Raw genomic sequence first — 115343 nt, 5'->3', positions numbered from 1 at the left:
TACGCCGCGTTCCTGGCGGAGTTCTTCCCCCGCTTCGATCTCTCGTATTACGGCGAATTGCTGAGCGCCTACGAGCTGCCGGCGAACCGGAAGATCAGAACGTTCTCCAAGGGGCAGAAGATGAAGCTGGAGCTTTGCGCCGGCCTTGCCAAGAAAGCGGACTATCTCATCATGGATGAGCCGTTCGTCGGCAAAGACATCTTCACCAGGCACGACTCCATCAAGCGGATCATCGAAGGATTGACGGGAGACGAAACGGTGCTCATCACGACGCACTTGATCGACGAAATCGAGAACGTGATCGACCGCGCGATCATCATTCATAAAGGGCTCGTCCGGGCCGATGTCTATATGGATGAGATCCGGGAGCAAGGTCTAGGCTTAGCCGACGTTATGCTCGAAGCGAGGACAACATCGACGGCCGGTCCCGCTCGCCGGATCCAATGGCCGAACTGAGGTGCCCGAGCGCCGAGTTCTCTAAATCCGCCATCTCGAAGTCCCGGCGGAGATCAGAGATTGGAAGTACCCGATGAACTGCTCCGAAGGCATCGGACGACCCGTATAGTAACCTTGAATCCGATCGCAGCCGAGCTGCTGCAGACGGATGAGCTGGGCCTCGGTCTCGACCCCCTCCGCGGTAACCGCCAGGCCGAGGCCGTGCGACATCTCGATGATTCCCCTGACGATCGCTTCGTCGGAACCGTTATCGGTCATATGGAAGATGAACGAAGGATCGATCTTCAGAACATGGAGCGGCAGCCTCTTCAGCAGCACGAGCGACGATTGACCGATGCCGAAATCGTCGATCGCGATGCGTACGCCGATATCGACAAGCTCATTCAATACTTGGATGGTATGTTCCATGTTCAAGACCGCCATATGCTCGGTGATTTCCAAGCATAAGTTTCGCGGCTGAATGCCGGTATTCCGCAGCACCTGCCTGACCAATTCCGGAAAATCGCCTTGCTGAAACTGCTGCGAGGAAATGTTGACCGAGACGACGGGAGAATCCATGCCTTCCGCGATCCATTGCTTGCAGGCCTTGCAGGCTTTGTCGAGCACCCACTCCCCGATCGGAATAATAAGCCCGGTCTCTTCCGCGAGCGGAATGAATTCGCCCGGCTGCACGAATTTGCCGCTTGGCAACTGCCAGCGAATGAGCGCTTCCGCGCCGTAGATCTCGCCCGTTGCCAACGAGATTTGCGGTTGATAATGCAGCACGAACTCGCCGCGCTCGAGGGCAAGGCGCAATCCGCTTTCCATGTTCACCCGCTCTACCTGTTGTACGCCGAGGTTTTCCGTGTAATAGCCGAGACGGTTGCCGCCGCTACGCTTGGACTGATACATCGCGAGGTCGGCGAACTTAATCAACGTCTCGGAGTCCGCCCCGTGGGAAGGATACAAGCTCGCGCCGATACTCGCCGACAAGTAGAACTTCGTGCCTTCGAGCACGACCGGCTCGGACAGCTTGAGCAACACGCGATCCGCGACCTCCGAGAGTTCGTCTTCGCTCTCGATCGACGGGAACATGACGATGAACTCGTCGCCGCCAAGCCTCGCGATCGTATTCTCGTCCCCGACGCATGCCTTGAGCATCTCCGCGACCCGAACGAGCAGCATATCTCCCACTTGATGGCCGAGCGTATCGTTTACGATTTTGAATCGGTCCAGATCGATCAGGAATATCGCCATCTTCCCGCCGTCTTGCTCGCGATCGGCCATCGCCTTGCGCAGCCGCTCTTGGAACAAGAGGCGATTCGGAAGACCCGTAAGCGCGTCGTAATACGCCATATGGATGATGCGCGCCTCATTCGACTTTTTCTCCGTAATATCCGTGAGCGAGCCGATAATGCGGACGGCGCCGGTCGACGTATCGCGAATGCAATCCCCGGCCAGATACACCCAGATCTGATGTCCGTTCGATCCGACGACCCGGAATTCGCACTGGATCGGCGCATGGTTCGTAATCGTCTTGCGGAACGCCTCCCGCACCGCCGACTGATCCTCGGGATGAATATGCGCCAGGAACGATCTCGGCGCTTCCGTCACCGACACGGACGCGGAACGCAGCATCGTACGCGCCCTGACGTTCCATTCGATCTTGTTCGTCGACAGATTCCAGTCCCATATCCCGTCATTCGTCGTCCGGGCCACGAGCTCCAGCTTCTCCGCGAAAGACCGGATCTGCTGGACGAGCATATCCCGTTCCATTGCGACCGCCAAGATCGAGAAGCTGTGCCTGGCGATATCGTTCGCGACGAAGTTGTTCAGCGGATCGGCGGGGGGTGCACAGCGCGATATAACCCCAATCCTGCAATTCGGACATGACCGGATGAACGACGATCATATCTTCGCCGCCGGGCTGCGCGCTCGGGGGCAAATATCGAAGCGGCGGAAATTCCTCCAGCCGGTACGTCTCGCCGACCGGCGGCACGACGTCTCCGCGCCTGCTGAACGTCTGTTTGACGACAAGCCGCCTTACGCCGCGCTTGTCCGTCTCCCATAACGTCAGACAACCCCAATGGGACAAGTTCCAGAATAAGCTTTCGATGTGGATTTTCTCTTCCTGGGTCGCCTTGATCAGAGCGTGCGTCATCTTGTAATTGTTCGTCGTAATCCGATGAAGCGACGTGCGGAGCTGGGAAAGGCTTTGCGCGATATTCGCGATCTCTTCGGGACCCGTCGCGAAAGCAGGATTCACGCATCCGCAAGATGCGCGGGGAATGAACCGGGCGGGCACGTAAGTTAAATTGTTCTCGAACGATCGGCCCTCGAGCAGATCGAACACCCGCTCGACCGCCTGCTTCGCAACCTCGTTGAACGACTGGTACACCGTCGTCAGCGACGGATAATTCGTAGACGATTGCGGAATGTCGTCGAACCCGATAACCGCGACGTCGCCCGGAACGTCATAACCCCGCTCGCGCAGCGCGTTGATCGCGCCGATCGCATTCAAATCGGTGCCTCCTACGATCGCCGAGAAGCCTAGCGCGCCGTTGCCGGAGAGCAGCGCCTCCGTCCCTTGCGCTCCGCTTTCGAGAAGATTGTCGGCAGCGTTGAATACGAGACTTTCGTCGAACGTCAGCCCGCGTTCCGACAACGCCGCGCGATAGCCCATATATCTCTCGTAGAGATCGTACTGACCCAGGTTGCCGATGAAAGCGATGCGCTCGTGTCCATGCGCGTCGATGAGATGCAGCACCGCTTGCCGCATGCTGTCGCGATTGCTCACGACGATGGAGTGCATTTGTTTCGTTGGAGGCGGGAACCCCACCCCGACCACCGGCTTGCCGCTCTTGTCGAGCATCTCCTGGAAGTAGGCGCTGGCCGTCGGCAGCACGAGTATCCATGCATCTATGAGATTAAAAGCGACCGGGTCTTCGAGCCGGGCTATGCCCAACGTCTCGTCGGCAGACTGTATAGCGAACAGTCGCGAATGTTTCGAACGCACGTATTGGTGGATATCCGGAATGATTCTGCCGTAATATTCCCCATCCAGATGAGGCGCGATCAGACCGATACGATATTCGTTAGCCATATAAATCCCCGCCTTCTGCGATAGTCATATGTCCATGGTTGCCGCGCAAAGGAATTCAATCTTCTTCAGTGCGTTCGCATAACCTCTTTACTGACAATTTTCAACACGATTCGCTATAATTCCTCTATTTTCCCATCGAGACAACAAAAAATCGAGCCCTTCCCGGAAGCGGCCCGATCTGTTGTACCGTTATGCGGTTAACGATTTTTCATGCCCGGATGGAACATCTTCTCCTGGACCGGCGCGTTCTCCTTGGCGACAATCGCGATCGGGTCGATCTTCATGATCGCCGTCTTGCTTCCCAGGGAAGACCGATACTTCTCGACGTGACTGCTGGCGAGCGGCTGGTCGTAGAAACCGGGCACGTACTTGTCCAGCATGCTTTGCATCGCCTCGGTCGCTTCGGCGATATCGGTTACGAACGACGCGCGGCCGTCGATTACGACGCTCATATATGCCGTATCCGTGTGGGCGGGAATCGGCGAAGTTATCGTGCCGTAATATTCGCCGATCGTGAAGCAGACGTTGGCATTCGCGCGCAAGCATTGCGCCCGCCTCCCTTCCTCGGCCCCGTGCACATATATCGCGCCGTTCCACCAGGTGTAATTCATCGGCACGACATACGGCCGATTCCCTAAAGACATTCCCAGGAATCCGGTTTGCGCGCGCTTCAGAAAATACTCGATCTTGCTCATGTCCGTACATTCGCGCTTGGCCAGCCTAACGGTGAACATGGACAACTCTCCCCTCAATTCCAAGCTCTATTTGTGTTAGAATCAGTATACGAGAGCGTTGACCCCTTCAAAAGAGACAGAATTAATGTATTCATTGGGGTCAGAAGGAGCGCGGCATGATCACGTTAACCCCGACGCTGGACAAGACAAGCGGGCAACCGCTTTACCTTCAGCTGTATGCCTACATTCGCGACGAGATCGAAGCCGGCGCGATCCCGGCGGGCGACAAACTGCCCGCCATCCTTGCCCTGTCCGCGCACCTGAAGGTAAGCAAAAACACGGTCGAGACGGCCTATCAGCAACTCGTCGCCGAAGGCTACGCGGAAAGCCGCAGCCGGAGCGGACTATACGCGCTGCCGGTCGAAGAGCCTCCCCACGCTCCGCCGTCAGGCAAGCGGAAGCATCCGCAGGGAAGACGCGGAACGGCCGCTCCGCCATTTTCTCCATCGCCCGACGCCTCCGGTATCGCGTTCGATTTCCGATACGGAGACGTCGAGATGGAGCGGTTCCCCATGGGCGCTTGGAGACGATGCTTGCTCGAAGCGCTGAACGACTCGAATCAGCGCCGAGTGCTCGACTACGGGCATCCGCAAGGAGAAGAGGAGCTTCGCTCGGAAATCGCGGGCTACCTCTACCAATCGCGCGGAATCCCGTGCACGGCGAGCCAAATCGTCCTATGCGCGGGAACGCAGCACTCCGTTAGCATGATGTGCCAGTTGATCCCGCTTCGAGGAATGCGGGTAGCCTTGGAGGATCCGGGCTACAACGGGGTTAGAACATCCCTGTACGGCCACGGATGCGAGCTCGTTCACGTTCCGCTGGACGCGGACGGCATTCAAGTCGACCGCTTGTACGATACGGACGCGTCCGCCGTATACATCACGCCCTCTCACCAGTTCCCGCTCGGCATGGTCCTGCCGATTCAGAGACGGAACAAGCTGCTTCAGTGGGCGAACGAGCGGAACGGTCTGATCATCGAAGACGATTACGACAGCGAGTTCCGGTACGTCGGCCAGCCTATACCGGCTTTGAAGGCGATGGATCATAACGACCGCGTGATCTATATGGGCACGTTGTCGAAGTCGTTCCTCCCGGCCGCCAGACTCAGCTATATCGTATTACCGGAACCGATCGCCCGATCCGTGCGCGAGAAGCTGGTTTTGTACAGCCAGCCCGTCTCTCCGCTGATCCAGCAAGCGATGCTGCGCTTCATGAGGGAAGGGTTCTTCGGGCGGCACGTTCGGAAGATGAGGCGGCTGTATCAGTTGAAGCATCGCGCGTTGCTTGCCGCCCTGCAGCGCCATATGGGCGCACGAATCGAGATCATCGGGCAGAAAGCGGGACTGCACTTGCTGATCGACGTCAAAGCGGGTATTCCGAGCGCCGGACTGATCGATCTGGCTTCGAAGGTCGGCATCCGCGTCTATTCGCCGGCGGTTCAGTGGTCTACGCCCTCGCAATGCCCTCCGTCGTACATCATGCTCGGCTTCGGCGGGTTGAACGAGTATACGATCGACGAAGCGGTTGGCAGATTGGCAGGAGCATGGTTCAAGGATTATGATGAAGTTAACTAAAAAACGATCTGTGAGGGAGTGGCGTAAGGATGAGAATTTTGGTCGTAGGCGCAGGGGCCGTCGGAGGATATATCGCGGCGAGAATGATCGAGGATGGATTGGACGTCACGCTGCTCGTACGCGAAGCCAGGAAAGCGCAGCTTCTCTCCGGCGGTCTAGTCGTCCGTAGCCCGAAGGGCGATTACGCGGGGCAACCGCAGCTAATCGTCGCCGGCGATGAGAGCAACCCGTTCGATCTTGTCGTTATCGCGTGCAAAGCTTACGGGCTTCAGGGCGTGTTGGCGCAAATAAAACCGTACATCCATGCGCGCACGGCGTTGCTTCCATTCCTCAACGGTTATAAGCACATGCTCGACATCGCAGCGGCTTACCCGGGACAACCGTTGCTGGGCGGGGTCGCGAAAATCGAATCGACGCTGGACGCTAACGGAGCGATCGTCCATATGAGTCCTTATTACTCTTTCGTATACGGCCCGTTCGCCGATCTCCAGGGCGAGCTGTATGGACAGATCCACCAAACGTTGTCCGCCGCCCGCGTCCTGACCGAAAGCCCGGACATCCGCCGCTCGCTATGGGAGAAATATTCGTTCATCAGCGGCTTGTCCGGTCTGACGACGTTGTTCCAAGCGCCGGTAGGCGACATACGCGACGCCGGCGAAGGCATCGAATGGTTCAGGCGCATTTTCGACGAAATCGCCAGAATTATCAGAGCGGCAGGAGGAACGATTCCCGAGAATATGGCCGAGCTTAACTTGAAAGCCGTGGAAGGCATGTCGGCCGGCAGCACGTCGTCCATGCTCCGGGATCTGCTGAGCGGGCAACCCACCGAGGGCTCGCACATTCACGGCTACTTGCTCGAGCTCGCCCGCGAGCATCGAATCTCGGCGCCTCTGCTCGAGGTTGTCTATCAACGCTTAGCCGTCTACGAGAATAAGCGGGGTTGAAGCGCGGACTTCTTATTTGGCGATCGGCAGCTTGATGAGCGCTTCCGTGCCGACGTTGAGTTTGCTCTCATAGTGGATCGTTCCGTTCATGTTGCGGATAATTTGCCAGGCTACCGTCGTACCCAGACCCGTACCCTTGTCTTTCGTGGAATAGAACAGCGTTCCGAGCCGGTCGAGATGCTCCTTGCTCATCCCTCGGCCGGTATCGGATATTTTCATGTACGCCCATTCCTCGTCGTTCGTAAGCTGAACCGTCACTTTGCCTCCCGAAGGCGTTGCTTCGATCGCGTTCTTCGTTACGTTCATGAGCGCCTGTTGGAGCTGATTGCGGTCTCCGGAGACGTACGGGTTCACGGATAACCGGCTTTCGAGCTGTACTCCCTGGATGATGGACAACGGCTCGAGCAGCATGACGATGTTCTCGATCACCGCCGCTACCTGAATGCGTTCGCTCGTAATGAGATGAGGCTTCGCATAGCTCAAATATTCGTTCAATATCGTCTCCGCCCGCGCAAGCTCGCTCAAGATAAGCGGGATATAAGCCGCCGACGGTCCGGACTCCCTCTGCTTGATCAACTGCAAGAAGCCTTTGACGACCGTTAGCGGGTTTCGGATTTCATGGGCGATCGACGCCGCGATTTCCCCTAAGGCGTTCAACTTCTCCGAGCGGGCGATTTCCAGCTTCATTCTCCTTCGTTGAATCATCCCCTCGTTCAGCATGTAAATGACGAAGAACACCATCGCATAGATCAGCGGCGTGACGATCATATTCCGAAATTCTCCGGTAACGTACGGCCCCGTATAAACCTCCATATACCGATAAGCGGCGAGCGTTAACAACTTCACGGTTCCGACCCAGAACGCGATCGCTACGATGACTTGAATGCGCCGCATATTATCCGGCCCGCGACGGTTCAGGAAACTTAAGAGCAGAGGCAGGGCGATCGCGATCGTGGTGCTCGCCATGTCGAAGGGCAAAGCGTCTCCCCCTTGATACGCCCGCGTAGCCGCAATCGCCGCCCATACGAAGCTCCCCGCGTAAGGCCCCCCGTATACGCACGCCACGATAAAAGGCATAAATCGCAAATCCCAATGCAATCCGTACACCGTATAAGGATTAAGGACGCACATCGCAGCCGCGATGCCGTTCAGACCGCCAATGAAATACGGCGATGCTCCTAATGCATGCTTATCAAAGATGAGACTGGCGATAATAGTCGGCGCGAGAACGATGAAAACGTGGAACAGGAGCGTTTCTATCGACATGTTCATCCCCCGGACATAGAGTCATGCGATTATAGAACATATACGACATCAACTCTTATTCCCCTCTATTATTCGGGAATTATTTACAAATTATCGCCTATTTGTGTTCGGTTTCATAACATAATAGATTAATTTCAAGATAAATGTTCTCCATTTGAGATATTTGTGTTATATTATATAACATCAATAAACGGGATGGAGGCGTTCGTTATGATTACGATTAGACGGTATTCCACGGTTGACCACGATCATGTCTGGCGGGTTCATCTGCTTGTCATTTCCGAAGCCGGCGTCGAGCCGACCCACCAGCATTACCACGATATTTTCCACATAGAGGAGCAATATTTGCAGAGCGGCGGCGATTTTCTCGTCGGGACCGGAGCGCGGGGGCAAGTGATCGCAATGGGCGGCGTAAAAAGATTGGATGACGAAAGAGCGGAAATTAAGCGGTTGCGCATCCATCCGGAGCATCAGCGGAAAGGCTATGGCCGACTGATGCTGGACAGGCTCGAAGAACGGGCCAAGGAGCTGGGCTTCAGCCGTATCACCCTCGATGCGTTGCACAATCAGCACGGGGCGCACGCTTTGTTCAAGAGCAACGGATACGAAGAGATCGGTCCGGCCGTCGTCGACGGCTTTAACGTCATCCTGTTCGAGAAATCGTTGATGTAACGAATAAAGTCCGCCATGCCGTTGTTCGCATGGCGGACTTGTTTGTTGGCTTGGCAATCAACTGCATCAGGTACAGTTAATTAGCCCAGAGGCCTCGTTTTCAGCACAATAACTGCACCGAATACTTCTCAAGATCGCTGAATTAGCCGAATCCCACACTTTCGATCGATTAACTGCATTTCGTGCAGGCTATGAGCTAGAACCTCGCATACCTGCAGGAATAACTGTACTTCGTGCAGGCTAGGATGCATGGATCGTCACTCAGGGATCTAGGCCTAAGTCATCGATTAGCACGCTGCCCGGGCCGCCGGCGAAGCCGAATGCCAGCTCCTCCCACTCGGACGGCGTAAAGTCGGGGTCTTCGTCCTCGAATGCGCCGAGCGGCAGCTCGACCGTCTGATAGACCGCTTCCCATTCGCCCGCGAACTTACCGTCCGATATGGCGGATTCTCCCCCAGGGAGCCAAGTAAAATCCGTCTTCGGCGCGGGAAGCACGTCCGCGAAGCGGGACAACGGCAAGGTTACGGCAACGCCGGAGCGATCCTTCACCTGTACCGTAATCGTGCCATTCGATGCTGAATCTTCTACTCTTGCGATGGAGAACACTAGCTTCGACTCGGCATCCAGCGTTTGACCGAAGGAAGCAGCTCGCACGGAATAGACCCCTTGTTCATCCCATTTCAGCAACAAGCCGCGATCGCCCGTGTTCTGAAGCTGACGGTTCTGCGCCTCGATATGACGCCAATCGGTCAAGCCGATCGCCTCGGCCGTCGCTCGCGGCCCTGGATTGGCGCGATCATCTCCTTCGTACTCCGCCAGCGGTTGGAACCGACCGTCCTGATACTGGTTGTAGTACGCCGTACTCGGGAGAATCCGCAGCCCCGTCCGATAATCGCGGAACAACGAACGATATTGCTCCTCCTGATGGAAAACAGTCTCCATGAACGCCGATACATACGTCTTGGCGATCTGACGCTGCGCGCCGGGCTCAAGCTTGCCGGCGGGACGAATGAACAGCCTTCCCGGGAACGAGTTATCGAACTCGCCCCATGCCGTATTGAATTGACTATGGTTCGCCCCAGCGACATAGAGAGATGCTTTGAACGCGTCGGCGCCATCGGCGATATCGACTCGCGCATATTGGCGATCGCCGTTGAAATTAACGAGATCCGCGTCCCTCGCACCCTGAAGCGTCAAATAGGAGACGTCGCGCAAATTCGCTTGGCGGCCGTCGACGAACGTATCCGTCGGGGCTATGGCGACGACGCCTTCGATGCGGTAAGACGACGGACTAGGAAGCTCCGTATCGTCGGAAGAAAACCATTGCTCCCGGTCGGCCGCCATCGCGACGGCTTGGCCTCCTCTGGAGTGTCCGACCAGCGCGATTTGCCGAAAATCGATTTTGCCGTGCAGCCGGGAAGACGGATCAGCCGCGAACTGCTGCAGCTGGCCGATGTGCTTGAGCAGCATCCAGGCCCGCAGCTTCATGTCTTGGTCCGGAATGCCGCTCCAAGCCGAGAAGTTCAAGAAATTCTCGTCTACGGAAATCGCGATAATTCCCCGGCTAGCCAGTAGTTCGCCTAGATAACCGTATCCTGCGTCCGAGAACTGTTCCATTAAGTGATTGCCGTGTACCATCAGGACGATCGGAAACGGACCTTCTCCTTGCGGCATCCACACGCGCCCGTTGAGCGGCAGGCTGGATTCATCGAAGCCCCAGAACTTCGTGCGCAGCCATGTCCAGTCTCCGCCCTCGATATACGCGCTTGCATCGGCGTTCCGCGACAACTCGTCCGCGTCTTGGCCGAATTCGGAGCGGCGCTTATCCGCTCCGCTGCCGTACGTGAACGCGTCGACGAGATATTCGCCGAGCCCGGAAGGATCCTCCATGACCGTCGCCAGCGCTTGGACTTCTCCTCTGTCCGCATCGTCGCCCGCCGCTGTCCGGTCGAGCGCCCCGGCCGCCCACATCCCTATCCATAAGATAATGGCCGAGCCGCCGACGATCGCCGCGTTCCTGCGCGATCGAATCGCCGTATCCGCAAGCAATCCGGCGGCCGCCGCGATCAGCGTGAACGCCAACGCGTAAATAACCGAGCCGAGCCACGCAAAATCAGCGAAAAGCAAAATGAAGAAAAGAAGCGCGCCCGAATACAGCGCGCTGCCAGCCGCAAACCTAGGAACCCGCAGGCCCACTAGCGCGAGCAGCGCCGCGATGATCCACGCTGCGAGAGGCATCGCGATCGTATTCAAGGCGACTCCCGTCGCGACATCGAACGTCGTTCCGAAGCCGGTCGGCAAGCCGAGCGCGCACACGCCCGCCGCCAGGCTGGTGAACAGCCATAGCCCTGCGATCGCGGCTCTCGGACGACGAGTATCCAGCGTAAGCATGCCGGCAAGCCGCTGCCTGAACCATTGCCCGATCCGTCGCCTCCGAGGTTGAACGACAACCGAATTCTCGGCAGCCTGCATCGCCGACACCCCCTTGTAATCTATGAAACTCTCATCTTCCGATTATAGCTCCGCCGACGCGAGAAAACCCGCTCCAATGTCTTGAAGCGTTGGACAACCCTAACGTTCATTCCATCTCTTCCGGTTCGTACCTAGCTTTATCTTCCAGCCGGCGAAGCACGTCCGCGAGCTCCTGCGGCTGCAATAGCTCGATCGGCGACACGCCCTTATCGAATTGGAACATATCCCCTTCGATCAGCACGACATACCGGCCGTTCAGGCGCGCCACATGAATGCGATCGCCGTAATCGGCCATTTGCGCTTTGACCGTAATGTCGTCCAGCTTGAACTTAAGCTCCAGCTCGGGCTGAAGCTCCACGATCCGCGACGTCGCTTCCATGACGTGCTCATGCGTCCATTTTTCCTGCAGGTTGCGTTTCTCCGAAGCCGCCCACACGTCGAATTGCTGCTTCTCCTGAAGCAAGCCTTCCGGATGATTGTGCGCGTGCGGATACGGTTCGTCCGCCGGCACTTCCGCGAAAACCGTCTCCTCGATCGGAACCTGCCACTTCTCGGCCATATACTCTTGAACCATGCCCAGCACCTGGTCGTTCACGATTTGCGGCTTGGACTTTTCATAGGACACGTACTTCAAGAAATCCTCGAAATATCTGGCGTGGGATGCCTGGTGAATTTTGAGCTCCCACTCCTCGAGCATACCTTCCTCGGGCATGTGCGGATATTGGATGGACTTGATGTTACGCGCGTTGATCGCCATCTCCACGCGGGCAATCAAGCTTTTCTCGTCGGCGATCCGCGCGATCTTCGATTCGAAATCGCACTTCAGCAGGAACAAGAACGGCTCGTCGAACAGCTCGTTCAGCTTGGCGAGCGCCAGCACGAACGCGCCTCCGCGCACCGAATTCGTATCCATGTAGATCCGGAGCAGGTCGTCGCCGCCGCCCAGGAACGACTGCTTATCCGTCGCCGTCCGAAGCCGTTGGAACAGGTTGTAGTTCGGATTGCTCGTCAATTCGTGGCCCGGCTCCACGATAAACCGGCCGATCTTCGTCGGAACCTGCTCTGCGATCGGGTTAATTTCCGCCTTGCGCTTGGCGATCCGCTTGAACTCGCTGTCCAGGAAGTCCTTAAGCGCGCTGTCTTGGTATTCCTCGTGGGATAACGTCTGGTAATGCTTATATCGTTTGGGTGCGTCTTGGCTCTCGCCTTCCGTCTGGATCACGAAGAAAGATAAATATTGAATGGCGAATTTCATATGCGTCTCCCTATCGGCAAGTTGATCTCTCTATGCGAATATTAAGGATTTTGGACGAACGTTTCAAGATGGCCGGGCAAATATTATAGGACGAGCATGGACACAGTAACGATAATCGCTTGTGGGGAGGAGGGTGAGCTTCAGGTGAGCGATACCCATGAGTTCGTGGAAAAGCTTCAAGGCGATAGGCGGAAGATCGCGCGCAGCAAACGGGGCAACGGCGGAGAGAAAGCCGGCTCGAAGCTGCCGGGAAAGCAGCATAGCACCAATAAATAATGGACAAAACCGTCGGAGAGCATCTGCTCCCGACGGTTCTTATGCGGAAAACTTATTCGTTATTGAAGAAACGCGACATAGATCAGCACGACCGCCAAGATCGCCGCCACGTACAGCAACGTAAGACGGAGCCATTTGGAACCCGTCCTCTGCATGTAGCGCGGGTCCTCGACTTGGTTGCTTTTCGACTTGCCGACCATGAATGTTCCGACGAAGCCCGCGAGCATGACAACAACAACGACAATAAGCAAAACCGTTACGTCCATTAGCCGATACCACCCGTGTCTGTTAGTCGTTAAGCGAGAGCTTCATTACGTCGATCAGTTGGATTCTCTGGTTCGTCTTTTCTTGATAAAGCCAAGGCTCCTGGACGAGATCGATGAATAGCTTGCCATGAAGATGATCGACTTCGTGCTGAATGCAACGCGCCAGGAATCCCTCGCCTTCAAGCTCGATCGTCTCGCCCTGGCGGTTCAGGCTGCGTACCTTCACGCGCTGGGCGCGTTTCACGAAGCCGTAATAGCCCGGGAACGACAAGCATCCCTCCGCGCCCTCTTGTTCGCCGCTTGCCTCGATGATTTCCGGATTGATCAGCTCGATCAGTCCTTCTCCGCAATCCATGACGATCAATTGCCGGAGCATGCCCACTTGAGGTGCCGCCAATCCGGCGCGACCGTCCGTTGCGTATAACGTCTCCGCCATATCGTCGAGCAGCTTCGTTATTTTCGGCGTGATCTCATCGACCGGACGCGCCTTCTTGCGCAGGATGGATTCGCCGAACGGAAGAATGCCAAGCACTGACATGTTACGCTTACCCCTTTTTGCAATAGGTTTGACCTAATATAGCATGCGCGGGGAGCGAAAACAATCCGCTATTTGTGTCGATTCTAAGACCGGTGGAAGGCTGGCAAGTAGGGCTTGTTCTTCTCCAGCATCTCGCCCAGCAGCTTCTTGGCCACCGTGACCGAAGGCACGAGCGGATGGCTGACCATCGCTTGCAGCGCGATATCGCGGTCTCCGGTGACGGCCGCTTCGATCGTCAGCCGCTCGTACGTCTTCACCGCCGCGATCAATCCCTTCGCCTGCTCCGGCACGCGGGATACCGGAAGCGCGATCGGACCTTGACCGGTAATGACGCAATTCACTTCGATTCCCGCGTCCTCGGGAAGGAAATCCAGCGTCTTGCCGTTGCGCACGTTAATCGTCTGAATGTCTCTAAGATCGTTATGAAGCGACTCCATTAAATTAACCGCGGCCTCCGAATAATACGCACCGCCGCGTTGCTCCAGCTGCTTCGGCTTCTCTTGAAGCCCCGGATCGGCATACAGCTCGAACAGCTCGTCTTCCACCCTCTTTACGACCTCTGCCCGCGTACCGTTCGACTTCAGCGATTCAAGCTGTTCGGCCAGCATCGCGTCCCTCATATAGAAGTATTTCAAATAATACGACGGCAATCCGCCGAGCGACCTGAGGAAGTCCGGGTCCCACTCCGTGGCGGGAACGTTCTTGCCCGAATACTCCTCCCGTTTATCGAGCAGCTCCGGCAGACGGTCCACGCCATCCACTTCGACGCGCGTGACCCAGTGCAGATGGTTCAACCCGACGAATTCGGTGAAAATGCGGCTCGCTGGCGTATCGTATTTCTTGCTCAGCCATTTCTGCAATCCGATCGGCGCGTTGCAAAGGCCGATGCTGCGGACGCCCGAGTAACGGTTCAGCGCCTCCGTCACCATGCCCGCAGGATTCGTGAAGTTAAGCAACCATGCATGGGGGCTCAGTTCCTCGATGTCCTTGGCGATATCAAGCAGCACCGGAATCGTCCGCATCGCCTTCATCATGCCGCCCGGCCCCGTCGTCTCTTGACCGATGACGCCGTGCAGGTTCGGAAGACGCTCATCCCATTTTCTCGCTTCCAATAAACCTACGCGCAACTGCGTCGAGACGAAGTCCGCGCCTTCGATCGCTTGGCGCCGGTCGAGCGTCAGATGAACTTCGATCGGAAGCCCCGACTTCGCGACCATCCGCTTCGCGAGCTCCCCGACGATCTCCAGCTTACGTCGGCCCGCCTCGATATCGACGAGCCATAGTTCCCGGACCGGCAGCCGATCATATCTAAGAATGAAGCCTTCCACGATTTCAGGCGTATAGGAGGAACCTCCTCCGATAATGGCGATCTTCAACCCGCTCTTTTTCCCCCGTGCCATCCGTCCCAGCTCCTTTATTCGTATTTTATATCGCGTCGTAATCCGACAAGTCCTTCAGCCTTTCGTACACCGTCTGCGGCAGCGCGCCTCGCCCGGCTTCATGGGCCAGCCACACGGCGCCGACGACCGGTTCGACCGCAAGCTTAACCACGGAGGCTAGCGGAGCGGCTTCCCGGATCGCTTGCTCAATATAGGCGGTCACGTGCTCACCTTTCCCCCGTGTGACAATGCTTCCCGCGAGGACGACGTCGAATCGCTCCTCCGCCAACCCTAGCCGCTTGATGACCGCCCGCGCGGACTTGCCGAGCTCCTCGCCCTGCTTGCGCAATATTTCCTGCGCCGCGGCATCGCCTTGGTCCGCCGCTTCGAACAACAGCTTCGCCAGATTCGTCGGCGGCGTGCGGTCGTGATCCAGGTAATCGTCGAACATCGCCTGCACGCTCTCATATCCGAGCGAATCGAGCAGCAGTCGCGTAAGAAGCGTCGGCCTCTCCCTTCCGTCCCATGCCCGAATCACCGAGCGGAACGCCTCTACGTTAAGCCCGCCGCCCCCTCCGAAATCGCCGTACTGATAGGAGAAGCCGCCGCATTGGAAGCTCTCGCCCTGCCGGTTCACGCCCGCGCTGTTCGTGCCGGTACCGCAAATGAGCACGACGCCGTACGGCTTGTCGGTACCCGCCCGCAGCGCGATCATCGTATCGCAGACGATCTCGTGCCGCGGGAATCCGAGCTCCGCGATCATCGGCCTCAGAACGCGGAAGTCCGCTTCCCGGTCCGCACCGGCCATGCCGAAGTAGGCGAAGGCGATCTGTTCCGGCGTCAGTCTCGCCTGCGTCAAAGCCATGCCTACCGACTCGCGTACGTTATGGCGCGCCTCTTGCGCGCCGAGCTGATGATTGCCGTTGCCGCTCCGGCCTTTGCCGACGATGTTGCCGTCTTCGTCGGTAATGATCGCGTAAGTTTTGCTGCCGCCGGCGTCTACGCCAAGGTAATAGTTCATCCGTCGATTCCTCCTGTGTCGTTCTTTCAGGGTCAGATTCCCCTTGGCGGCGCCGTCGATGCCCTGACAACAAGCTCGGGCTGCAGCACGACAGTCTCGCCGCCTTGAGCGGAGCCTTCAATGAGGCCGAGCACCATTGCCGCACCGATTCTTCCGAGCTCGCGAGCCGGCTGGCGTATCGTCGTCAGCAACGGGCGAAGCTGGGAGGCGAGCAGTTGATCGTCGAAGCCGACGACCGATAGATCTCCCGGCACCTTCACTCCCGCGTTCTTGCACGCGTCCATTACGCCGACCGCCATATAATCGTCAGCCGCGAACACGGCCGTAGGAAGCGTTCCCGTCTCGATCCATCGGCTTGCGATCTCGTATCCCGACTCGATGTCGAACGAGCCTTGCTCGACCCGAAACGGCGTCAGCCCCGCGTCTCTCATCGCCGTCTCGAAGCCGCGTTCTCTCTCGCTGCTGCTAAGGAACTCCCCGGCGCCTCGTATGTGCGCGATGTCCCGGTGGCCAAGCTCGATCAGATGCTTCGTCGCCGCATAGCCGCCTTGGAAGTTGTCTACGAGAACGGACGCGACCTCCGGATTACGGTGTTGGTTATCGATCATGACGAACGGAATCCCCTCCTGCTTCAGCCCCCTCACGTACGCGTCTTCCTCTACGGGAGACAGCAGAATAACGCCGTCTACTCGGTCATGCTGGAACAGCGAGCGATGCGACGCCTCATAGCTGGGCGTTACCGACAGCGCCAGGAAGTACCCTTGCTCCGCCAAACGGTCGGCGGCTTCCTTCACGACCGCATCGAGGAACGCATCGTGCAGCGTCGTCAGCGTTAAGCCGATGACGCCCGTCCGTCCCTTCGCGAGGCTTCGCGCCGACGCGTTCGGCCGGTATCCGAGCTCCTCCATCGCCCGAAGCACCCTGTCTCTATTGCCCTCCCGCACGGAAGGAGCGTTGTTCAGCACGCGCGACACCGTCACGACGGACAATCCCGACTTCCTCGCGACATCGTATATATTCACTTTCATCCGGCGACGAACCCCCATCGAGCCACTAAAGTTTAAGCGCTTTAACTTTTGGTTTAAGTATACCTCGCGAATTGGAGTAATACAACCGACGGTTGTATCGACTCTGTCGGTTGTATCGACTCTTGCGGTTGTATCGACTCTTGCGGTTGTATCGACTCTTGCGGTTGTATCGACTCTTGCGCGGGGAATACCTGCAAATATGCACTTAATGAACCACGAACGCCTCTCAATAGCGTAATTTCTGCAAAAATACAGTTACTGCCGAGAATAATGGCCATTTTGCCGATGAACACCGATATTACCTGCACCTTTGCCGGTATGCACGAACTGACGCATTCACCAAGATAATACCTGCACTCTTGCCGGTATGCACGATCAGAACATGTTTACCTGCACTTTTGCCGGTGTGCACGATCAGAACATGTTCACCTACACTCTTGCCGGTATGCACGATCAGAACATGTTTACCTGCACTTTTTGCCGGTGTGCACGATCAGAACATGTTCACCTACACTCTTGCTGGTATGGACGAACAGAACGCGCACACCTGCACTTTTGCCGGTATGCACGATCAGAACATGTTTACCTGCACTTTTGCCGGTATGCACCAACTGACGCATTCACCAAGATAACACCTGCACTTCTGCAGGTATTCGCGGGCTTGCAGCCCCCAGCCTCAACCAGCATAAAAAACCGCCAAGGGAGCTTCTAAGCTCGCCCTGACGGTTATGCGTCAATAGCCGCGATTATAGCTGCGCCTCTTGCAGCGCGCGAATGCGGTCGCCGAGATCCGGGTGCGTCGAGAACCACGACACTCTGCCGGGCTTGCCGCCGATCTTGAGCGTCGCGACGGAAGTCTGCTGCTCTCCCACGACCATGCGTTCCTTGTATCTTTGCAGCGATTGCAGCGCATGGATCATCTTGTCCTTGCCCGCGAGAATCGCGCCGCCGCGGTCCGCGTGGAACTCGCGATGACGGGAGTAAGCGAAGACGACCAAGCTGCCGAGAATCGAGAATACGATCTGGAACACGATGACCGCGATGAAATGCACGAGCGGCGCGACGTCTTCTTTCACGAAACGGGATGCCGCCCAAGCCGCGATACGCGACAGGAAGACGACGAACGTGTTCACGACGCCTTGCAGAAGCGTCATCGTGACCATGTCTCCGTTCACGATATGCGCGACCTCGTGGCCGATGATGCCTTCGACCGCGTCGCGGTCCATCATTTCCAGCAATCCGGTCGACACCGCGACGAGCGAGCGTCTCTTGGAAGGACCGGTCGCGAACGCGTTCACTTCCTTGGATTCGTAGATACCGACTTCGGGCATAACCGTCATGCCTGCGTCGCGCGCAATTTGGTGAACCATATCGACGAGCTCCCGCTCGCCGGACGATAGGCTGCCGCGAGGGTCGAGCACTTGCACGCCCATCATCATTTTCGCCATCCAACGGGACATCGCCAGCGAGATGAACGCGCCGGTGAAGCCTACGATTGCGCTGAAGATAAGCAATTGCTGGAAGTTAATGCCGCCGCTTTCGTTAATGTACGAATTGACTCCGACAACGGATAAAATAATGCCGATCGTAACCATGACGAGCAAGTTCGTAAGAATAAACAGGAAAATCCGTTTCATTGCATTCTCTCCCCATAGCTCATAATAGTTGAATGCTAGCGATAACAGGGCCAACCTCAACCCCATTCTAGCATATGCCCATAGAAACGAAAAAGAGACAACCTTATGCGTTGCCTCCAGGTCATATAGCTATATACGGATTCGCGCGATCAACGTTTCACGAACCCTTCCTCGATGAGATACTCCTTCGTTTCCTCGTACGTCTCGAATGCGCCGTCCAAGTTCAGCCCCGCGAACACGTACCACATGTCGTCTTCGAACTTTACCGTCAGCATCGTACCGTCCGGTCCGTCCCAAGCTTCCTCTTCTCCTTCCTCCGGTTCGCCCCCCGTCCCTGCATCGCCGGAGAGCGACAGGATCGATCGAGCCACCAGCTCGCGAAGCTCCTGCTCTCCGTAATCCCTTACATTGACGTAACCCCGTTCATCCGTATCGACGTCCTCCAGCCTGCCCGCGAACACGTATCCGTTGCCGTTCTTGTGAAAATGGTACCCTACCGACTTTTTATCGAATACGCTGCCCTCGAAATGGAAGTTGACGCGCCCCATTGACACGTCCTTACGCTCCAGCTCCGGAAACGAACTCAATATGGCCACTTTTTGCTCGAAACTTAGCATGTGCAACGTCCCCCTACTTGTTTATATTTGCGCTCGCCGGTGCGGAATTGTCTTCGGCCCCTGCGAAGCGCGCTTCGATTTTTTTGCTGATCCACAGAGAAGCGGCGACGAAAGCGACGACGTAGAGCAGCTCCGCCGGACGCCGGATGAATCTCGTTACATCATGGCCGACGATCGATACCGACATCACCATGATCGCCTTGCCGAACACGATCGCGATCAAGAACGACCTCAGCCGCATCCGCGCGACGGCCGCCGCCATGTTAATGACGACGAACGGTCCTACGGGGAACAGACTAAGCAGAAAAACATAGCTGAACGCATTGTTGCGCACCCACTGCAAGCTCGTTTGCACTCTCGGTTTGCGCGACCAACGCTCGAGGTAAGGATGTCCCGCGATTCGGCGCACGATAAGGTAAGTCGCCATGCACCCGCTAACGATCCCGATCCACGAGTACAGGAACCCGAGCCAAAGCCCGTATACGGTCGCGTTGACGCCGATAATGACGATCGTCGGCAGCGGAGGTATGAACGACTTCAGGAACGTTAAGGCTATGCCGGGTAACGGTCCTAATGCACGGTATTGCTCCAGCAGTTGCTCGAGTTTGTCTTCATTCAGGTTGGAGATCATATCCGTAAGCGCCATTCGCGTTCCCTCGCCGTTCCTCGTCGTCGTGAGCCGTTCCTGCCAGTAGCGTCGGCTTCCGGTATCGTGATCATAACATATCGTTAAAAAATAGTATTTGAAATCTGTGCGAACATCCGCTAGAATGAACAGCATGATATTGATAATCGTTCTCAAGTGGGAATCGGCTATCAAGGAGAGAGATACATAAAGGAGAGACCTACATTGAAGACTTCGAAACTTACCCTGCTCGTTCTGGTTGCCGTCATGCTCGCGGTATTCGCAGCCGCATGCGGGAACAACAATAACGGCAACGCGTCCAGCCCGGCTGCCAGCGAACCTGCCGCGTCGGCTAGCGCCAGCAGCTCCCCGTCGGAATCCGCATCCGCGGAGACCGCCGCGACGACGAAGAAGATTACGGACGGCTTGGACCGCGAAGTCGAAATTCCTACGAATCCTCAGCGCGTTATCGTGCTCGGCAACTACGGCGAAGTTACGTCCCTCGGCATTAAGCCGGTAGGTACGCTCGGATACTACATCGACAAATACGGCGCGGAAAGAACGGCCGGCGCCGAGAACATAGGCCAAGACACCGCGGACCTCGAGAAAGTGCTCGCCCTGAAGCCGGACCTCATCATCATCCCTAGCTACTTCAAGCCGGAAGAGCTTGAAGGCTTGTCGAAGATCGCTCCGACGATCGCCACCAAATTCGGCCTGCTGCCGCTCGAACACCTGCATATCCTAGCGGGATGGCTCGGCAAGGAAGCGGAAGAGCAAGCTTGGCTGGCCCAATACAGCGAGAAAGCGGCGCAAGCGAAAGAGCAATTGAAGCCGTTCAACCTCGAAGGCCAGAAAGCCGTCGTCATCCAGTTCTGGAGTAAGAAAATTTATCAGCACGCAACCGGCGTATTCTCTCCGCTGTTCAAGGACATCGGCTTCGTACCGACGGAAGCGGAGAGCAAACTTACATCCACGACCGAAATTTCGGAAGAAGCGGTCGTCGATTATGTGGCCGACGCGGACAAATTGTTCATCCTCGTCGACGGCCAAGCGGACATCGACACGTACAACACGCTGAAAGCATCGGCTTGGAAGAACATCCCGGCCGTAAAGAACGATCAAGTATACCTCGTGGACAGCCCTCGCTGGAACGACTACAGCACGGCAGCGATGGAATGGATGCTTGAGGATCTCGTGAAAATCATCAAATAAGACGCGCCTAAGCGGACAAATATCCTAAAAGGGTCTTTATCTCCCTTTTTAGGATAGCTCGTTTATAAGAAAATCGATTATCTCCATTGAACTGGCGGCTACAGTGTATGAACTGCACCCCGTCAAGTAGACAGTAAAAAAAATAAAGATCTATTATGCGGCCTTAGCCCTGTATTCCATGGGGCTGAGGCCGTGTAGTTTTTTCTGCAATCGTTCGTAGTTGTAGAAGTAAATGTAATCTACAATGTCGTCCTTTAATTGCTCAAAGGTTTGGTATTTATGTAAATAATACTTCTCACACTTCAACGTACCCCAGAACGACTCCATTGGTCCGTTATCGATGCATCGGCCAACTCGGGACATGCTCTGCTTCATGTTGGCGGCTTCCAACTTTTCTTTAAAGTCCGTTGAAGTGTATTGGTAGCCTCGGTCGCTGTGAATCATAGGCTTACTCCCGGACGCAGTTTCCAGTGCTAATTCCAACGTCTTAAACACCAGCGGATTGTTGTTGGAGTGCCCCAGCACGTAGGACACAATCGAATGATCATGGAGGTCTAGAATCGCGCTTAGATAAGCCTTCTGGCCATGACCGTATTTGAATTCCGTTACGTCCGTTACCCATTTCTCATTAGGCGCATCCGCTTGAAACTTGCGATTTAGCAGATTTTCGGCCACATGCTGAGGGGTGGAGCGAGGATATTTCTTTTTCTTTCGGCGGATCACCGACTGGATTCCCTTAATCTTCATTAAACGCTGCACGCGTTTGTGGTTAATAGGCTTCTGAAGCTTACTGCACATATGCAGCGTGAGTTGGCGGTAGCCGAAAGTTCCCTCGACCTTCCTGTAGATGGACATCATGACTTCCGCCAGCTCCTGGTTCTCCAGTTCCCGCTGACTTGGCTTATGGCTAAGCCACTTGTAGTAACTGGATCTTGGAATCCCTGCAACTTCGCACAGAAGCTGTATGCTGAGCGACTCTGCCTGTTGCACGGCCTGTATCGCGAGATAGACGTTCTCCTGACGATGTTGGCTTAGCGACGCCTCCTTTGGAACTCTTGTAACTTTTTTAAGAAGGCATTCTCCGCTCTAAGACGCTCCATTTCATACTCCAGCTTCTTTATCGCGAGCTTTTGCTGATCCGCCTCGGTTAACTCTTCAGGAGCCTTCTTGCGTCCTCTGCCGTCTCGTAAAGCATCCTCGCCACCAGTCTCATACTTCTTTACCCATCCATAAACTTGTTGGTACGAGACCTTGAATTGGCTCGCTGCCTGCTTATAGTCCTGTTTATTTGCAAGGCAGTACAAGACAATGTCGAGCCTTTCCTGCCATGTTGTAGAACGTCCTTTGGTCATCGCCTTTGTTCCCCCAGTATAGGTGCTCAAGCGCATATGACCATTATACTTCCTTATCCAGTTATAGAGCTGCTTCGTGCTGGCAATCTCATATTTATCAATAATTTGGTATTGGCACAGCCCACCCTCAAGATAATCCTTCACCGCCTGAAGCTTGAGCTCAGCATTGTAACTCCGGTAACGTGCACGATGCCCCAACCCTTCATATCCCCAAAGCTTGTAACCACGCTGCCATCTCGCCAGGGTTGTTCTTTGAATCCCGTATTTATTCGCTGCAGACCGAAACACTAATTTCCCCGTTTGATATTGCTATTAGAATAGCCATCTTCTCCGAGGCATTAAGTTTTCCTCTAGTCATGAAAACTCCCCTTACAGTAGCAGGTTTTATTATTTCACCTGTCTACTGTAAGGGGAGCATATCAGTACAATATCCCTGTGCCGCCAGTTCGCGTTTTTGATCAATTGGCGCTTGATCTACTCCTTCATCGATGATCTGCTTCAAGCCTCGTATCGCAAAGATGTGTGAGCGGATGACGAAGTCCCTTGTTATCAAGTCTCTAGATCAGGCTTATCGGCTTCAGTACCCGAAACATAGGGAGTTACTCGGATCGAGGCAGCCAGTACGCTTATCATGAGTATCAGGAGCGGCTAAAGCGATATGGCATGATCGACGGAATAAAGTCTCGAATCTTTAAATACATCACCTGCTTCTTCAATGGAGAACGGAATCATTCGTCTATTGAGTATTCTAAGCCTAGTCAATACGAACGTATCTACCGAAATGAATTGTAGTTCTCTCGATTCCTTTTGTTCATTCTAATGACAGCGGTCCAATTGCAAATAGATTTTTCGACTAGACTTGTATCCAATGTAGCTCACTCTTTAATCACATTAATTCTATGCAAGAAAGGATCTCTTAATTTATTTCTGTAGATGCTGACCGCGTAGTTTTCGCCGATTTCTACTAGTGGATAAACGATAGAAAGGGTCTTTACATTAAGTTCATGGCCGTCATGAAATTTAACGGTAATCGTTTTGTCATTTTTTCCTATGATCGATACTACTGCAACTGTTCTTGAAAAAACAAAATTGTAGTAAAAAAGTGTGTATACAATCGCAAATACCAATACGCCAATGAATATGCGTCTCATCATCCATTTCATCCATTCTCCACCTCGATTCACAATCTAACTATAAAAGTATGACAAAATCGTATATAAAATTCTATATGTTTACAATTTATTGGAAACGGATTGGATTCATGGTTTTGCAGCTTTACTCGCTCTGGCCCCATTGGTTCAGGCAGCAGGCACCACTCAGGAACCACAAATCGGGAAGAAAGTGACTATCGAAGCTTCACTCGCAATCACTAAGTATGACGACGGCCGAATTGCACCAGTTGCTAACGCAGACAAGCTAACAGCTAAACAACTCGATGCTGTTCTTCGCCAAATGAATTTATCTGAAGAAGATCTCAAAACTTACCCGGAAGGTTTCAAAAAAAGCTCGCAAGCAGAGGTGGTGTGAAGGTTGATGTAGAGACAGAAGGCTCAGCATACTACTCAGACTTGGATGAAACTCGTCACCGCTAAATTTGATCTTTATGGTAGTGCATATCATGAGTATGGCGTTTTACACGATGAGGTCAGAATCCCGGTTATTCATAAAAATACTACTGGATCGTTTATCTCGAGTTACGCTCATCCATGGCTTGCAGGCATAGTGGGCGCTACACTCTCATACCTGGGAGTAGATTGGGAATCCTTTACTGGTGATGAATGGTCCTGGACCAACACTTATACCATCTCCAATACGTAATCTTTCTAAGGAGCTATCCCAAAAGGGTATTTATCACCCTCTTAAGATAGCTCGCTTATTGCAGCCTTCTTCAACAGATAGTGGACAAGCGGCTCGATCATTCGCTTGACTAATAGCGAGTAGGACGCTGACTTCTCGGTTCCCTACGGGCTTCGTACATGCAGCCTTGAACGGAAAACCATCGCAACTCAAACTCCGGTAATGCCATTTACGAATCTCGAATCCGCTGTCCGTCATTTCCTTGATTTCGTAACGAAAGACCCGCTTCCTTCCAGCCATGCAAGTCAGCTATCTTCGTCTTTATCGCATTTCCACATTTTCGAATTAATTCGATCTTAGAAAACAGGAGCTCTCTCTAGGTCATCTTTGATGACTTCTGAGACAGCCCCATTGTCTTTAACCCATTCGTTATTCCGCCGCCTCTTCATCTTCCACGAATCGCTTCAGCGCGCCGAGCTTATTCTCCCAATAACGTTCGTAGTAGGCGAGCCACCGCTTGAGCTCGAGCAGCGGTTCGGCGTCCAGCCGATATCTCGTCTCGCGGCCGACTTTGCGTTCATGAACGAGTCCCGCGTCTTGCAGAATGCGCAGATGTTTCGAGACGGCCGTCCGGCTGATCGGGAAATGCCCGCTGAGCGCGGTCACGGGCTGCTCCCCTCCGTCCAACAAGCGAAGCAGGCGCCTGCGGGTCGGATCGGCGATCGCTTGGAACACGTCTTGCTTCGGTTCTGCCGCCCCGGCCATGTTAGGCCTCAAGCGTTGCGGCCAGCTTCTTGACGATGCCGACCCAACCGCCGTTCATCGTCTCGCGCACGACTTCGTGCGGTTGGCCGAATTCCGTAGCGCCGTCTGCGGTCCAGCCGGAATGGACGAGCGTAAATTCCGTCTCGTCCCCTTTGTCTACCAGCTCGAAAGTTAACGTCCAGTCTTTGCCCCAGCGGAAAGAGAGCTTGTACGGCGGCTCAACGACCGTTACTTTACAGTTCGACTTGCCCCAGGGGCCGCCGTCGATCTGAAACTCGAAGCCTACCTTCGGCTCCAGGTTGTTCGGCATGAACCAAGCGGACACTCCTTCCGCCGTCGAGACCGCGTCCCATACTTTCCGAATCGGCTTTCTAATCGTGACCGTTTGGCGAATGTCAGGCAAGGTGCCAGCCGCGTTGCTCATATGGTTATTCCCCCTAAGTACTCTTCTGCAACATGAAACCCTAAGGTTTCGCAATCTCATTATATGAAACCTTAAGGTTTCGCGTCAACCCCCTGACGCGGCCGCAAACCGACAGCGCGCCGTTCGCAGGCCGAAGCCTATCGTCGCGGCGCGCCGTCGCTATATGATTAAATAAACAGAATGGGTCGGGTTAACCTTCTGCGTCTTCTCGCCGTCGTCTTCCCAACGTTCTTCCGGACTCTTGCGCCCGACAACGTATTCGAGCGCCTTCCCGTTACGGGCCTCTTCGTGACGCGAGTCCGGCTTCTCCGGCGCAGACGCGGCTTTCGGGCCGCCTTCCGGCGGCGAACGCGACGTATAGGCGCGACTGCGGGCGCTGGCGGATGAGCCGGCGGGGTTGCTGCCGGCGCCGCGACCGTCTCGGCAACGACCGTCGTAGGCTGAGGATCGGGCGCAACAGGCGTACGCGTCTCTTCATGAGCAGCGCCGGACGCCGGTCCGTCCGTGATTTGCGCCTCTGCGACCGACTCGTCCGCGCTCTGCGCCTCTGCGACCGGTTCATCCGCGCTACGCGCCTCTGCGACCGGCTCATCCGCGCTCCGCGCCTCGGCCGCGGTTTCCGTTAAAGCGACGTCGACCGTTTCATCGGCTGGGGCCGGTTCGGATTCCGGTTGTTGTTGGACGTCTAGCTTAGCCTCTAGATCGATCTCATCTTTATAACCATCGACGTACTCGATCTCGACTTCTTCTACCTTTTCCCATCTCACCTTATCGAGCAGCCGATCGATCTGATCTTGACGGCTAGCGGAGTTACCCGGCAACAAATTGAAAGTATCTTTATTTCCTTTGCGGTATTCGACTTCTACTTCGACGATATTGGGGTTGCCCTCCAGCGTCTGCCTTACCACGTCCTGTCCGCTCAAAGTCATTCACCCTTCCGTTAATAATGGACGTATTTCCTACTTCATATACTATTGTCCAGCCCTGAATACGTATGGGCCGATCATAGTGGAGATTCGCCCCAAATACACGGCCGCGAGCTTGCAATTGATTAGTCAATCCGTTCCGTGCTACAATCAGGATACTTATAGGAATGGAGGGTTTCGTATCATAGATTCTATCCGAGTTAGGTCTTTGCGCGGCTAATCGTTAAGCCCAGAAAGCTCTGCCTGTGCGCAGAGGACTCAGGATAGGTCTGCCCATCGAAACCTATAAGTTCGCGAATAGGCTGCTCCTGCTCGGAACAGGAGGGATTCCCGGCGTTCCATGGAATCCGCATGCTCATTCGCTATAGGCTAGGCGCGATCGCGCAAGCCGCCGAACGTTACCGAATCGGCGCTTGTTCCCCGTCCTCTATCGAACGTCCGCACAGGCAGAGATGCCTGTGTTTTTTGTTGCGTTCGAAACGAACCCTAAGGGAGGAACAAAGCATATGGAACAACCGAACAACAAAGCCGTGCTCGTCGGCGTACAGCTGCCGGGCAGTCCCCATTTCGCCAGCGCGATGGAGGAGCTTGGCGAGCTTGCCGACGCTTGCGGCATCGAGGTCGTCGGCCGGATCGAACAGAAGGCTGAACGCGTCAATTCCGCGCTCTACATGGGCAGCGGTAAAATCAAGGAGTTGGCGGCCCTTTTGCAGTCCGCGAACGCCGAGATCGCGATTTTCAACGACGAGCTGTCGCCGTCTCAAATTCGCAATCTGGAAGCGGAGCTTGATACGCGAGTCATCGATCGCACCATTCTCATCCTGGACATCTTCGCCGAACGCGCTCAGACACGGGAAGCCAAGCTTCAGGTAGAGGTCGCCCGCCTGCAGTACATGCTGCCGCGCCTGGTCGGCTTGCGCGAATCGCTCGGCCGCCAAGGCGGAAACGGCGGAGCCGGCCTCAAGAACAGGGGATCAGGCGAAACGAAGCTAGAGCTCGACCGCCGCAGAGTCGAGGATCGGATTGCGGCTTTGCAGTCGGATCTGGAGAAGCTCGTATCCCGCCGCCACGTCCAGCGCGGGCAACGGCGGAAGAACGAAGTGCCTGTCGTCTGTCTCGTCGGCTATACGAACGCCGGCAAGTCGAGCCTTATGAATGCGATGCTGAGACGTTACGGCTCCGGCGCGGGCAAAGAAGTGTTCGAGAAAAACATGCTGTTCGCGACTCTCGAGACCTCCGTCCGCGGCATCGAGCTGCCGGATCGCCGTTCATTCCTGCTCGCCGATACCGTCGGCTTCGTCAGCCGGCTGCCGCATCATCTCGTCAAGGCGTTCCGCTCCACGCTCGAGGAAGTCGCCGATGCCGATCTGCTGCTGCATGTCGTCGATCTTGCCAACCCCGAGCACGAGCGGCAAATCGAGGTGACCCGCGAGACGCTCCTCGAGCTGGGAGCCGGCGATGTGCCGACGCTGCTCGTGTACAACAAAGCCGACTTGGCAGGAGTCGCCTATCCTCGAATCGAGGGTGACAACATCACCCTCTCCGCGCGTGATGGCGCAGGATTGGAGGAGCTATCCTCGCTGATCGGCGATCGGATTTTCCGCGACTATATGTCTTGCGAGATCCTGATCCCCTACGAACAAGGGAAGCTCGTCGCCTATTTCAACGAGCATGCGCACGTAGAGGAGCAGACTCACGAGGAACAAGGCACGCGACTGAGGTTGACTTGCCGCATCGCGGATTACGATAAGTACGCCGCCGAGTTCGTAACCTTGTAGCATATCCGAAACCGAACCCCCCCGATCCATCTCGTCCGTCAGGCCGAGTTCGATCGGGGGTTTTCCTTTGCGGATAGGGAGACCGCCGCTATACCGGTTGGTTAGTGATTATTCCGCGGGAAAAAAGGAAAAACTTTCTGCGATACGCTCATACACGGAAAGGCGGAAAGGATGCACGATGGCGAACAGCAACGACAAGAACAGCGCACATTCGGCCGATGGATTGACGCTAACGACGCGGCAAGGCCACCCCGTCACCGACAATCAGAACTTGCGAACCGTCGGCGACCGTGGACCGAGCACGCTGGAAAACTACCACTTTTTCGAGAAAATCACGCACTTCGACCGGGAACGAATACCCGAACGAGTCGTGCATGCCCGCGGCGCGGGAGCACACGGGATGTTCGAGGCGTTCGGCAAAGTCGGCGACGAGCCGATCGCGAAATACACCCGCGCGAAGCTGCTCCAGGAAGCCGGCAAGCAGACGCCGGTGTTCGTCCGCTTCTCGACCGTCATCCACGGCGGCCACTCGCCGGAAACGCTGCGCGATCCGCGCGGCTTCGCGGTGAAGTTCTACACCGAGGACGGCAATTGGGACCTCGTCGGCAACAACCTGAAAATTTTCTTCATCCGCGACGCGATGAAATTCCCGGACATGGTGCACGCGTTCAAACCGGATCCGCTTACGAACGTGCAGGATATGCAGCGTTTCTTCGACTTCGTATCGATGTCGCCCGAAGCGACCCACATGATTACGTTCGTGTTCTCGCCCTGGGGCATTCCGGCGAACTACCGGCAGATGCAAGGCTCCGGCGTAAACACGTACAAGTGGGTCAACCAAGCAGGCGAAGCGGTGCTCGTGAAGTATCACTGGGAGCCGTTGGGACAAGGCATTCGCAACCTTACGCAAGCGGAAGCGAACGAGATCCAGGCGAAAGCGTTCAACCACGCCACGCTCGACTTATACACGGCGATCGACAACGGAGACTATCCGGAATGGGAGCTCTCGGTGCAAATCATGAGCGACGACGCCCACGAAGAGCTGGACTTCGATCCGCTCGATCCGACGAAGCTGTGGCCGCAAGATCAGTTCCCTTTCCTCAAAGTCGGCAAAATGACGCTGAACCGCAACCCCTCCGACTATTTCGTCGAGGTGGAGCAAGCGGCGTTCGGCACGGGCGTGCTGGTGGACGGACTCGATTTCTCCGACGACAAGCTGCTGCAGGGCCGCACGTTCTCCTACTCGGACACGCAGCGCTACCGGGTCGGCACGAACTACTTGCAGTTGCCGATCAACGCCGCTAAGAATCACGTCGCGACGAACCAGACCGGCGGCCAGATGCAAGCCCGGCCGGAGCGCGGACGCGGCCAGAATCCGCACGTCAATTACGAGCCGTCATCGCTCGGCGGTCTCCGCGAAGCGCCGAAGACGGGCGAACCTCACGAGCCGCATTACGACGCGAACCTCGTGCGGAAGAAGATCGCTCGCGCGAACGACTTCCAGCAAGCCGGCCGCACGTATCGGGAGTTCGAAGACTGGGAGCGCGACGAACTGGTTGCCAACTTGTCCGACGCGCTGGCGCAATGCACGGAAGACATCCGCAACCGGATGATCGGCTACTTCACGGAAGCCGATCCGGAATACGGCAAGCGGGTGGCCGAAGGCATTCAAGCGGCCCTCCAGACGAAGGCCGAGAGCGGCCAGATCGACCCTTACCAAGGCGTCGACATCTCCCGCAAGGCAGGTCGCGAAGCCGATCCTTACTGATCGGCGGATATGCTGAATAACCCCATCTCTACTTGGAGATGGGGCTGTTTGCGATTTTGCGGCCTGTGGTGCCTCTATTCCGCCGGACTCGCGGAGTTCTGCGATTTAGCAGCCTGTGGTGCCTCTATTCCGCCGGACTCGCGGAGTTCTGTGATTTAACGGCCTGTGGTACCGCTATTCCGGCAGTCTTGCGGAGTTCTGCGATTTTGCGGCCTGTGGTGCCGCTATTCCGGCAGACTCGCGGAGTTCTGTGATTTAACGGCCTGTGGTACCGCTATTCCGGCAGACTCGCGGAATTATGCGATTTAGCGGCCTGTGGTGCCTCTATTCCGGCAGTCTTGCGGAGTTCTGCGATTTTGCGGCCTGTGGTGCCTCTATTCCGGCGGACTCGCGGAATTATGCGATTTTGCGGCCTGTGGTGCCTCTATTCCGGCGGACTCGCGGAATTATGCGATTTTGCGGCCTGTGATGCCTCTATTCCGGCGAACTCGCGGAGTTCTGCGATTTTGCGGCCTGTGATGCCGCTATTCCGGCGAACTCGCGGAGTTCTGCGATTTTGCGGCCTGTGATGCCTCTATTCCGGCGAACTCGCGGAGTTCTGCGATTTAGTAGCCTGTGATACCTCTATTCCGGCAGTCCTGCGGAGTTCTGTGATTTAACGGCCTGTGGTACCGTTATTCCGGCGGACTCGCGGAATTATGCGATTTAGCGGCCTGTGGTGCCGCTATTCCGACGGACTCGCGGAATTATGCGTTTTAGCAGCCTGTGATGCCTCTATTCCGGCAGTCCTGCGGAGTTCTGTGATTTAACGGCCTATGGTACCGTTATTCCGGCGGACTCGCGGAATTATGCGATTTAGCGGCCTGTGGTGCCGCTATTCCGTCGGACTCGCGGAATTATGCGTTTTAGCAGCCTGTGATGCCTCTATTCCGGCAGACTCTCGGAATTCTGCGATTTAGCGGCCTGTGATGCCTCTATTCCGGCGGACTCGCGGAATTATGCGATTTAGCGGCATGCGGTGCCGCTATCCAGGCGGACTCGCGGAATTATGCGATTTAGCGGCATGCGGTGCCGCTATCCAGGCGGACTCGCGGAGTTATGCGATTTAGCAGCCTGTGATGCCTCTATTCCGGCAGACTCGCGGAGTTCTGTGATTTAACGGCCTGTGGTACCGCTATTCCGCCGGACTCGCGGAATTATGCGATTTAGCGGCCTGTGGTGCCGCTATTCCGGCAGACTCGCGGCCATCCTGCGATTTAGCGGCCTGTGGTGCCGCTATTCCGGCGGACTCGCGGAGTCCCCGCCCCGCGATCCCTATTTATAGTTATTATAATTAAATATTGACTCTAATATAGGACGTGTTATACATTATGTTCAAGCACGAACACGACTTTGCACGAGCCTCTCTACCTTCTTGCCGCCAATTCGAAAGGAGCGCATCGCATGACGGATTTTACGACTAACCAAGACAACCAGACGTTGCAGAAGCTCGCTGTCGGCCTAACCGCCGAACAATGGAACGGCTACTCCGACGAGGAAAAGACGGCGCTCATTCCGAGTTTGGCGACAACTGCCAGCTCGGTCGAAGAGATGACGAAGCTTCGCGCGGTGTGCAATTTATACAGAGTGGATGCCGAATACGGCAGACGTCTCGCGGCCGTCCTGAATGTCGACTTGACGCCTTATCTCGCCCATCTCTCTCAACACTAATTCATCTTTACCTACATCAAGCCGCGAACCCTTGTCCGGGATCGCGGCTTTCGATCACTCGACAGCCTTAACCGTTTGCACGTAAGTTACCTCGAAATTCGCGCCTAGCGGCACCATCTCGTACAAGTAACGTCCGATCAGCTGCTTCTCGATCTCCGTCACCGCGCACGTCGTTCGCACGTCGAAATAGATCGTGCCTTTGATCGGATCGTAGCGGCTGTACGTCAGCACGCCCGACAAGAACAAGCCGTTGATGACGTTCACGATCCCGTTAATATCGAGCGTCCGACTCATCGCCGCCTGCAGGATCCGCTCCGGCAGCTCGAACACTTCCGGCACGTTGTCGGTCTTCAGACTCGGATAATCCTTGATCTGAAAGCATACGTAGGAGGTCAAATAACCGGAAGCGAACCGCTTCAGCTCGGCTTTATCCGGCTCGGTCAATCGTAAATCCTCGTTCCAGGCATAGATCGTCGCCGCGTTCCTCCCGTGCGTATGAATGCGCACATAACGGAAGTGCGGGTATCTCGACCTAATCAATTGCTCGGACAATAACCGGGTACCCACATCAATCACTCCAATCGCCTAATGGTTGCGCTTTCAGATATGTGGTATCCTTATCATACTATGCGGGCTAACGCCCAGAATGAGCAGTCAAGCCTATATGTACGCCACTTCTTTTGTAACAAAATGTAGGATCGTGGCGTTCATGCATCGCTCGGCTCGGGAGGATAATTCGGTGAATAAATACGGACTGCCGTTGTCGATCCTAGCGATGGGTTCACTATACATATTCGCGATTCCGTCGGAACCGCAAGCGGTCAAGCTATTGTTCAAGCTCGTCCCGATGTGGCTCATGCTGCTCTATGCGTATCAGGGAATAAAGTCGGCGCAGCAGAAAGAACGATCTCATGGAATCGTTCTCGCCGGCCTGTTCTTCTGCATGCTCGGAGACGGCCTGCTGCATTGGTTCGTCGTCGGGCTTACCGCTTTCTTGATCGGACACCTCTGCTACCTGAACGCCTTTGTCCGTCATTGGCGATACTCTCTTCTTCGCGCGGCGACGATCGTGCCGATCGCGCTCTACTCGGGATACTTCGCTTGGCAGCTAGTCGATGCGCTCCGGCAGGACGACAAGACGGGGCTGATCGCGCCCGTGCTGCTCTATATCGCGGTGATCGCCGCGATGGCATGGTCGGCGATCATGTCCGGCAACCGCTACGCCATCGCCGGAAGCCTGCTGTTCCTTGCCTCGGACACGATTCTGTCGTGGAACATGTTCGTGGAGGACATCTCTCATTCGGGCATATGGATCATGACGACGTATTATGCGGCGCAGTTCCTGATCGCAACAGCTATTAGATCGCTCCGAACAAGACCAAACCTATCGATCCATAAAGGCAGCAGAGAGCCGAATCTAAAGACGATCAAAGGTTTGTAGGCGGCTTAGCCCGGACGCTCAACCTCGAACAACTCTCCGAGCTTCGCGTACGTGTTTCCCGCCAGACGGCTCACCGGCTTCAGCGCTTCGGCGTCGATGTAGCCGTTGTTGTAGACGACGGAGTCGAAATGGTATTGTACGACGCGCCCGATCAGCAGATCGCAGGCGGGCACGCCGTCTTTATCCCCGAGCGGGATCGCCTGCTCCAGCACGCATTCCATCCGAATGCGTGCTTCTTTGATTCCGGGCACGGCCACTTTGCTGCTCGCGACCGGCGTCAATCCCGCCAGAACGACTTCGCTTTCGTCCGGGGGCAGCGAAGCCGCCGTCTCGTTGATCTGCGCGATATAAGTCTCGTCGGAGATATGGACGACGAACTGTCCGGTCGCCATCGCGTTGCGGGCCGTATCCTTCGGTTCTCCGTTCTTGCGTTGCGCGGAGACGGACAGCATCGGCGGGCTAGACGACACGATATTGAAGTAGCTGTAGGGAGCCGCGTTAACGACTCCTCCTGACGACAGCGTCGTAACGAAGGCAATGGGACGCGGGACAATGCTGCCGATCAGCAGCTTATAGTTATCCCGCTCGCTCAGTTGAGCCGGATCGATCGTTTGCATAGCCGATTCATCCTCCTTGCGCTCTGAACATGTGCGCGAACCAGACGGCCGCGGCATCCGCCTCGGACGACGTTAAGCGATGCCCGTGACGCTCCCAATGCACGTCGACCTCGGCTCCCGCTTCCCGAAGCAACGCCGACAGTTCCTCCGTCTCTGCCGCCGAGCAGATCGGATCGTTCTCGCCTGCCGCGATGAACACGGGTATGCCGGATAGATCCGGAAGCTTGAGACCGCGAAGCGGCACCATCGGATGGTGCAGTATCGCGCCTTTGAAAGCATCCGCGTAATGAAACAACAGACTCCCCGCGATATTGGCGCCGTTAGAGTAACCGACGGCTACGAGGTTATCGCGGTCGAAGCCGTACTGGACGGCTGCCGTACCCAGAAACTCGTACAGCTCCTTCGTGCGGAAGATCAAATCCGCCTCGTCGAATACGCCTTCGGCCAACCGCCGGAAAAACCGCGGCATTCCGTTCTCGAGAACGTTGCCCCTCACGCCGAGCACCGACGATTCCGCGGAAATATGGTTCGCCAGCGGCAGCAAGTCGTTCTCCGTGCCTCCTGTCCCGTGAAGGATGACGAGCGTAGGCGCGCTTGGGTTGGTCCCCTGCTTAAAAGCATGCTTCATGATCGAGCCCCCTCCAGTACGCGAACTTCGATCGGAGGCAGCCCAGCCGTGATCGCTTCGCGGTGCGGCTCGAACCAAGACGGAAGCATGAGCTTCTCGCCCATCGTCTCGAACGATTCATCGTGCGCGAAGCCCGGAGGATCGGTCGCGATCTCGAACAGGATGCCTCCCGGCTCGCGGAAGTAAATCGCGTTGAAATAGTTGCGGTCGATGACCGGCGTCGGCTGCATGCCGTTGCCCAGGGCGCGGCTCCGGTATGCGACATGATCGACGTCGTCCTTCGCCCGCCAAGCGATATGGTGCACGGTGCCGGAGCCGCCGACGCCGTCTCCCGCCGCTGCGGGATCGAGCAGAATATCGATTTTGTTGCCCAGATCTCCCGTTCCTCTGTAGCGTCTATACGCTCCGTCTTCCCGCTCCACCTCGAACCCGAGCACTTGCTCGAGCACGTTGCCGGTTTTGTTCGGCGCGCCGCTGAACAGCACCGCTCCGCCGAAGCCTTTGATCGCTTTGTCCGCCGGCACGCCGCCGAACGTCCACTTACTGCGCGGGCCTTCCTCCCGTGCGACGATCTCGACCCGCAAGCCGTCCGGATCCTCGAACTGCAGGTACTGCTCGCCGAAGCGAGTCGCCTCCTTGTAATCCACGCTGAACTTGCTAAGCCGCTCCTGCCAGAAATCGAAAGCGTCGACCGGCACGACGTAAGACGTGACCCCGACTTGGCCTCTGCCGACGCGGCCGTGACGCGAACCCTTCCACGGGAAGAACGTGATGACCGTGCCCGGACTTCCGCCTTCGTTACCGAAGTACAGGTGATAAACTTCCGGCGCGTCGAAGTTGATCGTTTTCTTCACCAGACGAAGTCCGAGGAACCCCGAGTAGAAATCTACCGTTCTCTGCGCGTCCTGCACGAATGCGGTGACGTGGTGAATGCCTGCCGTACGTTGTTGCGTTGTCATTTAGACCACTCCTCTTGGGCGAATTTGCCCGTTTTTTTCAACAATGCGCTCATTGTTGCCTTCTCTTCCGCCGTCAATGCGCTCAGCACCCGATCGATGACTTCCGCGTGGTTGGGAAAAGCTTCAGACATGAACTGTCGGCCTTGCTCGGTAATTTCCGCATAGATCAGCCTGCGGTCTTCCGTCGAGGCGTTGCGCCGCACCAACCGCTTCTGCTCGAGCTTATCGATGACGTACGTAATGTTGCCGCTGCTCATGAGCACTTTCCCGCCGATCTGTTGCAACGGCTGCGCGCCTTTATGGTACAGGAGCTCCAGCACGCCGAACTCGGTGCGGTTCAGCCCGTATTGCTTGATATCGCGGTCCGCATGCGCATTGATCCATTGGCTGGCGCGGTTCAGCGCGATATAGAGGTTCAGCGATGCTTCGTGGTTATCGTACAAGGGCAACAGCTCCTTTGTTGTTGTCTTGATATTGAATATCTTAAATTTAAGATAATAGATAATCGGCCGGCTGTCAACCCCCCTAAACTTGCGATTCGTTATCCGACTGTTCGATAATAGGAAACAAGGAAATCATTAACCTATATTGATCGATCGGAGGCCGAATGCTTTATGCCCGACACTACTTCAACGCCTAAACGTCTTGCCGACGTTCCCTTATCCGTCTTGGATCTCGCCCCGATCGTATCGGGCAGCACGGCGTCCGACGCGCTCCGCCATTCGCTGGATCTAGCGCGGCATGCCGAAGAATGGGGCTATAAGCGCTACTGGCTCGCCGAGCACCACAATATGCCCGGCATCGCAAGCTCCGCGACTTCGGTCGTCATCGGCCATATCGCGGCCGGAACGAACTCGATCCGCGTCGGCTCCGGCGGGATCATGCTGCCGAACCACGCGCCGCTCGTCATCGCCGAGCAATTCGGCACGCTGGAGTCGCTGTTCCCGGGACGCATCGATCTCGGTCTCGGCCGCGCGCCGGGCTCGGACCAGCCGGCCGCCCGCGCCTTGCGCCGTGGACTGACGAGCGACGGACAGAACTTCCCGGAGCAAGTCGCGGAGCTGCGCGAATATTTCCATCCGTCGCCCGACGCGATCCATACGCCCGGCAACGTGCGCGCCATTCCCGGCGAAGGTCTCGACATTCCGATCTGGCTGCTCGGCTCCAGCGGCTTCAGCGCGCAGTTGGCTGCCCAGCTTGGACTTCCTTTCGCGTTCGCGAGCCATTTTGCCCCGGATTACTTGCTCCCGGCGCTCGACCTGTACCGCAGCAACTTCCGGCCGTCCGACGCGCTCGAAAAGCCTCACGTCATGGTCGGCATGAACGCGATCGTCGCGGACACCGACTACGAGGCGCAGAGGCTCGCGACTTCGCTGTACCAGACGTTCCTGAACATCATCCGGGGCCGTACCGGCAAGCTGCTGCCGCCCGTGGACGTGGAAGCGATGGACGGCTTATGGACCGCGCAGGAACAGTTCCATCTTCGCCATATGCTGCAATACGCGGTTATCGGCAGCCCGGACACGGTGCGGGCCCGGATGGCGAGCATACTCGAAGAGACCCAAGCCGACGAACTCATCGTCGCGGCGCAAATCTACGATCATGAAGCGCGCTTGAAATCATACCGCCTATTGTCCGAATTGGTTAAATAAAAGGAGATGCATCCGCCTATGCCGACGCTGCAAGAAGATCTCATCCGCAGGCTCACGACTTACGTTAAAGTAGAAACGCAGTCCGACGACAACGTTGAAACCTGCCCGTCGACGCCGGGTCAGCTCGTCCTCGCGCGCATGCTCGTAGAGGAGCTTAAGGCCATCGGCATGCAGGACGTCACGATGGACGACAACGGCTACGTCATGGCGACGCTGCCCGCCAACACCGACAAGCCGAACGTCACGACGATCGGCTTCCTCGCGCACGTCGATACGGCGACCGACATGACCGGCGCGAACGTCAATCCGCAGATCGTCCGCGATTACGACGGCCAAGACATCGCGTTGAACGCCGAGCAGAACATCGTGCTGTCGCCGATGGAATTTCCTGCCCTGTCAGGCTACGTGGGCCATACGCTGATCACGACCGACGGCACGACGCTGCTCGGCGCGGACAATAAAGCCGGAATCGCCGAGATTATGACGGCAATGGAATATTTAATCCGCAATCCCGACATCAAGCACGGCAAGATTCGCGTCGCGTTCACGCCGGACGAGGAAATCGGCAGGGGCGCGCACAAATTCGACGTCGAGGCTTTCGGCGCGGAGTACGCGTACACGGTCGACGGCGGCCCGCTAGGCGAGCTCGAGTACGAGAGCTTTAACGCGGCCCAAGCGCGGATTACGATTCGCGGCAAGAACGTCCATCCCGGCACGGCCAAAGGCAAGATGATCAACGCCGCCAAGATCGGCATGGCGCTGAACGCCAAGCTGCCCGCGGCGGAAGCGCCCGAGCTGACGGAAGGCTATGAAGGCTTCTTCCACCTCATCTCGTTCAACGCGACCGTCGAGGAAGCCAAACTCGTCTATATTATTCGCGACCACGACCGAGAGCTGTTCAACAGCCGCAAAGAGCTGATGACGGCGATCGTCGATCAGCTCAAGAGCGAGTATGGAGAAGACCGCATTACGCTTGAAATGAAAGACCAGTACTACAACATGCGCGAGAAAATCGAGCCCGTGAAGCATATCGTCGACATCGCGCACGACGCCATGACGAGCCTCGGCATCGAGCCGATCGTAAAGCCGATCCGCGGCGGCACAGACGGTTCGCAGCTTTCATTCAAGGGCTTGCCTACGCCCAACCTTTTCACCGGCGGCGAGAATTATCACGGCCGTTACGAATTCGCTTCAGTCGACAACATGGAGAAGTCCGTGCAAGTGATCGTCGAGATCGCGCGCCGCTTCGAGCAACAAGCTTAACGTTCCGACGGCGGGAACTCGTACCGGTACCGCTCCAGATCGATCCGCCCGCCGAGTCCGAACTCCACGCCCTCCTGCTCCAGATAATGCCGCTGCATGAATCGCCCTTCCCCTTCCGGAAGGGCGATTTCTCCTTTCGCGTTCACGACGCGGTGCCACGGCAGTCCGTGAGCGGAACTAAGCGAATGCAAGATCCGCACGACCTGCCGCGCCCCTCGCGGGCTTCCCGCCACCACCGCGATTTGACCGTAGGTCATCACGCTACCTTCCGGAATCCTCTTAATGATCTCCAATACACGTACCGTAAAAGGCTGCACTCTTCCGCTCCCCCGCTTCCCAGTCCACGTCCGCTAGCATATGCACGTCTTTTTCTTCATGCCCGCTTTGCCCGACACGACTATTTTCTCGATATAATCATCCGCAAGCGGCACCTTGCAAGCAGTCTGCCCCACGTCGACATGCACTTTGCCGATTGTCTTCGCGATGCCGACGGCTTCCTCGTACAAGGGGATAACCGAAGCCCCGACCATGATGACGAACCCGTTCATCGTATAGCGGACGCGGTTCCTCTCCTCGTGGATCGTATTCTCGATTTGTCGCAGCAAGCCGCGAATCTCTTCCAGATCGAGCTTAGCATCCGGCGTAATCGAGATATAGTTCGCATATGTGCTCCAACCGCACGCGGCGACCATCTCCTCCGGCGAGCGAATCCATTCCATCGCAAGCTCCCGCGCATAAGGGCTTTCCGCAGCTACGCCCGCCACCGTATATTCCGCGAGCGAATACCAGCGCGCCGCCTTCGCCCATTCCTGCAGCATCGCTTTGTCGACCGCCTTCGGATCGACGGTCAATCCCGCCAAATACATCGCGTCGCTATTCCCCGTCTCATATAGCTCGCGCGCCAGCTTCTGATCCTTCCTCACGTCTTTGACGAGCTTCTTCAGATCGCCGACCTTAACCCCGAACAGCGGCTCCGTCGCGCCGTGCCGAAGGAACGTCAGCTTGGTCTGCTCCGTCCCCATGCTTGCAAGCCTGTCCATGACTTCCTTCAAAGTCGCCATGTCGAACCTCCAGTACCGAGAATTTTCACACCATACACTAGAATATTAGAAAATCCGGGAACGTTTGTCGACACGTCCTCCTTTATGGTACTATCTCCCTATATTCATACTAATAAGGTGGGAATTGAATGGACGCGAGGGAAGCATTGCACCGCAGAAACAAGCTTTTAGTGAACATCATTTGGGGGATGCTCGTCCTCGGCATTATCGTAGACTTCATCTCGGACGCTCCGAGTAACTCTATAATCGTGTTGGCGGTCGTAGGGACTTTCGCGTGCGGGGTTGCGACTATTCTGTCCGTCAGACGAATTTGGGCCGAGTATATCATGTACATCATCTCCACGATCGTCACCGTCCTTACTTTGCTTCTCATCATCACCGGGCCCATTATTACGACCTATTTCCTCGTGTACGTGAACTTGGCAATCATGACGTTATACGGCAGCTCGCGAGCGATCGCTTTCTCCGGCGGAATCGGGTTGCTGCTTACGATCGGTTTGTTCCTTAGCAAGTACAATGACGACCTGTTCGGCGACAACGATCCATTCACCATCGTCCTATACCTGCTTATGATCGCCGTGCCGCTCTACGCGTCCGCCAGATTCAGCGAGCGCCTTCAGAGCGAGGTCGTCTCCCAAAGCGAGCAAGCCATTGTGGAGAGCAACCGCGCTCAGGGCATCGTCGAGAAAGTATCCGCATCCCTGTCCGTACTGAACGACTTCAGCGAAAACTTGAAGAAGAACATCACCTCCGCGAGCACGATCTCGCGGGACGTTACGACTGCGTTCACCGAAATCACGGCGAGCATCGAGACGCAGACGTCCAGCATTACGGATATTAGCGCATCCGTTCAACAGATCGAGCAAGAGGTCATCTCGTTAGCGGATCGCTCCGCGGATATGCGCACGCTGTCGGATAGCTCCGTGCAGCATTCCCGCCTGGGCAGCGAGGAAGCGCTGAAGCTCGAAACCCAAATGCACCATGTCAACACCGCGATCGACGCGTCCGCCGTCCTGATGAATCAACTGAACGAAGAAAACTCGAGAATCGGCGATATCGTCGCGACGATCAAGCACATTGCCACCCAGACGAACCTGCTCGCGCTCAACGCGGCCATTGAAGCGGCGCGCGCGGGCGAGCACGGCAAAGGCTTCTCGGTCGTCTCGCACGAAATTCGCAAGCTCGCGGAGACTTCTCAGCAGTCGACGGAGCAGATCGAGCTCATACTCGGCACGATTCGCACGAGAACCGCCGAAGCAGCCGAGCAAATCATCCAAGGCCAGCGCACCGTCGCTGCGAGCGGCGAGGCCGCTCAGCAAGTCATCGGGTCGATGCGTTCGATCGCCGCCGATTCGGGCAGAACGTTGGAGCAATCCACGCACGTCGATCGTTCCGCCGACGACCTGCAGCACCAATATAAGAAGATGACGGATCAGATCGTTACGATCGCGGGCATCACGGAGCAGAACATGGCTTCCATCCAAGAGATGTCCGCCAGCATGACGACGCAAGACGAGCGAGTCCAGCAAATCGTCGACAGCTTCCTGCAATTGGACAAGCTGACCGCCGAACTGAAGCGGATGACGCAAGTGTAACGGTATGATGAGCTTGCTGAAGCCTGTGAACCTTTACGATGAAAAATCCCCTCCAATTAAACAGTAAGAATCACTCTCTTATCTGTCGCATGGAGGGGATATTGTCAGTTTATCGGAGACTACAGTCTTAACGGCAGTTTAGGTTGAAGAGCCGTCTTTACCGGCGTCCAGGTTCTTACATTATTATTATAAATATATTGAAGTTTTACTCCATTCTTGCCGTTGACATATTCTTCTTTAATCGTTTCTACATATAGCTTATACTTTTTATCCGCGGGAAAATCCCCGAGAGAATATCCGATGATTTCAAACTCATCTTCCGTATAGTCCGCGATTTCTTGCTTTTTAGTAAGGGTTCCATCATCGTTTACTTCATAGAGCCTCGCCCTAAGGTACAAAGACTTAAGCGAAGCGTAACGGTCGTGATAATCTCTATAGGTTGTATAGGCTTCTGCGGTCACATATTTATTGTCTAGCCAATTATAATTAATTCCGCCATAATTATGTTCAGTAATTTTACCTTTTCTTGATGGCTCGGTATTTCGGGGGTACCACACGGTGTTAAATTCATGCACTTGGCTTGTTCCATCTTCGAACCTGAGTTCCGCAACAGCGCTCAACACATACGTATAATCCGTGTCGAGGATGACAGGAGCCTTCGAATAGCCTTTATGTTCGGAAGTCCACGTTATGTTGCTTATGCCTAGTTCATACGGATAAGTGAATGTTTCACCCGGGTCCATGGGCTCGAAACTTGTGTCAGTGACCTTCGATAAATTAACAATATAATAGATTTCCTTAAACTTCTTAGCGGTTGTCGATACTTGAACCTCCGCAATCATCTCTTTATTCGACAGTCCTTTAAACTTAAAACCGCCTGACAGATTGATTAATGTCTCTTCCATTGGCGTGAATGTATCGGCGGCGAACGCTGGAGCTGACGAAGCAAATAATGAGGCGAACAAAGTCAATGCCGCTGCCAGTATACCTATTTTTTTCTTAAATGTTGTCATTATTGATCATTCCTCCTAGCAAATTTTCACTTCTTCCAAAATTGACAAATTGTGACGATTATAATCTTCTTTTTGCAAAACATGCAGCATATTTCTATAAGATAAAGTTTCTTTAATTAGTTGTCTATAGTAATATTGGTTCATTTTGGCATGAGACAAACGACCGGCATAAGCATGTATATTGATTTTCGCCCATGAAAAATCCCTTCTAAGTTTAACAGTAAGAAAATTCTCTTATCTGTCTACCTCGAAGGGATAATGCCACCCGTATGGATTATACCAATTGCAGAATTTCGCGAATCTCTTGCTCCGACATCGAGGACAACGTCTCTTCCCCGGGCTGAACGATCTCGTCGACCAACTGCTTCTTGCGCTGCTGCAAGGCGTACATTTTCTCCTCCACGGTGTCCCGCGTCACGAGCTTGATGACCTGCACGACGTTCTTCTGCCCCATCCGGTGCGCACGGTCCGCCGCTTGCTGCTCCACCGCCGGATTCCACCACAGATCGTACAGGATGACCGTATCCGCCCCGGTAAGATTAAGCCCCGTTCCGCCCGCTTTAAGCGATATGAGGAACAGCTCGCGCTCCCCGTTGTTGAACCGATTGCACAGCTCGACCCGCTCGGCGGAAGGCGTGCTCCCGTCCAAGTAGAAGTGCGATACCCCTTGGTCGCTAAGCTCCTTGCCGATCAACCCGAGCATCTGCGTAAATTGCGAGAAAATAAGCGCTCGTTTGCCTGCGCTGCGGCACTCTTCCACGATCTCCATCAATTGCTCGAGCTTGGCCGAACCCCCGTCGTAATCCTGCACGAAAAGGCCAGGGTGACAGCACAGCTGACGCAAGCGAGTCAGCCCCGCCAATATCTCGATCCGATGCTTCTGGTAGCCGTCGTTGCTCAAATGCTTGAGCGTCTCTTTCTGAAGCTTCGCGAGGTAAGAGAGATAGATTTTCTTCTGCTCCGGCAACAAGTCGGACGCCTGCAGCGTCTCGATCTTCTCCGGCAGCTCGGTGAGCACGTCCGTCTTCAGCCTGCGCAGCAGGAACGGGCGGACTCGCTTCGCCACTGCGGGGCGGGTGAGCTCGCCGAACGCCTTCTTCCCTTGGAACAGCTCCGGGAACACGGCATCGTAGATCGACCATAGCTCGTCGATGCTGTTCTCCACCGGCGTGCCGGTAAGCGCGAAACGATGCTTCGCTTGGATTTCCTTCACGGCTTGCGCCGTCTGCGTCGCGTAATTCTTGAATGCTTGCGCTTCGTCGAGAAAGAGCGTATGGAACGGGCGTCCGGCATATTCCTCGACATCGCGGCGCAGCAGCGGATAGGAAGTAATAATGACGTCGATGCCGGTTGATTCCCGCAGAGTGCCCGCGCGCTCCGCCTTGCTGCCGTCGGCGATGACGGCGTTCACCTCCGGCGCGAACTTCCGCAGCTCGCTATGCCAGTTGTAGAGCAAAGAGGCCGGACAGACGATCATCGCCGGCAGCCGTTGCGCGCGAATCTCCGGCAGGACGGAGACGAGATACGTAATGCTCTGCAGCGTCTTGCCCAGTCCCATATCGTCCGCGAGAACGCCCCCGAACCGATAGTGGGCAAGCGTCTTCAGCCATTGATAGCCGTACTTCTGGTACTCGCGCAACACCGCGTCCAGATGCTCCGGTACGGGGAAATCGAGATTGTCCGGGTTTTTCAAATTGTCCAGCAACTGCCGGAACTTCTTCCCCAGCTTCACGGCGTCGCCGGAATGATCCGCATCAAGCAGATGCAAGGCGCGTACGGGAGGCAGCTTGAAAGCGGCAGCCTGCATGTCGAGCTTGCGCACGCGGACGCCCATCTCGTCGAAGAAGCTCCCGATTTCGTGGAACGCGGAAGTATCCAGAGGAACGAGAGCGCCGCTGGCGAGCCGGTAATATTTACGTTTCTCTTCGAGCGATTGCACGAGCCCGCGGATTTCCTCGATCGGGAAGCCGTCGAGTTCGAACCGGCAATCCAGCCAATCGGTACGTTCATCGAACTCGACGCGGATTTTCGGCGGAGCATGCGACACGTGAAGTCGCGTCTTGACCGCCGACGTCGCGTACACTTTCAGGAGTTGCTCGAGCTGGGGGACGACCGTATAGAGAAAATCGAACTCCGCTTCTTCCTCGTCCATGAAGTACCCGCTCTCGGTTCGCGTGAACGGGCAGCCGTCCATCAGCGACAGAATGCGTTCCTCCTGCTCCAAGTCGCGGATCAGGATGCGCCCTTCCATCGGCTTACGGTTGCTCTCCTCGAGCGGATTAATGACGACGTCGTCGTATTGGAATTCCAGCCCCGCCAGCAGACGATCTCGAACGCGGTCCAAGTACAGCCGCGCCTTGAGCGGCGTCCGCACGATCCGCTCAGCCACGACCGGCGCCACGTCGACCTCGCCGAGCTTCGCGAGACCCGGAATGACCCGCTCCATGAACGGCTCCATCTGCGCTTTAGGGATGCGCACCCGCTGCCTGCGGGACGAATCGATCATCTGCTTGAGCTCGCTCAGGCGTTTGCATTGCTCCGCGGGAAGCTTGATCAGCTTGCCTTCGTGCAGAACGATGCCGTAGGCATCCATCATGATGATGTCGCCAAGCCCCTGCACTTCGAGCTGATAGCCCTGTTCGTCCGCCGTCGCCTCTGCTTCGTTGAAAGAGAAACGAAGCGGCAACGGCTCCTTAGAGATGCGAATCCCCTCGAAGATATCCGCCCCGTGCTCAATTTGGACGGAAGGAGCCGCCTGAAGCAGCGGCACCAACATTTCCCAAGCCGCGGGCGGAAGCAGCAGCATGCGGTCTCCGCTCATCCCGGCGGCCGCGGTGTTGAAGGCGCTCAACGTCTCGCGGACCATTCGCTCGTTCCGGTAGATTTGGATGAGCTGCGCGAGAATCGCGTCGTCGGATCGGCCGAAGGCATGCTGCTCAGGCTCGTAGGTGAAATTTTTGCTGAAAGCGTATGTTTCGCGCCGGTCGATGCGGTCTAGGAACTCTCTAATTTTCTGCACGATGTACAGGCGCTTCGGACCGACCTTCAGCTCGACGCCGAACATATATTTTCGGAAACTGTACGGAAAAGGCCTAATGATGAAGTTCACGTCCAACATCGCGCGCGACTCGAAAATATGCTGAGAGGCGCGCGAGCGCACCGGGCGCTCCTCCGCTCCGAAGAGGCCGAGGATGCCGCTCATCAGCTGATGGTCCGCCATCGACAAGCCCTCGGCCGGACGCACTCCCTGGGCGTACCCCGCAGCCAGCTGACTGATGGCATTCGCGCTTCCCGCAGGAGAGCCGCGCAGGCCATGCAGCAAGCTGGGCGCCGTGCGAACCGGCGCTCGTCCCGCGTGCTGAATATCGTGGATATTCAGCAGCACGGCGGCGATATGCTTGCAATAGTTGCTATAGTTGCGAGACGCGGGACATTCGCATTCCGCGCCGATGTCTCCGTTCGGGTCGATCTCGACGTTCACGCGATAGTCGATATTGCCTTGCACGATCGCCTCGAAGCGAGCCCCTTCCGCGTCGTAGGAGCTGAACGTCACTTTGCGGGAGCGATAATACGCTTCCCCCCGCTCATAGGCGAACGGTCCGCACAGCAGCTTGATCGCCCGCTGCGTCAATTGAAAGCTCATGAGGCTGATCCATCCTCCTGTGGGTTAGGGCCGAATCTTAAAGACAGCTCTCCAGAATCGCCTTCACGTCGTCCTTCTGCAGCTTTTTGAATGAGCCGATCGGGCCGTAGCGCGTCGCTTCGGTCGCCATGCGGTCGATTTGATCGCCATTGATATTTAACTCGCCCAGCGTAGCCGGAGCGCCGATGCGCGTAAAGTAAGCGCGGGTCGCTTCGATGCCTGCCCATGCAACCTCGTCGTCCGACTTGCCGGCCTTGTCGACGTTCCAGACGCGCGTCGCGTACTGCGCGAACCGGCCGACGTTCTCCTTATACACATACTTCATCCAGTTCGGGAAAATGATCGCGAGCCCCGCACCGTGAGCGATATCGTAGATCGCGCTCACTTCGTGCTCGATGCCGTGGGTGGCCCAATCCGTTACGACGCCGATCGGCAGCGCGCCGTTGAGCGCATATGTACCGGCGAGCAGCAGGTTGGCGCGCGCTTCGTAGTCGGAGCCGTTCTCCAGCGCCTTCTCGCCGTTCTCGATGACCGTCAACAAGACGGACTCGGCGAAACGCGATTGAAGAGGGATGTCCTGCGTATGCGTGAAATATTGCTCGAACACGTGCGACATAATGTCGACAATCCCGTTTACCGTCTGATCCCGCGGCACCGTGAACGTCAGCTTCGGATCGAGTATCGAGAATTTAGGATACGCCAGCTTGCTGCCGAACGAACGCTTGAGCTTGTTGTCCCAGTCGCTGATGACGGAGTTGCCGTTCATCTCCGAGCCCGTCGCCGCGAGCGTAAGCACCGTGCCGAGCGGCAGCGCCGCCTTGATGACCGCCTTGCCGATCGTGAAATCCCATACGTCTCCCTCGTAAGGGACGCCGACGGCGACGGCCTTCGCCGCATCGATTACGCTTCCGCCGCCTACAGCCAGGATGAACTCGATATGATGCTCGCGGCAGATCGCGATACCCTTTTGGACCGTAGATAACCGCGGATTCGGCTCGATGCCCGGAAGCTCGTGAACGGTTGCGCCGATAGACTGTAGCTGGGCTTGTACTTCGTCGTACAGGCCGGATCTCTTGATGCTTCCGCCTCCGTACACGAGAAGGATGCGCTTGCCGTATGGTTGCACCAGCTCGCCGAGCATCTGGACTTTGCCCGCGCCGAACACGAGCTTCGTAGGATTATACAATTCGAATGCGTTCATGGATGGAACCCTCCTAAAGATTGAGATAGGTATAGTGTACCACTTTCGGCGGCGGAAACGTACGTTCGATGGGATACGACTTCTACAAATGTGATGACGCGCGCTGTCGATTCGTTTATGATAGGAAAAGTGACATGGTTTCGACTTTATTCGAACTAGAGGGATGCAGCTTGAACATGGCGTTGGCTTTTTTCGAAGGATTCATGTTTTCCTTATCGTTGTGCTTCGACTTGGGCATGGTTAACGTAGCCATCATGAAAACCGGCATGGAGCGCGGATTCAAGCCTTCGTTCATGATCGGATTCGGATCGTGCTTCGGGGATTTGTTCTATTGCTCGCTCGCTCTGCTTGGCGTCAGCGTTATTTTCGAATATGACGCCGTGAGGTGGACGCTGTGGATCGTCGGCTCGATTATGTTATTTTACCTGACTTACAAAATGCTTCGAGAAAGCTTCCGATCGAAAAATCTCGATGTCGACCAAGCCGTGGTGGTGCACCGCTCTTCCGTGCGAGATTTCCTCGCGGGAGTCGGTCTCGCGATGTCGTCGCCGACGGTGATCGCGTGGTTCGCCTTTGCGGCGGGACCGATTCTGGCCGGCATGGATATGAAGGACGGAAGCGCATTGCCTTACTTCGTGGCCGGATTTTTCGTCGCCGGACTCGTATGGTCGCTCGCCGTGGCGCTGATCAGCAGCTTGACCGGGCACGTGTTCCAGAAGTCGGTCGTGCGGCTGCTTTCGTTCGCCTCCGGCCTTCTCTTCCTCTACTTTGCGGTCAAAGTGTTCTACAATGGTCTTATAGACGTGTTGAAGTAGAACGAGGTGCGAGGAATGTGCGTGTCAGCGTTGGCGTGGGCGAAAGAGATGGTCGTGCTTGATCGGATGGGTTCGGGCGAAGGATCGGTAGGCGATTCGTTCGCGATAGACGAGTTGCTATGCAGGCGCGTAGGCGAGGGAGAATCGCCCGTATGCCATCTATGGCGGCATCCGCGCGCGTTCGTCATGGGGACGAAGGACAGCCGGTTGCCCGGCGCCGCGGACGGGGTACGGTGGTTGCGAGACGCGGGATACGAGGCGATCGTGCGCGGCTCGGGCGGAGCAGCCGTTCCGCTCGACGACGGCGTCGTGAACGTGTCGCTGATCCTGCCGTCGTCGGGCGAATTGGCTCACGGCTTTCGCGACGATTTCGGACGAATGGTGGCGCTGATCAAGCTGGCGTTGCTGGAACATGGGCTGACTGTTCGCTATGGGGAAGTCGAGGGCTCGTATTGTCCCGGCGATTACGATCTACATATCGACGGCTTTAAGTTCTGCGGCATCTCTCAGCGGCGGCAGGTGAAAGCGATGATCGTGCAGGCGTTCGTCAACGTCGAAGGCTCGGGCGACGAACGCGCCTTGCTGGTACGCGAGTTCTACGCGAGAGCCGGGCGAGGCGCGGACTCTGGCGAGTACCCCGACGTAATCGCGGGACGGATGACGAGCCTGCAAGAGCGCGGCTTCGTCGGCGCAAGCGGCATTGGCCACGCGAGGAATTTCGCGGATGCGGTCATCGGCGCGCTGCGGATTGCTCCCGCTGCAGTTGCGCTGCCGCCGGACGCATCGGCGATCGCCGAGATGCGCGAGCGCTTGGCGGTGCGGTACCCGTTGCCGGGACAGGATTAGGCAACCGGCCCCTCAACTGCACCAAGTACAGTTACTATAGGCAGAAGACCCCCATTCCCCTCTCATACCTGCACGAACTACATCTCAACCCGACAATATCCGCCCGTTTCCTCGTTATTGGCCAAATTAACTGTACTACGTGCAGGCGACGAGCTATGGTAGTTTGGACTCGCTGGAGTAACTGTACTCCGTGCAGGTAACGACACTTGAGCGACAGGTGCGTCTATCCTCTCCAGGATCTCAACTGCACCAAGTACAGTTACTTTAGCCCGAAGACCCCTTCACCTCTCAATACCTGCACAAACTACATCTCAACCCGACAATATCCGCCCGTTTCCTCGTTATTTGCCAAATTGACTGTACTCCGTGCAGGCGACGAACTAAGGTAGTTTGGACCCGCAAAATTAGCTGTACTCCGTACAGGTAATGGCGCATGAGCGATAGGTTTGCTTCCGCTTCGCTGAGCTAACTGTACTCCGTGCAGCCATCTACGCTGACAAGCCACGACCGGTCAACCCAATCACATCCAATAATCTCGTTTAACCTCGTAGGACACGGCGCGTACACCCGCTCCGCTTTTCGTCGGATTCATCATACCTTTCTCGCACAAGCTGTGAAGCAACTTGACTGCCGTTCGGTGATTCATCCGAAAATGGTCCTCCACATCTTTAGGCCGCAGCGGTCGAGGCGAGGATAATGCCAGTCTCAACGTCTCTTTCTCCGCCAAGACCCGCCAACTCGTATTCTTCTGCTCGGCTTCGAACTGACTCAAAAACAACCGGACAAGACTTATAATCTGTTCCGGTCGTTGCTCAATATCGTCGTAAGCAAATGAAACGATCCGATAGCCGATTGCCTGCAGGTATAGCTCTCTCTTATTCTCGTTGCAAAACCTGGTCTGGTCCATATCCCGAACATGCGAGTTAAAGCCTTTGATTTCCCACAAAATTCTCAAAAATTTGTTCGGAGTGAACGCAAAATCCGCATAATACGGCCTGCCCCGCCAATCCAATATCTCAAACTCAGGGTGGAGGCACGCGAAATCCCCTTTCAATTCCCACCAGATATTCTGCACAAACAACTTCTCCGCATGCCGGTGACCGCTCGCCAGCCTGTCTTTCCGTTCGCCCGATCTACGCGATAGATGCGACCGGATAAACTCCTCATGTTCATGTTCGAAACTCATCGGAATCCCCCCACCTAAATATAAAAAACGCCCCGGGACCATCATCAAAGATGGATCGGGACGTTCTTCGCCACTACGGGCATTATATCACTTAATCTCAACAATTGGACAATTTTACAGAATAGACTGCACGAACTACAGTTACTCAACTCAAACTCGCTTTTCCCTAACCGCTACCTGCACCAAATACATCTCAATCACTCCAAGCAGGCAAAAATCCACATTAGTTGTTAAATCAGCGGTACTTCGTGCAGTTACGCATCTATAAGAACGATAAGTTTTCATACAACTGTATTTCGTACAGTTCCGCATCAGACCGCTGCGTATTCGTACATCTCAGCACCAGTCTCGCAGCTTTTCCGTGTAATTACCATACTCCCGTGTTCACCGTCGCAAACTAAAAAAAACACCATCCCCTCCGCCTGAGCGAAGGGGATAGCGCCAGTGCCTTCCTGCTTTATCCCAACACGATCCGATCGTCCGACAGCTGATGCCCGCTGATCCGTTCGAATTCGCCGAGCAGCTGCGCTACGGTCAGGTCCGCTTTCTTCTCCTGCGGGATGTCGAGAATGATGCGGCCCTTGTCCATCATGATGAGGCGGTTGCCGAGGCGGATCGCCTGCTCCATGTTGTGGGTGACCATGAGCGTCGTCAGCTTCATATCGCGGACGATCTCGTCCGTCAGCCTCGTGATCAGCTCGGCGCGAGCCGGGTCGAGCGCGGCGGTATGCTCGTCGAGCAGCAAAATTTGCGGCTTCGTGAACGTGGACATGAGCAAGCTCAGCGCTTGCCGTTCGCCGCCGGACAGCAAGCCGACTTTGGCGTGCATCCGATTCTCGAGCCCGATGCCGAGACGTTGCAGCTGCTCGCGGAATATCGCGCGGCGCTTAGCCGTCGCGCCCCACCCGAAGCCTCGCCTTTGCCCGCGCTTGTATGCCATCGTTAAGTTTTCCTCGATCGTCATGCGCGGCGCCGTTCCTGCCATCGGATCCTGGAACACGCGGCCGATCCAGCGGCTGCGAGCATGCTCCGGATGGTGGTGGATCGCTTCCCCCGCAATTCGAACTTCGCCGACATCCGGCTTCAGAACGCCGGAAATGATGTTCATAAGCGTCGACTTGCCCGCGCCGTTACTGCCGATGACCGTAACGAAGTCGCCCGGGTTCAGCTTCAGGTTGGCGTCCATGAGCGCGATTTTCTCGTTCGGCGTGCCGGGGTTGAACAGCTTGGAAACTTTCGTTAATTCCAACATGCTACGCTCTGCCCCCTTTGCCTGCCGACTGCCCTAGCAGCTCCAGCGTCCGCTTGCGGGCAACGCTCTTCTGCTTCATCGCGCGCCTGACTTGCGGGATGACGAGCGCGATGATGACGAGTACCGCGGTAATAAGTTTTAGATCCGACGAGTCGAACCATTCAACGCGAAGCGCCAGCGCATATACGATCCGATAGACGATGGAACCGACGACGACCGCCAGAGTCGCGATCCATACGCGTCGCATGCCGAAGATCGCTTCGCCGATAATGACGGAAGCAAGGCCGATAACGATCATGCCGACGCCCATGTTCACGTCCGTGTACCCGCCGTGCTGAGCGAGCAGAGCGCCGGACAGGGCGACGAGACCGTTCGATAACCCGATGCCGAGAATTTTCGTCCGGTCCGTGTTCGCCCCGAAGCTGCGGATCATCCGCGCGTTATCGCCGGTCGCGCGGAGCGCAAGGCCAAGATCCGTATGCAGGAACAAATCGAGCAGCGCTTTGATAAGCAGCACCGCAACGCCCGCAACGGCGATATATACGCCGATCTTCTCGTCCAGCAGAGGAGAGACGACGGTTTTGATGTTCAAGAGAGATACGTTCGGACTGCCCATGATCCTAATGTTGATCGAGTAGAGCGCGATCATCATCAGAATGCCCGCGAGCAAGCCGTTGATTTTACCTTTCGTATGAAGCAGTCCCGTGCAGATGCCGGCGATAACGCCTCCCGCGAAGCCGGCCAGCGTCGCAAGATAGGGATTGTAGCCGTTCGAGATCATCGTAGCGCAGATTGCTCCGCCCGTGACGAAGCTGCCGTCCACGGTCAAATCGGGGAAATCGAGAATGCGGAACGTGATGTATACCCCTAACGCCATAAGCGCGTACAAAAGGCCGAGCACGATCGCGCCGTAAATGGATGCAAGCATGGATGCGCCCCCTATGTAGACAAAATGGAGCGGACGACAGAAGCCGCCCACCCCACTTGCATTTACTGATTGAGGTTACTGGATAATATTGTTGTCTTTATCCTGTACTTTATCCTTCATCGCGTCGGTTACCGTAATGCCTTGCGCTGCCGCCGCTTTCAGGTTCAGGATGAAGTCCAGCTTGTTCGGTACCGTAACCGCCATATCGGCAGGCTTCTTGCCGTCCTTCAGGATTTCGACGGCCATTTGTCCGACTTGGTAGCCGTGGTCGTAATATTTGAATCCGACCGTCGCGAACGCGCCTTTCTCAACCGTGTCTCTATCGCTGGAGAAGAACGGGATCTTCTTGTCGTTCGCCACTTGGATGATCGAGTCTACCGCGCTGACGACCGTGTTGTCGAGCGTGATGTAGATCGCGTCCGCGCGTCCGACGAGCGATTCCGCCGCTTGCTTCACTTCGGAACTGTTCGCTGCTGATGCTTTAACCAGCTTGACGTTATGCGCGGCGAGCGCTTCTTCGGCTTTCTTCGTCATGATGACGGCGTTCGGTTCGCCTTCGTTGATGACGACGCCGACCGTCTTCACGTTCGGGAAGTTGCCTGCGATGAAATCCATCAATTGCGTAATCGCTTCAGGATTCGTATCCGATGCCCCGGAGATGTTGCCGCCCGGTTTCTCGAGGTCCGTTACGATCTTCGCGGCGAGCGGGTCCGTTACGGCCGCGAACAATACCGGCGTTTCCTTCACGTTCTGCGCGATAGCGAGAGCGGAAGGCGTCGCGATGCCGAGTACGAGATCGTTCTTGTCGGCCGCGATCTTCTGCGCGATGGAGAGGTTGTTCGCCGAATCGCCTTGCGCGATGTTGAGGTCTACTTTCAGGTTCGTGCCCTCCACGATGCCGGCGTCTTTAAGCGCGGCCAGGAAACCGTCGCGCGTCGCATCGAGCGACGGATGCTCGACGATCTGGGAGATCGCGATGCTGTAGCTTTTCGTTGCAGCCGCGGATTCGGAAGGCGAACCGCCGGCGTTCGAGTTTTCTTCTTTCTTGCCGCATCCCGCGACGACGAGCAGCGCTGCCATAGACAGCACCATTGTTGCAAGCAACTTCTTTTTCATGTTGACTTGACCCCTTCTCTGACGTAGTTTCTAGGTTAGCGCTGCAGTTGCAATGCGTTGTCCTTGTAAAGCGTAAAACCATTAAAATTATAACAAGTGTAAGGGCTTTCGCCACCTTTCGTCAACGTACAAAATACAGTAAATTCACAAGATAATCCGTCTATGTTACAATTCTTGCAAGCACAAACGGCACAAGCCGCCAATTGCGATGGCGCGATAACGTTTGCGCCTTGGCCGATTCAGAACAAACAGGTCTCAACATGCGTGATGAATCGGATAAATCTTAGAACGAACAAGGGGATAGACATGGAATACATTAGCACTCGCGGCACAATCGCTCCCGTCGGTTTCATCGACGCCATCCTGATGGGCCTTGCGGACGACGGCGGTTTGCTCGTACCCAAACAAATTCCCGCCCTGTCGGCGGAACGGCTCAAAGCTTGGGAGTCGCTCTCCTACCGGGAGCTGGCTCTTGAAGTTTTCTCCCTATATATCGAAGGCGAAATTCCGCGCGACGAGCTGAAGAAACTCGTGGACGACAGTTACGGCACTTTCCGCGACCCTGAGGTTACGCCGGTGCGCCGCATTAACGACCGCCTGCACGTGCTTGAGCTGTTCCATGGGCCGACTTTCGCGTTCAAGGACGTCGCTCTTCAGTTCTTAGGCAACCTGTACTCCTACATCTCCCGTAAAAATAATTCCATCATTCACATCCTCGGCGCAACGTCCGGAGACACCGGGGCTTCGGCGATCGAGGGCGTGCGCGGCAAAGAAGGCATCCGCATCTGCATCCTACATCCGCACCAGAAGGTGAGCAAGGTGCAAGAGCTGCAGATGACGACCGTGAACGACGCCAACGTGCTGAACCTGTCCGTGCACGGAACGTTCGACGATTGCCAACGCATCATTAAGGAACTGTTCGCCGACGTTTCCTTTAAACATAAGTATCACTTGCGCGCGATCAACTCGATCAACATCGCCCGTATCCTCGCGCAGACCGTCTACTACTTCTACGCTTACTTCAAGCTCGCTCGCCAAGGCGTCCAAGGCGCGATCAATTTCAGCGTGCCGACGGGCAACTTCGGGGATATTTTCGCGGGTTACTTGGCTAAACGCATGGGGCTGCCGGTAGGCAAGCTTATCTTGGCGACGAACGAGAACAACATTCTCGAGCGGTTCGTGAAGGAAGGCGTCTACGAGCCGGGCGAGTTCCGCGGCACGTATAGCCCGTCCATGGACATCCAAGTCGCGAGCAACTTCGAGCGTTATTTGTATTATCTATACGGCGCGGACGCGGCGGCGGTATCCGGAATTATGGGCGACTTCAAGAAAAACGGCCGCATCGTCATCCCGGCGGATAAGCTGAAGCAAGTCCAGGCTGACTTCGACGCCTACGGCGTGCAGAACGACGAGTGCTTGGCGACGATCGGAACGTATTACGACGACACCGGTTACTTGCTCGATCCGCATACGTCATGCGGCGTGGCGGCTGCCGACAAGCTCGCCGAAGCCGGCGAAGTCACCGTTGCCTTGTCCACGGCGCATCCGGCCAAGTTCAACGAATCGATCCAGCTCGTCGGCATCGACCAGACGTTCCCCGCTCAGATCGAGGCGCTATTCGACAAGCCGCAGCATCAGACGATCGTCGAAGGCACGAACGAAGCGATCGCCGCTCAAGTCGTGAAATTCTACGAGGCTTAAGCCGTCATGGGCTTCCTCTACACTTTTAACGCCCAAGAGGGCGAGCAAGCGCTGCTCCGAATGGAGATGCGGGCACTGTTCGGAGAGGACACGTCTGCGGGTATTCTCCTGAGCGACAGGGATATCGACGTTAGCCGAAGCCCGTTCGTCAAGGAGCGCGTCGAGATCGTCATCGAAGGGGGCAGCGTGTCCGAAATCGCGGAGCAAGCGAGCCGGTTGAATCTTGAGGGACGCAAGTTTCTAATCCGTTACTTGAAGAGAAACGATCTCGCCCCGGCCGATAAAATCGAATACGACGAGCAGCGGGACATCGAGCGTACGGTCGCAAGGCGGATGCGCGGAATGGCCAGCGTTCGCCAGCCTGATGTTATTTATGCCATCGTTCCTTACGGGGGACGATGGTTTTTCGGCGTTTACGCCCGCAACGCGGCGCTCTGGCGCGACCATATGCGGCGTCCGAGCCCGTACTCGATCGCTTTGCCTACTCGCCTTGCCCGGGCCGTGGTCAACATCGCCGCTCCGGACGAAGATCCGTCCGCCCGCAAGGTCATCGACCCGTGCTGCGGCAGCGGGACGACGCTGGTCGAGGCGCTGTCGATCGGCGCGCGCATCTCGGGCCGCGACATCAACCCGCTCGTGACGACCGGCGCCCGCGCCAACATCGCTCACTTCGGCTACTCCTGTGAAGTGACGCTTGGCGACATCGCTGGCGTAACGGAGCATTACGACAGCGCGATCATCGACCTGCCGTACAATCACGTTACGAAGATTACGCCGGAGTCGCAGCGCGACATCCTGCTCCATGCCCGGCGTATCGCCGATCGCGTCGTCGTTCTCTCTATCGCAGCGATCGACGAGCTGCTCGCCGGAGTCGGCTTCACGATCGCCGATCGCTGCGTCTGGAGCAAAGGCACGTTCGAGCGGCATGTCATGTTGTGCGAGTGAGGGTCATCCCTTGCAAAAGCGGTTCAATCGTCGAATTATTCGCAACACTTCCGACATAGCGCCGAATAACAACCATTTGAATTTATTTTTGCTAAGAACCCTGTTATCCACCGAAATAACACCTATACGCACATATTCTCAGCGGCAAATGGTTATCCGGCCCGTTTCTGAGTAAATAACTATCGATGCGTTGTTATTTTACAAATTTAGGTGGGAACAGTTCCAAATAAACGTCGATTTGCCGTTATTTCTTACGCTTCTGAGCGAAGGGGATACCGATATGCCGATATAAGGGGCAGAAGCACGTTTCCGATTCAAAAAAAAGCCGGTTAGACCGAAGCGACTAAGCTCCGATCCAACCGGCTTTGCATGTTCAACCCCTACTCGCTCGCCTTAATCTCCAGCAATTCGTATTCGATCTCTCCCACCGGCGCCGCGACGACCACTTGGTCGCCGACTTTTTTGCCGAGGAGCGACTTGCCGAGCGGACTTTCGTAAGAGATCTTGCCATCGAGCACGTCCGCTTCCGTTGGGCTGACGATTCGGTAGCTGATTTGCTCGTTCATTTCCTTGTCGAGAAGCACCGCCACCGATCCGACGTTGACCGACGATAAATCCGTGCTTACCACGACGCGGGCTTTCTTGAGCATCCGTTGGATCGTCAGAATGCGGCCTTCCATGAATGCCTGATCGTTCTTCGCGGCATGGTACTCGCTATTCTCCTTCAAATCCCCGTAGCTGATCGCCAGCTTGATCCGAGCGGCTACTTCCGCGCGCTTTACGTATCTTAGCTCGTCCAGTTCGGCCTCCAGCTTGGCCAGGCCTTCCTTGGTCAAGATGATTTCCTCTTCTTTCGCCAACTGATTCGCCCCCTATCGGCTACCCGACGTTCTCTTTAAGCTGTTTGCTGCGCAGCTGCCCGCATGCCGCGTCGATATCCACGCCATGCTCCAGACGAACGCTGCAACTGATGCCCTGCTTCTTCAGCGCATCGTAGAACGCGACGATCTCATCGTTGCTGCTCCGCTGATATTGACTATGCTCATCCACCGGATTATACGGGATCAGGTTAACGTTGGCGAGCTTCCGGATGCCGCCTACGAGCTCGGCGAGCTCCAGCGCATGCTCGACTTGGTCGTTAACGCCCTTCAGCAGAATATACTCGATCGTAATTCTCCGCCGCGTCTTCTCCAAGTAATAATGAATCGCGTCCATCAGCTTCGCGATCGGGATCGCGCGGTTGATCTTCATGATCCGCGTGCGCAACTCGTCGTTAGGCGCGTGCAACGAGATCGCGAGATTCACTCCCGGATCTACGTCCGCAAACTCGATGATTTTATTCGCCAGGCCGCTTGTTGACACCGTTATATGTCTTGCCCCGATCGCGAGCCCTTTATGATCTTTCACGACCTCGAGGAAATCAAGAAGGTTGTCGAAGTTATCGAACGGCTCGCCGATGCCCATCACGACGATATGGCTGACTTTCTCCTCGCGCGCCGCCTGATCGAGGAATTGCTGCACGTTCACGATCTGCTCGACGATCTCTCCCGCGGACAGATCGCGGTCCTTCTTCAGCAAGCCGCTCGCGCAGAAGCTGCAGCCGATATTGCACCCGACCTGTGTCGTCACGCAGACGGACAGCCCGAATTTATGCCTCATCATAACCGTCTCGATGAGATTGCCGTCCTTCAGCCGGAACAGAAATTTAACCGTTCCGTCCACGGACTGCTGCTTCAGATGCTCCTCCATCGTCCGGATCGTATAATGCTCTTCCAATAAACGCAAGCAATCCGGATTGACGTCCGTCATCTCGGCGAATTGCCGCGCGCGCTTGCGATACAGCCAATCCCATACCTGCAAAGCCCGCGACTTCTTATGTCCATGCTCCGCCAGCCAATCCGTAAGCTTAGCCAGCGTAAGTCCGTATATCGACGCTTTATTCATTCGTAGTCCTCTTTTCAGCACGATCGTCACGTCTCATTGTCCCACATTTAAGAACAAATTCAAAGCGTGCGATCAAGCTTCCGCCTTCGCGTCTTGCATCTCCGGCTGCTCCGCGGAGCCGGCCTGCCGTTCCCTTTTCTCCGACCCCTTCTGCAGCATGATGTTCCGAACGTAAATAAATACGCTCGGCGTCTGGCCGAGAATGAAAACCGGGTCTTTGCGGTATATCGCGTACGCGGACAGAATGACGGAGCCCGCGATGCTCAGAATCCAGAACGAATGGGGAATAACGGTCTTATGCGCCTTCTCGCTGGCCAACCACTGCACGATGAAACGCAAGGAGAACAGAATCTGTCCAAGCATTCCGAACGACACCCATAAGATCTCGTAAGTATTCATAGCGGCCTCCCCGATGATGGATTCCCTACGCTGGGGATTTTCGTTCATGATTGGTAATTTCGTACTTGATCGTCCTCTTCTTGAGCCACCGCACGACGATCGCGTCCATCAGCCCGACGAACGCTCGGTTAAGCACGCCGTATTTGGATACGCCGTAGCGGCGCTCCCTATGGTTGACGGGCACCTCGATCACTTTGAACCCGTTCATCTTGGCGAGCGTCGGGAGAAACCGGTGCATTCCGTTGAATAGGTAAAAGCTCTGGCCGACCTCCAGCTTGAACAGCTTCATCGGGCAGCCCGTATCGTAGATCGTATCTCCCGTCAGCCAGTTGCGGACGCCGTTGCCGACCCGGGAAGATACTTTCTTCACGAGCGAATCCCGGCGCGTAACGCGCATTCCGTTGGCGAAGTCGTATTCCGACATGTACGGCATCAGCGTAAAAATATCGTTCGGGTCCGTCTGCAAATCCGCGTCGATCAAAGCGATATACCGTCCGGTTGCCGATCGCATGCCCGCCCATACGGCAGCCGTCTGACCGCAGTTCGCCGCAAAATGCAGCACGCGAACGCGAGAGTCCTTGCTTGCCAATTCGTCAAGCATCGGACCGCTCCGGTCAACGCTCCCGTCGTTCACGAGGATGATTTCGTAATGCTCGATCTTTCCTTGTAAGGCGGCTGTCACAGCTTCGTAGAGGGCGTCAAGGCTCTCTTCTTCATTGTAAATGGGCGCGATTACGGATAGTTCGATCATCTTTATCCACCTTTGTATGTGGCGTCGTAACTCCTAGTATAATCTCTTTGACGGCCCAAGTCACCAGTATCTGGATGATTAACGCGTTCGCTCCCATACGTCGTTTAACCGACAATAAAACGAAGAGGCGCCTCCGAATCAACCGGGAGAGCGCCTCTTATTCTATTCTTTATAGTCGAGCGCGATGACTTCGATCTCGCCCGTCTCCGGATCGATGATGAAGCCGTGAACAGGGACGCTCTCAGGGAAAAGCGGGTGCCTGCGTATCATGCGTACGCTGGCCATGACGCCTTCTTCCGGTTTGCTGAAGCCGCGGAAAAATTTATCCATGCGTATTCCCGCGTTCTCCAGCGTCTCGATCGATACCGGATCAATGCCGTGCTCGATCATCTTATCCACGATTCTGCCGGAATCGATGTTCGTCATGCCGCAGCCCCTGTGCCCGATGACGAGCATCTCGCGCGCGCCTAACTCGTGCACCGCGACGAGAATGCTTCGCATGGCGCTCCCGAAAGGCTGGGTCAGAATCGCGCCGGCGTTCTTAATGAATTTCGCGTCGCCGTTCTTGAAGCCGAGCGCTTTGGGCAGCAACTGGACCAGCCGCGTATCCATGCACGTGAGCACCGCGACCTTCTTTTCGGGAAACTTGTTGGTCAAATACTTCTCGTATTTTTTGTCCGCGACGAATTGTTTGTTGAACTCTAGAATACTTGGAACGATAGACATAGGTGTTGCCTCCTTGCATGCGCGATGCGAATGTAGATTTGACGGTTTCTATCTCGGTGTCTGCTAGTCTATTAAGAATAGCACCCCGATGCCGATTCCCGCAAACCCGCCATTATCCGGGAAGTCGTATTCTAGTTGACGGATAGGACGTTCCATGTTATCTTTAATTTAAGATATTCAAAATAAAGATATTTGCGATAAACAAATCCTATTACAAAGGAGAAATGAATCATGAGCTATCGCGCTATAGAAGGCACATACACAGGAGCGCCGTTCCATATGGTCGGCGACGGATTTCGCGTATCGAACTTTTTTCCGTCCGGGCACGACTTCGGAGAACGGTTCAGCCCGTTCCTCCTGCTGGACTACAACGCGCCATACGATTTCGGGCCAAGCGCCGCCCCTAAAGGCGTCGGCGCGCATCCGCACCGGGGCTTCGAGACGGTGTCCATCGCGTACGAAGGATTCGTGGAGCATCACGACAACTACGGCAATCACGGCATAATCGGGCCGGGCGACGTGCAGTGGATGACGGCCGGTTCGGGGCTGCTGCACAAGGAATATCATGAACGGGAGTTTGCTAAACGAGGAGGCACGTTCCACTTCGTTCAGCTTTGGGTGAACTTGCCTCGCGAGCATAAAATGCACCCGCCGAGATATCAAGAACTGCTGAAAGAAAACATGGGGCGCGCGGCATTGCCGAACGGCGGAGGCGAGGTGCGGATTATCGCCGGAGATTACAACGGTATCCGCGGGCCGGCGAAGACGTTCACGCCGATCCATCTGTTCGACATTGCGTTCAGAGCTAACGGAGTCGCGCAGTTCGAGCTTCCGGCCGCGTATAACTCCGCTGCGATCGTGCTGCGGGGCAACGCTCGCGTGAACGAGTCGCAAACGGCGGCCGAAGGCGAGTTCGTCCTCTTCGGCAACGCTGCCGGCGATATTCGCATCGAAGGCCTGACGGACGATACGCTCGTGCTCGTATTGAGCGGGGAACCGCTCGGCGAGCCGGTGTTCCAATACGGACCGTTCGTCATGAACACGCGCGAAGAAGTCATCCAAGCGTACGCGGACTTCCAAGCCGGGAAAATGGGTAAACCGATCTTCTAACATTCCGTCGCGTCAGGTCAGCATGCGCCATAACGAATCGCTTAAGGCGAGCCGCCCCTGCGGCTCGCCTTCTCGCTGTCGAACCGCGCGGAAGGACGGAATGAGCTCGCGAACGGATACCGGTTCCGGCCGATCGATCCAGCCCGCCGCGAAGCCCATCACGCCGATCAGCCTTTCGGGCGCTACGCCGGCATCGCGCAGGCTGGCCAGCGTGATCGAACGATCGCGCTTGGACAGCCGTTCGCCGTTAGCCCCCAAGATCAGCGGCACGTGGGCGAAGCTCGGCGCCGTCAGCCCTAGCGCCTCGTAAAGCGCAAGCTGCCGCGGCGTCGAATCAAGCAGATCGGCGCCGCGGAGTACGTCGGTGATGCCCATCGCGGCGTCGTCGACCGTCACGGCTAGCTGGTAGCTGAACATGCCGTCCGCCCGTTTCACGACGAAATCGCTAACCGCTTCGCCCGCGAACGTCACCTCGCCCGCCCAGCCATCGCGGAACGTGACGGGTTGACCCGCCATCTTAAAGCGCAGGGCCGGCGTCTTATGCGCCCCCTTCGCTTGGCGCTCCTCCTCGGATAGATGGCGGCAAAGGCCCGGGTACGCCCCGCCTTCGGAGGCCAGACCGTGCGGCGCGCTGGCGATTCTGGCGAGCTCGCTCCGGCTGCAGTAGCACGGATACAGCATGTCGGCTTGCTCCAGACGCTCGAGCGCCGCCTCGTAAAGCGTCATTCGCTCGCTCTGCACGTAAGGCGCATGCCGACCTCCGACGTCCGGTCCTTCGTCCCAGTCGATGCCAAGCCACCGCAAGTCGTCGAGCTGCTTCTGCGCCAAATCCGCGCGCGAGCGGGCGGTGTCGATGTCCTCGACGCGCAGCGCGAATTGTCCGTTCGCCTGGCGCATCTGCAGCCATGAAGCGACGGCGGCGAAGGCGTTGCCGATATGCAGCAAACCCGATGGCGTCGGGGCGAAGCGTCCTCTGCGAATCATCATCACGCGCTCCTCCTTCGAAGAGAGAAGTAGAGGGAATATACAAAAAAGAGCAGCCCTCAAGCTCTGCTCCATGCTTATGCGAATTCACTATAGATAAGGTTGATGGCGGAGCCGACGGGATTCGAACCCGCGGTCTCCTGCGTGACAGGCAGGCATGTTAGGCCACTACACCACGGCTCCACACGATCAAGTGTCGCAGACACAAGAAGCATCTTAACACGAACGCAAACCTAATAGCAAGCTTTATTGATAGGGTTTTATTTACAGCTGCGACAAGTCCGCTGCCGCGGCGCGTCCGGCCACGCGGCCGCTGAACAAGCAGCCGCCGAGAAACGTGCCTTCGAGCGCGCGGTAGCCGTGCACGCCTCCGCCGCCGAATCCAGCGACTTCGCCGGCCGCGTACAAGCCCGGCACTTCCTTGCCCTCGGCATTCAACACTCGGCCGGACAAGTTCGTCTGCAATCCTCCGAGCGTTTTGCGGCTGACGAGGTTAAGCCGCACCGCGATGAGCGGCCCGTTCTTCGGATCGAGCATCCGATGAGGCTTCGCGACGCGTATGAGCTTATCGCCGCGATAGTGGCGCGCGCCGCGGATTGCCGTGATCTGCAAGTCCTTCGCGAATTTATTGTCGATCTGCCGGTCACGCGCTTTGATCTGTCTCTCGATCGTCTCCAGATCGAGCAGGTTGTCGCCCGTCAGCTTGTTCATGCCCGCGACAAGGTCGGGCAAGTTGCTCGCGATGACGAAGTCTTCACCCTTGTCCATGAACGCCTGCACCGGACCCGGCGCGCCGGATAGAATCCGCTTCAGCAGCAAGCGGATGCTCTTGCCGGTCAGATCCGGATTCTGTTCGGACCCGGAGAGCGCGAATTCCTTCTCGATAATCTTCTGCGTAAGAATGAACCACGAGTATGGGTAGCCCGTCTTCTGAATCGCCTCGAGCGTACCTAACGTGTCGAACCCCGGCAAGGCCGGCACCGGAAACCGCCGCCCGCGCGCATCCAGCCATAACGATGATGGGCCCGGGAGGATGCGAATGCCGTGATTGGACCAGATCGGAGCCCAGTTCTTCAAGCCCTCGGCGTAATGCCACATCCGATCGCGGTTCACGATGCGGCCGCCAGCTTCCTCGGTAATGGCCAGCATCCGTCCGTCCACGTGGTCCGGAACTCCGGACAGCATGCGGGAAGGCGGCTCTCCGAGCCGACTCGGCCAATTGTTCCGAATGAGTTCTTGGTTCCCGCCGATGCCTCCGCTCGTTACGATGGCGGCGCGCGCCGCGTACGTGAACTCTCCTGCAACCTCCCTGGAGCTAGCTTCCCCTCGGGCGGCGGAACTCGGTACGAGCACGGCTCCGCTCGCGCCGCGGACGGCCCCGTCTTGGGTAAGCAACCGATCCACCCGATGGCGCGGCTTATAGTCGACGAGCCCGCTCTTCATATGCTCGCGGACGCGGCGCTCGAAAGGCGCTACGATTCCCGGTCCCGTACCCCATACGATATGGAACCTCGGCACGGAATTGCCATGCCCCTCGGCCAGATGCCCGCCGCGCTCCGCCCAACCGACGACCGGAAAGAAGCGCACGCCCATCCGGCGCAGCCACTCTCTTTTCTCGCCCGCCGCGAACTTCACGTAAGCTTCCGCCCATTGGCGTCCCCAATAATCTTCATCCGCTTCTCGGTCGAAACCCGCCGAGCCCATCCAATCCTGCAGCGCCAGCTCGTAGCTATCATGAATGCCCATTCGGCGCTGCTCGGGCGAGTCGACGAGGAACAATCCCCCGAACGACCACCATGCTTGCCCGCCGAACGACGCCTCCGGCTCTTGATCGAGCAGCAGCACCTTGCGCCCCGCATCCGCTGCTTCCGCCGTCGCGACGAGTCCGGCCAATCCCGCACCAACTACGATAATATCGTAATCCACCGCCCGCTCCTCCTCGTTGTCGTCTCCATCATTCTGATATGAGCATAAAACAAAGGTAAGCGGTTACACAATGCTAAAGCGTATAAAAGCCGCGCGTGCGGTTATAGCGCAGTCTCGCGCACGCATGCCGGCTTCCGCTACTTCCCCAACACTCTTCTAATGCCCTCTACCGCATACCAATGATCCTCTTCTCCGGACAATCCGGTGACGGTTACCGTGGCGACGATCCCTTGGCCCCTCACGGTAATCGGCACGCAGCCGCCTTCGCCTTGGTACTCGTCCAAAGATAAGCCCGAGGACTCCTTGAACGTCGTCCCCTTCGCCTTGTACGACTCGCCGACGTAGAACGAACTATGCCCGAATCGCTTCACGACGTTCTTCTTCGCGTTGATCCAATAAATATTGCCCTCGTTCGTTCCCGCCATATAATGCGTGTATAGCGGATGCTTGTCGTTCTCGATGTGCACGGCGATACCCTTGCCGTTCGCCTTGGCCAGTTCGATGATGAGGTTGCCTAACCGCAACGCGTCCTCGTTCCCGAAAGCTTCGAATTGCAATTCCTCTTCTTGCGCCAACAGTTCCTTCAGCAGTTCGCTCATTCGGCTTCATCCTTCGTTATTTTTTTAAATGATAAGGCACCGTCGTTACGATGACGTCCTTGCGATGGAGCAAGTGCGCGCGGATCATGAAGCTGGTCTGGTTATGGAGCACGTTATGCCAGCCCTTCTTCGGAATGAATTGAGGGATAATGACCGTAACCTGGTAGTTCGATTCGCTGGCCTTGCGCTGTACCGTGTCGATGAACTTGCTCAGCGGGTGAATGACGCTCCGGTAATGGGAGTGGATCGTCACGAGCCGGATATCGGGGCGCCACTTGCTCCATTCGTCCTCGAACGCCGTCTCTTCCTCCCGCTCGAACGGGATGTACACGGCGATAATCTGATCCGCGGCGAGCGATTGCGCGTAATGGAGCGAATGCTCCACGACGTGCGTGATTCCGGATACCGGAACGATGATGACGTTGCCCTCGATCGGCATGACGGGCTCGCAAGTGGCTAACCTTAATTGGTCGCCCACGGCTTCGTAATGTTTTTTGATTCGTTGGAAAATATAGATGATTATCGGCAAAAATACAAGTACCGGCCAGACGCGAGAGAACTTCGTGACGAAGAACATCATCGTGACGGTGAAGCAGATGATCGCGCCGATCGTATTGATAACGAGCTTCGGCCCCCAACCCTTCGGTTTCTGGCGCACCCACTTCACGATCATGCCCGTCTGCGCAAGCGTGAACGGAATGAATACGCCGACGGCGTACAGCGGTATGAGCTGTTCCGTCTGGCCTTCGAAAGCGACAATGAGCAGAATCGAGAATACGCCCAGAAAAATAATGCCGTTCGAGTAGCCGAGCCGGTCGCCGCGAGCCGTGAACATGCGCGGAATGAACTTGTCTTTGGCCAAGTTGACGGCGAGCAGCGGAAACGCGGAATAGCCGGTGTTCGCCGCGAGAATCAGGATGAGCGCCGTCGTCCCTTGGATGAAGAAATACATGAAATGGCGACCGAACGTTTGCTCCGCGATTTGCGAGATGACCGTGACGTCGTGCTTGGGCGAAACGCCGTAGTAATAAGCCAGCGTAACGATTCCCGCGAATAGAACGGCGAGCAGAACGCCCATCGCGATTAAAGTCTTGGCCGCGTTATTCGGCGCCGGCGCTTTGAAGTTCGGGATCGCGTTCGAGATGGCCTCGACTCCCGTCAGCGCCGAGCTGCCGGAAGCGAAAGCCTTCAGTAGAACGAACAAGGTAACGCCCGCCACCGGGGTTCCGACCGATGCGCGCAAGTCGGGCGAGATGTCGCCGGCCGCGACCTGGTAAATCCCGGCCCCGATCAAGACGAACAGGGCGAGAACGAATAAGTACACGGGATACGCCAGGATAGAGGCCGACTCCGTTACGCCGCGCAAGTTGAGAATCGTAATGAACAGGACGAAAGCGACCGCAATGACGACCGTATAGGAGTGAAGACTAGGGAACGCCGACGTGATTGCGTCCGTGCCTGCCGATACGCTGACGGCTACCGTCAGAATATAATCGACGAGCAGCGAGCCGCCCGATACGAGCCCTGCGGACAGCCCCAGGTTCTCCTTCGAGACGACGTACGCGCCGCCTCCTTGGGGATAAGCGAAGATCACTTGCCGATAAGATAGAATCAAGGCGAGCAATAAGACCAATACGCCGATCGCGATCGGCATCGAATACCACATGGCAGCCGCCCCGATCGCGAATAGGACGAGCAGGATCTGTTCGGGACCGTAGGCTACCGACGATAAAGCGTCCGAAGACAAGATCGCGAGGGCTTTCTTCTTGGTAAGCTTCTGTTCCCCGAGTTCGTTCGACTTCAACGGCCGTCCGATCAATAGTCTTTTCATGGAATACATATCTTGCACCGCCAAGTCATGTGATACGTGCCTTATAGAACGCAACAGAAAAAGACCGCAGAGGGAATATTCCCTGCAGCCTTCACTAAGCCGAAGCGATATCCTCTAAGACGCTTACGAGGTTAGCTGACGGATTCGGGCGTATAGAGTCGCCCTACGATAACGGCCGAAGACGCGTCATCGATTCACCCCGTGCGGCAAGCGGAAGCCTGTCGCGATTGGTTCCCCCGTTCCTCGAATAACAAGGACTCAGCGCAGTTCGTCTATTCAGTTGATGGATAGATCATATTCCTCTCCCGCGAATCTGTAAAACTCGGTTTTTCGTCCTTTTCCGTCGTATTCGTTAACAATGGATGCAAGAATGCGCATACATATCGTCTGCCCGTCGCGCGGCAACTTCACCCTAGTTCGCTCGTCGCCGCGCTCCGTTTCTGTTCTCAGGCACCTACCGGCATGGTATAATTTGTATAAGATTGATGCTCGTATCAGAGGTGCATCCCATGTTCACAACTCCACACGAACTAGCAGACCGAAGACCCACGATCGCGTTCCTATCGGAGAACGCGAATCTTGAATCCGAGTCCCTCATGTTGGCCGGAGCCGTGGAAGCGGCGGAGCGCTGCGACGCAAACCTCCTCTACTTCACGCACCTCGAGAATGAAGACGTCTTGTCGCCGGCGAGCGAGCTTGGCGACTTGACATCCATGCAGCTCAAGCTGGAGCAATTGACGGAACAATTCGATGTCGACGGCGTGCTGTTCATCGGTTGGTCCACAAGATGCCGTCCCGAGCATCTTGCCGAGCTCAGCCAGCGCCTTCATCATGTTCCGTTCTTGAGCATCGGCAAAGATTTCGAGAGCATCCCCAGCGTCATTATGAACGGCGGTGTCTACGTAGAGAAGATTACCCGCCATCTGATTAACGAACATGATCGCCGCGAGATCGCCTTCATCGCGCCTTGGAATAACGATACCCGCGTGGACAGCTACAGAATGGTACTGGAAGAATACGGTTTCTTGGACGAACGGCGAATCGTTCAGTATGATGCCATGAAGAGCTGGAGTATCGACACGCGAATGAAGAAAGTGCTCTCCCTATTGCTAGATGACCGGCAAGTCGCCGTTGACGCCGTTCTTGTCATGACCGCGCTTGACGGACGGCATATGCGCGATGCGATCCTGGAGCGCGGCTTGCGCATCCCGGAGGACATCGCGCTTGTTTGCTATGAGAACGAGCCTTCCCTTACGTTCTCCAAGCCTTCGCTGACGACGATTCATTTCCCGTTCAAGGAACTCGGCAGCGCGGGGTTAGAGACGATCGTGCAGCTCATTCGATCGGGAGAATGCCCGTTCATTACGGACGTGCCGGGGGCGATTCTGTATCGGGATTCTTGCGGCTGCACCGTCAACAACGTCAAACCGATGCGGTTGGACAGGCCCGCAAGCTTCTCCAGGATTTTGAGTCTGGAAGATGCCGCGCTGACCGTCGGCGATACGTTGAGGAACTTGTTCCCCTTGATCCCGATCGACTACGCCGGATTAGCCGAATTGTTCTTGGGCGACGTGAGAGGCGTTCGTTCCGGCCGTTTCTTGGATTCGCTGCAGAAACAAATTTTATATTTGTCCGATCCGATTCCCGCCGCCGGTCTTGCCGAGATGATCGACGAGTTCCGGGAACAGACGATTCGTTATACGTCCGACGACGAAGCGATGATTCTCCGGGCGGAGGAGCTGCTGTTCGCCGCGCGTTACATGACGAAGGACCGCGACAATTACGACAACATCCAATTGCACATCGATCAGGCGAAAAAGCGGGGTATCCTTGATTTTCTTGGCAAATCGTTGCTATCGGCCTATTCGGTTCCCAGCATTCTGAATACGCTGGAAAGCTATATGAGCTGGATTCAAATTCCGACGAACTATCTTATTACCTATAACGATAAAGAACATAGCTTCGATTCCTGCTCGGCGATTTTCGCCTATCACGACCACGGGAATCGTATGCGGGAGTTCGGATTAGACGGGAGCATTCGCGATATCTATGCCACGTTCAAGAGGATTCGGAACCGGCGTTTTGCGCTTATGGTCATGCTGCTGCACGTGGGCGAGGATCAATTCGGGGTTTCTTGGATGGAAACCGGGCAATGTCCGGGGGATATTATACTAACGCTCGGCATTCAGGTCAGCACGGCGCTCAAAGGCTCTCTGTTGATCGAAGAATCGCGGTCGCTGGTTCATCGGCTATCCTCGGAAATCGAGCTGCGCAAGGAGAAAGAGCTTCAGCTCGCTTATTATGCCAATAGCGATGCGTTAACGCGGCTCTATAACCGGCGATTCTTCTATGACATCTTGAACTCGGAAACGAAAGAAACCGCGCCATTCTCGTTATTGTTCATCGATATTAACGGCTTTAAGCAGGTGAACGACACGTTCGGCCATGATATCGGCGACGCTCTGCTCGTTCAGATCACGGAACGCATTGTCGCTGAGCTCGGCCGTCATGTTCTTCCGGTTCGCCATGTCTCCCTGCTTGACGACCGCCATACAAAGGCGATATTCAGGCACGGAGGCGACGAATTCATCGCGCTGATCGCCGGAGCGCGGCAAGATCAGGTGGCAGAGTACGCGCAGCGGCTTGTTGCTTCCATCAGCGAACCCTATTCCTTGATGAGTCTCACCGTAAACGTGTCTTGCAGCATTGGAATCAGCCGGTTTCCCGAACAGACGCGGGAGCCGCTGCAGCTCGTGAAGCTCGCGGATATCGCCATGTATCGGGCCAAGGAAACCGGCGGCGGATTCGAATTTTATTAGCGTTCGGCCGTTCGGTCGTTCGGTCGTTCGTCAGCGCAGCATGCGTCTTGAAGCTGCTGTCGCGAGCGTCAGGAGGATGGCAATAAGCGCCGCCGTAATCAAGACGAGCAGCCATAGATCATCGCCGGCTCCGCTATCTTCTACGAGTCTGCCGGCCTCGGCGGTCAATCGGCTCGGACTCCAGCGCATGGCGTCGCCTAGCAGTTGGGTAACGAGCGAGAGAAGCGCCGCGAACGCTACGGAGACGAACGCGATGCCTGCCGGAGCCTTCATCAAGCAGCTGAGCAGCAGCGTAATCGAATTGAGGAGAATCAGCCAAAGCGCGTAGACCAATCCGCTGACCAGCGCCTCCGAATAGACGTTGTCGTCGAACAAGACGTTCATGTAGTAACCGGTGCCCAGCTGGCCTAACGTTACGGCCGCAAGCGTAATGCAGGTCATCGCCGCCCATTTCGAAGTGATGTAATGGCCGTAAGACACCGGCTTGACGAGAACCATGATGGCCGAGCCGGACTGTCGCTCGCCCGCGACGATCCCCATGAAGGAGAGCGCGAACACGAGCATACCTAGCGTTCCGTATTGGGACAGCGATTTGACGATGATTTCTTCGGAGGTCGGCGTCGGAATGAGCTTGGCCGCCTCGGCCGCAACTCCTCCCGCCTGCAGGATTTCCGGCATGAAATAGGTCGTGATCGGATTCGTTATGCCGAGCGCCAGGAAGACGAGCGGAATCCAGATCCACTTGAAGTTCCGGGCGCTCTCCAGCATTTCTTTGCGAAACAGCAGCAACCATGCGCTCATCCGGCGCTCACCGCCCTCAAGAATAAATCCTCCAACGATGTCGCCCCGATCTCGAAGCTCTCGACCTCGATCTCCAGGTCGGCAATCGAACGCAGCAACGAGCTTCTCGCGAGCGATACGTCCGTCACCAGCACCGTGAAACCGTCCGAAGTCTCGTTAAGCTCGCGAACGAACGGTTCCTTGCGCAAGCCCCGCACCCATTCGATAGGCAGATTGCGGGCTTTCACGCGAATAAGCGGCTGCTCGTGGTCGTATAGGAGCTTCTGCAGATCTCCTTGCACGATAATCCGACCTTTGTCCATGATGATGGCCTCTTCGCTGATCTCCTCCACGTCATGCAGCACGTGCGTTGAGAAGAGAATCGTCGTCTCGCGCTTCATCTCCCGCATCAGCTCCAGCACTTCGCGCCGGCCTTGCGGATCGAGCGCGGATACCGGCTCGTCGAGAATAAGCAGCTTCGGACGGTGAATGACGGCTTGAGCCAAGCCTAGCCGCTGCTTCATGCCGCCGGAGTATCCGCCGATTCTACGCTTCGCGGATTCCTTCAGCCCGACTCTCTCAAGCACTTCCTCCGTTCGCGCGGCGGCTTCTTTGCCGGACAAACCTGCCAGCTTCGCCGCGAAAGACAGAAACTCCCGGCCGCTCATCCAATTGAAGAACGCGGGATACTGCGGCAAATAACCGATTATGCCCCGTATGTCCTTCTCCGAGCCGCCTGTGAACCGTATCGTGCCCGAAGTCGGTTCGAGCAGCCCGGACAGCATGCGCAGCGTCGTTGTTTTTCCAGCGCCGTTCGGACCGAGCAAGGCCAGGCACCTTCCCGGCGTAATCTCGAAGTTCAATCCGTCGACGGCGGTCTGGACTCCGAATTTCTTGACTAATCCCGTTACCTCGAGCAGACTCAAGATTCATTCTTCCTTCCGACGGTGAAGTAAAGGACCGGCCCGATCAGATTGACCAGAACGACGACGAACACCCATAGCAGCTTCGATCCTCGAACGGCGTCTTTGTCCCGTCTCCCCAGATCGATCAATGCGATAATGAGCAATACAACCTGGATGGCGATAAGCGGGGCGAACAGCTCCCAGTTGACGTCTTGCCATTTCATCGAAGATTCCCCCATACGTTTTTCTGAATAGTTACTGTGCTAGACCTATCGCAAGCATGCAGGCTCCGAGGCACGCGATGAACACGCTGGATTGCCACACGGCGCGCGCCGCCAGCTTCACGCCGAACCAATTGAGCCCGCTATGGATCGGAATGAGCGCGACGACCGCCCATGGATATCTCGCGACGACCAGCGTGCTTCCGATATGAAAGGCGGATGCCCATATCCGCTCCAGGATGCCCCATAGCGGACTCGCCTGAACGGTGCCCTGGGCTTCAAGCATACGCTTCGCTTGCAGCGACTTCTCATCGGTCTTCTTCGCCAGAGAGGCGATGGCCACGACAGTGATCATCGTGTACAGCACCTCGATCGCCGCCCAGCCTTGTCCGACGGAGAGCGCCCAAGACGACGTCGCGGAAGTCACGGCGATCAAGATGAGCCGAGCCGACTCCTCCAGCACTCCCGAGCTCGCGATCATGAGGTTCTTGGCCGCATTCTGCGACAGCTTCATGCTCGCCGCGCCGATCGGCCCCCGCAGCGCCAATGCGATGAACCAACCCAGCGCCCCTAGACCGAACCCTTTCCAATCCATCCCGTAACCGGCCTGCTCGAAGCCTAGCCAGAATAATGCTGGGACCAATATATAGAGAGGCAAGCAGATCAGTCCGCGCTTCACCGCTTTGTTCCATAACTCGTCATTCGCTCTTATTGTCCCTGTTGTCATGTTCGTTCATTACCTCCGGTACGATTACTGTCCATATATTGCGAAGTCTTCTTCCTTCACGGGGCTCGTTATTCGAATGTTTGCCCATTTGCGCCCTCATTTCTTGCAGCAAGCCCAAGTATTCCTCGTCGTCCAAGTAGAGCTGCACCTGCCGGAAGCTGATTCCGTCTCGGAACAGATCGTACTTGGGTTGCCCCACATACTGGCCGTAAGTTCCGATCATCGAAGCCACGAACTTCATGAACAATTCCATGTGCTGGTCCGAAGACTTCTCCGTCACGTCATCCGGCGTAAGATCGTGCGCGTTCTTCGTCAGCCCGTATATTTTCTCGGTCGTTCCCCGAATCTTCCGTTCTTCGACGACTTGTATCAACCCGGCTTTCAGCAAGGTGTTCAGATGGCGATACAACGTCGCCTGAGGAACGTTCGAGAGACGCTCCACGAGCTGCTGCGCCGTGCGATTGCCTTCCGGAAACAGCGATTGGATGATTCTCATGCGAATCGGATGCAGAATCAGGTCAGCCTTCGACTTGTTCACTTCGGTCGTACTCCCTTCTATTGTTATCACTTCATTATTATCATTCTTAATAATGATAATAATGGGTCGAAGGGGTTGTTGTCAACATCCGCCATGGAGAAAGTTAAGAATAGTCTTGTCGCGTCTCATTAGCGGCACCTCTTGCCGCTAATGAGACGCGACAGCGGGAGCGAGGGGGTTAGCGGCACCTCTTGCCGCTAATGAGACGCGACAGCGGGAGCGAGGGGTTTAGCGGCATCTCTTGCCGCTATTGAGGCGCGGACAGCGAGAGCGAGAGGTTTAACGGCACCTCTTGCCGCTATTGAGGCGCGACAGCGGGAGCGAGAGAATTAGCGGCACCTCTTGCCGCTATTGAGACGCGGACAGCGGGAGCAAGAGGATTAGCGGCACCTCTTGCCGCTATTGAGACGCAACAGCGGGAGCAAGAGGATTAGCGGCACCTCTTGCCGCTATTGAGACGCAACAGCGGGAGCAGGAGGATTAGCGGCACCTCTTGCCGCTATTGAGGCGCGACAGCGGGAGCGAGAAGATTAGCGGCACCTCTTGCCGCTATTGAGACGCGGACAGCGGGAGCGAGGGGTTTAGCGGCACCTCTTGCCGCTATTGAGACGCGACAGCGGGAGCGAGTGGATTAGCGGCACCTCTTGCCGCTATTGAGACGCGGACAGCGGGAGCAAGAGGATTAGCGGCACCTCTTACCGCTAATGAGACGCGACAGCGGGAGCGAGAAGATTAGCGGCACCTCTTGCCGCTATTGAGACGCGGACAGTGGGAGCGAGAGGGTTAACGGCACCTCTTGCCGCGCGGCCGATGCCGCTCCCGCGGTAAGCGGGGTTATCCGATATCGACGTCGGATTCATGAGATATTCCAGTCCCGGCTGCCGATCTTGATGCTGCGGAAGGAACGTTATCGGCTCTTGCGGCTATGTTACCCTCGTACCGCCTTGGCCGCCGACTCCAACGCTCCGATCACTTTATCGCACCAAGCGTCGAATTCCGGATCTTCCTGCTGCAGCTCCGGATGGGCCAATAGATGCGCCACCGTCTTCTTTATCCCCTGATCGAACCGCGTCGTCGCGACGAATTCGGGCACGAGCCGCTTCAGCTTCGAATTGTCGAAGACGACCGAATTCGCTTTATCCCCGATCAGTCCGCCGCGATAATCCTCCGTGCTGCATGCCGCCAGAAACTCCGAAGATACGTGGACGGCGTTAAGCTGCACGCCGAGCGCATCGGCGATGATCGCATAGATCTGGTTCCACGTCAACGTCTCGTCCGACGTAATCTGCACCGATTCGCCGAGCGCGTGAATGTTGCCCATCAGCCCGATGAAGCCTTTGGCGAAATCGCTGTTGTGCGTCATCGTCCAGAGCGACGTCCCGTCTCCGTGAATGATGACCGGCTTGCCGGCCAGCATCCGCTTCGCGACTTGCCAGCTGCCCTTGCGTCCGTGCACGCCAAGCGGAATCGAGCGCTCGTCGTACGTGTGGCTCGGCCGGACGATCGTGATCGGGAAGCCTTCTTCCCGGTATAGTCGAAGGAGGTATTCCTCGCAGGCGATCTTGTTGCGCGAGTATTCCCAGTAAGGATTCGCAAGCGGCGTGCTCTCCGTCACGCGGTAGTCCGACAACGGCTTCTGATAGGCGGATGCGGAGCTGATGAAGACGAACTGCTTCGTTTTCCCTTTGAACAGGCGGTAGTCCCGCTCCAATTGGGAAGGCACGAACGCGATGAAATCGGCGACGACGTCGAACGACATCGACTCGATCAGCTTCGCCACGCGTTCCTCGTCGTTAATGTCCGCTTGAATGACGCGCACGCCCGCAGGCAGCTTATCGTTCCGATTGCCGCGGTTCAGCAAGTAAAGCTCGCAGCCTTGCCGAGCCAGTTGTTCCGTAATGGCACTGCTGATAATCCCCGTTCCTCCGATAAAAAGCGCTCTCATTGCACTTGCACCTCCGATAGAAGATAATAGCCGTTTTCTCTACCATTATCGCCCAACCCTCGGGACATTACAATTTCGGAGCCCCGTACGGACAATCGATTTTCTGTCCGACCTGCCTGGCGAACGCCGCGTCCGTCAGTTCTTCCACAAGCCGAAGTCCAACCTCGACAGAAGTCGATGCGGCTCCCCCGGTGAATACGTTGCCGTCGGTTACGCAGCGCGCCCGAACGACTTCCGCGCAATAAGGCGCCAGCAGGTCGTACGCCGACGGATTGGTCGTCGCTCGCTTCCCTTGCAGGAAACCGGCTGCGCCGAGCAACAGCGATCCCGTGCACACCGAAACTTTATACGCGTCTTCCCGGGCGGTCTTCAGCCACGAGACGAACTCCGCGTCATGCCTAAGCTGCCTTGTAGGCATGCCGCCCGTAACGAATACCATGTCGTAGCGCGAGAGGTCGGGCCATACATGGTCGATCTTGAACTTCAGCCCGCGATCGTCCGCGATCTGATCCTTGTTCGAGCAGAAATCCCAGGACAAATCCGGCTTGGCGCCGAGCACGAGCATCCATGGCAGCACCTCGTGAACCCCTGCCATATCCAAAGTCGTCATTCCGTCGAACATCACATAAGCGATTTTCATCCCGTACACCGCACCCTTCTCGTATACTGACGACAACAAAAAGAAGCATCCGACCGCAACATTGCGATCGGGTGCTTCGCCCAGGCGTACGGCCGATATCCGCGCGCTCCACCATGGTACTCCATGTTACGCCAGTTACGCGCAGCCTTGTATCTTCCACCATTTTACATGGAACCGCGAGAACTCACAAGGGATTTATTCTGCGCAACTCTACGCCGATTGATGGCTTAATCTTTTCTCGGCGTACATCGCTTTGTCCGCTTGCATCATTAACGTGTCGACGTCGGTCCCTTGATCGGGGAAGTAGCTCACTCCGATGCTGGCTTCCACGGTCAATGCATGCTCGCCGTACCGAATCACCGTGCCGGACAATCGATTCCTGAGCTGGGCGACCGTCTCCTGTACGTAGTCATCCGAAGCGACATTCCGGATGAACATGACGAACTCGTCTCCTCCGAGCCGGCCGGCCTTGCCGATGCCCCGCGCCGACTCTTCGATCGCCGCCGCCGCATACTGCAGAACGACGTCTCCAGCCTCGTGGCCATATTTATCATTGATGGATTTGAAATGATCGAGGTCGATCATAACGAGGGCTAGCCGCGACCCGTTCAGCTGCGCTTCGCGAATGACCGTATCCAGCCGATAGTAGAAACATCTTCTGTTCGGCAGCTTCGTGAGCGCGTCGTTGTACGCCATATATTCGATCTGCCTCTGGTTCCGCTTCTGCAACGTTACGTCTCGAATGATAAGGACCGTGCGGAGCTCGTTATCGACCGTCATGTAATCCCCGTCGATCAGCACTTCGAGCAGCTCGCTTCCGCAGGCGATGGTCGCCTCGAAATCTTTGATCTCCCGGCCGGCTTGCACGGATGTCTTTAGCCCGTCGTCAAGGAGAGTAAACAAGGAGAAGCGGTCCGTATCGATGCCTCCGAGCAGTTGCCTCGCGCTTGGGTTCGCTTCGCGGATGCGGCCGTCCATATCGATCAGCACGATCGCCGCAGGATTCATGTCGAACATTCGCTCATAACGTTTGTACTCATGATTCATGAAATCGAATCGGATCATGGCGAGCCGGAGCGTGAAGCACCAGATGATCCCCGCGTAATTCTGCGAGTTCGGCGGCAGCCATTCGCCGAAGTTGAAATACCCTAGCAAGATCAGCCACGCGGAAGTGACGCTTCCGCCGATGAGCAGCAATTTGAAAATTTGCCTGCGTTCCTTCGATTGCGCCTTCTTCCAGCCTCTATAGAGCATGAACAAATAGAGAATGATAACAGCATTGCTTAATGAATAGGAAACGTAGTACGCCGTGTTATACTCCGGCGGGAACCACACGCCGGCTTCGAAGAACCGACTGGATGCAATCGCATGTCCGCTGGTCAAGAGATTCGCGATGATCCCGAGCGTAGGGACATGGAATATCCACGGATATAGCCATCGCGGCATCCGCTTGTCCAATTCGGAAACCTTGGCGGCGAAATGCAGCGCCACCCCCGCGATGCAGATGCCCGCATTGGCGTATACGTACGTCGAAATTCTCGCGCTGTACTCGATCGGCATCTGGTGCCGGGCGTATTCCGTCGCGAACATCAGCAGGAAGCAGATCGCGACCAAGCTAACGAGCCGATGCTCGGTTCTTTTCGGATTGCGCAAGAGCACGTCGACCGCCATGCAGACGAAAAATATTATGGGAATAAAATAAGCCAAGCCATACAAAACAACTTTCGTCCCGCTCATGCCATCACATCGCCCTCGCCTAGTTGTCATCACGCAGAACTGTTGCTTTTGCTTAAGCTGATTTTATCTGATTTACTTTCATTTGTGTACATAATCGTTCGGTTTAACTAACTATTTTAAAGAAACTTTATTTTTCATAGTTAATGCGGTACAATAGAGTTACTAACGAGAGGGGCGAAATGAACATGTCCGAACAAGCAAACGCTTTTGAAATAGGAATCAGCACGTTCCTGGAGGCGACGCCGAACGCAGCGGTAGGGAAATCCGTCAGCCATGCGGAGCGGCTGCGCCAAGCGGTGGAGGAGATCAAGCTCGCCGACCAGGTCGGGCTGGACGTCTACGGCATCGGCGAGCATCACCGCGCCGACTACGCGGGTACGTCGCCCGTCACCGTGCTCGCGGCGGCGGCATCGGTCACGAATCGCATTCGATTATCCACCGCCGTTACCGTCCTGTCGTCCGACGATCCGGTTCGCGTCTACGAATCGTTCGCGACGCTAGACGCGCTATCGAACGGCCGGGCGGAGGTGATGGCCGGACGGGGTTCGTTCATCGAATCTTTCCCGTTATTCGGCTACAGCCTGGACGACTACGACGAATTGTTCGAGGAAAAACTCGAACTGCTGCTGAAGATCCGCTCCTCGGAGAAGGTGACTTGGCGCGGCGGCTTGCGTCCGGCGATCAATAACCTCGGCGTCTATCCGCGAGCCGTACAGAACCCGCTTCCGGTCTGGATCGCCAGCGGAGGAAATCCGGAATCCGCCGTTCGCGCGGGTACGCTCGGCTTGCCGATCGTATTCGCCGTCATCGGGGGTATGCCCGAACGGTTCGCTCCGCTCGTCGATCTGTATAAGCAGGCCGCAGCGCGCGCCGGACACGACGTGAACAAGCTGCAGATCGCGACGCACTCCCACGGTTTCCTCTCGGATACGGTCGATCAGGCTGCTGACCTGTTCTTCCCGCATCAGCAAGCGATGATGAACGTCATCGGGCGCGAGCGCGGCTGGCCGCACTACGACCGTTCGGCGTTCGATGCGGCGCGCAGCATGCGCGGCGCCCTCTACGTCGGCGATCCCGAATTCGTCGCGGAGAAAATCGTGCTGCTGCAGCGCAATCTCGGGATTACGCGGTTTTTCCTGCACGCCGACGTCAGCACGATGCCGCATGGCGATCTGCTTCGGACGATCGAGTTGCTCGGAACGAAAGTCGCGCCTATCGTGCGCAAGGAGCTGGCTAAGGGGTAATTTATTTGGGTTTAGGAGAGAAGATTTCGACGGTTCGACGCGAGCCGGATGCCATTCGTGCAGTTGTCGAGCTTAACCGTTGGTATCTTACCTGAATAGCTGTACTCCATACAAATATTCAAACGCAATAAGCCGCGAATCCAGTCAATAAAGACGAAGAGCCTGCCCGATCGGGCGGGCTTTCGTGCTCTTACAGCGCCGGGGCTTCCATGCCGATCGCCGACCACTCTTCCTTCGCCGGGCCGTATATGCCCGCTACCTGCAAGCCCGCTTGGCGCATCAGGATCGTCAACTGACCGCGATGATGCACCTCGTGCTTGATGAATTTATTGAGCGTCGTCCCGTTCGACCAGTTCTGGCCGAATATGTTCTGCACGGCCGCAAGATCGGCGTCCGTCCATTGCGACTTGACTGCCTCTACGAGCGCCGGCACCGCCTTGCGGTACGCATCCGCGATCGCTTGGGCGGAAGACGGAATCCCGCCCCGCTCGTCCGGATGCTCGAACTTTACTCCGGCGGCCGCGACCATCATGCCCGAGCAAGCGATGTGCCACGCCAGATGGCCGAGCGTGCGGTAACCCGTCGCGACTTCTTGTTTCAGGGAAGCATCGGTCAAGCGATCGAGCAACTTCTGAGTAGCCGTTGCCTCTTCCTCGTAGTCTTGGACGAATAGCTGAATCGAAGCGTACATTGGCATTTTCCTCTTTTCGAATGGATTATGGGTTACCCCTCTGCGCTCTCGGACAAATCTACCTTCGCATCGATCAATATTGTCCCCGCATCCAGCTTGGACATGTGGGTCAGATCGGGCTGCCCGCCTTCTGGGAAAGTAAGCTTCTTAATGGCTTCGAGCTGGGTTTTCGTCGCCGGCTGGGCTCGCAAGATCGCATCGTAATTGTCGCGGGCGACCCGCTTCATTACAGACGGATCATCGCTGAGTAAGTCGAGCATCCGGTACATCGACTCGATGGCGGCCTCTTCGCTGGGCAGACCGTAACCGGAATCGGTGCTGAGCAAGAAGCGGTCCGAGAATTTCTTGATTACCGGAACATAATCCGACAAAGCGTATTCGCTCGCCGGGTTTAGATCCGTAAAGCCCGCGAAGAAATCCCCGTACAAATTCGGATGCTTCTTCATTAACGCCTCGACGAGATCCGGAGAATTGTAGGCGTTAATATGTCCGACAATGATGATCGTATCCGGATAAGCGTCGAGCGCTTCCTCCAGCTTGATTAGCGGCGTTCCGGCGAGCGGATCGATGTGCAGCAGGATCGGCGCCTTATACTCCGCGCACAGCTCGTAAATTCGCGGAAGGTAGCCGTCCATCGGATCGAACCCTTTCCAAGCGACTTTCGACGCGACGGGCGAGTTCGTAGAAGCGGCGACGATCTCGCCCAGCCCGAAGTAACCCTTCTCTAAGTTGTCCCGCACGACGTCCAGGCTGGATTCGTCGTGAAGGTCGAAGCCCGAGAAGTACGGCACGATTCGCTCCGGATCTTTCCGGTAGGCGCTCCACGCGGCTTTGTCCGTGCGTACGGCGCTCGGCTCGGACACGTCGCCGAATAGAACGACTCTCGCGACGCGGTTGCGTTCCCACTTCGCCGTCCGGTTCCATTGAAAGCCGCTCGCGTCGTGATTATGGACGTCCGTCAGGCCTAAATCCCCGTACTTCTCGACCAGCGCCTCGAGCTCCGTCATGGAAGTCTCCGCGATACCGGTCGGCTCGGCGGATTCGGTAGCCGCGGCTGACGAAGTTGGAGTCGCGGATTCCGCTGCCGCGGGAATCGCGGCGTTATTGTCGTTATCGCACCCCGCAACGAGCAAGAGGCTCGCCGCAAGGACCATTCCGCCAATTCGATTGGTCATTCCGTTCATTTCACTTTCGACCGTCCCACTCCGCATAGAATTGTTCCAGGAATACTTCCATGAAACGATGCCGTCCCGCGGCAAGCTCTTGGCCTGTCGCCGTATTCATCAGATCCTTAAGCTTGAGCAATTTCTCGTAAAAATGATTGATCGCCGTGTCGCGTCCATTGCGGTACTCCTCCTCCGTCATGTTGCCGCGCGGGAGGATGCCCGGATCATGGATCGGACGACCTTTGGCGCCGGAGTACGCGAATACGCGCGAGATTCCGACCGCGCCGATCGCATCGAGCCGATCGGCATCCTGCACCGCTTGTCCTTCCTTCGTCCGCATCGGCGGCCTCGAACCCCCTTTGAACGACATCGTCGCGATAATCTCCATCACGTGTTCGGCCTCATGTTCGCTTATCCCGCAATTCGCGAGCCAACGCGCCAATTCCTGCTCCGCGGCGATCGGATCAATGTTCAGCTTCTCGTCCGCCATATCGTGCAGCAAAGCCGCCAGTTCGCAGATGAACGAATCCGCCCCCTCGGCCTGAGCGATCGTACGAGCCGTGCTTACGACTCGCTCGATGTGACGCCAATCGTGGCCGCTGCTTTCCTTGTCGAGCTTGGCCCGCACCCACGCTTCCGCTTCGGTGGCAATCCGCCTCTGTTCCTCCGTCCATAGCTCTGGCCCGGTCATCCGCATCGCTCCGTCTCACTATTTATCTTCGTCCGCATAAACCGTAGAAAAACATCTCGGCCATCTTCCCGAAAAATGTATCCCGATCCTCGCTCTTGTCTGCCATCTCCAGCAATAACTCATACTGATTCATATACAACTGCATGAAGACGAGCGCATTCTCGATGGAGACGTCCGGCGAAATTTCGCCGGTGGCTTGCCCCTCTCGAATGATTCTGATCATCAGCGGAACCGAAACCTCTCGGTACAGCACCTCGATGTGACGAGCCAATTCGATATCATCGTGCAACAATTGCTTAATTAAACTCGGCGAGTAATCGCTATACGTCGTTTTCATATAGATAATGCGTTCGATTTTCTCTCTCAGCGAATGACCCTCGTTTAAATAGGTCTCGAAATCTCGAATGGCTTGATCGAAGTAAGCGATGAACGCCTCGCGAATGAGCGCTTCCTTGCTGCCGAAGTAATTGTAGATCGTAACCTGCGACACCCCGGCTTCCTTGGCTACGTCCGCGATCCGCAGACGCTTAGGATCTGACGTCCGCAGCATCCGCAGCGTCGTATGCAGGATTTTATCTTTGATCTGGCTAGTCCGCCTCTCGAAACCGTTCATTCCCGCTCACCCTTAATTCCGTTATTGACGGCATTTTTGCACAGGTATATCATAGCATATAAAAGATTTGAAATATTTTATTGTTGATATTTCAAATCTTGAGTGGGTAGGAGGGGTCTCCATGTTAACGATCCAACGGTTGACCAAAAAGTTCTCCGGCGGAAAAGGGATATTCGACGTGAGCTTCGAGGTGCGTAAAGGCGAGGTATTCGGCTTTCTCGGTCCGAACGGCGCCGGGAAGTCGACGACGATCCGCCACATCATGGGCTTCATGAAGCCGGATAGCGGAACGGTAACGGTGAACGGACTAAATACGTGGCGAGAGCAGGGAAACGTCCAAGCTTATGTCGGCTATTTGCCTGGGGAAATCGCTTTTTTCGACGGAATGACGGGCAAGACGTTCCTAGATTTCATGGCGAAACTGCGGGGAATGAAAGAACCTGGAAAACGCAATCGTTTGATCGAGCGGCTGCAGTTCGATGTGAATACGCCGATCCGCAAAATGTCCAAAGGCATGAAACAGAAAGTCGGCCTTGTCGCCGCATTCATGCACGATCCCGAATTGATCATCCTTGACGAGCCCACCTCCGGCCTAGACCCGCTTATGCAGAAAGTGTTCATCGAGCTCGTGCTGGAGGAGAAAGCCCGGGGAACGACGTTCCTCATGTCCTCCCATAGCTTCCCGGAGATCGAACGGACGTGCGACCGGGCCGCCATCATCAAGGATGGCGGCATCGTCGCCGTCAAGGACATTCACGAGCTGCAGTCGATGCAGCGGAAGCTGTTCGAAGTCACGTTCGAGACGCCGGCCGAAGCGCGGGCTTTCGCGGAATCCGGACTGCCGGTCGAGTCGATCGAAGGGAACCGGGCAAGGGTAGCCGTTCAAGGCAATTACGATCTGTTCGCGGCGGAGACGGCGAAGCGTAAAGTGCGCAACATCGACACGTTCACCCAGAACCTGGAGGACGTATTCATGAACTACTATGACCGGAAAGAGGCGACGAGAACATGAAGACGACATTGTACGCGCAGATGATGAAGGTTAACCTGAGAGGCTTCCTGAACTATGCGTTCGGTTCCGCCTTCTACCTCCTGATTATCTTCTGGCTCTACCCCGGTATCGCGAAGAATGCGGCGGCCATCGATTCGATCGTCGACTCGATGCCGGAAGGCTTCGGCCGAGCTTTCGGCTTCAGCGGGTTCGACAGCGCGGAGGCGTTCATCTCAGGCGAATTTTACGGACTCATTCTTGTCCTGATCCTCTCTATCGTATGCGTTCAATTGTCGACGAAGCTTATGGCGAAGCTCGTGGATCAAGGTTCGATGGCTTACCTGTTATCGACGCCGACGACAAGGGGGCAGATCGCGTTCACGCAAGCGGTCGTATTAGTTACGGGGTTGGTTATCATCTTGGGAGTGACGACGATTGCCGGATTCGCGGGGAACGCGTGGTTTCTGGGTGACGAGTACGCGCTGGACACGAGCGCGTTCCTGCAGATGAACCTGTCGGCGTTCTTGCTCTTCTTCGCCGTCGGCGGCATCTCGTTCCTCGTATCCTCGCTGGCGAGCGACGAGAAGAAAGCACTCGGCATCGCCGGGGCGATCACGTTCGGCTTCTTCAGCATGGACTTGCTCGGCAAGCTAAGCGATCAGGTCGAGTGGATTCGCAGCCTTTCGGTCTTCTCTCTGTACCGTCCGGCAGACATTACGAACGGCAACGCGAATATTGCGGCAACGTCGCTTGTCCTGCTGGCAATCGGAATCGTGACGTTCGGTCTTGCAGTCGCCCTGTTCCGAAGACGCGATCTGTCACTGTAAGGGATGGGCTGTAGTCAGCAATCCGGCAGGATTTGAACGGTCGCAGCATCGAGTCCGCACGCTTTGTCCCCCTACTTCCGTCACAGCATCGGGGGGGCCGCACGCTTTATCCCCTGCTTCCGTCGCTCCACACCTGCCATTCTGCAGGTAATCCTAACCGAGATCGCTCGTTTAACCTTTCATCCTGCAAAAGTGCAGGTATTAGTCCTGCAAACCTTCAATGGTGTCACGCGGCGAGATATCACCTGCACATTTGCATTTATTGATTTAACACCCTACCGGTTCTATGAAATAGCTGTACGATCGCAGGTAGGTTCTATTGGTTGGCGGAGAGAGCGGGGGTCGCTCCGTCGCTGTGCGGCCGTATTCAGGGTCACACGATAGCGACTATCACGCTAGGACCAACGATCATGCCCTCCCCGGGCATGTCCGCTTTACGACCCGTTCTCATCCTTCATTAAAAAAAGGTTGTCCCGACACTTATCGGGACAACCCTCTTCAGCTTTACTCTACCGCAACCGTCCACCCGAACGGGTCATCGACCTTGCCGGTCTGAATGCCCGTAACCGCATCGTAGATGCGCGCGGACAGCTCGCCCGTCGTTCCGTCGCCGATCTTCATCTTGTTGCCTTGCCAGATCAGCTCCCCGACCGGCGAAATGACGGCGGCCGTGCCCGTGCCGAACACTTCCTTCAGCTCCCCGTCGCGGTGAGCCTGTACGATCTCGTCGATCGTGATCGCTCTCTCCTCGATCGGAACGTTCCAATGTTTCAGCAGCCGGATGACCGAATCGCGGGTAATTCCGGCTAAGAAACTGCCGTTAAGCGCCGGCGTAACAACCGTGTCGCCGATCCGGAAGAACACGTTCATGCTCCCGACTTCCTCGACGTACTTCCGATGCACCCCATCGAGCCACAGCACCTGGGCGCAGCCGTGCTCAGCCGCCTCCTCTTGCGCTTTCAAGCTTGCCGCGTAGTTGCCCGCGGTTTTCGCCGTGCCGACCCCGCCTTCCACCGCGCGAACGTACTTCGATTCGACGAAGATCGAGATCGGGTTCATGCCGTTCGAATAGTACATGCCGACCGGCGACAGGATGATCATGAACAAATATTCGCGCGAAGGCGCCACCCCGAGCGCGTTCTCGGTCGCGATGACGAACGGGCGAATGTAGAGGGAAGTGCCCGGCTCGTTCGGAATCCAATCCTGATCGACCCGTACGAGCTGCTTGATCCCCTCCAGCACCGTCCCCTCGTCCAAGGCGGGCATGCTAAGGCGCTCGTTCGAGCGGTTCAGCCGTTCGGCGTTCTTCTGCGGACGGAAGAGCAGGACGCGGCCGTCGTCCGTACGATAGGCCTTCAATCCTTCGAACACCGTCTGTCCGTAGTGCAACACCTTGGACGAAGGATCGAGCGAGATCGGCTGATACGGCACGATGCGCGGCGAATGCCAGCCATTGGAAGTTTCGTACTCCATGATAAACATGTGATCCGTGTAATACTTGCCGAAGCCGAGCGAACTTGCTTGCGGCCTTGGCTTAGGTGTCTGCGTACGTTCAATCGTGATAGGCGATGGCATCTGTTCGTTCATCCTCTCTAGATTCTCTTACTTGAATGATACCAAGCCGGTTAGTATATTGAAAATATCTATTTTGTTCGAAAAGCATACCTTTATAGTATAGTTGGAAAATGGAGGTGCCCGGATGGATCTGAGGCAACTGCGCTACTTCTTGGCCGTGGCCGAAGAAGGGCAAGTGACGAGCGCCGCCAAGCGCCTGAATATGGAACAGCCCCCGCTCAGCAGACAGATGAAGCTGCTGGAGCAGGAGTTGGAAGTGGCGCTATTCGATCGCAGCGGCAAGCGGCTGACGCTCACGCACGCCGGCGAATTGCTGCGGCGCAGAGCCGAACAACTGCTGGGACAACTGCACGAGACGGTAAGAGAGGTTCAGGAGCTGGACGAAGGCGTGCACGGCGTGCTGTCCATCGGGTCCGTCGTCTCCTGCATCTCCTTGCTTCCGCAACCGATCCAACGTTTTCAGCAGCGTTGTCCGCAGGTGACTTTCAAAATCCTCGAAGGCGACCATTTCCTGCTCGCCGAGCAGATGGAGAAACGAGCGATCGAGTTCATTATCGCCAGACTCCCGTTCGAAGCGGCCGTCGATCCGGAGCGCTATCAAACCGTGGATCTAGCGCCCGACCCGTTCGTCGCCATTCTGCCGACCGCTTGGGCGCCGCACGAGAACGGCAATCCGGCGAGCATAAGCATGCAAGAGCTGGCGAAGCATCCATTCCTGACGCTCAAGAGCGATCAGACGATTCGGATGCACGCCAACGTGTTGCACGAATTCCATCGAGCGGGCCTTGAGCCCCTCATCCTATGCGAATGCTCAAGCGTTGCCGTTATCGTCGCGCTCGTCGCGGCGGGTATCGGCGCCACGATCTTGCCCAAATCGGTCACGGCTTCGTTCCCCCTCGCGGACATCACCGCTTGCGAGCTTGCGAACACGGACTTTTATTCCGAGATCGGCCTTGTCTGGCTGAAAGATCGTTATCTGTCCAAGAGCGCGCGCGAATTCATCGATATGTTCGTCCTGACCCAAGGAAGCCGCATGGATTAATAGCCGCCGTCGTACAAGCTCGATTTGAAGCTTCTGCCGCACCGGAAGCCTCTGAAGCACCGATCGCAGAAATCAAGCAGATTGTCGTGATCCTCCTGCGTTCTGTTATGGCCGCCGGGCCGAAAAGCAATTCCGATGCGGTCGTCCGCGCCCAGGAATTCATATACGCGAGAGGCTCCGAGGTAGGAGACGTGCATCCCTTCCGGGTTCGTCCAATAATCGGCGTAACCTCCGGTGACGAGCAAGCCCCTGGGCGCGACCAACGATGCCAATTCGTGCTGATCGAAAGGCAGCGAGCGGGCATCCTTGAATTCGCCGAACGTCGAGTTGAACCAATGCGACTCCGATTCGCTTTGCAGCGCTTCGAGAGGTTCGCACCGCTCGGCGATTCCCCAATAGTACATCTTGCCTTCGAACGAACGGCGGAACGATGCCATCCCTCCTGCTCCCGAGCAATGAGGGTTAACGACCTTGAACCTTTCATCCAACGCGCCGGCGACTAACGCCGCCTTGCCCCACCGGGAAAAGCCGGTAATCGCCGCCCTCTTCGAATCGATCTCCGGATAGGCGTTCCGCTCCAGCGCATCGAGCGTTTTACCCGCTGCCCATCCCCACGCGAGAAGCACGCCGACATCCGTATCCGTCTTCGGAGCATACGGGTAAAGCTCGAAGAAAGCCCCCGTTCTTGCCGCCTTGTCCGATGCGATCGCTTCCGTGCGGAGCGTGACGACGGCATAGCCCCGCGCGTTCGCGGTATCCGGCTCGAAGGCTCCGAGCGAGAAGATGACCGGATACGGCCCGTCGAACCCGCAATCCCGAGTCGGCAGGCTTACTTCGGCCGGGAACGATGCCGCTTTCCCGCGTATTGTGACCTGAATAAGCAAGCCGGTGTCCGTTATCTCATAATCCGCGCGTTCTGCCGATCGATTCGGCGCATAACCGTACATGTAATGCTGAAAGAGCTCCTTCAGCTCTTCGGCGCGCTTGTCCCACATGGCCGGCGTTGATACCTTGCGTCCGTCCCTGAAGACGAACGGATCCGGCAGTTCCGGCATGATCGGCCGATCGCTTGGCGCGATGAGTTGCTGCTTTTTGGGCATGGACCAAACCTTCTTCCTCCTGCTAACGTTGCTTGATCGACTTTTTCGCTTTTTTATCAGGTTATTCCTTCTTCATTCTTATCCGTTCCATTATTTCGGTGTATAATGGACACTGTTCGCTAAACACGTGTTTACGAGAATTATGAGGAATATTACATCTTTGGGAGGCACCATCTGTGAGAATGACCATCGGGAAGAAACTGCTCGGATCTTTTTTAATCATCGCTATTCTACTAGGCATCACGGGAGCAATCGCATGGTATAACATGGGGCAAATCGATAAATCCAACACCGATCTGATCGAAAGACGCGCCGTCATCCTCGCGAATGCCCAAAACATCCAGTTGCAAAGCGAGAAACAAAGCGGCGGCATCCGAAGCTTTCTCTTGACGAACAACGCTTCGTTCGAACAGCAAATGCGTTCCGCGCATGACGAGCTTTCCTCGCTCGTGCTTCAATCGGAAGCGCTTGTAAATCGGGAAGAGGACCTGACGAGATTAAAGAAGCTGACCGTCCTGAACCAACTATTCATAGAAAAAGCCGACGAACTCGTCCTAAAGGTGAAAAATAACGAAGACGCCGCCTCGACGAAGGATTTCTACATGCAACAGGTCCAACCCGTCGAGGTGTTGATAGAACCCGTCGCGAACGAAATCGCCTTGGAGCAGAAGAAGATGATGGACGAAGGCAGCAAGAACAATTCGGAAACCTCGGAGACTGCCGTTACGACCATAACATCCCTTAGCATCGCCGCTTTCATCCTGGCGATCATCATCGGTTACTTCGCCTCCCGCATGATCTCGAAGCCGCTCGTCTCCATGGAGAAAGCCGCAGGCAAGATCGCTGCCGGCGACTTGTCCGGCGAACCGATTCATGTACGCTCCAAAGACGAAATCGGCACGCTCGCCGCTTCCTTCAACGAAATGAAGAAGAATCTTCGCGACTTGATCCGGCAATTAAGCTCGAGCGCCGAACAGGTGGCGGTTTCCTCGGAGGAGTTAACCGCGAACGCGGAACAAACCAGTCAATCCTCGACCTTGATCACGGAGACGATTCAAGAGGTCGTCGTCAGTGCGGAGAAACAGGCGCAAAGCGTAGAGGAAAGCGTGCGGACGATGGAGGAGATGTCCAAAGGCGTGCAGCAAATCGCTTCGAACGCGCAAACCGCGGCGACCGTCTCCATGCAAGCCGCCCACAAGTCGATAGAAGGTAACGACGCCATTCAGTCGGCCGAAGCGCAAATGGCTTCGATCCAATCCTCCTTCGATAGGCTGGCTCAAGAAGTGAACGCGATGGGCGATCTCTCCGGAGAGATCGGGGAAATTATCAACGTCATAACCGAAATTGCTTACCGGACGAACATTCTGGCGCTGAACGCAGGCATTGAAGCGGCCAGGGCAGGCGAGCTTGGTCGCGGATTCGCCGTCGTCGCCGGCGAGGTGCGCAAGCTGGCCGAGCAATCGACCCAGTCCGCCGAGCAAATTACGGAGCTGGTCGATCAAATCCGCACCCGCATCTCGAACGCGGTGCAATCCATGGAAAGCGGAAGCAAGGAAGTTCACGAGGGCATTCGCGTCGTGAATACGGCGGGAAGCACGTTCGAAGAAATCAAGTCGTTCGTCGATCAGGTGGCTACCCAAGTGCAGGAAGTATCCGCGGCTTCGGAGCAAATGTCCGCCAGCGCCGAGCAAGTCGTCGCCACGTTCGACCACATTGCGGACGGCTCGCGCGTCGTAGCCGCCGGTTCCCAGAACGTATCCGCGACGACCGAAGAACAGCTCGCCTCGATGGAAGAGATCTCGGCTGCCTCGGCATCGCTGTCCAAGATGTCCGAGGAGCTCCAAGCGCTCGTCAACAAGTTCAACGTGTAATCGACAGAGGAGCCCTCGGCAGCCTATTGCAGGCTTGCGTGGGCTTTCTCCTTACCGGAACTACATCTTCGGATAGGGATATGCTAGACTGATATCTGGAATCGGAAGTCATGAAGCGCTGAAGGGAGAGACAGACATGGGCAGAAAGCAAGCCTATACGGAGTCGGAACTGCTGGACATCACCAAGAAGCTGGTGCTTGAGCATGGATATGAAGGGTTTAACCTCCAGTTGCTCTCCCGGCATTTGCCCGGCGCCCGAAGCACGATATACCAATATTTCGCGAATAAAGAAGAAATCGTTGCCGCCTGCATGAAGCGATTGATCGCAACCGTCATCGAGAAGGCTTCCGCAGTCGACGAGACGAACGCCATGCGCGCACTCGAGGAGTTGCTCGGCATCTACGTCGAGGAATCCAAGCTGCATCAACTGCTAGGCGATGCCCAGAAAATCAATCCGAACCAATCGGCTGCGGCCAACCGGGACCTGGACTTCGTCGAGCAAGCCCACGCGACGCTAAAGGTTCAACTTACGCGTCTCTTCCAGAAAGCGCAACAAGAGGAATGTCTTCGGGAAGACATCCCGCTGCCCGTATTGATCGGCGCTTTCTTCAATTTGATCAACACCCCCAACATGATGAACGTCCCTTCCTCCCAATGGAGCAAGCTATTGTTTCGGATGTGGACGGGAGGAGCGCAAAGGTAAGACAACCTTCTTTTTCAATTTGACAGACGTGTCATTTATAGTGTTTAATGAGTATCAAAAATGACACTTGTGTCATAAATAGAGCAAGGAGTGAGACGAGATGTTTTTAGCGCTAAAAGAAATCATGCATAGCAAGTTGAAATTTCTCATGATCGTCATGATTTTCGTTCTGGTTGCTTGGTTAGTATTCATCCTTTCGGGTTTGGGCAATGGATTATCGACGCTTGCGGCGTCATCCTTCCAGAACATGAAGGCCGACTATGTCGTCTTCGAACAAGGGTCGCAGTCGTCCATGAGCAAGTCGCTGTTGTCCGACCGATTGGTGGAGGAAGCGGAGAAACTGCCTCATGTAGAAGCCGCATCCCCTATGGGAAGCACGATGGCTACGGCCTTGAAAGGCAATAGCAACAAGAATGAAGATAAGGTCGACATCGCGATCTTAGGCATTCTCCCCGGCAGCTTCCTAGAGCCGAACGTCATCGAAGGCGAGAGACTGAATCCCGACGATCCGACTGGCGTTATCGTGAATAAGACGATGAAGGATGACGGGTTTAAGCTAGGGGATACGTTCCAACTGGACGGATCGACGCAGGCATTAACGATTATCGGATTCGTCGAGAACCAAACCTACAACCATCTTTCATCCGTATTCGTCGCGATGCCCGAATGGCGGAAGATTACGTTCGCCGCGCCGGGCTCGGATAAAGGAATTGAAGGTCCGGTAAACGCGATTATGCTGCAAGGCAAGGATATCGATCCTGGCGTTATGAACGGCAAGCTCGCCAACACCGATACGGTGACGCGCGGAGATGCGATATACGGCATGCCGGGGTACAAAGAAGAGACAGGCTCCATTCTGATGATGCTTGGCTTCCTGCTCGCGATCTCTGCGCTTGTGCTCGGCGTCTTCTTCTACGTCATGACGATGCAGAAGACGAATCAATTCGGCATTATGAAAGCGATCGGCGCAAGAAACGGCTTTCTGAGCAAAGCGATTGTCTCTCAAGTCGTTGTTCTATCGGTCGCGAGCATCGTTATTGGCGTGTTGCTCACTTACGGGACGGCCGCGGTCCTGCCGACAACGGACGAGCCTACGGCCAGCTTGGACACGAAGCGCGCGCATGAAGTGGTCAGCCTGATCGCGCACGAGGTAAGGTCGCGTCGGAAAGCCGCCATTATGGTCACGCACGATGAGCGGATGCTTGAATATTGCGATAGAGTCTATCGGATGGAAGACGGTAGATTGTCGCTGGCTGAGCCCGCAAGATCAGCGACGGTCCACGGTTGAATAGGAATAAGCGCAGCGCGCAATTCTGCACATCGCAGGTTGCGCGCTTTTCATTTACTTTTGCCCCTTTGTGTTATACATTATTATTCATTATTATGAATAATAATTCAGTCCAAGGAGCGTGTTCGATGTGGAACTCGTGATCGAGTCCGGCAATCCGGGAGATTACCTCGCGGAGGCGGAGGAGCTGGACTATTCCGATCCTTCGATTCGGGAGCTTGCCGCAACGTTGTACGGCATTGCGAAAGGCGACGAGCTACTATTCGTGCAAGCAGCTTATGAGTACGTTCGCGACGAGATCTCCCATTCCTGGGACATCCAGGCCTCGCGCGTCACTTGCAGGGCGTCCGACGTGCTGCGTTATCGGCACGGCATCTGCTACGCCAAGTCCAACCTGCTCGCCGCGATCCTAAGAAGCCAAGGCGTCCCTGCGGGATTCTGCTATCAGCGGCTGACTCTTGGGGATACGCCGGATACGGGACACTGTATTCATGCATTAAACGCCGCGTACATCGGCAGGCTGGGCAAGTGGATTCGGATCGATGCACGCGGCAACAAGGACGGGATCGATGCTCGGTTCGCGCTTGAGGGAGAGCAACTGGCGTTCCCGATCCGCGCCCATTACGACGAGATCGATTACCCGGGCGTATACGCGAACCCGAATCCGAAGACGATCGCCGCGCTTAAGGGCTCGACGGACGTGCTGGAGATGTATCGGAATCGCCTGCCGGATACGATATAGGAGGCGCTACCTCTTCCCCGCATAGAAGAGCAAGTAAGCTTTGAGCTGCTTGCTCCAATAGGAAGCGTCATGCCCGCCCGGACCGTGTGCCCATTGCACGTCCGCATCTATCGATCGGAGCAGCTCGTATAAGCTTTTGTCTTGTTCTCTCAGCAGATCCTGATTGCCGGCATCCAAATAAATTTCGACTCCCGATAGCTTCTCGGCGTCGGCTAGCTTGAAAGGGTCCCTCATCTCCCGCAACGTCTCGTTCGGATAAAGCCAATCCCGCTGGCTTGTGTATTGGTCATTAGAGGCGTAGGTCCAGAGCGCGGCGCTGTGGGCGCCGATCCGGCTGAATAGGTCGGGATGCTTGAAGCCGAGGTGCAGCGAGGCGAATCCGCCCATGGAGATGCCCCCGACGTAGCGGCCCTCCTTGTTCGCTTGCGTGCTATAGTTGCTATCCACGTAAGGGATCAAATCTTGAATGAGGTAGTCCTCGTACGGTCCGATGCTCACGCCGCCCGGTTCCCGCCCTTCTCCCTTCTTCGTATTCACGGCAAAGCTGTTGCCGTAATCCGGAGAGACGATGATAAGCGGGTCGATCCGACCTTCCCGAATGAGCTTGTCGGCGACCCCGTTTAGCTTCAGATGGGAGAAAAAGGCGTCATGCGTCCCTCCGTAGCCGTAAAACATATAGAGCACGGGATATTTCGCATCGGGATTGTATGACGGCGGAAGATAGACGGACATCGTCTTTTCCGCGTCAAGCGCCTTGCTGTGAAACCTGACTTGCTCGATCCGAGATGGCGAAGACGGGCTGACGGGCGAGGCCGAAGCGTTCGGCGAATCCGCGGTCGCGGCGGGACGGATCGTCTCCTTCGAGTCGTCGCTGGAGTTGCATCCGCTTAGGGGCATAACGCTTAACGCTCCAATCCACATTAGGAATAACAAAGCTCTCATCCTGCGCATAACCTCCAATCGTCGCAAAGGCACCTTGTTACCCTTAAGCCAGGTGACAAGGTGCCTTCTGCATAGAACTATTGTAGCTTATAAACCCGCGCTTCGTAAGCTCTAAGCGTAAGCCCCTTTAGGGGTCCGCCGTGCGCATCGGCGTAGTTGGACAGCGTTAACTCCCCTTCACTGCACGCTTGCAGCGCCTCCGGAAGTTCGAACCTGGCCTCGTCCGCCGAGAAATTAAGCAACACGAGCCACGTCTCCCCTTGCCATGTCCTCGTATAAGCATAGATTTGCTCGTGGTCTTCCGCCACGATCTCGTAATCGCCGTAGATCAGGATCGGGTGCTGCTTGCGTAGCCGGATTAGCCTCTGGTAGTAACGAAAGATCGAGTCCGGATCACGCAGCGACTCCGCGACGTTAATGTCAAGGTAGTTCGGATTCACGGCTAGCCAAGGCGTTCCGGTCGTGAACCCGGCCTGCTCGCTGTCGTCCCATTGGATCGGCGTGCGGGCGTTGTCGCGGCCTTTGGCGTAGATGGACGCCATCACGCGTTCAGCTGGCTCGCCGCGTTCGTGAACCGCCTCCCGGTAGTAGTTCAGCGTCTCCACGTCCTTGTAGTCGTCGATCGAGGCGAACTTGACGTTCGTCATGCCGATCTCTTCGCCTTGATAAATATACGGCGTCCCTTGTAGCGTATGGTTGAACGTAGCAAGAAGCTTAGCCGACAGCTTGCGATATTCGGCGGAGTCGTTGCCGAATCGCGATACGATGCGCGGCTGGTCGTGGTTGTTCAAGTAAAGGCTGTTCCAGCCCTTGCCGTTTAGCCCGTACTGCCATTTGTTCGTGACCGCCTTCAGATCGGCGAGCCGCCACGGCTTCACGTTCCACTTGCCGCCTTCGCCGGAGTCGATGTCCATCGTCTCGAATTGGAACACCATGTTGACTTCCTTATTGTCCGGATTCGTGAACTGAACGGCTTGCTCAGGCGTTACGCCCGGCATCTCGCCGACGGTCATGGCGTCGTAGCCGGACAGCGCCTGCTCGTTCATCTCCCGGAGATACTCGTGGATGCGCGGACCGCACATGAAGAACTCCCCGCCCCATTCGTATCTGCCTCCGCTCGCTGCGTCCGGCAAGCCGTCCGCCTTGGAAATAAAGTTGATGACGTCCATCCGGAACCCGTCGATGCCTTTGTCCAGCCAGAACTTCATCATCTTGTACACATCCGCGCGCAGCTTCGGATTTTCCCAATTCAGATCCGGTTGTTTTTTCGAGAACAGGTGCAAAAAATATTCGTCCGTCGTCTCGTCGTATTGCCACGCGGAACCGCTGAAAACCGATACCCAGTTATTCGGCTCGACGCCCGGCGCCTTGCCCGGTCTCCAGAAATAATAGTCCCGGTACGGGTTGTCCTTAGATTTCCGCGACTCCTCAAACCAACGATGCTCGTCGGAAGAGTGATTGACCACGAGGTCCATGATCAGCTTAATGCCTCGCGCATGAAGGCCCTCCAGCAGCGCCTCCCAATCGCCCATCGTGCCGAACTCGTCCATGATTGCCTCATAATCGCTGATGTCGTAGCCCATATCGTCGTTCGGCGACTTGTAGACCGGGCTCAGCCAGACGATTCCGACCCCGAGCTCCTTCAAATAATCCAACTTGCTGATGATGCCCGGAATATCGCCGATGCCATCGCCGTTGCTATCTTTGAAGCTGCGCGGATAAATTTGATAGACGACTTCTTCCTGCCAGAACGCTCCTGTATGCATCGCTTTACTTGCTCCCTTCTTCTCCAACGGCAACCGTACGCTTCTCCTCATGGGCGCGTACGATCGCTTCCAACACTTGCTGGCTTTCATAGCCTGCCATAAATCCCGGCAATCCATCACTCGGCGAGCCTGCCAACAACCGGGCGAAATCCTCCCATTGCGATAGTCTGACGCCGTGCGGCACTTCCAACCGCTTCTCCGCTTTGCCGCCGGTCTCCGCGTCGCGATGAATCCATACGACATGGTCCGGGTCCTCCGTGCTCGCGCGGAGCGTGCCGGAATCCCCGTAAATCGCGATGTCCAGCTGGTTGCCGGAGCCGATCGCGTTGCGCGTCGTCTGAAACACGCCAACGGCCCCGCTCTTCATGACCGCATGGAAGCACGCGAGATCGTCGACCTCCACGGGAACCGGTTCTCCGGACTGCAGGCTTCTCCGCTCCGCGACAATCGTCTGCAGATGGGCGGAAAGCTCCTCGAACGACCCGATCAGATAATGGGCCAAATCAATCATATGCGCGCCTAGATCGCCTAATGTTCCGGTGCCGGTCACGTTCTTATCGAAGCGCCACAAGAAAGGCGTATCGAACGACGCCGCTCCCCACTCCTGCAAATATTGCACGGAGAAGTGCCGAACGACGCCGATTTTGCCATCCTTCAGCAGTTGCCTGACGAACCGGAACGCCGGCGTGTACCGGTAGCTAAAGCCGATCATCGCCGGAACGGGACGACCCTCGTAAACCCGAAGCAACGCGTCGGCCTCTTCCAGCGTCATCGTGAACGGTTTTTCCGACAGGAACGGCTTGCCGGTTGCCAAGCACAGCGCCATGATTTCCGCGTGCAGGACGTTCGGCGTAATGGAGACGACCGCGTCGACCTCTTCGTCGGCGATCAATCCGCGGAAATCCGCGTATCGTTGGCCCTGCGGGATGCCTAGCTGATCTCCCGTCTTCGCCAGCGCGGCCCCCCGCACGTCGCAAATCGCCGTAATCTTCAAATGCGGCGCATGATTCCTAAACCCATCGATATGAGCCCCCGCCATGTCGCCGAGACCGATCAGCCCGATCCGGTAAGGTTGCGTTTGCGCCATTATGCTCCAGCCCCTTTCGCGATCTTCTCCAGCGGCTCCACTCTGCCGTAGCTAACCTCGGCGCCTTGCGCAGGCGCCGCCCATTGTACCCCGTTGGAGATCACGCGAAGAACGTCCGGATGATAGTACGTCGGGAACGTCTCATGCCCCGGTCGGAAGTAGAACAACTTCCCTTTGCCCCGCCGGTAACAGCAGCCGCTGCGGAAGATCTCGCCCCCCTCGAACCAAGATACGAAGACAAGCTCGTCCGGCGCCGGGATTTCGAATCGCTCCCCGTACATTTCTTCCTGCGCGATTTCGATGTATTCTCCGAGTCCGTCCGCGATCGGATGGCCGTGCTCGACGACCCATATGCGCTCCTTCTCGCCGTCGTCCCGCCATTTCAAAGCGCCCGTCTTCGTGCCTAGCAGGCTTTGGAATATTTTCGAGCCGTGGCCGGAGTGAAGCACGATCAGCCCCATTCCGTCCAGCACGCGATCGCGCACCTTGACCACGATATCGTCCCGCACCTCGTCGTGGGCCATGTGCCCCCACCAGATGAGCACGTCCGTCGCATTCAATACGTCGTCCGTCAATCCGTGGTCCGGATCGTCCAATACCGCCGTTGTCACTTCGAAGCTTTCGTTCTTTATGAGATGGCCTGCAATCGCTTGATGAATCCCTTCGGGATAGATAGTCGCGACTTGCTCGTTCTGCCGTTCATGCCGGTATTCGTTCCATACGGTAACTTTAATAGGTGCCAATTCGATCGTCCTCCTTAGGTTTGGCTTCTTCCCCAGTATAGGACGTGATACAATGACCATAAATGGATGATAGAGACGTCTTTTGTACGATAGCGACTTTTATTGAACGGGGAGGCGCTCTGATATGCTAGCCGTGAACATGGATATTCTGCCTAAAATCCGCTTGGCCGGGTTCGTCTCTTACAAGACGCCTTGGATTCATTTCAAGCGCAACACCGACGAATATCTTCTATATTTCATCAGAAGCGGCGAGTTGCACATGCGGGAGAACGGAAAACCGTACATCCTGCGAAGAGGCGACGTCTTCGTATTGGAGCCGAACCTAGATCACGAGGGCATCGAGAGGCATGCGTGCGACTATTACTACGTGCACTTCAGCCATGCCGACATCGAGTCTCGCCCGATTGCCGATACGAAATCGCTCGCCAGACGGGTTCTTCTCGAGGAGGAGCAGTCCGGCTCCGACGACGATTCGAACATCTGCTATCTCGGCAAGCATTTCACGATGACGAATAAGCCCGCCCTGCTTCAAGCGTTCCGAGGCATGGACGAGCTGCGCGAGCTGTATTATCGCAAGCAGTACAACCGTAATCTTACCGCGCTCAGATTCTCCCAGCTGCTGATCGAGTTCTCCCGCGAGAATCTTCTATCCGAGCTTCAGAAAGCCGACGGCCGAAGCTCCAAGTCGCTTCTGAAGGTGCATGCGCTGTTAGATTACATTCACCACCATTACGTCGACCGAATCACGAGCCGACAGATTGAAGAAGCGATTGGCGGAAACTTCGACTATTTAAACCGCATTTTCAAGCAAAGCACCGGTTATCCGATCGTCCAATACGCGAACAAAGTCCGAATCGACCACGCCAAAGAGTTGATTCAGGCCACTGATCTAAGCATAGGCGAAATCGGCTATTCGACCGGCTTGAACGACCCTTACTACTTCAGCAAAGTGTTCAAAAAGCACGTCGGTCTGTCCCCGCTCCAGTACCAGCGTTCAATCGCCGGCGAGCCGCGCATCGATAGCTAAGGATGCTTCGTTCAAAGCGGTTCTCACGTCCTCGCCCTCGACGAATATACGCTCCAGCGCATCCTTGTACAGCTGCTCGATCTCGTTCCATTGCGGAATCGCCGGTCGATAGAACGCCTTGTCGATCCCTTCGAGATACGGCGCGATATACGGGTTGTCCGCGCTCGCCCCGTCCTGCGCCCGAAGCGCTTCCGTGTTCGTCGGAATGAGCCCGGCCTTGAACATCGTAGCCTGCGTCTCCCTGCTCATCATCCAACGAATGAAAGTCCATGCTTCTTCCTTCACCTTCGTCCCCTTCGTCAGGACGAGGCTTTCGCCGCCGATCACCGACCCGTACATTCCTAACGAGGGAAAAGGGGCAGGGAGAGTCGTCTGCAGCACGTTGGCGCTACGGTTCGCGGAATTCAGTAAAATGCTGTAATACCAAGGTCCTTCGTCGATCATCAGCACGCGGCTGTCCGTATGCACGTCCTTCCATAAATCGCCTTTACCGTCTAGTATATGCGGATTGAGCATCCCTTCTTGGAACAGCTTCAACAGCGTCTCTACCGCATAAATGCTAGCCTCGCTATTCAAATACCCGTTCGTCATCGTGAACCGTTCGTCCGAAAGCTTGCCGCCCAGTCCGAAGAAATACGGCAGGCTTCCCCACATGTCGAGGCCCGACATCCCGATGACGTAGTGGCGTTCGTGGGCAAGCTCCACGACTTCCATGAGCGATCCCGGCGCCGCCTCGCGTCCCGACTCGCTAAGCAGACGACGGTTGAAGATCGCCGCCTTCGTCGTTATGTTGAGCGGCAGGCCGAACAAGCGGTCGCCGACCCTGTTCGATTCGAGCATGTGCTCGCGAAGCGGCTTAGCTACCGTCTCGTAGTCCGGGAACTGGTCGAGCGGCAGCAGTAAGCCCCTGCTCGCGAATCTCGGCACCCAAGCGTAATCCAGCCGGATCACATCCGGCGTCTTGTCGGCAGCCGCACGGGTCATTAGCGCGCCTAGATACTCTTGATTGGACGCCTGCCTGACCGACTGAATGCGGATTTCCGGATGCTCCTTCCGGAAGGCGGGAATAACCCGCTCCTCGAACACCCTCGTCTCCTCGTCGCTGTACGTATGCCAGACGACGACCGTCTTCACCGGCTCGTCGTCCAGTTGGCGCACGTCTTTATGATCCTCGATGATCCCCGATTGCAAGCACCCCGTAAGCAGCAACAACGAGCATAGGGCGACAGCAACTAACCTCCGTCTCATAGCCCCGGCTTTCCCCTTTCGGAGTCGAATCGGCCGTGCCCGTAGCGCATCCGGTAATCGATAGGCGATAGGCCGCAGTTTTTCTTGAACAGCTTGCTGAAATATTTGACGTCGTTGAAGCCTGCTTGTTCGGAGATCACGTAAATTTTGAGGTGCGAATCGGCTAGCAGCTCCTTCGCCTTCTCGAGGCGCAAGCCGATCACGTAATCGATGAAGTTGTGTCCGGTCGTCTTCTTGAACAGAACCGAGAAATAGCTTTTGCTTACGTGTACGGCATCCGCTACCTCCTGCAGCGTGATCGTCCTCAAATCATGCTTGCCGATATACTCGAGCGCCTTTTCGATCGGGTTGTGCTCGGCGTGCAGCTCGGGCTCGCCATGCGCCCGTCCGCGAGGTTCCGCGGTCGACGCCGACGGTTCATGCTCCTCCTCGTCCAGCCTTTCCTTGCATTTGCGCAGTGCCGCAAGAAGCTCCTCCGGCTCCAGCGAATGCTTCAGAATATAATCCACGACGCCCAGCTTAAGCCCCTCGCGGACGTATTCGAAATCGTTATAACTGCTCACGAGAATGACCTTGCAGGACGGATTCAGCTTCATGACCTCGCGCGTGAGCGTCAAGCCGTCCATGAGCGGCATCTTAATGTCCGTAATCACGATATTCACGGGCTGAGACAGCATCGCGTCCAGCGCCGCGACCCCGTTCGCGTACTCGCCGACCACCTCGAACCCTTCCTTGCCCCAGTCGATCAGCGCCTTGATGCCGAACCGAATAATCGGCTCGTCGTCAACGATCAGAACTCGAATCATGTTGTCTCGCCCCCATTGACCGGTTTAGGATACAAAACCATTCGCGCCGTCGTCCCTCCGCCCTCGTGGCCGAACAAGACCAGCTCGGAGCCGCGGTCGAAGTAGAGCTCGATGCTCTCATAGACGTGCCGCAGCCCGATGCCGGCATGTCCGTCCCGCACCGCGTCGCGGACCGATTGCTCGATGGCCTGCTTTTCCGGCAGGATCCCGATTCCATTGTCCCTGATCGTTATGACGACGGCCTCCTGCTCTTTGCCGACCTCGATATCGATCTCTCCATCGATGTCCAGCGGCACGATGCCGTGGAAAATCGCGTTTTCCACGAGCGGCTGAATCAGCATCCGCGGAACGAGGAACGATGCCGCGTCGGGGTCAAGCTTCAAGCTTAGCCTGAACGTCTTGTTGTATCGCAGCTCGAGGATCGCCAAGTACTTCTCGATAATGTCCATCTCTTCCTCGATCGTGAAGAAATGTCCTTTCTTGCCCATATTCGCCTCAAGCAGCCGGATTAACGACGAAATGCCGTCGAACGCTCGGTCCGATTGGCCGTATTTGATCAGCCACCTTATCGTGCCTAGCGTATTGAACAGAAAATGAGGGTTGATCCGGTGCGTAACCGCCCGAAGCTCCGCGTCCTGCTTCTGCCGCTGCTCCGCCGATACTTGCTCCATCAAACGGTCGATGTCGGCGATCATGCGGTTGAACTGGCGGCTCATCAGCCCGAATTCGTCCTGCGTAACGATCTGGGAGCGGACCGACAAATCCCCCATCTGTACCTGCTTCATTTGCTTCGTCAGCTGCTTGACGGGACGGGTGACTCTTCTCGCGATCACGAGTCCGATCAGGATTCCGACTAGCGTGAACGCGATGAACGACAGCAAGATTTGATGATGAAGCGTATCCAATCTATCCGTGATTTCATGCTCCGGAACGGTTCCGACGATCAGCCAGCCGTTGCTCAGCCGCTGCTTGACGCCGTAATACGCGGTATCGCCGCTATAGAACTCGAACTCCACCGCCGTATTGCCGGTAATGTTGCGAAGCAAATCCGGATTTTCTACGAATTTATTGATTTTCTCGCGGTCCGGATCGACCATGACTCTGCCTTCCTCGTTGACGACGAAGAAACCGCCCGTGTCGCCCAGCTTCATTCTCTCGATGTTGTCGAGAATTTTGCGTCCGTTCAGGTTGACGAGGATATATCCGATGCCTGTCATCGTCTTATAGTCTTCGAGCACGCGGCCGATCGGCAGCACGAGCTCCGTATTGTCGCCGCCCCCGCTGAAACGGTCCTCTTGCAGCCCATTCCACGACAGGCCGCCGTTCTTCAGCTTCGCTTCCTTCACCCAGTCCAATTGTTCAAGGTCGTATTGCGCCAACTTTATTTTGGAGAACGTCCCGCTCCCCCAGCTGTTGTTGTTGTCCTTCAGCACATAGACGATATTCACGAACGAGCTCGTATAGACGAGATTGTTCAGGAAGCTCTTCAAGTACTCCTCGGTATCGCGCCAAGCCTTCAAATCCTCGCCGCTGCTCGGATGGCTGGGGCTGGCTACGAGCTGCTGGATGCGCAGGTCGTTCGAGATCAAATCCGCGACGTCGCTGCCCGCGTTCAGGATGAAAGATAAGGAGTCCGCCGCCTGCTGCGCGATCTGCACCGACGATTCCCGTACGTTGTGCTTCACCGTATTGTTCGATACGAGGTAAAAGGAAGCGCTGGTGAACAACGTCGGCAGCAGGATGACGATAACGAACGCGGCGATCATCTTGGTGGCGAAACGGTTGAAGATGCGAATGTTACCGATCATCGTGCTCCCCCCTCTTATTTACCTCAAGATCATTGTACAACAGCCTCCGGTAAAATCGGGAAAAGACATCACCCATCGAGGATGATGTCTTTCCGATCTTATTTATTTGCCGTTAGCCGCACGCCATGCGTCGACTTGCTTCTGGGCCTCCGCGATGACTTGGTCCATGCCTGCAGCCTTCATCTTTTCGATGAACCTCGGCAAATTCTTCTCGGGATCCATCTGGCCGGATTTGATGCCGTCCTCGAATTCCTTCTTCACGTTGTCGAGCGCAATCAGCTCGTTCTGTACCGGCTCGGAATCGAAGACGAAGCCGAACAAGCGGGATTGCTTCTGCGCGATCAGCCGGTTAAAGCTTTCGTAGTTGCTGTACTTGTTCGGGTCCTCGCCTTGGCGCGTGTAGTTCAGCATTTGGTTGCCGATCTGCCACATGATGTCGTGATAGAAACCGACGGAGTCTTGCGTCTGTCCGTCCGGCAACGCGACTTGACCGTCCTTGAGCACATGATGCTTGCCTTCGATGCCGAAGTTGAACAGCGTGAGCAGCTTCTGGTCCTTGAAGAACAAGTTCAGCAGCATCATGGCGCGAGCCGGATCCTTGGACGTCTTGGAGATCGCCTGCATCGTCGCCGTCAGCTTGCCGGTCTGCAGCCTGTCGGTGTTCATCGGCACTTGGATTATCTCGATGCCCGTCGCGACGCTGCGGCTAGGCATCGGCTTAGGCTCTCCGATGTTGGAATCCGCTACGATTTCCATGTCCGCCATCGTCGCGAACGCTTTCTTAGCCTTGAACTTCTGCCAGATGTCCAAACCTTGCGTCAGGCCGTCCTTGTTGATATAGCCTGCTTGGAACCATTCGCGGGTGAGCGACGCCAGCTCTTTAAAGCGAGGCATGTCGTATCTCGACACCACCGTATAATTGGAAGCGTCCGTGCTTACGTCGATCCCGTAGCCTCCGATCACTTCGTCCATGGAGCTCGATCCGAAGTAGGCGTCGAGCGGCCAAGCCGGACCGACGAACGGCGTCACGCCGGGCTCGTTCTCCTGAATCGTCTTCAGCATCGGTTCCAGATCCTTAAGGTTGCCGGACTTCAGCACGGTAAGGTCGAAGTTGTACTTGTCGACAAGCTCTTTGCTGAACGCGATGCCTTGTTGGTTGCCAAGCTCTTGGTGCGTGTGGATGCCGTACAATTTGCCTTGGCGGCGAGCCGCGTCGTGGTAGTCCTTCTCCACCGCTTCGATGTCCGGCCCGTATTGGGCGAGCAGATCGTCCAGCGGCAGGAGGCCGCCTTTATTCACTTGCGTCTCGAAGCCGAGCCAGCCAGCGGTGAAGAACAGATCGAATTTGTCGCCGGAAGCCATCATCAGGTTCGTCTTGTCGCCCCAGGAGCCCCAGTCGATCGGATTCAGCTTCACGGTGACGTTCAAATCCGGGTACGCCGTACTCAAATACTCGTTCATCGCGTCCTCGACCGAGTCTTGATCCTTCTGCGGCGCGTCCGGGTATACCATGACGACTTCGTAAGGCTCCAGAGCCTTCGGCTCGTCGGATGGAGAGGTCGACGGTTCCGTCTGCGCCGACGTTGTCGGGCTAGGCGTTGTCGAAACGGTATTCCCTGCGTTGTTGTCGTTGTTCGAGCATCCCGCTAACGCCATGCCGATCACCAGCAACGTCGATAACAGGAGGATGGAGCTTGCGCGTAACTTTTTCACTTGTTTTCCCCCTTAGCAAAGTGTGTCTCGCATGCATCTATTACTAAATCGGGCGGCCGGTCCGGCCTCCGAGTTTAGCCCTTAACCGCGCCGATCGTCAGGCCTTTGACGAAATACTTCTGCAGGAACGGGAACACGAGCGAGATCGGCAGAATCGCCAGCATCGCCATCGCCATCCGAATCGATTCGAGCGGCGGCGTTATGATCGCGGTCGAGCTATACGCCTTATTCGCGATCGATTGTAGGAACAGGGCGTTAAGGAGCGTTTTGTTCAGAAAATATTGCAGCGTGTACAGCTTCTCGTTATTGATGAACACCAAGCTCGTGAACCAATCGTTCCAATAGGACACGGTGACGAATAGGCCTATCGTCGCGAGCACGGGCAACGACAGCGGGAGAATGATGCTGAAGTAAGTGCGGTACTCGCTCGCGCCGTCGATCTGAGCGGAATCGATCAAGGACGGCGGAATGCTGTTCGTGAAGAACGTCCTCATGATGAAAATGTTGAACCCGCCGATCAGCCCGGGGATGATCAGCACCATGAGCGTGTCCTGCAGATGGAACATCCGCGTATAGACGAGATACCACGGCAGCAAGCCGCCGCTGAACAGCATCGTGAAGAATACGTAGAAGCTTAGGAAGCCGCGCAGCGGGAATTCTTTGCGCGACAGCGAGTACGCCATCGCCGAGGTGACGAACAGGCTGACGACCGTCCCTATGATCGTTACGAGAATCGAGACTCCGAAAGCCCGACCGATCGTCTCCGCGTCATGCCGCAAGTAGCGGTACGCCGTGAAGTCGAAGTTGTCGGTCCAGAAACGGTAGCCGTACGTACTGATGTCGTTCTCGTTCGTCAGCGATACCATGAAGATCAGCCAGAGCGGAATCAAGCAAGCCAAGCTGAGCAGGAACAACGGGATGAGAACCAGCGGATTCGTTCGATTCTTCGGTGTCATCTTCTCCTCCTTGATTAAATTGAATCTTCGTCAGGCTCGAACTAACTCGCCCTTAGAACAAAGCGTTATCGCTGCTGAACCGTTTGACGATGCGGTTTACCGTGATGACGAGAATGAAGCCCACGACGCTCTGCAGCAAGCCCGCCGCGGCAGCAAGCCCCGTATCTCCCGTCACCAGCAGCGCGTTGTATACGTAAGTGTCGATGACCTCGGTCGTGCTCTTCAGCATGCCGGACGCCATCGTCGCCTGGTAGAACAGCCCGAAGTCCGCGTTGAAGATCCGTCCGATCGCGAGCAGCGTCATGATGATGATGACCGGCGTTATGAGCGGAACCGTAATCTTCGTCATCTGCTTCCACCGGCCTGCCCCGTCGATCCGCGCCGCTTCGTAATACTCTTGGTCGATGCCGACGATCGCCGCCAAGTACACGACCGCCAAGTAACCGACCGACTTCCAGGTGTTCACGATCGTCAGAATGTACGGCCAATATTCCGGCGACGCGTACCAGGCGATCGTCTCTTTGCCGAGCGGCTCGAGAATCGATTTGTTGATGAAGCCCAGCTCCGGATTGAGGAAGCCGTAGACGAGGTAGCCGACGATAACCATCGAGATGAAATGCGGCAGCAACATCGTGCTCTGAAAAAACTTGGAGAGGATCCGGTTCCTCACTTCGTTCAGCAGAACTGCAAGCAGTACGGCCAGCACGGTGTTGATGGCGAGGAAGGTGAAGTTGTACAGAATCGTGTGTTTGATAATCATCCAAGCGTCGTTCGAAGCGAACATGAACTTGAAGTTGTCGAACCCTACCCAATCGCTGCCGAGGATGCCCTTCGTATAGTTCAGGTTTTTGAACGCCAGAAAAATGCCGAACATAGGCAGATAGTTGTTGACGAACAGCAGCGCGAACCCGGGAATCGCCAGAATAAGCAGCGAGCGATACTTCCAAAGCCTCTGAAGCAGCTTCTTCTGCGGCTTCGAAGCGATAGTCTCAGTTGCAGGCGCGATTATACTCGTTGCCATGGGATACTCCTTTTGCTTTGATAGCTTCATTATCCCGGGGAGCGACTGCTGATGAAACCGCTTTAAATTCGAAATGGGTGTACTTTATCGCCAACAAAGTTCGAGAAAAGGTGTAATTTATTCCGAAATCTCGTCGGCAGCGAAAAGGAATGCACCTTTATGGGCGTTTGGCGGGGGGGACAGCGGAAGAAATACCTACAATTGTGCAGGCGTTGCATCCATTCGAATAAGACGCAAAAAAGTACCTGTAAAAGTACAGGTACTTCTTCACTTTTCCGGGAAAATGGGCTGAGGGCAGGGTAGTAACTGTATTTTCGCAGGTCATGTGACTTTATCAAGCGCTCGACCATGAATTGCCTGTATCATTGCAGTTATTTTCCAGTCGGAATGATATAATTTACTCAACACACCAACAATCAGGAGGAAAGCCCATGCCTAAACAAAAAGTGCCTCGCTAAGCCCGTGCCCCGCCACACTCCGGTTCATCGCAGAACGTATCATTCCACAATGAACCGGGAGGACGAGGAAAAATGATAGGTAAACGGATAGATTGGAAAGAGCTTAAATTTGGCGTTGAGATTGAGTTCATAGGCGGCGGCGATCCGAAGCAGATTGAATTGCTGCCCGGATGGGTCATGGCGTTAGACGAGCTGCAGATCGACGAATCCGGCGAGGAGTCCGGCAGCGAGCTCAAACCGCCGCCGATCCGATGGGAAGACCGCGGGCAAATCCGAGCGATGCTAGCGAGGCTTCGGGCTGCAGGCGCTACAGCCAACTGGAGCTGCGGTATCCACGTTCATGTCGGCTTGGAGCCGTGGGGAGAAAAAGCGATTCCCTTATGGATCGAGGCGGCTTTGTCCTATCAAGATGCACTGAGAACGTTGCTTGATACGAGCGAGGACCGACTGATCTACTGTCCGCCTGTCACGCCGGAGATGCGGGAATGGTCTCGCACCAATCCTACAGGCGAGTCGCTCTGCCGCCCAGGACGTCCCCAGTCCCATCGCTGCGGCATAAACCTGGCAGCTTGGTTCGACATCGGCACGGTCGAAATTCGTTACGCGAACGGCTCGCTGGATGATGATGAAGTGTTGAATACGATCGAGCTGGCATTGCGCTTCGTCGCAGCCGTTGGCGAAGGGCGAGAGCTGCCTAAGGAAGCTGCAGCGTTAGCTCGCGCGCTCGACGCGCCTTCAAGCGGATATCCGCCGGCACAACCCGCACCGCGATGGTACCGGGAGCGCATGTGGTTGGAGGATATGCTCATTCCGGTGTTGACGCCGATAGCGGCAAGCCTCGTTCCGGACGGCGAGATCCTGCACATCTTCCCCGAATCGGGCGGCCTCAGGGTCATTGTCGAGGATCCGAAGGACGGCGCCCCGCATCTGGTTCGGGTCCGCCCGACGACCCATGGCTGGGACGTCATATAGATGCGAATTCCCCCTCTCCGGAGGGGGTTTTTCTATGCCTTCCCGTAAGGGTAACCCCGAATCCATCTCAGGGATTTTCCCCGCCACTTTCAGAGTCGCCCCCTATTGGATCACTATGCTGCTTCCGATAGGATAAATATAGAAATCCATTTTCGGTTATTAAGGAGTTTTCAACATGACGCTCAAGAAACGCATCATCGTCCCGCTGCTTGCCCTGCTCGGTTTATGCATACCTACGCTTGCCTCGGCGCATGTCAAATGGTTCACGGAGACGCCTCCGGCGAAGGAGACCGTCGAGCAAATTCTTTCGCCCTTCTTCATGACCGTCGCGATCCTGACCGCCGCGTTGCTGGCGTTATTGACACAAGTGCTGCCGGTCCTGATGCGCATTCCCGCGCTGACCCGCTTGGACCGCACGGTCGAGAACTGGCGCTTCCTCTCGTTCCCGCTGCTGCAATACGGCACGGCGATCGCGATGATGTGGGGAGCAGTCGAAGGAAAGCTGTTCGCTCCGGAACTGGAATTGCACGGCACGGCCGCCATTACGGCAGTGTGGGCGGCTGCCGCAATCCTGCTTATCCCGCACCATTATGCAACGAAAGCCGGCGCAGGCATTCTCCTTGGCTTGTTCATCTATAGCATCGCGGAGTACGGACTGTTCCATCTGCTCGATTACGGCTTCTACCTCGCGCTCATCGGGGCGCTTGCCCTCCGCCAGACGAAGCTTGAGCGCTGGGCTTTCCCGATTCTGTATCTGGGGACAGGATTATCGCTCTGCTGGGTTGCCGTGGAAAAATGGATTTATCCGAACATGAGCCTCAACATCGTCGAGCAGCATCACATTCCGACCTTCGGCTTCGCGCCGAGCCACTTCATCGTCCTGTGCGCCTTCATCGAGTTCGTCGTCGGCTATTTGCTCGTCGTCGGCATCCTGAACCGCGTGCTGTCGATCGTGCTGACCTGTATATTCATCACGACGACGATGCTGTTCGGATACACCGAAGTCGTAGGCCATTTTATCATCCATATCGTATTGCTTATCTTCATCGTCGAAGGAACGAGCTTCTATAAGCCCCCCGTCGACATGCACGAAGGCGCGTTGAATCGCATCGTATTCGTCATGCTGAACTTCCTGTTCGTGCTGGCGACGTTCCTGCTCATCTATTATCGATTCGCTTAATAAGCAAGCGGCGCTCTCGACGGCGAGGGCGCCGCTTGTTTACCTTATCGCGGACCACGCCCGGCTTAACGCTTGCACGCCTTGGCTCATTTGCGATTCGTTAACCCCGCCGAAACCCAAGTATATCTTCGCGTTGCCGCCCATAGATCGGATGTGCGGGTCGGGGCTTCCGTATACGAGCACGCCTTCCTCTCTCGCCAAGGCGATCAGCGCGTCCGCGTTCGCTTCGACCTTCACCGACAGCTCGATATGCAAACCCGATCCGCTGCTCCCGATCCGTACCGTGTCCGGCATATGGCTGCGGACGAGGCGAGTTAGCGTCTCCAGCTTCAACCGATAGATCCTGCGCATGCGCCTGATGTGCCGGAACCAATGCCCGCGGGAGATGAACAGCCGCATCGCCCACTGGTCCATTCGCGAAGGAGCGGACAGCGTATGCTCCAGGGACTGCAGCTTGGCAAGCAGCTCGGGCGGCAACACCATATAGTTCATGCGCAAGGACGGCGTGAACATCTTCGAGAACGTTCCGATGTAGATGACGACGCCGTGCTTATCCATCCCTTGGAGCGACGGGATCGGATTGCCGGAAAGCCGCAGCTCCCCGTCGTAGTCATCCTCGATAATGTAGCCTTGGTTGGCGTACGCCCACTGAAGCAATCTCTGCCTCTGCAAGTACGGCATCGGATCTCCCGACGGCCTGTGGGACGGTGTGGCGTACAGAATTCGGAAAGCGTCGCCCCGAAGCCCTTCCTCTTCCAACGAATACGGCACGATATGGAACCGGTGATCGGTGAAGTAAGACCTTACCTGCGCGATTCCGTGTTCCTCTATTCCCACGTTGACGTAATCCCCGAGCAGTCTGGACAGCAGTTGAAGACTATAAGAGATCCCCGTCCCGATGATGATCCGGCTCGGATCGCACGCGACTCCCCGCGAGTTCCGCAAGTACTGCGCCACGCTCTCCCGCAGCTCGTATTCGCCTCTAACGTCGCCGTACTCATGAACCGAACCCGCATGAATCGATAACGCCTCGCCCATAACGGATTTCCATTGCCGTAGAGGGAACGAGTCCCCGTCTATCGTGAGCAGGCTGAAATCGATGAACGTTCCCCCGGGCGACGGTGCTCGATCCGCGATTCGATCCGCCATCTCCTTGCGCTGCCGCTGCGGCTTCGCCGCGAGCGGGTTGACAACGATCAGGCCCGAGCGGTTTTTGCTATAGACGTAGCCTTCCTCCAGCAGCATTTGATAGGCGATTTCCACGGTCGTCTTGCTAATGTTCAGTTGCAGCTTCAAAGATCGAACGGATGGAAGCTTCGCGCCATCCGCGATCGCGCCCTCCTGAATCAGGGTGCGAATATGCTTGTATACTTGCGCGTAAAGCGGTTCGTCTCCATGAAAAGCCAAGGTTAGCTCCATGCGGCCACACCCTCATCTGTCCTCTAAATAAGTTGCCGTTCTGATCCTTACTATCGGGTCACATTCATTATAGACTCGGTACAAGACATCGGCAATTTGTTAACTATGGGGGTATTCCATCATGAAAATGGCATTCATCTTGTTCGACGACATGACGACGTTAGACCTGGCGGGTTTCCATAATGCCGTCACTTGGCTCAAGAAGCGCAACCTCATGGAATCGTTAACGTGGGATTTCTGCTCCGACAAAGAAGAGGTAACGGACGATCGGGGAATGAGGATAAAAGCGGATCGCGTGCTGCCTCCTCTATCGGAGTACGAGCTGATATTCGTTCCCGGCGGAATGGGCACGAGACGACTGGCGGACGACGTCGCTTTCGTCGACTGGATTCGAACCGCGCGAGACGTGCCTTATAAAGCCTCCGTCTGTACGGGCGCTCTCCTGCTCGGGGCTGCGGGGTTCACCGGCGGCAAGACGATCACGACGAACCCGTTCGCCTTGGAGCTTCTGAAGCCTTACTGCAAAGAGGTCGTGAAAACCCGGGCCATGCGGGACGGGGACGTATTCACGGGCGGCGGAATTACGGCTTCCGTCGATCTCGGCTTGTTCGTGGTCGAAACGTTGACGAACAAGGAAACCGCGCAAGAGATTCAGCGCTTGATGGATTACCCTTACTACGTGCCGAGCGCGAGCGAGCCGGCGGCTAAATACGCGAACTGCGCGATCGTCGGCAACTTCGTCTACGTCTCGGGCAAAGGCCCTTCCGGTAACCCTAAAGGAAAGTTAGGGGAAGCATACACGACGGAAGAAGGGTACGAGCTGGCCCGCAACGCCGGAACCGAGGTGCTTGCCGTGCTGAAATCCGCCTTGGGTTCGCTGGACAAAGTGAAACGGGTCGTGAAAATCCAAGGCTTCGTTAACGCGACAGCCGGTTTCGAAGAGCACCATAAGGTGCTGAACGGGTGCTCGGACTTGATGCTCGAGATGCTCGGAGAGCGGGGAAGTCACGCCCGATCCGTATTGGGCGCGGTGTCCTTGCGGGACAATCTGCCGGTCATTATCGATTCTATATTCGAGATTTGAAACTGCTTCCCGGGTGTGCCACAATAAATAAGGTTGATAACTTATTCATTGGAGGTACATAGCCATGAGAACGATAAAGCTAGGCACCAGCTCGTTGGAAGTTCCCGTCGTCGCGGTCGGGTGCATGCGCATTAATTCGCTGGACAAGCAGCAAGCGGAACGATTCGTGAAGACGTCGCTCGAGCTGGGCGCGAACTTCTTCGACCACGCGGACCTTTACGGCGCGGGCAAGTGCGAGGAGATTTTCGCGGACGCGATTCAGATGAGCCCGAGCGTACGCGACCGAATGATCCTGCAATCGAAATGCGGCATTCGTCCGGACAAGGGCATGTTCGACTTTTCCAAAGAGCATATTCTTGCCTCGGTGGACGGCATTCTTAAGCGTCTGAGAACCGATTACCTGGACGTCCTGCTGCTGCACCGTCCGGACGCGCTCGTGGAGCCGGAAGAAGTCGCGGAAGCGTTCGATCAACTGGAACGTTCGGGCAAAGTGCGCCACTTCGGCGTCTCCAACTTGAATCCGATGCAAATCCAGCTGTTGAAGAAATACGTCAAGCAGCCGATCGTCGCCAACCAGCTCCAGCTGAGCATCACGAACGCGACGATGATTTCCCAAGGCTTCAACGTCAACATGGAGAACGCCGCAGCCGTCAACCGCGACGGAAGCGTCCTCGATTTCTGCCGTCTGCACGACATTACGATCCAGCCTTGGTCGCCGTTCCAATACGGCTTCTTCGAAGGCGTGTTCCTCGGCAACGAGAAGTTTCCCGAGCTCAACAAGAAGATCGACGAGGTTGCGGCGAATTACGGCGTCAGCAACACGACGATCGCCATCGCATGGCTGCTCCGCCATCCGGCCAACATGCAGCCGGTCACCGGCACGATGAACCTCGAGCGCTTGGCGGACTGCGTCAAGGCGGCCGAGATTAAGCTGACGCGCGAAGAGTGGTACGGCATCTTCCGCGCGGCGGGCAACATTCTTCCTTAAGTCCATAAGCGGATACAAGCGAAAAAGCACCCTAGCGGTGCTTTTTCCGTTTACCGTGCTTGCAGTCCTTTCATCACCGCGATCAAAGCTTCCTTGGTCATTGTCAACGACGGGGTGCCGACGGTGTATAACAGCGAGCGGTCATCGAACGTTTCGATCCATTGCAGCGATTGAAGCCGGTTTGTTTCGGTGAAGATGAACGGTTCCTCCAGCCTATATTGCACCTCTATACCATCCACTTCGATTTTTTCCAGTTCGGTCGCCCCCATAACGCTCCTGAGGCCGCCTTTTTGGTTAAACCACTGCGTGCTGATGAATATTTCGTCTCCTGATGGATTGCGATAAATCGATGTTAAGGTTGGGAAGGACATATCGGTAAACTCATCCACTCTTCTCCATACATCCGTACTCCCATGTGCCTCGGATTCGCTCTTCATCTCCGGTAGGAGCTTCAATGCTTCAGGAGATATAGCCCCTCCGAAGTAGGATTCCTTCTGACCTCGTACGAAGTCTAATCCCAAAGCTCCGTTCGGCAGCCGTCTGACATTCCCGTCGCGTCCGGTTAGCGTCTTGTCCCATTCCTCGTAATTCGTCGCAGCCTCGGGATTAGAAACTAACAGAAGCTCCATCCCCTTCACTTCGGGAAAGATTCGGATGATTTCCGGCAAATAGACGACAGCGGACTCTCCGTTGCCCAATTGCGATTGCACGTCGACAAGTCGTTGGTGTATCCGGGCCGATTGCTCGCTGCTCAGCGCTTCGCCTGCCGTATGCCTAACCTCCACCTGCACCCGGTTATCCCCGAAACGAATCCACGTTCGCCGATCTCCTCGAAAGAACAATCCTGATAATACCTAAGCACGATGACCTCCCTATGCTTCATCGACAGCTTATCGACCTGCGCGAGGAGCTCGTATTGCTTTTCGGACTCGAGCACCTGCTCTTCGGGCTGTCTAGCCGAAGGGAGAACGTCCAATTCCCGGACTCTCGCTTGTAATCTGAAGCCCCGCCACACTCTTCGTTTCCAGTTGCTCGTCTGTCTGACTATGATGCCGTTAAGCCATGGTTTGAAAGGCTTGCCGAAATCATAAACGCTCAGCTGCCTCTTATTGGTCGCATCTTCCAAAAGGGTTCATTTTCAGCTTAGAAACGGAAAAGACCGCCCTAACATTCGGTATCTCCTTTAACCTTAACTAGGCGACTGCATAAGATAGAGCGACCGAAAAGTTAAAGGAGGCGCAGTCCCATTTATTACAACTGGGGAAATAACTATTATTGGAACCCGTACTATTCGAATCCATACAGAAACCTCGTATTGAAAGATTATGGTTCCACGCCGTTTGTCGTCAATATCGACGAGGCTGCCAAGCTGAACAACAATTACCGTACCGCCTTATGGACAGGACAGCATTTTCAAGTTACGTTGATGAGCATTAATGCGGGTGAAGACATCGGATTGGAAGTCCATCCGACGACCGATCAATTCATTAGAATCGAAGAAGGCCAAGGGCTCGTTCAGATGGGCGCCAGCAAAGACCGATTGGATTTTCAAACCATGGCGTATGAGGACTATGCGATTATGGTGCCTGCCGGAACCTGGCACAACGTAACCAATACGGGTAATCGACCGCTAAAGGTATACGTGATCTATGCACCGCCGGAACACCCGTTTGGAACCGTGCACCCTACGAAAGCCGTTGCGATGGCCTCCGAGTGAGAACTCCGGCGACGTACGCTTCTTTGCATAAAGTTCCCACCTCCTGCTTACAATAACGCTCGTGCTCGCACACGAAGGAGGTGTCTCCATGACCGATTCATCCAATCAGCCATCCAAAGCGGACGTTCAGACAACGCCTCTTAATAAAATGCCGATTCCCGGACAAGAGGACGTCGAAATTTCCGAAGAGGAAGTCGCCGAGGCGTTCAAGAACGCTCCGAACGCTCAATCGGGCAATCAGCGGCAATAACTCGAGCTGCACGTGGATACCTCTGCATAGGGGTATCCTATTTTTTTCGATCCTATAGGTTCTCGTTTCCTTCGCGCGTGTCACAGTTCGGTTCCGTTAATCGTCTTGTATGCAGATGACCGGAAAGGGTGGATCTACAAGATGAATAACGTCAATGAAACGATATGGGACGTCGTCGTAATCGGAGCGGGCGCAGCCGGACTGACGGCATCGATCTACTTGGCGAAGGCAGGCCGGAAGGTGCTGCTGTTGGAGAGAGGGGCGCAGCCTGGCGGCAGGGCCGCATCGCAAGAGCTGGCGGGCGCTCGCTTGAACCTTGGCCCTCATGCGGTCTATAAGAGCGCGCTTCGTATTCTGGAAGAGGTCGGAGTTACCGTTACGGGAGCCGCTCCCGGACAGAACGGGAAATTCTTGTTCGAGGGCGCGGACGGCGAGGAGGTTGTCGTCCCTCTCTATAAACTGATGCTGGGCTCCTTCTTGAAGTGGTCCGAGAAGTCGCAGATGATCCGGTTCTACGCCCGCCTGCGTAAAATGGACACTTCCGCGCTTCAACATGTCAGCCTGCAGGATTATCTAGACGAGCGCTTTGCCAGTCCGCGCGTGCGCGGCTTCGTGCAGGCACTCGTCCGCGTATCCTCGTACTGCAACGCGCCGGAGTTGGTCAGCGCCGGAGCGGTTATCGATCAGCTCAAGATGTCCCAAGTGCTGTACGTGGACGGCGGCTGGCAATCCATCGTCGACCAGCTCAAGAATCGGGCGCATCATGCGGGGGTTACGATTCACTCCGGCACGGTCGTTCGCGAAATTTCCGGCAGCTCTCCTCGGATGACCGTGCAGTTGAAGGACGGCTCGCGGTTGAGCGCACGCAGCGTATTATCTACGGCCGGACCGACGGAAACGCTGGCTCTCCTGGATTCCGAATCGGATGCTCCGGAAGCCGAGATTTACAAGCGGCTTGTGCCGGTCCGCGCCGCATGCTTGGATCTTGTCGTCTCCGGCATGCCGGAGCCGGCGACCAAATTCGCCTTGGGAGCGGATTATCCGTGGTATTACTCCAACCATTCGGCCGCCGCTCGATTAACGGACGATGCGCGGCGATCCGTTATCCATGTCATGAAATATTTGCCGCCTGCCGAGCCTTCGGATGCAACCCGGAACGAGCGGGAGTTGGAGCATTTTCTCGATCGGATTCAGCCGGGTTGGCGCAAGCACGTCGTGGAGCGTCGTTACTTGCCGCATATGACCGTATCCCATGCCGTAGTCACCGCATCGGGTGGCGGCTTGGCAGGCAGGCCCGGAGTCGCCGTTGCCGGTCGTCCGGGGCTGTACGTCGCGGGCGACTGGGTCGGGTCCGAAGGGATGCTTCTTAACGCTTCCTTAGCTAGCGCCAAAGAAGCGGCGCAATGTATAATAGCGGATATACGCATGGAAAAAGAAGGAATGACCCGTGGAGCTTGATTCCGTATACCGATCCTACAAACCGCTCATGTTGTCCATCGCGTACCGCATGTTGGGCTCGGTCGCCGACGCGGAAGATTTGGTGCAAGATACGTTCCTGACCGCGCAGCAGATGGAGAACGGCAAGAACGGCGGGCACGTGAACAACTTGAAGGCCTATCTGTGCAAGACCGTTACGAACCGTTGCCTCGACTATTTGAAATCCGCCCGGCGGAAGCGGGAAGTGTACGTCGGTCCATGGCTGCCGGAGCCGCTCGTGCAAAGCGCCGGCGAGATCTCCGGGCAGGACCCGCTCCAATCGGTCGTGCTGGAGGATACGATCTCGTACGCGTTCCTCGTATTGTTGGACCGGCTGACTCCCGTGGAGAGAGCGGTCTTCATCCTGCGCGAAGCGTTCGAATACGACTACGGCGATATCGCCGATTTTCTCGGCAAGACAGAGCTCGGGTGCCGCAAGATTTACAGTCGTCTCAAACGCAAAATCCAGGATGAACCTCCTGCCGAACTCCCGGCCTCTGCGCAGTCCGAACAGATGGTCATGCGTTTTCTGCACGCCACCGCGACGGGAGATATGGAGGGTCTGTTCGCTCTCATGACAGAGGATATCGTTCTCTACTCCGACGGAGGAGGCAAAGTGTCCGCCGCGATCCATCCGATTACGACGAGCAAGCGCGTCATCGCCTTCGTTCTCGGCCTCGCGGCCAAAGGCGAAACGCAAGGCGAAGTCCTCCTCGCGAAGATCAACGGTCAGCTCGGTTTCGTGCTCAGAAGCCCGAACGAGCCGTTCCCTATCGTCGTCAGCTTAGACATTCGCGACAACCGCATTCATCGCATTTATCTCATCCGGAATCCGGATAAGCTGCGGCATTTGAATCTGGCGTAACCGAAGGGGCAGTCCCGAGGGTCGATTGACCTCTCGAGACTGCCCCTTTGTGCGATGCTGCAACGTTGCGCGGCAACGCTATTTCGGCTCCCGGCTGTGGGCGCGCCGATGCAACGTTGTGCGGCAACGCTATTTCGGCTCCCGGACGCGGGCGCGCCGATGCAACGTTGCGCGGCAACGCTATTTCGGCTCCCGGACGTGGGCGCGCCGATGCAACGTTGCGCGGCAACGCTATTTCGGCTCCCGGACGCGGGCGCGCCGATGCAACGTTGCGTAGCAACGCTAAATCTCCAACCGATATGCCCGCACGTTAATGCCGTCGTCCGCAGGCTGAAAGTCGTGCTCGGGGAAGCGCCGGAAACCGAGCCTCTCATACAGCCGAATCGCCGGTTCCATGAACTCGCCGGTATGGAGGCCGATCTGCCGATACCCCTTATCCCGCGAGCGATCGACGCACGCCTCGATCAAAGCCGAGGCCGCGCCCTTGCCGCGAAACGTCTCATCCACGGCAAGCATTCGAATTTCCGGATACTCCGCGGCATCCGCCAATCCGTCATACGCGTTCGACTTCGGAGGGAACAAGACGACGCTGCCCGCGAGCTTCCCCTCGATCTCCGCAACGATGAATTCGGCGCCGGGAAGCTGGTCCGCCTCGGATTGCAGCGATTGCCTAAGCGCGTCCCAATGCCCGCTCGGGATGAGCTCGGCATAGGGGGAATACGCCTTCACCCTCATCTCCCGCAGAAGCGTCAGCTCCTCGGGTCTTGCCTCGCGCAGCTTCATCCCTCGCCACCGCCTCCAAGAAACTTGCCGTCCCGGTTGCTCAACCGTTCCCGCCCATGCGGAGTATCCCACGTCGCCGTATCCGGTCCTTTGGGCAGTATGGCAACCTCCGGCTTATCCGGATGAATGGTGATGGACAAGAAGTAGTGCCGCTTGATCGCATCGAAATCGGTCGTATCTCCGAAGCCCTGCGTCTGGTACAAATCGCGCGCGTAGCCCCACAAATGCGTAAATTCCCGAAGAAGATTGCGGTTCGTCCGGAACCCGCTGTAATAGGCGGCATCGAACCGGGCTAGCGTAGTATAAAGCCTGACGTCGGAATCCGTGATGAAGTCGCCATGCAGGAAGCGCCGAGTAGACAGCCGATCGTCCAAGTCGTCCAGTCTGGCGAACAACGTATCGTACGCCTGCTCATAGGCCTCTTGCGATTGCGCGAACCCGCACTTGTAGACGCCGTTATTCACCTCATGGA

Annotated in this window: 109 protein-coding genes, 1 tRNA gene, 1 pseudogene and 2 riboswitches (2 of these 113 running past the window's edge); of the genes and pseudogenes, 37 read left to right on the top strand and 74 right to left on the bottom strand. The window is 56.2% G+C overall.

Annotation, left to right across the window (positions count from 1 at the left end):
• On the top strand, positions 1 to 456 hold the 3' portion of the coding sequence (locus tag COHPA_RS0115520) for an ABC transporter ATP-binding protein (protein WP_027087077.1). 270 nt of this gene lie to the left of the window's left edge; the window shows 456 of its 726 coding nt (coding positions 271-726); its start codon lies off the left edge, out of view; the stop codon is at positions 454 to 456.
• Positions 457 to 477: 21 nt separating this feature from the next.
• Here the strand turns inward: COHPA_RS0115520 and COHPA_RS0115515 are convergent, their stop codons facing one another.
• The 3 genes from COHPA_RS0115515 to COHPA_RS0115505 all read right to left on the bottom strand — a co-directional run bounded on the left by COHPA_RS0115515 (position 478) and on the right by COHPA_RS0115505 (position 4272).
• On the bottom strand, positions 478 to 2211 hold the full coding sequence (locus COHPA_RS0115515) for a putative bifunctional diguanylate cyclase/phosphodiesterase (protein ID WP_027087076.1): 1734 nt from the start codon (positions 2209 to 2211) through the stop codon (positions 478 to 480).
• Positions 2135 to 3538: a LacI family DNA-binding transcriptional regulator gene (locus COHPA_RS0115510; protein WP_027087075.1), complete on the bottom strand. Its 1404-nt coding sequence runs from the start codon at positions 3536 to 3538 to the stop codon at positions 2135 to 2137. Before COHPA_RS0115510 ends, COHPA_RS0115515 begins: the two co-directional genes overlap by 77 nt.
• 197 nt (positions 3539 to 3735) lie before the next feature.
• On the bottom strand, positions 3736 to 4272 hold the full coding sequence (locus COHPA_RS0115505) for a pyridoxamine 5'-phosphate oxidase family protein (protein WP_027087074.1): 537 nt from the start codon (positions 4270 to 4272) through the stop codon (positions 3736 to 3738).
• A 116-nt stretch (positions 4273 to 4388) separates the two neighbouring features.
• Between COHPA_RS0115505 and pdxR (COHPA_RS0115500) the strand changes: the two genes are divergently transcribed.
• Positions 4389 to 5846 (top strand): MocR-like pyridoxine biosynthesis transcription factor PdxR, encoded by a 1458-nt coding sequence (gene pdxR / locus COHPA_RS0115500; RefSeq protein WP_027087073.1) that lies wholly within the window; start codon positions 4389 to 4391, stop codon positions 5844 to 5846.
• A 29-nt stretch (positions 5847 to 5875) separates the two neighbouring features.
• Positions 5876 to 6790: a ketopantoate reductase family protein gene (locus COHPA_RS0115495; protein ID WP_027087072.1), complete on the top strand. Its 915-nt coding sequence runs from the start codon at positions 5876 to 5878 to the stop codon at positions 6788 to 6790.
• A 12-nt stretch (positions 6791 to 6802) separates the two neighbouring features.
• On the opposite strand, the gene COHPA_RS0115490 is transcribed toward COHPA_RS0115495, so the two are convergent.
• Positions 6803 to 8056: an ATP-binding protein gene (locus tag COHPA_RS0115490; protein ID WP_027087071.1), complete on the bottom strand. Its 1254-nt coding sequence runs from the start codon at positions 8054 to 8056 to the stop codon at positions 6803 to 6805.
• Between the two features lie 210 nt (positions 8057 to 8266).
• Between COHPA_RS0115490 and COHPA_RS0115485 the strand changes: the two genes are divergently transcribed.
• Positions 8267 to 8728, top strand: a complete 462-nt coding sequence (locus COHPA_RS0115485) for a GNAT family N-acetyltransferase (RefSeq protein WP_027087070.1) — start codon at positions 8267 to 8269, stop codon at positions 8726 to 8728.
• Between the two features lie 261 nt (positions 8729 to 8989).
• Here COHPA_RS0115485 and COHPA_RS0115480 read toward each other — a convergent pair whose 3' ends face one another.
• Together COHPA_RS0115480 and COHPA_RS0115475 are read right to left on the bottom strand one after the other, a co-directional pair.
• On the bottom strand, positions 8990 to 11200 hold the full coding sequence (locus tag COHPA_RS0115480) for an alpha/beta hydrolase (protein WP_027087069.1): 2211 nt from the start codon (positions 11198 to 11200) through the stop codon (positions 8990 to 8992).
• 106 nt (positions 11201 to 11306) lie between these two features.
• Entirely contained in the window at positions 11307 to 12455 is a 1149-nt protein-coding gene (locus COHPA_RS0115475; RefSeq protein ID WP_027087068.1) for a DUF3900 domain-containing protein, read from the bottom strand.
• Between the two features lie 144 nt (positions 12456 to 12599).
• Here COHPA_RS0115475 and COHPA_RS25215 point away from each other — a divergent pair, with 144 nt between their 5' ends.
• On the top strand, positions 12600 to 12731 hold the full coding sequence (locus tag COHPA_RS25215; RefSeq protein WP_156926681.1) for a DUF4023 family protein: 132 nt from the start codon (positions 12600 to 12602) through the stop codon (positions 12729 to 12731).
• Between the two features lie 59 nt (positions 12732 to 12790).
• Here COHPA_RS25215 and COHPA_RS0115465 read toward each other — a convergent pair whose 3' ends face one another.
• The 9 genes from COHPA_RS0115465 to COHPA_RS23615 form a co-directional block, all read right to left on the bottom strand.
• The gene (locus COHPA_RS0115465; RefSeq protein ID WP_027087067.1) at positions 12791 to 12997 is read right to left on the bottom strand and encodes a hypothetical protein; all 207 of its coding nucleotides are present in this window, start codon (positions 12995 to 12997) and stop codon (positions 12791 to 12793) included.
• A 22-nt stretch (positions 12998 to 13019) separates the two neighbouring features.
• Positions 13020 to 13535 carry a peptide deformylase gene (gene def, locus COHPA_RS0115460; protein ID WP_027087066.1) on the bottom strand — a complete coding sequence of 172 codons (516 nt, stop codon included), beginning with the start codon at positions 13533 to 13535 and terminating at the stop codon, positions 13020 to 13022.
• 83 nt (positions 13536 to 13618) lie between these two features.
• Positions 13619 to 14935: a 6-phospho-beta-glucosidase gene (locus tag COHPA_RS0115455; RefSeq protein ID WP_027087065.1), complete on the bottom strand. Its 1317-nt coding sequence runs from the start codon at positions 14933 to 14935 to the stop codon at positions 13619 to 13621.
• Between the two features lie 25 nt (positions 14936 to 14960).
• Positions 14961 to 15935 (bottom strand): N-acetylglucosamine kinase, encoded by a 975-nt coding sequence (locus COHPA_RS0115450; RefSeq protein ID WP_027087064.1) that lies wholly within the window; start codon positions 15933 to 15935, stop codon positions 14961 to 14963.
• A gap of 32 nt (positions 15936 to 15967) precedes the next feature.
• The gene (locus COHPA_RS0115445) at positions 15968 to 16963 is read right to left on the bottom strand and encodes a LacI family DNA-binding transcriptional regulator (protein ID WP_027087063.1); all 996 of its coding nucleotides are present in this window, start codon (positions 16961 to 16963) and stop codon (positions 15968 to 15970) included.
• A 464-nt stretch (positions 16964 to 17427) separates the two neighbouring features.
• Positions 17428 to 17583, bottom strand: coding sequence for a hypothetical protein (locus COHPA_RS25650; RefSeq protein WP_156926680.1), 156 nt, complete (start codon positions 17581 to 17583; stop codon positions 17428 to 17430).
• A 126-nt stretch (positions 17584 to 17709) separates the two neighbouring features.
• The gene (gene htpX / locus COHPA_RS0115440) at positions 17710 to 18600 is read right to left on the bottom strand and encodes a protease HtpX (RefSeq protein WP_027087062.1); all 891 of its coding nucleotides are present in this window, start codon (positions 18598 to 18600) and stop codon (positions 17710 to 17712) included.
• Between the two features lie 149 nt (positions 18601 to 18749).
• The gene (locus tag COHPA_RS0115435) at positions 18750 to 19217 is read right to left on the bottom strand and encodes a hypothetical protein (protein ID WP_027087061.1); all 468 of its coding nucleotides are present in this window, start codon (positions 19215 to 19217) and stop codon (positions 18750 to 18752) included.
• 13 nt (positions 19218 to 19230) lie between these two features.
• Complete coding sequence (locus COHPA_RS23615) at positions 19231 to 19863, bottom strand: TVP38/TMEM64 family protein (RefSeq protein ID WP_035121060.1); 633 nt, start codon at positions 19861 to 19863, stop codon at positions 19231 to 19233.
• 204 nt (positions 19864 to 20067) lie between these two features.
• Between COHPA_RS23615 and COHPA_RS0115425 the strand changes: the two genes are divergently transcribed.
• Positions 20068 to 21054 (top strand): ABC transporter substrate-binding protein, encoded by a 987-nt coding sequence (locus COHPA_RS0115425; protein ID WP_027087059.1) that lies wholly within the window; start codon positions 20068 to 20070, stop codon positions 21052 to 21054.
• Positions 21055 to 21207: 153 nt separating this feature from the next.
• Here COHPA_RS0115425 and COHPA_RS0115420 read toward each other — a convergent pair.
• From COHPA_RS0115420 to COHPA_RS0115410, 3 genes and pseudogenes are all read right to left on the bottom strand, one after another.
• Positions 21208 to 22065: pseudogene (locus COHPA_RS0115420) on the bottom strand (IS3 family transposase); the annotation flags it as partial.
• 20 nt (positions 22066 to 22085) lie between these two features.
• The gene (locus tag COHPA_RS0115415; protein WP_027087057.1) at positions 22086 to 22694 is read right to left on the bottom strand and encodes a helix-turn-helix domain-containing protein; all 609 of its coding nucleotides are present in this window, start codon (positions 22692 to 22694) and stop codon (positions 22086 to 22088) included.
• A 587-nt stretch (positions 22695 to 23281) separates the two neighbouring features.
• Entirely contained in the window at positions 23282 to 23569 is a 288-nt protein-coding gene (locus COHPA_RS0115410) for a hypothetical protein (protein WP_027087056.1), read from the bottom strand.
• A 79-nt stretch (positions 23570 to 23648) separates the two neighbouring features.
• On the opposite strand from COHPA_RS0115410, the gene COHPA_RS0115405 reads away from it, so the two are divergent.
• Positions 23649 to 23933: a hypothetical protein gene (locus tag COHPA_RS0115405; RefSeq protein WP_156926679.1), complete on the top strand. Its 285-nt coding sequence runs from the start codon at positions 23649 to 23651 to the stop codon at positions 23931 to 23933.
• 699 nt (positions 23934 to 24632) lie between these two features.
• Here COHPA_RS0115405 and COHPA_RS0115400 read toward each other — a convergent pair.
• The 3 genes from COHPA_RS0115400 to COHPA_RS0115390 form a co-directional block, all read right to left on the bottom strand.
• Complete coding sequence (locus COHPA_RS0115400) at positions 24633 to 24968, bottom strand: ArsR/SmtB family transcription factor (RefSeq protein WP_027087054.1); 336 nt, start codon at positions 24966 to 24968, stop codon at positions 24633 to 24635.
• Between the two features lies 1 nt (position 24969).
• Complete coding sequence (locus COHPA_RS0115395; RefSeq protein ID WP_027087053.1) at positions 24970 to 25392, bottom strand: SRPBCC family protein; 423 nt, start codon at positions 25390 to 25392, stop codon at positions 24970 to 24972.
• Between the two features lie 167 nt (positions 25393 to 25559).
• Positions 25560 to 26321 (bottom strand): hypothetical protein, encoded by a 762-nt coding sequence (locus COHPA_RS0115390; RefSeq protein WP_035119561.1) that lies wholly within the window; start codon positions 26319 to 26321, stop codon positions 25560 to 25562.
• A 503-nt stretch (positions 26322 to 26824) separates the two neighbouring features.
• Here COHPA_RS0115390 and hflX point away from each other — a divergent pair.
• From hflX to COHPA_RS0115375, 3 genes are all read left to right on the top strand, one after another.
• Positions 26825 to 28096 carry a GTPase HflX gene (hflX, locus tag COHPA_RS0115385; protein WP_027087051.1) on the top strand — a complete coding sequence of 424 codons (1272 nt, stop codon included), beginning with the start codon at positions 26825 to 26827 and terminating at the stop codon, positions 28094 to 28096.
• A gap of 178 nt (positions 28097 to 28274) precedes the next feature.
• Positions 28275 to 29864 (top strand): catalase, encoded by a 1590-nt coding sequence (locus tag COHPA_RS0115380; RefSeq protein ID WP_027087050.1) that lies wholly within the window; start codon positions 28275 to 28277, stop codon positions 29862 to 29864.
• A gap of 1443 nt (positions 29865 to 31307) precedes the next feature.
• On the top strand, positions 31308 to 31574 hold the full coding sequence (locus tag COHPA_RS0115375; RefSeq protein WP_027087049.1) for a catalase-related domain-containing protein: 267 nt from the start codon (positions 31308 to 31310) through the stop codon (positions 31572 to 31574).
• Between the two features lie 54 nt (positions 31575 to 31628).
• Here COHPA_RS0115375 and COHPA_RS0115370 read toward each other — a convergent pair whose 3' ends face one another.
• Positions 31629 to 32141: a hypothetical protein gene (locus tag COHPA_RS0115370; protein WP_027087048.1), complete on the bottom strand. Its 513-nt coding sequence runs from the start codon at positions 32139 to 32141 to the stop codon at positions 31629 to 31631.
• A 172-nt stretch (positions 32142 to 32313) separates the two neighbouring features.
• Here COHPA_RS0115370 and COHPA_RS0115365 point away from each other — a divergent pair, with 172 nt between their 5' ends.
• Positions 32314 to 33015, top strand: a complete 702-nt coding sequence (locus tag COHPA_RS0115365) for a lysoplasmalogenase (RefSeq protein WP_027087047.1) — start codon at positions 32314 to 32316, stop codon at positions 33013 to 33015.
• A 5-nt stretch (positions 33016 to 33020) separates the two neighbouring features.
• On the opposite strand, the gene COHPA_RS0115360 is transcribed toward COHPA_RS0115365, so the two are convergent.
• Genes COHPA_RS0115360 through COHPA_RS0115345 form a run of 4 tightly spaced genes read right to left on the bottom strand, consistent with a single transcriptional unit; the run spans position 33021 to position 35662 of the window.
• The gene (locus COHPA_RS0115360; protein ID WP_027087046.1) at positions 33021 to 33632 is read right to left on the bottom strand and encodes a flavin reductase family protein; all 612 of its coding nucleotides are present in this window, start codon (positions 33630 to 33632) and stop codon (positions 33021 to 33023) included.
• Positions 33633 to 33639: 7 nt separating this feature from the next.
• The gene (locus COHPA_RS0115355; RefSeq protein WP_027087045.1) at positions 33640 to 34260 is read right to left on the bottom strand and encodes an alpha/beta hydrolase; all 621 of its coding nucleotides are present in this window, start codon (positions 34258 to 34260) and stop codon (positions 33640 to 33642) included.
• Positions 34257 to 35219 (bottom strand): ring-cleaving dioxygenase, encoded by a 963-nt coding sequence (locus COHPA_RS0115350; RefSeq protein ID WP_027087044.1) that lies wholly within the window; start codon positions 35217 to 35219, stop codon positions 34257 to 34259. Before COHPA_RS0115350 ends, COHPA_RS0115355 begins: the two co-directional genes overlap by 4 nt.
• Positions 35216 to 35662, bottom strand: coding sequence for a MarR family winged helix-turn-helix transcriptional regulator (locus COHPA_RS0115345; RefSeq protein WP_027087043.1), 447 nt, complete (start codon positions 35660 to 35662; stop codon positions 35216 to 35218). Before COHPA_RS0115345 ends, COHPA_RS0115350 begins: the two co-directional genes overlap by 4 nt.
• 171 nt (positions 35663 to 35833) lie before the next feature.
• Here COHPA_RS0115345 and COHPA_RS0115340 point away from each other — a divergent pair, with 171 nt between their 5' ends.
• Both COHPA_RS0115340 and pepT read left to right on the top strand, forming a co-directional pair.
• Positions 35834 to 36871, top strand: a complete 1038-nt coding sequence (locus COHPA_RS0115340; protein ID WP_027087042.1) for an LLM class flavin-dependent oxidoreductase — start codon at positions 35834 to 35836, stop codon at positions 36869 to 36871.
• 18 nt (positions 36872 to 36889) lie between these two features.
• On the top strand, positions 36890 to 38134 hold the full coding sequence (pepT, locus tag COHPA_RS0115335) for a peptidase T (protein ID WP_027087041.1): 1245 nt from the start codon (positions 36890 to 36892) through the stop codon (positions 38132 to 38134).
• Here the strand turns inward: pepT and COHPA_RS0115330 are convergent.
• A complete protein-coding gene (locus COHPA_RS0115330) occupies positions 38131 to 38451 on the bottom strand; it encodes an MGMT family protein (protein ID WP_027087040.1) in 321 nt (106 codons plus the stop codon). The two genes, pepT and COHPA_RS0115330, sit on opposite strands and share 4 nt — an antisense overlap.
• A gap of 33 nt (positions 38452 to 38484) precedes the next feature.
• Positions 38485 to 39195 (bottom strand): DNA alkylation repair protein, encoded by a 711-nt coding sequence (locus tag COHPA_RS0115325; RefSeq protein ID WP_027087039.1) that lies wholly within the window; start codon positions 39193 to 39195, stop codon positions 38485 to 38487.
• Between the two features lie 128 nt (positions 39196 to 39323).
• Between COHPA_RS0115325 and COHPA_RS0115320 the strand changes: the two genes are divergently transcribed.
• Positions 39324 to 40790 carry a methyl-accepting chemotaxis protein gene (locus COHPA_RS0115320; RefSeq protein WP_027087038.1) on the top strand — a complete coding sequence of 489 codons (1467 nt, stop codon included), beginning with the start codon at positions 39324 to 39326 and terminating at the stop codon, positions 40788 to 40790.
• 119 nt (positions 40791 to 40909) lie between these two features.
• Here COHPA_RS0115320 and COHPA_RS0115315 read toward each other — a convergent pair whose 3' ends face one another.
• The 3 genes from COHPA_RS0115315 to COHPA_RS0115305 all read right to left on the bottom strand — a co-directional run bounded on the left by COHPA_RS0115315 (position 40910) and on the right by COHPA_RS0115305 (position 46647).
• On the bottom strand, positions 40910 to 41803 hold the full coding sequence (locus COHPA_RS0115315; RefSeq protein ID WP_027087037.1) for a hypothetical protein: 894 nt from the start codon (positions 41801 to 41803) through the stop codon (positions 40910 to 40912).
• A 274-nt stretch (positions 41804 to 42077) separates the two neighbouring features.
• Positions 42078 to 45446, bottom strand: a complete 3369-nt coding sequence (locus COHPA_RS0115310; RefSeq protein ID WP_027087036.1) for a DEAD/DEAH box helicase — start codon at positions 45444 to 45446, stop codon at positions 42078 to 42080.
• 37 nt (positions 45447 to 45483) lie between these two features.
• Entirely contained in the window at positions 45484 to 46647 is a 1164-nt protein-coding gene (locus COHPA_RS0115305) for an iron-containing alcohol dehydrogenase (RefSeq protein ID WP_027087035.1), read from the bottom strand.
• Positions 46648 to 46823: 176 nt separating this feature from the next.
• Between COHPA_RS0115305 and COHPA_RS0115300 the strand changes: the two genes are divergently transcribed.
• A complete protein-coding gene (locus COHPA_RS0115300) occupies positions 46824 to 47462 on the top strand; it encodes a LysE family translocator (RefSeq protein ID WP_035121044.1) in 639 nt (212 codons plus the stop codon).
• A 15-nt stretch (positions 47463 to 47477) separates the two neighbouring features.
• Positions 47478 to 48308 (top strand): lipoate--protein ligase family protein, encoded by an 831-nt coding sequence (locus tag COHPA_RS0115295; protein WP_027087033.1) that lies wholly within the window; start codon positions 47478 to 47480, stop codon positions 48306 to 48308.
• Positions 48309 to 48828: 520 nt separating this feature from the next.
• Here COHPA_RS0115295 and COHPA_RS0115290 read toward each other — a convergent pair.
• The 4 genes from COHPA_RS0115290 to COHPA_RS0115275 form a co-directional block, all read right to left on the bottom strand.
• Positions 48829 to 49494 (bottom strand): hypothetical protein, encoded by a 666-nt coding sequence (locus COHPA_RS0115290; protein ID WP_027087032.1) that lies wholly within the window; start codon positions 49492 to 49494, stop codon positions 48829 to 48831.
• Between the two features lie 457 nt (positions 49495 to 49951).
• Positions 49952 to 50746 (bottom strand): ABC transporter ATP-binding protein, encoded by a 795-nt coding sequence (locus tag COHPA_RS0115285; protein ID WP_027087031.1) that lies wholly within the window; start codon positions 50744 to 50746, stop codon positions 49952 to 49954.
• Between the two features lies 1 nt (position 50747).
• Positions 50748 to 51674 (bottom strand): ABC transporter permease, encoded by a 927-nt coding sequence (locus tag COHPA_RS0115280; RefSeq protein WP_027087030.1) that lies wholly within the window; start codon positions 51672 to 51674, stop codon positions 50748 to 50750.
• Between the two features lie 75 nt (positions 51675 to 51749).
• A complete protein-coding gene (locus COHPA_RS0115275; protein ID WP_027087029.1) occupies positions 51750 to 52790 on the bottom strand; it encodes an ABC transporter substrate-binding protein in 1041 nt (346 codons plus the stop codon).
• Between the two features lie 306 nt (positions 52791 to 53096).
• Here COHPA_RS0115275 and thrC point away from each other — a divergent pair, with 306 nt between their 5' ends.
• The gene (thrC, locus tag COHPA_RS0115270; RefSeq protein WP_027087028.1) at positions 53097 to 54491 is read left to right on the top strand and encodes a threonine synthase; all 1395 of its coding nucleotides are present in this window, start codon (positions 53097 to 53099) and stop codon (positions 54489 to 54491) included.
• A 6-nt stretch (positions 54492 to 54497) separates the two neighbouring features.
• Positions 54498 to 55436, top strand: a complete 939-nt coding sequence (locus COHPA_RS0115265; protein WP_027087027.1) for a TRM11 family SAM-dependent methyltransferase — start codon at positions 54498 to 54500, stop codon at positions 55434 to 55436.
• Positions 55437 to 55816: 380 nt separating this feature from the next.
• Here the strand turns inward: COHPA_RS0115265 and greA are convergent, their stop codons facing one another.
• The 5 genes from greA to COHPA_RS0115240 form a co-directional block, all read right to left on the bottom strand.
• Entirely contained in the window at positions 55817 to 56296 is a 480-nt protein-coding gene (gene greA, locus COHPA_RS0115260) for a transcription elongation factor GreA (protein ID WP_027087026.1), read from the bottom strand.
• Between the two features lie 19 nt (positions 56297 to 56315).
• Complete coding sequence (gene rlmN / locus COHPA_RS0115255; protein WP_027087025.1) at positions 56316 to 57380, bottom strand: dual-specificity RNA methyltransferase RlmN; 1065 nt, start codon at positions 57378 to 57380, stop codon at positions 56316 to 56318.
• A 72-nt stretch (positions 57381 to 57452) separates the two neighbouring features.
• On the bottom strand, positions 57453 to 57779 hold the full coding sequence (locus COHPA_RS0115250; RefSeq protein ID WP_027087024.1) for a lipid-A-disaccharide synthase N-terminal domain-containing protein: 327 nt from the start codon (positions 57777 to 57779) through the stop codon (positions 57453 to 57455).
• 25 nt (positions 57780 to 57804) lie between these two features.
• Positions 57805 to 58530, bottom strand: a complete 726-nt coding sequence (locus tag COHPA_RS0115245) for a glycosyltransferase family 2 protein (RefSeq protein ID WP_027087023.1) — start codon at positions 58528 to 58530, stop codon at positions 57805 to 57807.
• 162 nt (positions 58531 to 58692) lie between these two features.
• Entirely contained in the window at positions 58693 to 59256 is a 564-nt protein-coding gene (locus tag COHPA_RS0115240) for a beta-class carbonic anhydrase (protein WP_027087022.1), read from the bottom strand.
• 231 nt (positions 59257 to 59487) lie between these two features.
• Here COHPA_RS0115240 and COHPA_RS0115235 point away from each other — a divergent pair, with 231 nt between their 5' ends.
• A complete protein-coding gene (locus tag COHPA_RS0115235; protein ID WP_051421756.1) occupies positions 59488 to 60366 on the top strand; it encodes a pirin family protein in 879 nt (292 codons plus the stop codon).
• A gap of 12 nt (positions 60367 to 60378) precedes the next feature.
• On the opposite strand, the gene gluQRS is transcribed toward COHPA_RS0115235, so the two are convergent.
• From gluQRS to COHPA_RS0115210, 5 genes are all read right to left on the bottom strand, one after another.
• Complete coding sequence (gluQRS, locus tag COHPA_RS0115230) at positions 60379 to 61347, bottom strand: tRNA glutamyl-Q(34) synthetase GluQRS (protein WP_035121028.1); 969 nt, start codon at positions 61345 to 61347, stop codon at positions 60379 to 60381.
• 109 nt (positions 61348 to 61456) lie between these two features.
• Positions 61457 to 61533: transfer RNA gene (locus COHPA_RS0115225), tRNA-Asp, on the bottom strand.
• Positions 61534 to 61614: 81 nt separating this feature from the next.
• Positions 61615 to 63276, bottom strand: a complete 1662-nt coding sequence (locus tag COHPA_RS0115220; protein WP_027087019.1) for an FAD-binding dehydrogenase — start codon at positions 63274 to 63276, stop codon at positions 61615 to 61617.
• A gap of 137 nt (positions 63277 to 63413) precedes the next feature.
• Positions 63414 to 63875, bottom strand: coding sequence for a heme-degrading domain-containing protein (locus COHPA_RS0115215; RefSeq protein ID WP_027087018.1), 462 nt, complete (start codon positions 63873 to 63875; stop codon positions 63414 to 63416).
• A gap of 16 nt (positions 63876 to 63891) precedes the next feature.
• Complete coding sequence (locus COHPA_RS0115210; protein WP_027087017.1) at positions 63892 to 65715, bottom strand: APC family permease; 1824 nt, start codon at positions 65713 to 65715, stop codon at positions 63892 to 63894.
• Between the two features lie 96 nt (positions 65716 to 65811).
• Positions 65812 to 65980: riboswitch (cyclic di-AMP (ydaO/yuaA leader) on the bottom strand.
• 235 nt (positions 65981 to 66215) lie between these two features.
• Between COHPA_RS0115210 and COHPA_RS0115205 the strand changes: the two genes are divergently transcribed.
• Positions 66216 to 68525, top strand: a complete 2310-nt coding sequence (locus COHPA_RS0115205) for a diguanylate cyclase domain-containing protein (RefSeq protein ID WP_169733270.1) — start codon at positions 66216 to 66218, stop codon at positions 68523 to 68525.
• Positions 68526 to 68555: 30 nt separating this feature from the next.
• Here the strand turns inward: COHPA_RS0115205 and COHPA_RS0115200 are convergent, their stop codons facing one another.
• From COHPA_RS0115200 to COHPA_RS0115165, 8 genes are all read right to left on the bottom strand, one after another.
• Positions 68556 to 69326 carry a hypothetical protein gene (locus COHPA_RS0115200; RefSeq protein ID WP_027087015.1) on the bottom strand — a complete coding sequence of 257 codons (771 nt, stop codon included), beginning with the start codon at positions 69324 to 69326 and terminating at the stop codon, positions 68556 to 68558.
• The gene (locus tag COHPA_RS0115195) at positions 69323 to 70231 is read right to left on the bottom strand and encodes an ABC transporter ATP-binding protein (protein WP_027087014.1); all 909 of its coding nucleotides are present in this window, start codon (positions 70229 to 70231) and stop codon (positions 69323 to 69325) included. The genes COHPA_RS0115200 and COHPA_RS0115195 overlap by 4 nt, the downstream gene beginning before the upstream one ends.
• Positions 70228 to 70434, bottom strand: coding sequence for a PLDc N-terminal domain-containing protein (locus COHPA_RS0115190; protein WP_027087013.1), 207 nt, complete (start codon positions 70432 to 70434; stop codon positions 70228 to 70230). Before COHPA_RS0115190 ends, COHPA_RS0115195 begins: the two co-directional genes overlap by 4 nt.
• A 31-nt stretch (positions 70435 to 70465) precedes the next feature.
• Positions 70466 to 71158 (bottom strand): YhfC family glutamic-type intramembrane protease, encoded by a 693-nt coding sequence (locus COHPA_RS0115185; RefSeq protein WP_027087012.1) that lies wholly within the window; start codon positions 71156 to 71158, stop codon positions 70466 to 70468.
• Entirely contained in the window at positions 71130 to 71696 is a 567-nt protein-coding gene (locus tag COHPA_RS0115180; RefSeq protein ID WP_027087011.1) for a helix-turn-helix domain-containing protein, read from the bottom strand. Before COHPA_RS0115180 ends, COHPA_RS0115185 begins: the two co-directional genes overlap by 29 nt.
• Positions 71697 to 72624: 928 nt before the next feature.
• Entirely contained in the window at positions 72625 to 73641 is a 1017-nt protein-coding gene (locus COHPA_RS0115175; protein ID WP_027087010.1) for an SDR family oxidoreductase, read from the bottom strand.
• A 67-nt stretch (positions 73642 to 73708) separates the two neighbouring features.
• Complete coding sequence (locus COHPA_RS0115170; RefSeq protein ID WP_245590304.1) at positions 73709 to 74320, bottom strand: DJ-1/PfpI family protein; 612 nt, start codon at positions 74318 to 74320, stop codon at positions 73709 to 73711.
• Positions 74321 to 74352: 32 nt separating this feature from the next.
• Positions 74353 to 74430: riboswitch (ZMP/ZTP riboswitch) on the bottom strand.
• A 61-nt stretch (positions 74431 to 74491) separates the two neighbouring features.
• On the bottom strand, positions 74492 to 76018 hold the full coding sequence (locus tag COHPA_RS0115165; protein ID WP_027087008.1) for a histidine kinase N-terminal 7TM domain-containing diguanylate cyclase: 1527 nt from the start codon (positions 76016 to 76018) through the stop codon (positions 74492 to 74494).
• Between the two features lie 185 nt (positions 76019 to 76203).
• Between COHPA_RS0115165 and COHPA_RS0115160 the strand changes: the two genes are divergently transcribed.
• Positions 76204 to 77262 (top strand): LLM class flavin-dependent oxidoreductase, encoded by a 1059-nt coding sequence (locus COHPA_RS0115160; RefSeq protein ID WP_035121026.1) that lies wholly within the window; start codon positions 76204 to 76206, stop codon positions 77260 to 77262.
• Positions 77263 to 77452: 190 nt separating this feature from the next.
• On the opposite strand, the gene COHPA_RS0115155 is transcribed toward COHPA_RS0115160, so the two are convergent.
• Genes COHPA_RS0115155 through COHPA_RS0115140 form a run of 4 tightly spaced genes read right to left on the bottom strand, consistent with a single transcriptional unit; the run spans position 77453 to position 80423 of the window.
• Positions 77453 to 77953, bottom strand: a complete 501-nt coding sequence (locus COHPA_RS0115155) for a DinB family protein (protein ID WP_027087006.1) — start codon at positions 77951 to 77953, stop codon at positions 77453 to 77455.
• Between the two features lie 32 nt (positions 77954 to 77985).
• Entirely contained in the window at positions 77986 to 79128 is a 1143-nt protein-coding gene (locus COHPA_RS0115150; protein WP_169733269.1) for an amidohydrolase family protein, read from the bottom strand.
• 10 nt (positions 79129 to 79138) lie between these two features.
• Positions 79139 to 79816 (bottom strand): HD domain-containing protein, encoded by a 678-nt coding sequence (locus COHPA_RS0115145; RefSeq protein WP_425393688.1) that lies wholly within the window; start codon positions 79814 to 79816, stop codon positions 79139 to 79141.
• Between the two features lie 16 nt (positions 79817 to 79832).
• Complete coding sequence (locus tag COHPA_RS0115140; protein WP_027087003.1) at positions 79833 to 80423, bottom strand: TetR/AcrR family transcriptional regulator; 591 nt, start codon at positions 80421 to 80423, stop codon at positions 79833 to 79835.
• Between the two features lie 121 nt (positions 80424 to 80544).
• Between COHPA_RS0115140 and COHPA_RS0115135 the strand changes: the two genes are divergently transcribed.
• Both COHPA_RS0115135 and COHPA_RS0115130 read left to right on the top strand, forming a co-directional pair.
• Entirely contained in the window at positions 80545 to 81435 is an 891-nt protein-coding gene (locus COHPA_RS0115135) for an ABC transporter ATP-binding protein (RefSeq protein WP_027087002.1), read from the top strand.
• Positions 81432 to 82241 carry an ABC transporter permease subunit gene (locus COHPA_RS0115130; protein ID WP_027087001.1) on the top strand — a complete coding sequence of 270 codons (810 nt, stop codon included), beginning with the start codon at positions 81432 to 81434 and terminating at the stop codon, positions 82239 to 82241. The genes COHPA_RS0115135 and COHPA_RS0115130 overlap by 4 nt, the downstream gene beginning before the upstream one ends.
• Positions 82242 to 82745: 504 nt before the next feature.
• Here COHPA_RS0115130 and COHPA_RS0115125 read toward each other — a convergent pair.
• Positions 82746 to 83816: a branched-chain amino acid aminotransferase gene (locus tag COHPA_RS0115125; RefSeq protein WP_035121022.1), complete on the bottom strand. Its 1071-nt coding sequence runs from the start codon at positions 83814 to 83816 to the stop codon at positions 82746 to 82748.
• Positions 83817 to 83940: 124 nt separating this feature from the next.
• Between COHPA_RS0115125 and COHPA_RS0115120 the strand changes: the two genes are divergently transcribed.
• Positions 83941 to 84858 carry a LysR family transcriptional regulator gene (locus COHPA_RS0115120; protein WP_027086999.1) on the top strand — a complete coding sequence of 306 codons (918 nt, stop codon included), beginning with the start codon at positions 83941 to 83943 and terminating at the stop codon, positions 84856 to 84858.
• Here COHPA_RS0115120 and COHPA_RS0115115 read toward each other — a convergent pair.
• Positions 84855 to 85958 carry a glucuronyl esterase domain-containing protein gene (locus COHPA_RS0115115; RefSeq protein ID WP_027086998.1) on the bottom strand — a complete coding sequence of 368 codons (1104 nt, stop codon included), beginning with the start codon at positions 85956 to 85958 and terminating at the stop codon, positions 84855 to 84857. The genes COHPA_RS0115120 and COHPA_RS0115115 overlap by 4 nt on opposite strands.
• Positions 85959 to 86140: 182 nt before the next feature.
• Between COHPA_RS0115115 and COHPA_RS0115110 the strand changes: the two genes are divergently transcribed.
• From COHPA_RS0115110 to COHPA_RS0115095, 4 genes are all read left to right on the top strand, one after another.
• Entirely contained in the window at positions 86141 to 87829 is a 1689-nt protein-coding gene (locus COHPA_RS0115110; RefSeq protein WP_027086997.1) for a methyl-accepting chemotaxis protein, read from the top strand.
• A gap of 136 nt (positions 87830 to 87965) precedes the next feature.
• Positions 87966 to 88532: a TetR/AcrR family transcriptional regulator gene (locus tag COHPA_RS0115105; RefSeq protein WP_027086996.1), complete on the top strand. Its 567-nt coding sequence runs from the start codon at positions 87966 to 87968 to the stop codon at positions 88530 to 88532.
• Between the two features lie 100 nt (positions 88533 to 88632).
• The gene (locus tag COHPA_RS0115100) at positions 88633 to 89820 is read left to right on the top strand and encodes an ABC transporter permease (protein ID WP_027086995.1); all 1188 of its coding nucleotides are present in this window, start codon (positions 88633 to 88635) and stop codon (positions 89818 to 89820) included.
• A gap of 130 nt (positions 89821 to 89950) precedes the next feature.
• Complete coding sequence (locus tag COHPA_RS0115095; RefSeq protein WP_027086994.1) at positions 89951 to 90562, top strand: transglutaminase-like domain-containing protein; 612 nt, start codon at positions 89951 to 89953, stop codon at positions 90560 to 90562.
• A gap of 6 nt (positions 90563 to 90568) precedes the next feature.
• On the opposite strand, the gene COHPA_RS0115090 is transcribed toward COHPA_RS0115095, so the two are convergent.
• The 4 genes from COHPA_RS0115090 to COHPA_RS0115075 all read right to left on the bottom strand — a co-directional run bounded on the left by COHPA_RS0115090 (position 90569) and on the right by COHPA_RS0115075 (position 95100).
• Positions 90569 to 91504 carry an alpha/beta hydrolase gene (locus COHPA_RS0115090; RefSeq protein ID WP_027086993.1) on the bottom strand — a complete coding sequence of 312 codons (936 nt, stop codon included), beginning with the start codon at positions 91502 to 91504 and terminating at the stop codon, positions 90569 to 90571.
• Positions 91505 to 91581: 77 nt separating this feature from the next.
• Positions 91582 to 93270, bottom strand: coding sequence for a glycoside hydrolase family 13 protein (locus tag COHPA_RS0115085; RefSeq protein WP_035121014.1), 1689 nt, complete (start codon positions 93268 to 93270; stop codon positions 91582 to 91584).
• 4 nt (positions 93271 to 93274) lie between these two features.
• Positions 93275 to 94357, bottom strand: a complete 1083-nt coding sequence (locus COHPA_RS0115080; RefSeq protein WP_027086991.1) for a Gfo/Idh/MocA family protein — start codon at positions 94355 to 94357, stop codon at positions 93275 to 93277.
• Entirely contained in the window at positions 94357 to 95100 is a 744-nt protein-coding gene (locus COHPA_RS0115075; RefSeq protein ID WP_027086990.1) for a ThuA domain-containing protein, read from the bottom strand. Before COHPA_RS0115075 ends, COHPA_RS0115080 begins: the two co-directional genes overlap by 1 nt.
• 124 nt (positions 95101 to 95224) lie before the next feature.
• Between COHPA_RS0115075 and COHPA_RS0115070 the strand changes: the two genes are divergently transcribed.
• Positions 95225 to 96127, top strand: a complete 903-nt coding sequence (locus COHPA_RS0115070) for a helix-turn-helix transcriptional regulator (protein WP_027086989.1) — start codon at positions 95225 to 95227, stop codon at positions 96125 to 96127.
• Here the strand turns inward: COHPA_RS0115070 and COHPA_RS0115065 are convergent.
• The 6 genes from COHPA_RS0115065 to COHPA_RS0115040 form a co-directional block, all read right to left on the bottom strand.
• Positions 96095 to 97375, bottom strand: coding sequence for an extracellular solute-binding protein (locus tag COHPA_RS0115065; RefSeq protein ID WP_084760726.1), 1281 nt, complete (start codon positions 97373 to 97375; stop codon positions 96095 to 96097). The genes COHPA_RS0115070 and COHPA_RS0115065 overlap by 33 nt on opposite strands.
• Complete coding sequence (locus tag COHPA_RS0115060) at positions 97372 to 98181, bottom strand: response regulator transcription factor (RefSeq protein ID WP_027086987.1); 810 nt, start codon at positions 98179 to 98181, stop codon at positions 97372 to 97374. Before COHPA_RS0115060 ends, COHPA_RS0115065 begins: the two co-directional genes overlap by 4 nt.
• On the bottom strand, positions 98178 to 99989 hold the full coding sequence (locus tag COHPA_RS0115055) for a sensor histidine kinase (protein WP_027086986.1): 1812 nt from the start codon (positions 99987 to 99989) through the stop codon (positions 98178 to 98180). Before COHPA_RS0115055 ends, COHPA_RS0115060 begins: the two co-directional genes overlap by 4 nt.
• A gap of 102 nt (positions 99990 to 100091) precedes the next feature.
• Positions 100092 to 101702, bottom strand: coding sequence for an ABC transporter substrate-binding protein (locus COHPA_RS0115050; protein ID WP_027086985.1), 1611 nt, complete (start codon positions 101700 to 101702; stop codon positions 100092 to 100094).
• Between the two features lie 74 nt (positions 101703 to 101776).
• Positions 101777 to 102658, bottom strand: a complete 882-nt coding sequence (locus COHPA_RS0115045) for a carbohydrate ABC transporter permease (protein ID WP_027086984.1) — start codon at positions 102656 to 102658, stop codon at positions 101777 to 101779.
• 52 nt (positions 102659 to 102710) lie between these two features.
• Positions 102711 to 103679 (bottom strand): ABC transporter permease, encoded by a 969-nt coding sequence (locus COHPA_RS0115040; RefSeq protein WP_027086983.1) that lies wholly within the window; start codon positions 103677 to 103679, stop codon positions 102711 to 102713.
• 530 nt (positions 103680 to 104209) lie between these two features.
• Here COHPA_RS0115040 and COHPA_RS0115035 point away from each other — a divergent pair.
• Together COHPA_RS0115035 and COHPA_RS0115030 are read left to right on the top strand one after the other, a co-directional pair.
• On the top strand, positions 104210 to 105109 hold the full coding sequence (locus COHPA_RS0115035) for an amidoligase family protein (RefSeq protein WP_027086982.1): 900 nt from the start codon (positions 104210 to 104212) through the stop codon (positions 105107 to 105109).
• A 175-nt stretch (positions 105110 to 105284) separates the two neighbouring features.
• Positions 105285 to 106289, top strand: coding sequence for a DoxX family membrane protein (locus COHPA_RS0115030; RefSeq protein ID WP_027086981.1), 1005 nt, complete (start codon positions 105285 to 105287; stop codon positions 106287 to 106289).
• Positions 106290 to 106328: 39 nt separating this feature from the next.
• Here the strand turns inward: COHPA_RS0115030 and pdxR (COHPA_RS0115025) are convergent, their stop codons facing one another.
• A complete protein-coding gene (gene pdxR / locus COHPA_RS0115025) occupies positions 106329 to 107708 on the bottom strand; it encodes a MocR-like pyridoxine biosynthesis transcription factor PdxR (RefSeq protein ID WP_027086980.1) in 1380 nt (459 codons plus the stop codon).
• A 121-nt stretch (positions 107709 to 107829) separates the two neighbouring features.
• Here pdxR (COHPA_RS0115025) and COHPA_RS26265 point away from each other — a divergent pair, with 121 nt between their 5' ends.
• Complete coding sequence (locus COHPA_RS26265; RefSeq protein ID WP_027086979.1) at positions 107830 to 108792, top strand: Atu1372/SO_1960 family protein; 963 nt, start codon at positions 107830 to 107832, stop codon at positions 108790 to 108792.
• Positions 108793 to 108856: 64 nt separating this feature from the next.
• Positions 108857 to 109780: an aldo/keto reductase gene (locus COHPA_RS0115015; protein WP_027086978.1), complete on the top strand. Its 924-nt coding sequence runs from the start codon at positions 108857 to 108859 to the stop codon at positions 109778 to 109780.
• Between the two features lie 50 nt (positions 109781 to 109830).
• Here COHPA_RS0115015 and COHPA_RS0115010 read toward each other — a convergent pair whose 3' ends face one another.
• Together COHPA_RS0115010 and COHPA_RS23600 are read right to left on the bottom strand one after the other, a co-directional pair.
• On the bottom strand, positions 109831 to 110565 hold the full coding sequence (locus COHPA_RS0115010) for a hypothetical protein (protein ID WP_156926677.1): 735 nt from the start codon (positions 110563 to 110565) through the stop codon (positions 109831 to 109833).
• Positions 110532 to 110906, bottom strand: coding sequence for a sigma factor-like helix-turn-helix DNA-binding protein (locus COHPA_RS23600; protein ID WP_027086976.1), 375 nt, complete (start codon positions 110904 to 110906; stop codon positions 110532 to 110534). Before COHPA_RS23600 ends, COHPA_RS0115010 begins: the two co-directional genes overlap by 34 nt.
• Positions 110907 to 111026: 120 nt before the next feature.
• Between COHPA_RS23600 and COHPA_RS0115000 the strand changes: the two genes are divergently transcribed.
• The 4 genes from COHPA_RS0115000 to COHPA_RS0114985 all read left to right on the top strand — a co-directional run bounded on the left by COHPA_RS0115000 (position 111027) and on the right by COHPA_RS0114985 (position 114088).
• Entirely contained in the window at positions 111027 to 111497 is a 471-nt protein-coding gene (locus COHPA_RS0115000) for a cupin domain-containing protein (RefSeq protein WP_051421755.1), read from the top strand.
• An 88-nt stretch (positions 111498 to 111585) separates the two neighbouring features.
• Positions 111586 to 111747, top strand: coding sequence for a hypothetical protein (locus COHPA_RS25855; RefSeq protein ID WP_169733268.1), 162 nt, complete (start codon positions 111586 to 111588; stop codon positions 111745 to 111747).
• Between the two features lie 141 nt (positions 111748 to 111888).
• Entirely contained in the window at positions 111889 to 113205 is a 1317-nt protein-coding gene (locus COHPA_RS0114990; protein ID WP_027086974.1) for a phytoene desaturase family protein, read from the top strand.
• Positions 113195 to 114088 (top strand): RNA polymerase sigma-70 factor, encoded by an 894-nt coding sequence (locus COHPA_RS0114985; RefSeq protein WP_027086973.1) that lies wholly within the window; start codon positions 113195 to 113197, stop codon positions 114086 to 114088. The genes COHPA_RS0114990 and COHPA_RS0114985 overlap by 11 nt, the downstream gene beginning before the upstream one ends.
• Before the next feature lie 282 nt (positions 114089 to 114370).
• Here the strand turns inward: COHPA_RS0114985 and COHPA_RS0114975 are convergent, their stop codons facing one another.
• Positions 114371 to 114871: a GNAT family N-acetyltransferase gene (locus COHPA_RS0114975; RefSeq protein ID WP_027086971.1), complete on the bottom strand. Its 501-nt coding sequence runs from the start codon at positions 114869 to 114871 to the stop codon at positions 114371 to 114373.
• Positions 114868 to 115343, bottom strand: the 3' end of a protein-coding gene (locus COHPA_RS0114970; protein ID WP_027086970.1) for a glutathione S-transferase family protein. Its footprint extends 514 nt past the window's final position; the window shows 476 of its 990 coding nt (coding positions 515-990); its start codon lies off the right edge, out of view; it ends in the stop codon at positions 114868 to 114870. The genes COHPA_RS0114975 and COHPA_RS0114970 overlap by 4 nt, the downstream gene beginning before the upstream one ends.

It is taken from the genome of Cohnella panacarvi Gsoil 349, from assembly GCF_000515335.1.
In the GTDB taxonomy this organism is placed as follows: Bacteria; Bacillota; Bacilli; order Paenibacillales; family Paenibacillaceae; genus Cohnella; species Cohnella panacarvi.
Note: the sequence above shows the minus strand (reverse complement) of the source record. Positions and strands in the feature narration are given on the sequence as shown.

Bases quoted from the DNA above. Each gene is read 5' to 3' on its own strand.
- COHPA_RS0115120 (WP_027086999.1), top strand. From the start codon at position 83,941: ATGGATCTGAGGCAACTGCGCTACTTCTTGGCCGTGGCCGAAGAAGGG.
- COHPA_RS0115265 (WP_027087027.1), top strand. From the start codon at position 54,498: ATGGGCTTCCTCTACACTTTTAACGCCCAAGAGGGCGAGCAAGCGCTG.
- COHPA_RS0115125 (WP_035121022.1), bottom strand. From the start codon at position 83,816: ATGCCATCGCCTATCACGATTGAACGTACGCAGACACCTAAGCCAAGG.
- COHPA_RS0115465 (WP_027087067.1), bottom strand. From the start codon at position 12,997: ATGGACGTAACGGTTTTGCTTATTGTCGTTGTTGTTGTCATGCTCGCG.
- COHPA_RS0115285 (WP_027087031.1), bottom strand. From the start codon at position 50,746: ATGTTGGAATTAACGAAAGTTTCCAAGCTGTTCAACCCCGGCACGCCG.
- COHPA_RS0115065 (WP_084760726.1), bottom strand. From the start codon at position 97,375: ATGAGACGGAGGTTAGTTGCTGTCGCCCTATGCTCGTTGTTGCTGCTT.
- COHPA_RS0115340 (WP_027087042.1), top strand. From the start codon at position 35,834: ATGCCCGACACTACTTCAACGCCTAAACGTCTTGCCGACGTTCCCTTA.
- COHPA_RS0115435 (WP_027087061.1), bottom strand. From the start codon at position 19,217: ATGCTAAGTTTCGAGCAAAAAGTGGCCATATTGAGTTCGTTTCCGGAG.
- COHPA_RS0115310 (WP_027087036.1), bottom strand. From the start codon at position 45,446: ATGAGCTTTCAATTGACGCAGCGGGCGATCAAGCTGCTGTGCGGACCG.
- COHPA_RS0115445 (WP_027087063.1), bottom strand. From the start codon at position 16,963: ATGAAAGTGAATATATACGATGTCGCGAGGAAGTCGGGATTGTCCGTC.
- def (WP_027087066.1), bottom strand. From the start codon at position 13,535: ATGTCAGTGCTTGGCATTCTTCCGTTCGGCGAATCCATCCTGCGCAAG.
- COHPA_RS0115165 (WP_027087008.1), bottom strand. From the start codon at position 76,018: ATGAGCGGGACGAAAGTTGTTTTGTATGGCTTGGCTTATTTTATTCCC.
- COHPA_RS0115130 (WP_027087001.1), top strand. From the start codon at position 81,432: ATGAAGACGACATTGTACGCGCAGATGATGAAGGTTAACCTGAGAGGC.
- COHPA_RS0115400 (WP_027087054.1), bottom strand. From the start codon at position 24,968: ATGGCCGGGGCGGCAGAACCGAAGCAAGACGTGTTCCAAGCGATCGCC.
- COHPA_RS0115275 (WP_027087029.1), bottom strand. From the start codon at position 52,790: ATGAAAAAGAAGTTGCTTGCAACAATGGTGCTGTCTATGGCAGCGCTG.
- COHPA_RS0115205 (WP_169733270.1), top strand. From the start codon at position 66,216: ATGTTCACAACTCCACACGAACTAGCAGACCGAAGACCCACGATCGCG.
- COHPA_RS0115190 (WP_027087013.1), bottom strand. From the start codon at position 70,434: ATGAAATGGCAAGACGTCAACTGGGAGCTGTTCGCCCCGCTTATCGCC.
- pdxR (WP_027087073.1), top strand. From the start codon at position 4,389: ATGATCACGTTAACCCCGACGCTGGACAAGACAAGCGGGCAACCGCTT.
- COHPA_RS0115375 (WP_027087049.1), top strand. From the start codon at position 31,308: ATGACGGATTTTACGACTAACCAAGACAACCAGACGTTGCAGAAGCTC.
- thrC (WP_027087028.1), top strand. From the start codon at position 53,097: ATGGAATACATTAGCACTCGCGGCACAATCGCTCCCGTCGGTTTCATC.
- COHPA_RS0115350 (WP_027087044.1), bottom strand. From the start codon at position 35,219: ATGACAACGCAACAACGTACGGCAGGCATTCACCACGTCACCGCATTC.
- COHPA_RS0115210 (WP_027087017.1), bottom strand. From the start codon at position 65,715: ATGTATTCCATGAAAAGACTATTGATCGGACGGCCGTTGAAGTCGAAC.
- COHPA_RS0115485 (WP_027087070.1), top strand. From the start codon at position 8,267: ATGATTACGATTAGACGGTATTCCACGGTTGACCACGATCATGTCTGG.
- COHPA_RS0115105 (WP_027086996.1), top strand. From the start codon at position 87,966: ATGGGCAGAAAGCAAGCCTATACGGAGTCGGAACTGCTGGACATCACC.
- COHPA_RS0115510 (WP_027087075.1), bottom strand. From the start codon at position 3,538: ATGGCTAACGAATATCGTATCGGTCTGATCGCGCCTCATCTGGATGGG.
- COHPA_RS0115360 (WP_027087046.1), bottom strand. From the start codon at position 33,632: ATGCAAACGATCGATCCGGCTCAACTGAGCGAGCGGGATAACTATAAG.
- COHPA_RS0115070 (WP_027086989.1), top strand. From the start codon at position 95,225: ATGCTAGCCGTGAACATGGATATTCTGCCTAAAATCCGCTTGGCCGGG.
- htpX (WP_027087062.1), bottom strand. From the start codon at position 18,600: ATGAAACGGATTTTCCTGTTTATTCTTACGAACTTGCTCGTCATGGTT.
- COHPA_RS0115040 (WP_027086983.1), bottom strand. From the start codon at position 103,679: ATGGCAACGAGTATAATCGCGCCTGCAACTGAGACTATCGCTTCGAAG.
- COHPA_RS25855 (WP_169733268.1), top strand. From the start codon at position 111,586: ATGACCGATTCATCCAATCAGCCATCCAAAGCGGACGTTCAGACAACG.
- COHPA_RS0115320 (WP_027087038.1), top strand. From the start codon at position 39,324: ATGGACGCGAGGGAAGCATTGCACCGCAGAAACAAGCTTTTAGTGAAC.
- COHPA_RS0115380 (WP_027087050.1), top strand. From the start codon at position 28,275: ATGGCGAACAGCAACGACAAGAACAGCGCACATTCGGCCGATGGATTG.
- COHPA_RS0115055 (WP_027086986.1), bottom strand. From the start codon at position 99,989: ATGATCGGTAACATTCGCATCTTCAACCGTTTCGCCACCAAGATGATC.
- COHPA_RS0115305 (WP_027087035.1), bottom strand. From the start codon at position 46,647: ATGAACGCATTCGAATTGTATAATCCTACGAAGCTCGTGTTCGGCGCG.
- COHPA_RS23615 (WP_035121060.1), bottom strand. From the start codon at position 19,863: ATGGCGCTTACGGATATGATCTCCAACCTGAATGAAGACAAACTCGAG.
- COHPA_RS0115015 (WP_027086978.1), top strand. From the start codon at position 108,857: ATGAGAACGATAAAGCTAGGCACCAGCTCGTTGGAAGTTCCCGTCGTC.
- COHPA_RS0115450 (WP_027087064.1), bottom strand. From the start codon at position 15,935: ATGAACTATTACCTTGGCGTAGACGCCGGCGGCAGCAAAACTTACGCG.
- COHPA_RS0114990 (WP_027086974.1), top strand. From the start codon at position 111,889: ATGAATAACGTCAATGAAACGATATGGGACGTCGTCGTAATCGGAGCG.
- COHPA_RS0115410 (WP_027087056.1), bottom strand. From the start codon at position 23,569: ATGAAATGGATGATGAGACGCATATTCATTGGCGTATTGGTATTTGCG.
- COHPA_RS0115455 (WP_027087065.1), bottom strand. From the start codon at position 14,935: ATGGCACGGGGGAAAAAGAGCGGGTTGAAGATCGCCATTATCGGAGGA.
- COHPA_RS0115080 (WP_027086991.1), bottom strand. From the start codon at position 94,357: ATGGCGCAAACGCAACCTTACCGGATCGGGCTGATCGGTCTCGGCGAC.
- COHPA_RS0115515 (WP_027087076.1), bottom strand. From the start codon at position 2,211: ATGGAACGGGATATGCTCGTCCAGCAGATCCGGTCTTTCGCGGAGAAG.
- COHPA_RS25650 (WP_156926680.1), bottom strand. From the start codon at position 17,583: ATGCGTCAGTTGGTGCATACCGGCAAAAGTGCAGGTAAACATGTTCTG.
- COHPA_RS0115175 (WP_027087010.1), bottom strand. From the start codon at position 73,641: ATGAGAGCGCTTTTTATCGGAGGAACGGGGATTATCAGCAGTGCCATT.
- COHPA_RS0115235 (WP_051421756.1), top strand. From the start codon at position 59,488: ATGAGCTATCGCGCTATAGAAGGCACATACACAGGAGCGCCGTTCCAT.
- COHPA_RS0115280 (WP_027087030.1), bottom strand. From the start codon at position 51,674: ATGCTTGCATCCATTTACGGCGCGATCGTGCTCGGCCTTTTGTACGCG.
- COHPA_RS0115290 (WP_027087032.1), bottom strand. From the start codon at position 49,494: ATGAGTTTCGAACATGAACATGAGGAGTTTATCCGGTCGCATCTATCG.
- COHPA_RS0115490 (WP_027087071.1), bottom strand. From the start codon at position 8,056: ATGTCGATAGAAACGCTCCTGTTCCACGTTTTCATCGTTCTCGCGCCG.
- COHPA_RS0115355 (WP_027087045.1), bottom strand. From the start codon at position 34,260: ATGAAGCATGCTTTTAAGCAGGGGACCAACCCAAGCGCGCCTACGCTC.
- COHPA_RS0115060 (WP_027086987.1), bottom strand. From the start codon at position 98,181: ATGATTCGAGTTCTGATCGTTGACGACGAGCCGATTATTCGGTTCGGC.
- COHPA_RS0115150 (WP_169733269.1), bottom strand. From the start codon at position 79,128: ATGACCAATCGAATTGGCGGAATGGTCCTTGCGGCGAGCCTCTTGCTC.
- COHPA_RS0115300 (WP_035121044.1), top strand. From the start codon at position 46,824: ATGGCGTTGGCTTTTTTCGAAGGATTCATGTTTTCCTTATCGTTGTGC.
- COHPA_RS0115185 (WP_027087012.1), bottom strand. From the start codon at position 71,158: ATGACAACAGGGACAATAAGAGCGAATGACGAGTTATGGAACAAAGCG.
- COHPA_RS0115495 (WP_027087072.1), top strand. From the start codon at position 5,876: ATGAGAATTTTGGTCGTAGGCGCAGGGGCCGTCGGAGGATATATCGCG.
- COHPA_RS0115200 (WP_027087015.1), bottom strand. From the start codon at position 69,326: ATGAGCGCATGGTTGCTGCTGTTTCGCAAAGAAATGCTGGAGAGCGCC.
- COHPA_RS0115240 (WP_027087022.1), bottom strand. From the start codon at position 59,256: ATGTCTATCGTTCCAAGTATTCTAGAGTTCAACAAACAATTCGTCGCG.
- COHPA_RS0115085 (WP_035121014.1), bottom strand. From the start codon at position 93,270: ATGCATACAGGAGCGTTCTGGCAGGAAGAAGTCGTCTATCAAATTTAT.
- COHPA_RS0115140 (WP_027087003.1), bottom strand. From the start codon at position 80,423: ATGAACGGTTTCGAGAGGCGGACTAGCCAGATCAAAGATAAAATCCTG.
- COHPA_RS0115395 (WP_027087053.1), bottom strand. From the start codon at position 25,392: ATGAGCAACGCGGCTGGCACCTTGCCTGACATTCGCCAAACGGTCACG.
- COHPA_RS0115145 (WP_425393688.1), bottom strand. From the start codon at position 79,816: ATGCGGATGACCGGGCCAGAGCTATGGACGGAGGAACAGAGGCGGATT.
- COHPA_RS0114975 (WP_027086971.1), bottom strand. From the start codon at position 114,871: ATGAAGCTGCGCGAGGCAAGACCCGAGGAGCTGACGCTTCTGCGGGAG.
- COHPA_RS0115100 (WP_027086995.1), top strand. From the start codon at position 88,633: ATGTTTTTAGCGCTAAAAGAAATCATGCATAGCAAGTTGAAATTTCTC.
- pdxR (WP_027086980.1), bottom strand. From the start codon at position 107,708: ATGGAGCTAACCTTGGCTTTTCATGGAGACGAACCGCTTTACGCGCAA.
- COHPA_RS0115245 (WP_027087023.1), bottom strand. From the start codon at position 58,530: ATGATCGAACTATCCGTAATCGCGCCCATTTACAATGAAGAAGAGAGC.
- COHPA_RS0115035 (WP_027086982.1), top strand. From the start codon at position 104,210: ATGATAGGTAAACGGATAGATTGGAAAGAGCTTAAATTTGGCGTTGAG.
- hflX (WP_027087051.1), top strand. From the start codon at position 26,825: ATGGAACAACCGAACAACAAAGCCGTGCTCGTCGGCGTACAGCTGCCG.
- rlmN (WP_027087025.1), bottom strand. From the start codon at position 57,380: ATGAATAAAGCGTCGATATACGGACTTACGCTGGCTAAGCTTACGGAT.
- COHPA_RS0115090 (WP_027086993.1), bottom strand. From the start codon at position 91,504: ATGAGAGCTTTGTTATTCCTAATGTGGATTGGAGCGTTAAGCGTTATG.
- COHPA_RS0115295 (WP_027087033.1), top strand. From the start codon at position 47,478: ATGTGCGTGTCAGCGTTGGCGTGGGCGAAAGAGATGGTCGTGCTTGAT.
- COHPA_RS0115475 (WP_027087068.1), bottom strand. From the start codon at position 12,455: ATGAAATTCGCCATTCAATATTTATCTTTCTTCGTGATCCAGACGGAA.
- COHPA_RS0115315 (WP_027087037.1), bottom strand. From the start codon at position 41,803: ATGACAACATTTAAGAAAAAAATAGGTATACTGGCAGCGGCATTGACT.
- COHPA_RS0115250 (WP_027087024.1), bottom strand. From the start codon at position 57,779: ATGAATACTTACGAGATCTTATGGGTGTCGTTCGGAATGCTTGGACAG.
- pepT (WP_027087041.1), top strand. From the start codon at position 36,890: ATGCCGACGCTGCAAGAAGATCTCATCCGCAGGCTCACGACTTACGTT.
- COHPA_RS0115480 (WP_027087069.1), bottom strand. From the start codon at position 11,200: ATGCAGGCTGCCGAGAATTCGGTTGTCGTTCAACCTCGGAGGCGACGG.
- COHPA_RS0115160 (WP_035121026.1), top strand. From the start codon at position 76,204: ATGTCCGAACAAGCAAACGCTTTTGAAATAGGAATCAGCACGTTCCTG.
- COHPA_RS0115505 (WP_027087074.1), bottom strand. From the start codon at position 4,272: ATGTTCACCGTTAGGCTGGCCAAGCGCGAATGTACGGACATGAGCAAG.
- COHPA_RS0115325 (WP_027087039.1), bottom strand. From the start codon at position 39,195: ATGGCGACTTTGAAGGAAGTCATGGACAGGCTTGCAAGCATGGGGACG.
- COHPA_RS0115155 (WP_027087006.1), bottom strand. From the start codon at position 77,953: ATGTACGCTTCGATTCAGCTATTCGTCCAAGACTACGAGGAAGAGGCA.
- COHPA_RS26265 (WP_027086979.1), top strand. From the start codon at position 107,830: ATGAAAATGGCATTCATCTTGTTCGACGACATGACGACGTTAGACCTG.
- COHPA_RS0115215 (WP_027087018.1), bottom strand. From the start codon at position 63,875: ATGAGCGAACTGCTGAAGGAACTGTTGGCGCAAGAAGAGGAATTGCAA.
- COHPA_RS0115135 (WP_027087002.1), top strand. From the start codon at position 80,545: ATGTTAACGATCCAACGGTTGACCAAAAAGTTCTCCGGCGGAAAAGGG.
- COHPA_RS0115045 (WP_027086984.1), bottom strand. From the start codon at position 102,658: ATGACACCGAAGAATCGAACGAATCCGCTGGTTCTCATCCCGTTGTTC.
- COHPA_RS0115390 (WP_035119561.1), bottom strand. From the start codon at position 26,321: ATGACTTTGAGCGGACAGGACGTGGTAAGGCAGACGCTGGAGGGCAAC.
- COHPA_RS0115030 (WP_027086981.1), top strand. From the start codon at position 105,285: ATGACGCTCAAGAAACGCATCATCGTCCCGCTGCTTGCCCTGCTCGGT.
- COHPA_RS0115110 (WP_027086997.1), top strand. From the start codon at position 86,141: ATGACCATCGGGAAGAAACTGCTCGGATCTTTTTTAATCATCGCTATT.
- COHPA_RS0115115 (WP_027086998.1), bottom strand. From the start codon at position 85,958: ATGCCCAAAAAGCAGCAACTCATCGCGCCAAGCGATCGGCCGATCATG.